The organism is Paenarthrobacter sp. NPDC089307 (genome assembly GCF_040685055.1).
Lineage (GTDB): Bacteria > Actinomycetota > Actinomycetes > Actinomycetales > Micrococcaceae > Arthrobacter.
The window spans coordinates 55,505-160,080 of sequence record NZ_JBFBHE010000006.1 but is presented as its reverse complement, the minus strand read 5'-3'; the positions used below and the strand labels follow the sequence as shown (position 1 = coordinate 160,080).

Genomic DNA, 104,576 nt, shown 5'->3' with positions numbered 1-104,576 from the left:
CCGGTGGTACGGCTCCTGCTGCTTCGGGTGGTTCGACTTCCGGCGCTGGCGGTATTGGTTCGGGTACGCAGGTTGTGGCTCCGATTTCGGTTCCGGTTGGCCTGGGTTCCACCTCGGCTGGTGTGCTGGGCGATTCGTCAGCTAACAACACCGGAACAACCGGCGGCACGACCGGCACGGGCACCACGCCCGGTGCCAGCACGTCCGGCAACGACGGACTCCTCGCAGGGACTCAGTTGATCATCCCGATCACCGCTCCCGTCACGGTTGGGTCAACTTCAGTGGGCATTGGTGGCGGTTCAGCCGGTGGCGTGACGCCTCCGGTTGTCACTCCTCCGGTTGTCACGCCTCCCGTTGTCACGCCTCCCGTTGTCACTCCTCCGGTTGTTATCCCTCCCGTTGTAACCCCGCCGACCGAGACCCCGATTACGGGAAGCCCTTCGACCGGTGGCGAGCCTGGCGCCGATAACCCTGTCGGCGGCGCAGTGACCGGTGGCGATACGACAGGTGGCGCTACGACTGGTGGCGCGACGGCAGGCAGTGCTGCAAACGGAAGCCTCGTCGGCGGAAGCATCCAGACTGCCGGCAGCGTCCACACCCTGGTTGCTGCTAAAGGTTCGGTGACCGCAGCGGCCCCCGCCGCCGTCGGAAGCGCCAACACCCTGGCTGCCACGGGCCTGGACAGCAGCTTCGCACTCTGGGCCGGAGCGATGCTCGTGATGGGCCTGGTCCTGACGGCTCTTGGCCGCCGGAAGGCAGCAGCCAGCCGCGGCTAAGGTCCCAGTGACATTTCCGCTTCGCATGTAGTTGTTGCGGCTCCGGTCTTCGGAGCCGCAACAACTGCGGTCACGGAGCCCCTTCTCCGGGTCCTAGGATGAAGGGGATGACCACCACCCAAGCAGACACGAACTTCAGCCTCCGCAGCGTTGCACTTCCGGCTTTCGGGCCTGCCCTGCTGTTCTGTATCGGCGAGGGTGCGGTTCTGCCGGTCATTGCGCTCTCCGCCCGGGAGCTTGGGGCTTCGGTGGCGGTCTCGGCGTTGATCGTGACGCTGATTGGGCTGGGCTCGTGGATCTTCAATATTCCGGCTTCGATCATCACCGAGAAGTTTGGTGAACGATGGTCGATCGTCGGCGCAGGAGCCTTGGGCGCCATGGCACTTGGGGCCGCGGCGTTTGCTCCGCAGCTTGAGCACGGTCTCTGGTTGCTGGCGGCTTCCATGACGTTGGTGGGTATGTCCGCCAGCGTCTTCAACCTTGCCCGGCAGAAGTTCCTCACAGAAGCTGTACCGGTCATCTTCCGTGCGCGTGCGCTGTCCACATTGGGCGGTGTCACTCGAATCGGCATCTTCATCGGCCCGTTCATTGGTGCAGGCGTGATGCAGTTCGCGGGTATCAGTGGGGCCTACTGGGTGGGTTTTGCGGGGATGATGGCCGCCGCTGCTTTGTCGCTCACCATCCCGGATCTGGTTGCCCCCGATACGTCCGACGGCGGCACGCGCCCTCCGGCGTCGACGCTGCGGAGCGTTGCGGCTTCCCATGCGGGAGTGTTCCTGAGCGTCGGTTTCGGAATCCTGCTGCTGAGTGCCCTGCGTGCTTCCCGACAGGTGGTCATCCCGCTGTGGGCCGACCACCTGGGCCTGGACGCCACCCACGCGTCCCTGCTTTTCGGCCTGTCCGGAGCCATCGACATGCTGGTGTTCTACCCCGCCGGGAAGCTCATGGACAGGAAGGGCCGGCAATGGGTGGCCATACCGTCTACGGTGATCATGGGAACCGCCCTGATACTGATCCCGTTCACCGCCGGCTTCGTTCCGCTGCTCCTGGTTGCGTTGCTGATTGGTTTCGGCAACGGCATCAGTTCAGGGCTGATCATGACGCTCGGCGCTGACTTCTCGCCGGACAACGGGAGGAGCCACTTCCTGGGAATCTGGCGCTTCATCGCCGACTCGGGCGCTACCGGGGGACCCGTGCTGCTCTCCGGCCTCACTGCCGCAGTTTCGCTCTCCGCCGGTATCTGGGCCACCGGCATACTGGGCTTCGCCGCAGCGGTGGTGTTCGCCGTCGCAATTCCGCGGCTGAAACACCGGCGCAACTACTGACCCCGGCGCGTGGCTTCCTGACCCGCTTTCAAGCCGCAGCAGCCACAAATCACCCCCATCAGGTTGTTTTGTGGCTGTGTGGCGTGAGAAAGAGGTCAGGAAGCCACACGGTTTAGGGGAACGGGGCGCTTCCAAACGCGGTCCGGGACTTTGCCGGTAGCCAAGGCCACGGCAATCACCAGAAGCAGCAGCCCCCACGTGGCGTTGGTGGCGCTCAGGGCCGTCCGCATCACCACAAACGGAGGAATGATGGCCAGTACCGTCGCGGTGACGATCCGCCACATTGCCGGCCGCGACGCGCCAGGGACAAGCGCAGTGCCGGCAAGTTCCAGCCGCACCAGCGGCACGGACACCAGCAGCACCAAGGCCCACGCTGCCACGTAGAAGAGGGGCCGGCTGAGCCACCATTCAGTACTCGCAGGCTCAGGGAACGGCAACCGCAGGAGCAACGCGATCCCGAACATGGCGATGATCAATGGCAGGTGCCAGAGGTAGATGGTCATGGCCCGGCTGCCCACAACGAACATCACCTTCTGGACCCAGCCGACATGCACCAACCGCTGCAGCACCGGATAAGCGGCCTTGACCAGCAGGACATGAGCCAGCCCCACAAGGATCAACGGGAACATGGGCGGGTTCTGGTTGCTCAGCATGTCCACGGGGTACAGGCCCGGGTGCGTCAACAGAACCAGGGCCGCGTAGCAACCCGCCGCAGCGAGAACCAGCTGCCAACGCGCAAACCGGTCGAAGAACCCATCCGCATAAAAGAACCCCAGCTGCTGCAACAGCCCCCACACGAACACCATGTTCAGCAGCCCGATCGGGTTGGAGTCGAAGCCCCAAGGATTGTGCTCCAAGCCCAGGCGAAAGACATCCACGACGACGGCGCCCGCGGCCAACGCTGCGACGGTCCGGTAGGGCGCGGCCTCGTGGAGTTTCGCCATGGTGGGCACCATCGCCTGGCAGATCAGGTAGGCGGCCAGGAACCACAATTGAACCCCCGCGCCCGCAGCGATAACCGCAAGCAGATCACCCGGGACGCCGGCCGCCGTCGCACTCCACAGCGCAACGGTCAGGAACGCATACAAGGCAACCGTAGGACGAACCAGCCGCAGCACCCGGTTCCTCATGTAGTCGCCGGCGTCGCCTCCTCTGCGGCGCAGGCTGCGCCACGAGGTCAAGGAAGCGAAGCCGCCCACCACGAAGAAGAGCGGCATGACCTGGCCGAACCATGTGCCTTGGGCAAACCAGCTCAGTGACGTCAACGGATTGCCAACGGCTATGCCGGATTCGCCAGCACTGATGCCCATCATGAGCAGGTGCACGGCCACAACGGCGAACATGCATGCGACCCGGATGAAGTCGACCACAAGGTCGCGGTAGGCCGGGACGGTTTCGGTTGTCCTTGGCTGGCCTGGCGTGAGTGTGGAAGACATGACGGCTCCTGGGATCCCTACGGTTATTCCAACGAATGGATTAATCGTAAGGCAAGAGAGCCGCTGATGCCATGGGGAGTTCTGTCGGGCTGCGCCGCCGTCGGGTGCGGAGCGTCAGCCCTTCCGGGCCGCCAGTCCGAACAGCCAGGTGCCACCGAGGGCTGAAAGGTATCCGGCGATGGTTATGAAGGCCGCGCCTGCCCAGAAGTAGTCCACCGTGCTGTCGGCGCTGAGCCCGGGCATCACCTGGAGCAATGAGTATGCGGCCACGATCACGGCGGCCAAGAGTGCTGCAGCCGTGAGCCAGACCCAGATCCTGGATGATGCCCAGTGTTCGCCGTAGCCCTTCCATACGTTCCAGCTGCTGCCCGAGCGAAGGACCAGCCAGCCGGCTGGGAGCATCACTGCGGCCACTACCAGGAAGGCGGCGATGACGTCGGCGGGGCGGTGCCACTGGTTGATGAGGGTTGACACGCCGGTTGCCACGGCGAACGTGCTCCCCAGGAAGCCGGCCAGCGGGCGCCAGCGCGGGGAGACCATGAGGAAGACCGCTGCTGCGGCGGAGGCGGCCAAGGTTGTGTGCCCGGAGGGGAGTGAGTTCAGTTCCAGTGTTTGCACGCCACGGTCCGGGCGGTCCGGGATGAAGAACTTGAGGACTTGGGTGGCCATGTTTGCCGCGACGCAGGCGGCTACCGCGATTCCGGCAGCCCTCCAGCGGCGCCGCGCAACGGTCACGAAGAGCACCATGACGGTGGCTATCGCGAGCGAGAGCATGGGGAGCATGTCCAGGAATTCGGTGGAGGCGCGTCCTGCGGTGCCGCTTAGCTCGGTGGCTTCCACCAGTGCTGACTCGTCAATGAACTGCCCAGGGGTGGTGCGCACGAAGAAGTAGTACGTAGCCGCGATGCCCACGATGCTGGCAATGGTGGCCAGGCAAAAGAGGAAGCCTGTGCCGGTGCCTGCGGCGCGTGCTGGAAGCGGCCGTTTGCTCGACCTCCCGCTGGTGCGGAATTGCTGGGAACTCATTCTGACTAGACTGCCACAATTCGCTGGACGCTCCGTGTGAACTCTCCGGCTGTGTGGCGGCCTCGGTGAGCAGCAAGCAACATTCCTGTGACACTTGACACGTGTTAGGCGGCACGCCTAGGCTACCTAACACGTGTTAGGAAAGGGAATCTACATGTCGGGAACCAATGGCGCTTTGCGAGAATTCACACGTAGAAGTGCCCTCACAGCCCTCGGCGCCGGAATAGTTGGAGTCACTGCGGCGTCGTGGCCGCGCTTGACCGGGGCAGATATTCCAGGCCGGGGAGACAGCAGCCTCAGCATCGCCATCATGGGCACCGCCGCAGACGCCGCAGCCCGCCAGAAGGTCATCGACGCCTTCGCCAAAGTCCACCCCGAGATCAAGGTCAAGGTCCAGGCCATCCAGGCCGTGGACTGGAAGGACTTCTTCACCAAGATCCTCACCATGGTCGCAGCCGGAACTCCGCCGGATGTGGTTTACGTGGCCACCGAAGGTGCGCAGCTCTTCGCCGAGAAACTCGCCCACCCGCTGGATGAATACCTGCGCCGCGACGCCGACCATATGAAGGAGTACTTCCAGGACGTCCACCCCAGCCTGGTGGAAGCGTTCATGTACAAAGGCAGCCTGTTCCAGCTCCCCATCGACTGGAACGCCGCCAACATGTACTACAACACCACGGCGCTCCGCCAGGCCGGCCTTGAACGGCCCGCCGACAACTGGACACACACAGATTTCAGGGCCACCCTGGCGGCCATGAAGAAGTCCAACCCCAAGGACTTCACGCCGTACTACTGGACCAACCGCCTCTTCGGTGGAGTGGTCCCGTGGCTCTACGCCAACGACACCAGCTTCCTGAAGGAAACCAAGTCCCCGGGTGGCGAGTGGCTCTGGGACGGCTTCTACGCCAACGACCCCTCACGCGGGCTCCGCTCCGGCGGCTACCAGTGGCTCGAACCCAACGCCGATGATCCCAGGGTCTTTGAGTCCTTCGACTACCTCCGCGGACTGGTCAAGGACGGACTCGGTGTCCGCCCCGAGGAAGGCGGCGGCAGCGCACTGATCGGTCTTTTCGCTTCCAACAGGATAGGTACGACGCCGGCAGGCGGCTATTGGGTGCAAGGCCTCCATGAAGCGGGGATGACCGAGGACGGCTTCGACGTCCAGTTCTTCCCCAAGTGGCGATCGCAGCGGCACCAGTTCGGCACAGCCGGCTACGCGATCATGAAGACGGCCAAGGATAAGGACGCAGCCTGGGAATGGGTGAAATTCAGCTCCAGCCTTGAGGCGATGCGGATTGTGTTCCCAACACCGAACACCACCCCTGCCCGGAGGTCCATGGTCAACGAGCAGCTTTACGCCGGGACCGGTCCCCGGAACTGGAAGGTTTTCTACGACACCCTGGACAGGTTCCCCACCACAGGTCCCATTCCAGCGCCACCCCAGCAGGCCGCCGTCGAGACCGCCCTCATGAAAAACGTAAGCCTGGCTGTCAGCGGCGACGAGCGCCAACTCAAGGACGCGCTCAATTCCATGCAGCGCGATCTTGAACTGGCCCTGAGGAGGCAGCCATGAGCACCGCAACAAGTACGCCAACCGGGACAGGAAGCGAACCGGGCCGCAGGCAAGCCGTCCACAAGACAGTCCAGGGATCCAAGCGTGGCCGTGTCCAGCAACGCTGGCTGCCGTGGGCCTTCCTGGCGCCCACGATTGCGGGCATGGGCATCTTCACGCTCCTGCCGATCGTGGCCTCAATCGCGCTCGCTTTCTTCCGCTGGGACATCATCTCGGCGCCGACGTTCGTGGGTTTCGACAACTTTGCCGAGGTAGTGCAGGACCCGACGGTGAGGGTCTCGTTCCTGAACACCATCGTTTTCGTGGTGGTGGCTGTGGCGCTTCAGCTCGGGCTGGCACTGGCCTTGGCGATCATGGTGCAGGAGAAGCTCCCCGCCTGGCTTCGGGTGTTCTTCCGCTCGGCATTCTTCTTCCCGCTGATCCTGTCGGCGGCTTCGGTATCGATCTTCATGCGCTACCTGTTCAACGAGCAATTCGGGGTCGTGAACTGGTTGCTGTCCATTGTTGGCATCCCTGCGGTTCCGTGGCTGACGACGCCAGGCGGGTCTGCCGCCGTCGTGATCCTTGTGTACGTGTGGCAGAACTTCGGTTTCTCGTTCCTGCTGTTCATCGGTGGGCTGGCGTCCATTCCGGTGGAAACCTACGAAGCCGCGTCCATCGATGGTGCCACCGGTTGGCGCAAGCACTGGTTCGTCACCCTGCCGCTGCTGAGCCCCACCACCTTGGTGGCCTCGGTCATGGCGATCATCAACGCGCTCCAAGTGTTCGACCAGCCCTATGTCCTCACCCGCGGCGGTCCCGGCGACTCAACGCGCACAGCGGTGATGGTGATCTTTGAGTCCGCCTTCCAACGGCTCGAGTTCGGCCAGGCCTCGGCGATCGGCGTGATCCTGACGCTCATCATCATGGCCATCACCGCAGCGCAATTCCGGCTCAGCAAACGATTCGTCTTCTACCAGTAAGGCCCGCCATGACCACCATTCAAGAACGCGTCACCACCACGGAGCCTTTAGTCACGCGGAAAAAGCGCGACTGGTCAGTGGCCGTCCGCGTCATCGTCTTGCTGATCGCCTCCGTCTTTATCCTTGGCCCCGTGCTGTGGACGCTGTCCACCTCGCTGCGTCCGCCGTCGGAATCCTTCCAGCTGCCTCCCGCCTTCCTGCCGCTGAACCCGGACCTGACCTCCTACGAACAAGTGTTCAAGCAACTCAACATTGTCCTGCTGGTGGTGAACAGCGCCTTGGTGACCGGCCTGATTGCGGTGGGCCAGATGATCACCGCGGCTTTGGCCGGCTACGCGTTCGCGCACCTTAAGTTCCGGGGCCGTGGCGCGCTGTTCTCCATCGTGCTGGCCACCATGATGGTGCCGGCGCAGGTGACAATCGTGCCCGTCTTCATGCTGATCCGCGGCGTCGGTCTGTCCGACACACTGCTCGCGCTGATCATTCCGGCCATCCCGACGGCGTTCGGCACCTTCCTGATGCGCCAGTACTTCATGGGATTGCCAGGTGAGCTCGCTGAAGCGGCTGCGATCGACGGCGCCTCGCCGTGGCGCACGTTCCGTTCGGTTTACGCACCGCTGGCCATGCCGGGCCTGGCGATCGTGGGCATCCTGGCGTTCAACTTCCACTGGAACGAGTTCTTCCGGCCACTCATCATGACCATCTCCGAGCAGAACTTCACGCTTCCGCTGGGGTTGGTCTCTCTCCAAGGCAACCTGGGCACCGGAAGCATCTCCGTGGTGCTGGCCGGTGTTGTCCTCTCCATGATTCCCGCGCTGGTGGTGTTCATGTTCGGGCAGCGTGCGCTGCAGGACGGGCTCACCGCAGGCACGGGCAAATAGATTGTTCTCTTCAGAAAGGGCTCCGATGACGGACCTCGCACCTTTTTCTTCCCTGGCTGCCGCCGCAACGCACCCGGATCCGGCGTTCCCACGCTTCCACCCGCGACCGGCACAAGGCTGGATCAACGATCCCAACGGGGTCAGCTACATCAACGGCCGGTACCACGTCTTCTTCCAATACAACCCCCACTCGGCCCGGCACACCCTGATCCACTGGGGACACCTCAGCTCCGCGGATCTGGTGCACTGGGAAGAACACCCTGTCGCGCTCTCGCCCCAGGAAGGCGGGCCCGACTCCGCAGGGTGCTGGACAGGTGTTGTCACCTCGGACGACGGCGTGCCAACTGCGGCCTACTCCGGTATCCAGGATTATGACGGGCACTCGCAGGTAGTCATCGCACGCGGTTCTTCGGACTTGGTGTCCTGGGAGCAGGACGGGCATGTTGCGGCTTCGATGCCCGCGGATCCGTTGGTCACCGCTGTACGCGACCCCTTCATCTTCCGCTTCAACGGTGCCCGCTACGCCATGCAAGGGGCCGGCTTGGCCGATGGACGCGCTGCATTGCTGTTGTACACAGTGGACTCCCTGGACGACTGGAAGTACCAGGGGATCTGGCTGACCACGGCCGATCCCGTGGCTGCCCTCCACACGCCGGCCGAGATCTGGGAATGCCCGCAGCTGGTGCAGGTGTCCTCGGGCGAATGGGTCATGATGTTCTCGCTCTGGCTTTCAGGGGACGACCACGAGCACGCCAATGGTGTGGGGCACCTGATCGGATCCCTCACCGCGGATCCCGAGACCGGGCTGCCCGTTTTTGTGCCGGAAGGTGGCGGCAAATCCGATCTCGGGCGGGACTTCTACGCGCCGCAGATTGCCCAGCTTTCCTATGGTTCCGCTGACTCCGCGCCTGCGGCGCTCCTTTGGGGATGGGCCAACGAAGGGCCCGGACGAGACGGCCGGCGGGGCAGGACCCAGGAAGAAATTGACGACGCCGGATGGTCGGGTGTGCTGACGCATCCCCGCGTCTTGTCCGTGGTTGACGGGGCGCTCGCCGTTTCGCCGGCACCTGAGGTTTCGGCGTACCGGGGTGCTTCAGTTGCTGCCGGTGCTGCCGGTTCCGTGGTGGTTCCTGCGTTTGCCGAAGTGCTGGTGCGGGGCGCTGGCTCGGGTGACGAGTCGGTTGTCTCTTCGGCCGTGGAGCTGACGCTTGGCAGCGGGTCCGGGGCACAGCTGGTGTACTCGGGTTCTTTGGCCGCAGGGGAGGAGCTCCGGATCTTCATCGATGCATCCCTCGTGGAGGTCTACCGTCCCGGCTCCGTAGCCACCACGCTCCGGGCCTACCCCGCTCCGGACGAGGAATGGCAGCTTACTTTGCCCGCCGGCGCGACTGCCGACGTCTGGGAGTTGACGCTCCCCGCATAGGCGGCAGGCCGGCGTCGTACGCTTTGCTGCGTCGCGGGGCTCCGCTGCGTGCTCAGCGGGCAGGTGCCGGACCCGTGGATTCGCGCACTACAAGGCGGCAGGGGACCATCGTTTCGGCGGTGGTCCCCTCCGGCTTTCCGGGTACGCCCTCGAGGGTGTCCAGTAGCGTGCTCATGGCGGCGCGGCCTATCTCCCGCAGTGGCAGTGCCATGGTGGTGAGGGCAGGGACCATGGTGTCCGCGATGCGGGTTTCGTCGTCGTAGCCCATGATGGACACGTCCTGCGGGACCCGAAGCCCCAAGCGGGCAGCGGCCAAGGCGACGCCGACCGCCAAACGGTCATTGGCGCACATGATCGCCGTCGGCCGCTCAGCCGGGGACACGCCGTCGAGCAGTTTCATGGCGCCGCGGTAGCCGGCGTCGATGTCCCATCCCGCCATGAAGATCCGCTCGTCCCGCACCGGAACTCCGGCCAATGCGTGCGCGTTCCTGTAGCCCTGGACGCGCAAAGGTGCTGCGGGGGAATCCTCGGAACCTGCCAGCAACGCAATGTCCCGGTGGCCCCACTGCAAAAGATGCTCGGTTGCCTCCCGGCCGCCGGTCACCTCATCCGGAATGACGTGGTGGAGCTGCGGCTGCGGTTTTTCGTCGTAGCAGTTGGCCAGCACGGACGGGACGCGGAGCATTCCCTGCGGGATCTCGATCGGCTTCAGGCCGACGGTGACGTACATGAGTCCGTCCACCTGCCGGTCCAGGAGGGTCTCGATCGCGCTCGCGTCCCGGGCAGTATCCCGCTCAGTGTCCATGACGACGGTGACGAAGCCACGGCTGCGGGCGATGTCGTCGGCACCGCCAATGATGTTGCCGTCAAACGGGCTCACCACCACTTCATCGGACAGGATTCCGATGACCCTGGAACGCTGGTTCCGCAGGCTGAGGGCAATGGCGTTGGGGGAGTAGTTCAGCTCCTTGGCCGCTTGCCGGATACGGTCCTGGCTCTCTTTGGCCACGTTCCCGTCGCCCCGCCCGTTAAGGACCAGCGAGACCGCGCTCCTGGAAACCCCCGCCCTTTTGGCGACGTCCAGTGCGGTGGCCTTGCGGTTCATGGACTTCCTCTCCTGCCGATTTGTCAGCAGTCTACCTAACGCGTGTGAGGGCGCTCCTTGCGACTAGGTTGCGACCGAATAACCAAGCTGGCTGTACATGGACTGCGTCATGTTGGATGCCCAGATGCCAGCGGCGACCATGCTGATGACAAACACCGCGATGGTGATCCAGACCGGCAACAGGCCGCGTTTAGGGGCAACCTTGTTCACGATCACCGAGCGGCCAATCACGTAGACAGGGGCATTGAGGAAGGCCCAGGCCCAGTGGAAAGGACGTTCGACGCCGGACTTCAGAAGGCGCTGACGGTCCAGATACGCGAAGAACACCGAGAGGCCATAGCTGATAAAGCTTGACCCCAGGAGCAGGAAATAGGAGGGCGTGTAGAAGGAGAACGGATCAACAGTGGTGACACCCTGGCGCGTGGTGATCATCCGGAACTCCGGCTGCCAGGTCAGCATGAAAAGGATCGAGACCAGCGGGAGCAACGTGATGACCCAAATGAAGGGGTTGTACACCGGCGTCTGCTCACTGATCCGGGGACGCGGCTGGGGGGCCATGGCTTGGTATTGCATGGTGCGGGGAGCCTGCTGGGCTGTCCACGACCTGCCGTCCCACCAACGGACGAAGCGCGGGTCCGATGGATCCGGGTACCAGCCGGGAGGTGTCGGTGAACCGGGCATTTGTTGAGTCATCTTTCCCCCACATTGTGTTGTAGCTTCGAGAATATCGCGGTTGCTGACTGTTGATTGCCAGGTGGCTCTCCCCAGACGCGGTGTGGCGGTGTAAGCATGGAGGCATGAGCTTCTTCGACGACCTCCCCGAGCCATCGCCGTGGCAACGCCAACCGCAGCCGACCCGGCCGGAATGGTCCGGACCACCGTCGGAAGAACTGCCGGGCATCGTCCCTGTTGGCGACTTTGTGCTGCGTGGCCCTCACGCCGTGCTGGCACTGAAGCTGGTGGAGGTCTTCTCCACAGGATGCCTGCTGGACCTGGTGTGGTCGGTGCGACGCTCAGCCGAATCAGGCCAGGAGTGGCGGGACGTCATGGAGCGGACGTTCCAGCGTCCGGGACTGCCGGGAATCATGATGGGGGCAGCGCTCCCCGGTGGGGCCAAGGCTTTCGCGGCCGATCCTTCCATGGTTGAGGGTTCCGAAGCCGTTGCCGGGCCGGTTCTTGTGTACCGGGGCGGCGGTGGCGGGAGCGCTGGAGGCGAACACGTGGAGGGCTCCGCCCAGTTCTGGCTGTGGCCGCTGCCTGTGGAAGGGGACCTGCAACTCGTTGCAAAGTGGGACGATTTCGGGCTTGGCGAAGCCAGCTTGGTTGTGCCGGGTGACGCCTTGGCACGTGCGCGGGACGACGTGCGCCGATACTGGTCCGAGTAGTTTTCCACATAGCCCACTTGCCTTGGCAGCGGCGTGAAATGCCGCCGGTACAGTGGCCATATGCCTGTTCGCCTTCCTGACCTACAAGAACTTCTCGACTCCGCCTACGTCGTTTCACTGCCCATGCGCGTGAAGTTCCGGGGCATCATGGAACGCGAGACCCTCCTCCTGCGGGGGCCGGTGGGCTGGGGAGAATTCTGTCCCTTCCCGGAATACGACGACGACGAATCCTCCCGCTGGCTCGCGGCCGCCTTGGAAGCGGGGTGGCTGGGGTTTCCGGAACCCCTGCGGGACAGGATTCCAGTCAATGCCACCGTTCCCGCAGTCCCGGCAGGCCGCGTCCCTGAAGTACTGTCCCGATTTGGGCGCGTGGATGCAGTCAAGATCAAAGTCGCGGAAAAAGGACAGCAACTCTCCGACGACCTCGCACGAGTAGCTGCCGTCCGCGAAGCCCTTCCTGATGCCGCCATCCGGGTGGATGCCAACGGGGGCTGGGATGTTGGCCAAGCCGTTGAGGCGCTCGGGGCACTGGCATCACAGGGGCTTGAGTACGCTGAACAACCTGTGCCCACCATCGAAGGGCTGGCGGAAGTACGGAAACGGCTGGCCGCCGCCGGTACCCCTGTCCTCATCGCTGCGGATGAGAGCGTACGGAAGGAAGATGATCCCCTGCGCGTCGCGAAAGCCGGGGCGGCCGATCTCATCGTGGTCAAGGTTGCACCCCTCGGGGGAGTGCGGCGCGCCCTGGACATCGTCGAGCAAGCCGGGCTGCCCGCCGTCGTCAGTTCAGCACTGGACACCTCGGTGGGCATCCGCGGAGGATTGGCGCTCGCGGCGGCCCTTCCCGCGCTGCCTTTTGCCTGCGGGCTGGGCACCGTTTCGCTCTTCGCCTCGGACATCACGCTGGACCCGCTGGTGGCAGACGACGGCGCCATCCGCTTACGTGATACCCACGCCGATTCCGGGCTGCTGGAGCAGTACGCGGCTTCGGGGGAGCGCCGGGATTGGTGGTTGGACCGCCTGCGGCGCGTCCACTCCGTCCTGGCCAAGAACCAGCACCAGTTGTTCACCGGGCCTTAACCAGAGCGACCTCTCAGCTTCGGATTCCGCTGAAAGGCTCAGCGGGAACCTCGTACACACTCTGGAAGGTCCCCCATGTCTGAAACCACCGGACGATCGTTTCCGCTGCTCCCCATGTTTGGGCACACCAAAGGCAAGCGCAGCGCTGTAACCTGCGCCCTCAAGTGTGACAACGCGTGCGCCGGCGATGTCTGCAACACCAGCGCCAACGGCTACTTCCGCGACATCGCCTCCACGGCCATGTCCCGCCGTGCAGCGCTGGGCCTGGGCGCAGCGGGTGCGCTCGCCGTCGTTCTTGGAGGTGCCGTATCCGGTGCCGATACTGCGGTCGCCGACTCCGGCAATGGCCTGTCCGACGCCGCGAAGAAGGGCTTCGACAAGTCCAAGCTGAAGTTCACTGCCATCAAGCCCGTTGACGCCGCCGTCGACGACTTTACGGTTCCGGAGGGCTTCGGCTGGAACCCCATCATCCGCTGGGGCGACCCACTGTTCGCCGACTCGCCGGCCTTCGACATCACCAAGCAGACCGCTGCCGCCCAGGCCCGCCAGTTCGGCTACAACAACGACTACACGGACATCCTGCCGATCCCCGACTCCAAGGATCGTCGCGCCGTGCTCTTCACCAACCACGAGTACACCAACGAGAACATCATGCTCCCGGTTGGTTTCGACGCTGCCGAAGCCCGTGCCATCGGCCGGGCCGCCCACGGACTGGCAGTGGTGGAGCTGGAGCGCAAGAACAAGAACAAGCCGTGGAGCTATGTCCAGGGCGCTGCCCTGAACCGGCGCTTCCTCACGGACACTGTGTACGAACTGACGGGTCCCGCGGCCGGCACCAACCTGGTCAAGACCATCGACGACCCCGCCGGCCGCTGGATCAAGGGCACCCTGGGCAACTGCTCGGGCGGCACCACCCCTTGGGGCACCATCCTCTCCGGCGAGGAAAACTTCAACGGCTACTTCGCAGCCCCCGGAACCAGCGACTCCGACAAGCGCTATGGCCTTTCCTCCAAGCCCACCACCCGGCAGTGGGAACTCGACGAGCCTCGTTTCGACACCCGCAATTCCGGATACGCCAACGAAAGCAACCGCTTTGGCTGGATCGTGGAAGTTGATCCGTTCGATCCCACGTCCACCCCCAGGAAGCACTCAGCCATGGGCCGGTTCAAGCACGAGGGCGCCAACGTCATTCTCGCCCCCGACGGCCGCGTTGTGGCGTACATGGGTGACGACGAGCGCTTCGATTACCTCTACAAATTCGTCTCCAAGGGCAAGTACCAGCCGGGTGATTCGAAGGCAGCACGCAAGAACAACATGAGCCTGCTCTCCGAGGGCGACCTGTACGTTGCCCGCTTCACCGGTGACTCGCCTGCCGCCGAGATCGATGGCACCGGCAAGCTTCCGGCCGACGGCGCCTTTGATGGTTCGGGCGAATGGCTGCCGCTGGTTGTTGGCGGTGCTTCAGCCGTCCCGGGGATGTCGGTCGCTGAAGTCCTCGTTTACACACGCCTGGCCGCTGACAAGGTAGGCCCCACCAAGATGGACCGTTGCGAAGACGTCCAGCCCAGCTTGCTCACGGGCAAGATCTACGTGGCCTGCACCAACAACTCAGATCGCGGCAAGGCGGGCAAGGAGGGCGCCACGGAGGTCAACCCCCGCACGCTGAACCGTGACGGCCACATTGTCGAGATTACCGAGGCTCCGGGCCAAACGGGGACCAAGTTCAACTGGACCCTGTTGCTGGTTGCCGGCGATCCCGCCAAGAACGGCTCCACGTACTTCTCCGGGTTCCCGGCGGACAAGGTGTCGCCGATTTCCTGCCCGGACAACGTGGCGTTCGACTCCGTAGGCAACCTCTGGATCTCCACCGACGGGGCTCCGTCCACCATTGGCTACAACGACGGTCTGTTCAAGGTCACCCTTGAAGGTCCGGAGCGTGGCAAGGTGGAGCAGTTCCTGGCCGTTCCCCGCGATGCCGAGACCTGTGGTCCGATCGTCCACGATGAAGAGCGCACCGTCTTCGTGGCAGTCCAGCACCCGGGTGAGGAAGGCACGTTCGACGCGCCGCACTCCTACTTCCCGGACTACGTTCCTGCAGGTGCACCAGTGCCAGCCGGCGCGGTCCGGGCGCCCCGCCCCGCTATCGTGCAGGTCTTCCGCAAGTAGCTTCTGACGAACGGAAACGCTCCCTTGTCTCCTGGAGACGGGGGAGCGTTTCCGTGTCCTCAACCCTCCATCACGTCCCCGGTGCTTCCGCCTGACGCTCCATCACGTCCCGGGTGCTTGGGCTTGACGCTCCTTCACGTCCCGGGTGGTTGGGCCCGACGCTCCTTCACGTCCCGGGTGCTTGGGCCTGACGCTCCTTCACGTCTTGGGGTGATGGGGATGGGATGTGAGTGAGGGTTGGGGTGATGGGGGTGGGATGTGAATGAGCGTTGGGCGGCCTGACGCGCCAATAGACTGGAACGGTGACTTCCCAGGACTCTCTGACCTCCATCGGTGCCGCAAGGATCGCAGTGGCAACACTCCTCGACGGCGGCGTCCGGCATGCGGTGGTGTCTCCGGGATCGCGGTCGGCGCCCATGGCTTACGCCCTGGCGGAAGCGGAGGCTGCGGGCCGTATCCGGCTACACGTCCGGATTGACGAGCGGGACGCCGGGTTCACCGCCCTCGGCCTGGCGCTCTCCACCCAGGCCCCGACAGCAGTGGTAACAACCTCGGGCACGGCCGTGGGGAATCTGCTCCCGGCCGTGATGGAAGCCAACCATTCGGCCGTTCCGGTAGTTGTCATTTCCGCCGATCGCCCCGAAGAGCTCCACGGTACCGGGGCTAACCAGACCACCCTCCAACTGGACCTTTTCGGCGATCACGTGCGTTTCGCGGTCGACGTCGCGGCCGGAGACAATCCGCAGAAAGCTGTGGCAACGGCGCTTTACGCAGCCACCGGCGCCCTCGAAGACACCCCGCCTGGCCCCGTCCAAGTGAACCTCGCGTTCCGCGATCCGCTCACCCCCGCGGCTGGGGACGCCCTGCCGGATACGGACGGTCACGGCGTCTTCCATTACGACGCCGGCCCGCAGGCACTCACTCTTCCGGCAGCACCCAGCGAACTTCCCGAGCGACGCACCGTGGTCCTCGCAGGCCACGACGCCGGTCCCGTCGCCGAAGCTTTTGCCCGCGCGCATGGCCTGCCGTTGCTGGCGGAGCCGTCATCCAACGCGCGCTTCGGGCCCAACGCGATCGGCCCGTACAGGGTGCTGCTGGAGCATTTTGGCCCCGGCTCGGCGGCGCCGATTGAACGCGTCGTCCTGTTTGGGCGGGCTACCTTGTCCCGGCCCGTGGCCTCATTGCTGGCACGGGAGTCCGTTGATTCAGCGATCTACCAGCCCGTCCCGGTCGCGTGGTACGAGGCTGGACGACGCCGCGAAACTCCTGTTGAGAGCCTCCCCGAGCTGGCGGAATTCGCTGGCCGCGGCTCGGCGGAATGGCTTGATTCCTGGCTTCTCGCCGGAGCCGCCGCCCAGCACGGATTGGACGTCGTCCTGGCGGGGGAGGGCGCCGCGAACGGTCCTGCGGTAGGCGCGACAGTCTGGGAACATGCCCGCGGCCAACTGGTCCTGGGTTCCTCCAACGGCATCCGGGACGTCGACCTCGCCGGCCAACCCCATCACGAGCCGATCGCTACCGTCTACGCCAACCGCGGCCTCGCCGGCATCGACGGCACCATCGCCACGGCCACTGGAATTGCGCTGGGAAGTGGACGCGAAACCACGGTCCTCCTGGGCGATGTCACCTTCCTGCACGACGCCGGCGGGCTGCTCCTGGGCCACGGCGAGCCCGTGCCTGACCTCCGCATCGTGGTGCTCAACGACTCCGGGGGAGCCATCTTCAGTCTCCTCGAACATGGCGCCGTGGAAGACTCAGGCGCCTACGGCACCGCCGTCGAACGCCTCTTTGGCACCCCGCACTCAGTGGACATCGCGGCACTCGCGGCTGCGTACGGCGTCGCGTACCAATCGGTAAGTACGACGGCGGAGCTCGCCGGGGCGCTTAAGGCGCCGCTGAAAGGGCGCACCATCGTGGAAGTGCGTGTGGACCGGGCGGGCTTGCGGGCACTTCATGCCCGGATCAAGGAAGCCATCAACGCAGCCGTGGGCCACGGAAACTGACGCAGGCCAGGCAGACCGACGCGGGTCACGGAAATTTGGGTGTCGGTGGTCCGTTTTCCGGGCACTGGGGAGTTCGCGTGGCGTGCGGTGGGTTGAGCACGCTGGAACGGGCGCTTGAGGCAGCCGGGGTTCCCCGCCGCCGTCGTGCTTCTGCAGGCCATCCAAATTCGCACGTGAGCCAGAAACGGGAGGGCGACACCCAAATGTGAGTGTCGCCCTCCCGTTTCTGTGGCGCCAGCGGATATCCGCGGCGCCAGCAAGCCAAACGCTTTAGCTACGCTTCCTCGACGCCGATGTGCGTCGGGTCAAGGACGCGGCGCAGGAATTCCTTGGTGCGCGGCTGGGTGGGCGCGCTGATGACGTGCTCAGCCGGCCCTTCCTCCACCACAACGCCGGCATCCATGAAGACCACGCGGTCGGCCACTTCGCGGGCAAAGCCCATTTCGTGGGTGACCACCAGCATGGTCATGCCTTCCTGGGCGAGCTTGCGCATGACGGCAAGGACATCGCCCACGGTTTCGGGGTCAAGCGCTGAAGTGGGCTCATCGAAGAGCATGAGCTTGGGGTCCATGGACAAGGCGCGGGCGATGGCCACACGCTGCTGCTGACCGCCGGAGAGCTGGTCAGGGAAGCGGTCTGCCAGGTGTCCCAGGCCAACGCGCTCAAGGTTGTGGCGCGCAACGTCTGCGGCCTCGGACTTGGAGCGCTTGAGTACCTTCATCTGCGAAATGGTGCAGTTTTCCAGCACGCTCAGGTGCGGGAACAAGTTGAAGTGCTGGAAGACCATTCCCACGCTTTGGCGCATTTTGTTGAGGTCGACGTCGGGGTCGGTGGCTTCAAACGAACCTACGTTGATGGTGCCGGCATTGGGGTGTTCCAGCAGGTTGACGCAGCGCAGGAGGGTGGACTTGCCGGAACCGGAAGGCCCGATCAGGCACACAACCTGGCCAGGTTCCACGGTCAGTGAAATGCCCTTGAGGACCTCGTTGCTGCCATAGGACTTGCGCAGGTCCTTGATGTCGACGCCGGCGGCGCGAACGGTGGCCGTGCTCCCAGTGGAGTTATTCATGACTGTCCTGCCTATCGCTTGGTCCGCGCGGAGCGGCTTTCGAACTTCCTGGCAAGGAGGCTCAAGGGGATGGTGATGACCAAGTAGAAAGCGCCTGCCACCAGCAAGGGGGTGAGGCCTGCACCGAGGCTGGAGATGCCGTCGCGGCCGAACTTGGTGAGCTCGTACTGGGACGCTGTGAGGCCCAGGACGTAGATCAGCGAGGAGTCCTTGGTGAGGAGGATGATCTCGTTGGTCAGCGGGGGGAGGACAATCTTGAACGCCTGGGGAATGACAATGGAAACCATCGCCCGCCAGTGCGGCATGCCCAGCGAACGGGCTGCTTCCATCTGGCCCTTGGGGACGGCCTGGAGGCCGGCGCGAAGGGTTTCGGCGATGTAGGCCGAAGCCACCATGCCCAGCGAAACCATGACCACAATGTTGACGTCCCATTGCACACCGAAGGCCAGCGGGACACCGTAGCCGAAGGCGATGAAGACGAGCAGGGCAGGCACGCCGCGGAAGAACTCGATGTATCCGGTGGCGATCCAGCGGTACAGCGGGAACGAGGAGAGCTTCATGAGGGCAAGCAAAAGGCCGCCCGACAAGCCCACAACGAAGGCCAGAGCCGTGTAGATAAGGGTGTTCTTGAGGCCCACCAGGAAAATGTCCGGGAACATTGGCCCGATTTTGGCGAAGTTGAAGACGCTGGTGCCAATCGTCTTCCAGTCCACAGCAAGGATCACTGCGGCCAAGACCACAACAAATATGCCGGCCTGGACGTACAAACTGACTTTGGCTCGTTGACGTGCAGTCATTGCCATGGTGTTCTCACATTCATGTTGCGCAGCCGGGCCCCGAAACAACGTGTCGTTTCGGGGCCCGGCTGCGTGGATCTCGGGAGAGCCGGGGCTCGGACTACTTGGTGGCTTCGCCGAACCAGGTGGTCTGGAACTTCTTCAGGGAGCCGTCGTCCGTGAGGCGCTTCAGGGTGCCGTTCACGGCATCGGCCATGGCGGTGTTGCCCTTCTTGATGGCGATGCCCAGCTTCTCGCCCGTTGCGTAGTCTTCCACGCGCTTCAGGTTCGAGTCGTCCTTGATGGCGTAGCCCAGAACGGACTGGTTGCCGATCGCGGCGTCGATGGTGCCGGCCTTGAGTGCCTGGACCAGGAGGCCGGAGTCTTCGAACTGCTGTGCGTCGATGCCCTTGTCCTTGGCGTACTGGGCGCCGGTGGTTGCCTGCTGGACGCCCACCTTCTTGCCCTTGGCGCCATCGATGTTGCTGATGCCGGCGGACGAAGTGGCCACCAGGGTCAGGTCGTCATCCAGGTAAGGGTTGGAGAAGTCCATGACGCTCTTGCGGACATCGGTGATGGAGATCGAGGAGATGGAGACGTCGCAACCGGTCAGCGCGGTTCCGGTCTCGATGGCTTCGAAGGAGCTGTCCACCACGTTGAGGTCTGCCTTGACGTCCTTGGCGACCTCCGCAGCGATGTCCATGTCGAAGCCGACGATCTTGCCGTCCTTCTGGAATTCGAAGGGCTCGTAGGGGACATCCGAGCACACGGTCAGCTTGCCGGCATTGATGAGTTTCAAGCCCGAGCCATCAGAGGCAGCCGGAGTGGAGGAACCACCACAGGCGGTGAGGGCCATTGCGCCGGCAGCGAGCACGGCGGCAATCCTGGTGCCGGACAGAACCGAACGGGAGATCTGCATGTTGTTTACCTTTTGTTGCGGTGGATGCTGAACTGAGTCGGTTTTAGTGTAGCGCCGAACATGAGATGTGCATCACAGGAAACGAAGTTTCACTATTAGATAACTAGTTTACGCACTTATCAAGCATCAAAACCGAAGCCCTGTCTGGAATCCCAGATTCAGCGCTTGATACCCAAAGCCTCCAGCATGGGCCGGAACTTCGCCCACGTCTCAGCCAGTTCCGCCTCCGGCTGGGAGCCCTCCACAATGCCGCAACCGGCATACAGGCGGACGGTGTTGGAGTCCTCGATGACGGCTCCGCGCAGCGCGATGCCCCACTCGCCATTCCCAGCGGCGTCCAGCCACCCCACCGGTCCGGCATAGGGCCCGCGATCCAGGTGTTCGAGTTTCCGGATCAGTGCGCCGGCAACCAGGGTGGGCGTTCCACAGACGGCGGCCGTGGGATGCAATGCATTGATCAGGGCAAGGCACGTAGGCACGTGACCTTCAATATCGGCCAGTTCAGCCTTCACGTCGGAGGCCAGGTGCCACACGTTCGGCAACTCCAAGATGAAGGGCTCGCTGTGCGAGTTCATCGCCTCGGAGAACGGTGCAAGCTGCCGCGTCAGGGAATCAATGGCGATCTCGTGCTCGTGCCGCTGCTTCTCGGAACCGGCCAGAACCCGCTCCGCATATTCCATGGGGGAGCCGTCCATGCCATCGGCATCGCGGCGGTCCAGTGTCCCGGCCAACACGCGCGCTTGCGCAGTACGGCCCTCCACCTGGATCAGCATCTCGGGCGTCGCGCCCACCAGCCCATCGACGCCGTAGGTCCAGCACTCGCGGTATCGGGCCGCCAGTTGGCGAAGAACCTCCGCAGCGTTGACGCCGTCCGGCAGGGTAGCGACGACGTCGCGCGCCAACACCAGCTTCTCCAGCTTGCCGGCGCGGATCTCCTCGACGCCATCGGCCACCGCCTTCATCCAACGGTCCTCGCTGAGGGAACCATGGCTAAGGACGCCCGCCGAACCGTCCGCGGCGACAACCTCCGGTGACAGCCCGACGTCGGACCCTCCTGACGCGGCACCGTCCCCATTGGCGCTGGTCAGCCAGCGTTCCACGGAGGCGAGGACGCCCGCCTCGGTGAGTTCGCCGTCGTCGAACGTGAGCTGGGTGGCCCAGGCGCGGCCGTCGCGGATGCCGATCACCAGTTCAGGGAGGATCAGGCGGGACACGTGCGGGGAAGTTTTGGAGAAGGCGAACGAGCCGAACGCCACCGGGCCGGTACCCGGGAGCTCCACATGGTCCGTGATCTCTGCCTCAAGAATGAGGTGCCGCCACCAGATGTCGGCCTCAAGGAAGCGCTCCGGGCCGGTCGTGCTGAAACGGGTCAGTTCGCCGTAGCCCACCAGGCCGGCTTCGCGTCGGGACCAGCAAAGGACGTCGTCCCGCACCAGAAACGACGGCAGCCCCCCAGGGGATGATTCAACATCGAGGGGGACTGTCAAGGTGCGAAGCGTGCTCGTCATGATGGAACAACAGTACTCCCGCACGCAACGAGAACCTGAGCCGACTTCTACAGCGCAGCAAAGTCGGCGGAATGTCTGAGACAATTACTGGGTGAACCGAGCATCCTTGGAAAAGCGTCCGGACGAAGTTGCGACGATGTTTGATGATGTCGCCCCAAAATACGACGTCGTCAATGACGTCCTGTCCATGGGACAGACCCGGCGCTGGCGCCGGATCGTGGTGGACGCCATGGATGTGAAAGCGGGCCAGAAGGTCCTTGACCTTGCGGCCGGAACGGGCACCTCAAGCGAACCGTACGCCGACGCCGGCGTGGACGTCGTGGCCTGCGACTTCTCCTTGGGCATGCTCAAAGTAGGCAAGCGCCGCCGCCCGGACATCGACTTCATTGCCGGTGACGCCACCAACCTGCCGTTCGCGGACAACAGCTTTGACGCATCCACCATCTCCTTCGGCCTGCGCAACGTCGTGGAACCCCGCAAGGCCCTGGAGGAAATGCTGCGCGTCACCAAGCCCGGTGGCCGTCTGGTGATCGCCGAGTTCTCGCACCCGGTAGTTCCCCTGTGGCGCAACCTGTACACCGAATACCTGATGCGCGCGCTCCCGGCCATCGCCACCAAGGTGTCCTCGAACCCGGACGCCTACGTCTACCTCGCCGAGTCCATCCGTGCCTGGCCGGACCAGGATCATCTGGCACAGTGGCTCGCCGATGCCGGATGGACGGACATCACCTACCGCAACCTCAGCGGCGGCATCGTCGCCGTGCACCGTGCGCAGAAGCCGGCCGAGCACCGCGAAAGTGTTCCGGTTGCCAAGCTCCGGCGCCAAATCAAGCCGCGCCACCAGGCCGGCTAGCTCCGTACCGCCTGCTGACTTAGGACGACGTGAAAGTACTGATTGTTGGCGCGGGCCCGGCCGGGTCCACCGCCGCGTATTACCTCGCCCAGGCGGGCCTCGACGTCACGGTGCTGGAAAAGACGTCGTTCCCCCGCGAGAAGGTCTGCGGAGACGGCCTTACCCCGCGGGCCGTCCGCGAGATCCAGAAGCTCGGCCTGCCCCACGCTGTGGAGGAGGGGTGGCGGCGCAACAAGGGCCTCCGCCTCATTGCGGGTGGCCGAACCATCGAGTTGCCCTGGCCCGAGGTAGCGGACTTTCCCACGTACGGACTGATCCGGACGCGATTGGGCTTTGATGAGGCGTTGGCCCGCCACGCCCAATCCGCGGGCGCCGTCGTGCTCGAACGCCACAGTGTCACCTCCGCCCTCACCGACGACGACGGACGTGTCATCGGCGCCAGGGCCTCCATTCTTGACGAGTCCGGACGCAAGACGGGCGAAACGCGCGACTTTCATGCCGACGTCGTACTCGCCGCAGACGGCAACTCCACGCGAACCGCCGTGTCGCTGGGGATGCACAAGCGCGACGACCGCCCGCTGGGCGTCGCCGTCCGCACCTACTTCACCTCGCCCCGCCACGAGGACGACTGGATGGAAGGCTGGCTGGAACTGCCCGGCAAGTCCGGCAAGCCGCTTCCCGGCTATGGCTGGGTGTTCGGCGTTGGGGACGGCACGTCCAACGTCGGCCTCGGGATACTGAACTCCTCCAAGGAATTCGGCAAGCTCGACTACAAGCAGGTCCTGCGCGAATGGACTGCCGGTATGCCGTCCGAGTGGGGCTTCACGCCGGAAAACCAGGTGGGGGAGATCCGCGGTGCTGCGCTGCCGATGGGCTTCAACCGCACGCCGCACTACTCGCCCGGGTTGCTCCTGCTGGGCGATGCCGGCGGCATGGTGTCCCCTTTCAACGGCGAAGGCATCTCCTACGCGATGGAGTCCGCCCGCTTTGCGGCCGAGTTCCTGATTGACGGCGCCGCGCGTTCGCGGTCCGCCGCTTGGAACGCCGACGACGCCGACGCGCACCTTTCGCGGTACGCGGACTATGTGCGGGACCAGTGGGGATCGCACTTCACGCTGGGCCGTATGTTTGCCACCTTGATCGGGAAGCCTGCCGTGATGAAGCTGGCCCTGCGCACAGGCATGCCGATTCCGGTGCTGATGCGCTTCGTGGTGCGCATGCTCGCCAACCTCACAGATCCTTCCGCGAAGGGTTTCGAAGACCGTGTGATCCGGGTCCTCGAGATGCTGGTTCCGGCAACGTCCAACACTTCTTCGCCGCGTGCTTTGAAGGCCGCCGGCTCCGACACCGCGGTTTCCGCAACAACTAGTTAGGGTTAACCCGTGACGAACTCTGCCGAACACAGCTGGACGCATGCCGGGCACGGCCTGCCGGACTCCACCGAGCCTTCCCTGAACACCACGGCCATTGCAACAGGCCTCCAGCTGCCCGCAGGTTTTGCTGCCATCGCAGGTGACCCCGAGCTTGGCCCGGCCATCACCAACAACCTGGCCCGCGTGGAGAAGAAGCTGCGCGAAGCCATCTCCAACTCGGATCCCCTGGCTGACGCGACGTCGCGGCACCTGGTGGAAGCCGGAGGCAAGCGGATCCGTCCGCTCCTGACCCTGCTGTGTGCTCACCTGGGCGATGCCTCCCGCCCCGAAGTTGTACAGGCCGCCGTCGTTTGTGAACTGACGCACCTGGCAACCCTGTACCACGATGACGTGATGGACTCCGCCCCCTTCCGCCGTGGCGCTCCGACGGCCCACGAAGTCTGGGGAAACTCAGTGGCTATCCTCACCGGTGACCTCATCTTCGCGCGTGCTTCCATCCTCGTTTCGGAGCTCGGCTCCCGCGCCCTCGGCATCCAGGCGCGTACCTTCGAACGCTTGTGCCTTGGTCAACTCCACGAAACTGTTGGTCCGCGCGAGGACGAAGATCCCGTGGAGCACTACCTCTCCGTTATTGCTGACAAGACCGGGTCCTTGGTTGCTGCTTCGGGCCAGCTTGGTGCGATCTTCGCCGGCGCTGACGAGTCGTTCGAGGACCTGCTGGTGGAATACGGCGAAAAGGTTGGCGTCGCGTTCCAGCTCGCCGACGACGTCATCGATGTCACCGGCGTGAAGGTCAAGTCCGGCAAGTCTCCGGGCACGGATCTCCGTGAAGGTGTTCCCACCCTGCCGGTTCTGTTGCTCCGCCGGGACGCTGCGGCAGGGGACACCTCTGCTGCTGCCCTCCTTGAACTGATCGACGGCGACCTCTCCTCCGACGAGGCCCTGGCTGAGGCCGTGGCCGGCCTGCGCGAGCACCCGGTCACCACCGAGTCCTGGAAGATCGCGCGCCAGTGGTCCGCCGAGGCCGTAGCCGCCCTGGCTCCGCTGCCCGAAGGTGTTGTCAAGGCTTCGCTGACCAACTTCGCCCACGCAGTGGTGGACCGCAGCAGCTGATTTTCCTTGTTTGGACGGGGCGTCCTGACCCTGTTTCAACTTTGGATGGCCGGTATGCAACCTTGGAAGGTTGCATACCGGCCTTTCTGGTTCTAAACAAGGTCAGGACGCCACGGGCTCCGTGGTCCAAAATGCCCGGTGTCCCGCTTATTCAACACTGTGAGTACCTCGGCAACCATTCGCTCGGGGTAATGGACGACGTCGGCATAGTAGTAACGCAGGACAAGTCGCCCGCCGCTGATGCTCGCGTTGTTCCGGTACTGGTCCTTCTTGACCTGCCGGGCCTCTAAATGAGTGCCTCCGTCGAGTTCGACCACAAGGCATTCGTTGATGAGGCAGTCGACTTCGCCGACACCTGGCAGTTGGGCATGCATTGTGACTCGAAGTCCTGCCCTGACAAAGTGCAAGTGGGCAAGTACTTCAAGCACCGAGTCCGCGCGGGGAATGACCATGTCAAGAACAGCCCGTGCCTTGCCGTTGCGTTTGCCTGGCAACTTTGACCGCAGGAAGTCCTTGGTCAGAAGTGCCTGGCTGATGGCGCTCTGAACCAGGACCAAGGCCTCCAGCTCCGGCAGGCATCGCAACGCATGGAGCAGCACATCGGCAACTCCGGCAACAGGCAGGAAGGGGTGGGGTGGGTGTGTGCAGGCTGCGTGGTCAATGACTCCACTGTTGGGGATGCCGTTTCCGCAACTGATATGGGGAGTGGCGGGCGGGTCGTGCAGTGCCCATAGCCTGTAGAAGCGGGCGGCCGAGATGCAGGTCAATCTGCCGTTAGCGCAGTAGGCGGCAAGCACATGGCTGTCGGCCTTGGGGAGGCAGTAAACCCCGCGCTGAATCCTACGGAGCTTTCCCGAGGCTACGGCGGCTGCGAGGCTCCGCTCGGAAAAGCCGGCCTTCCGCAAGGCTACGGTCCGGGCACTGCCGAGTCGATAACGAAGAAATTCCTCCAGCTCCATGACTCATGGTTTCGCCGGAGGCGCTCAGGCATCAGCCCGGTTTCGGTGCTATGTGGATAACTCTTGGGACGCAGTAATCAAGCTCACAGCTGCTCAAAATTGCGTTGACTCAGGCAGTTGCAAATATGACAGGATTGTCATAAGCTATTCACGGATCCACTAAATGCCTCCGGTGGGTCTGATGCGAACGGAGATTGTGGTCCCGGTTCGGTGCAGCGTATGACTCGTAACGTTGCAGCGAGCCGGGGCCATTCCGTTTTAAGTGCCCATTGCTTCCAGCGCCGACCTGGGAAAGGTGCGCTGCCGCCGTCGAGCCTGTTGCTTCCTGACCCTTTTTTGAGTTGGGGCAGCACAAAATCAACCTATATCGGGTGCACAACGCGCGCTGCGGGCCAAAAAAGGTCAGGAAGCCCCACCGAGCCCTGAAACAAAACAGCCCCCGCCCTGGCCGAAGCTCAGGAAGGGGGCTGCTCAAAAACCAGAACTTATTCGTCGTCGTTGAATGCCCACTCGAACATGTCGAAGACGAACTCGGAGAACGTTCCTTCTTCACTCTTCCACTGGCCACGGGCGTTGTTGCGGCGCCAGACGATGGGGTCGGGGATGCTGAGGTCGGCGGTGCGGAAGCCCCAGGTGAACTGTTCTTCCTCGTCCTCCAGGAACATGAGGAAGCCTTCGTCGTCCACTTCCAGTTCCTCGGGGTCCCAGAAGTAGTGGTAGGCCTCCATGAGGTCCTCGCAACCACCGATGGCAAGGTAGAACTCGCGCAGGACCAGCGGGATGGTGAAGGAGTGTTCAGCGAGGGCGTCGTCCAGTTCGTCGGGCGTAAGGCCGTCTTCTTCCTGCCATTCATCCTCGAGATACTTTGGGACCAGCGCGCGGAACTTCTCGAGGAACATGTCAGTCATGCTCTTATCCTAGCTAATCCCGGGCACCCGAAATTGCGCCCCCGCCGGTCCCGGCACGGTGCCATCCCCGGACAGCCAAGGGCACATACCAACTGCGTCGCCAGGCCGTCACCCGGAAGGCGAAGACAACTGCGGCGATGATGCACGCCGTAAGTCCACTGAACAGGCCGAGGTGCCACATCAAGGTGGTCAACCCGGCGCCCACGAAGGCAGGCAACGCGTAGATGTCGCGGTTGTTGAACAGGGTAGGGATTTCGTTGGCGGTGATGTCCCGGAGCAGGCCGCCGCCCACGCCCGTGGTGACGCCCAGCAGGATCGCGGCCACCGGATTCATGCCCGCACTGATCGCCTTCAGGGTGCCGGTGATGCAGAACAAGGCCAGCCCGCCGGCGTCGAACAGCGTCAAAAGCGATGTGAAGCGCTGGACAGAAGAGAACAAGTAGTAGACCAGCAGGGCGGCCAGCAAGGGCGGTGCCAGATAGGCGGGGTTGGTGAAGGCGATCGGGGGACCGGTGTTGATCACGATGTCGCGGATTACGCCACCGCCCAGGGCAGCGATGGAGGCGAGCAGTATGGAACCGACAAAGTCGAATTGCTTCCGGGCGGCCAGCAAGGAGCCTGAAACCGCGAAAAAGAACACGCCGATGAGGTCAAGCCAGAGAAGAACAATGTCAATGGAAATCAAGTGGACTGGTTCTTTCGCGAGCGGGCTTCACAACAGGTGCGGGCTCAACGTTACGCTAGCTCCCATGAACAGCCCCGTTTTGATCGCCTGCGCCCACGGAACACGCAACGCTGAGGGGCAGGCAGCAATCCGCCAGGTCATGGCCGAAATCGAGGAACTTCGTCCCGGGCTGCGCGTGGTTGAGGCCTACGTGGACGTTCAAGAGCCCGAGCTGGGCGGCGTGGTGGAGGGCCTGCCCGAGGGGACTGCCGCCGTCGTCGTACCGCTTTTGCTCTCTACCGGATTCCACATCAAGGTGGACGTGCCCAAGGCGATCAAGACCCGGCCAGAGGTAGTGGCCGCCAGGCCGCTGGGGCCGGATGCGCGGCTGGCTGAGCTGCTTGCCACCCACCTGCGCAGCGCCGGCCTGAAGGACGACGACGGCGTGTTGCTGGCCGCCGCGGGTTCCTCGCTCCCGGATGGCTCGGTCGATTCGGAAGAGCAGGCGCGACTGCTCGCGGAGCTGCTGCCCAACAAGGTCCGGGTCGCCTATGGTGCCAGCGCCCAGCCAACGGTGCCCGACGGCGTCGCCTCCTTGCGTGCGGAGCTCGCCTCGGACGGCGGGACGGGCAGGGTCTTCATCGCCTCCTACCTGCTGGCCACGGGCTACTTCCACGACCAATTGGCGAAGGCAGGAGCCGATGTTGTTACGGCTCCTTTGCTGCCGTCCAAGCTTCTGGCCGAGATTGCGCTGGAACGGTACGACGCAGTGTTGGAAAGCCTCTCCTAACCTTTATTTGCAAGGAAAACCGGGCTAAATGGAACTGCATATCGAGCCGTCCGGGACAAGGCCGCTGGCGTGTTCGTGACGAAATGTTTCCCTAGGTGACTCAACATTTCCGGACCTTTGCTGGCGAAAACTGGCCAGTCCTACAGTCGATGTATGACAGATACAGCTGTAGCCGGTGCGTCCTCGGACACCGCAGTTCCTTCGCGCCCGGCACGCACCCGCCCTGCCGCAAAACCCCACGGCCAGTGGAAGGTTGATGGCACCACGCCGCTCAACGCCAATGAGACCTGGAAGCAGGAGGACAACGGCCTCAACGTCCGTGAACGCATTGAGTCTGTCTACTCAAAAGAAGGCTTCGACTCGATCGACGGCACGGACCTGCACGGCCGCTTCCGTTGGTGGGGCCTCTACACGCAGCGCAAGCCCGGGATCGACGGCGGCAAGACCGCAACGCTTGAACCCCACGAGCTCGAGGACAAGTACTTCATGCTGCGCGTGCGCATCGATGGCGGCGCGCTCACCACAGAACAGCTGCGCGTCATCGGGCAGATCTCCGTGGACTTTGCCCGCGGCTCGGCAGACCTGACGGACCGCCAGAACATCCAGCTCCACTGGATCCGCGTGGAGGACGTACCGGAAATCTGGCGCCGCCTTGAAGGCATCGGCCTGTCCACCACCGAAGCGTGCGGCGACGTCCCGCGCGTTATCCTGGGTTCGCCGGTTGCCGGTATCGCCAAGGACGAGATCATCGATCCCACGCCGCTCATCCATGAGCTCGCCGAGCGTTTCATCGGCGACCCCGAGTTGGCCAACCTGCCCCGTAAGTACAAGACCGCCATCACCGGCCACCCGTCCCAGGACGTGGTGCACGAGATCAACGACTTCGCCCTGGTGGGCGTTGTCCACCCCGAGCTCGGGGCTGGCTACGACCTCTGGGTTGGCGGCGGTTTGTCCACCAACCCGCGCCTTGCCGAACGCCTCGGTGTCTTCGTTTCGGCCGACGTCGCCGCCGAAGTGTGGCTGGGCGTCACCAGCATCTTCCGCGACTACGGCTACCGTCGCATGCGCACCAAGGCCCGCCTGAAGTTCCTGATGAACGACTGGGGTCCTGCCAAGTTCCGCCAAATCCTGGAAGACGAATACCTCGGCTTCAAGCTGCCGGACGGCCCCGCCGCTCCCAAGCCCACGGCTCCCGGCGACCACATCGGTGTCCACGAGCAGAAGGACGGCAAGTTCTTTATCGGCGTGACCCCCACTGTGGGCCGCACGTCCGGCGAGGCACTGGTCAAGCTCGCCGACACCCTGGAGAAGCACGGCTCCTACCGCCTCCGCACCACTCCCCACCAGAAGCTCGTCATCCTGGATGTGGCCAAGGAAAATGTAGAGCCGCTCATCGCCGAACTCGACACCCTGGGCCTGTCCGCCCGGCCGTCCGTGTTCCGCCGCGGAACCATCGCCTGCACGGGCATCGAGTTCTGCAAGCTGGCCATCGTCGAAACCAAGGTCACCGCAGCCACCGCCATCGCTGAACTGGAACGTCGCCTGGCAGACCTCGTGGAGACTAAGCAGCTGCCCAACGCACTGTCCCTCCACATCAACGGCTGCCCGAACTCCTGCGCCCGTATCCAGACGGCCGATATCGGACTGAAGGGCATGATGCTGCCAACGCCCGACGGCGACCCCACCCCGGGTTTCCAGGTCCACCTCGGTGGCGGGCTGGCCAACAACGAGCGCGAGGAAGCGGGGCTGGGACGTACGGTCCGCGGCCTCAAAGTCACCGTGGAAGACCTGCCCGATTACGTGGAGCGCGTGGTCCGCAAGTTCGTCGCCGTCGGCGCCGAAGGCCAGACCTTCGCGGAGTGGGCGCACTCCGCAGATGAAGGAGACCTCCAATGACGGATCCCCAAACGCTCCCGGCCGTGCGCACGCTGAGGTCACACGAGGAACTGAAGGCATTGGCCGAGGCCGGCGCGGCTGAACTCGGCTGGAATGCCACCGCCCAGGAAGCCATCGCCTGGGTAGCACGCAACTTTGAGCTGCCCGCGGTGACGGTCGCCTGCTCCATGGCCGACGCCGTCCTGCCGGCTTTGGTCGCGGACCAGCTTCCCGGCGTCGACGTTTTGTTCCTGGAGACCGGCTACCACTTCAAGGAAACGTACGAAACCCGCAACGAAGTGGCGGCCAACCTGCGCGTCAACGTGGTGGACGTCCTCCCCGAGAACACCGTGGAACAGCAGGACCGCCTCCTGGGCAAGGACCTGTTTGCCCGGGATGCCGCACAGTGCTGCGCCCTGCGCAAGGTCCAGCCGCTTCGCCGCTCACTGTCCGGTTACGAGGTGTGGTTCACGGGAGTCCGACGCGACGAAGCTCCCACCCGCACCAACACCCCGGTGGTCACCTGGGACGAGGGCTTCGGCTTGGTCAAGGTGAACCCGATGGTGGACTGGAGCTTCGATCAACTGCTGGAGTACTCCGAGGACAACATCCTCCCCGTCAACCCCCTCCTGAGCCAGGGCTACCCCTCCATCGGATGCCAGCCCTGCACCCGCAAAGTGGCCCCGGGCGAAGACCCCCGCGCCGGCCGCTGGGCAGGATCCGACAAGACAGAATGCGGACTACACACATGAGCACGTACACAACAGAGGAGTCCACGGTGGAAGTTGCAGCGGCAGTCGACGCCCCCTCAGCCGAGCGCCTGAGCTCACTGGACACCCTCGAGTCCGAGGCCATCCATATCATCCGCGAGGTTGTTGCCGAGTTCGAGAAGCCTGCGCTGCTCTTCTCCGGCGGCAAGGACTCCGTGGTCATGCTGCACCTGGCCACCAAGGCATTCTGGCCTGGCAAGGTTCCTTTCCCCGTTCTTCACGTGGACACCGGTCACAACTTCCCCGAGGTCATCGACTTCCGCGACCGCACGGTTGAGCGCCTTGGCCTGAAGCTGGTTGTTGGTTCCGTGCAGGAATTCATTGACCGCGGTGAGTTGGCTGAGCGTGCAGACGGCACCCGCAACCCGCTGCAGACCGTCCCGCTCCTGGACGCGATCCAGCGCAACAAGTTCGACGCCGTGTTCGGCGGCGGCCGCCGCGACGAGGACAAGGCCCGCGCCAAGGAACGCATCCTGAGCCTCCGCGACGAGTTCGGCCAGTGGGATCCGCGCAACCAGCGCCCCGAGCTGTGGAACCTGTACAACGGGCGCCACACCGTGGGCCAGCACGTCCGTGCGTTCCCCATCAGCAACTGGACCGAGCTGGACATTTGGCGCTACATCGAGCGCGAAAACATCGAGCTCCCCAGCCTCTACTACGCCCACGAGCGTGAAGTCTTCGCCCGCGACGGCATGTGGCGTGCAGTGGGCGAGGTGTCCCAGCCGCTTCCGCACGAGGACGTCATCACCAAGCTGGTCCGCTACCGGACCGTGGGAGACATGTCCTGCACAGGTGCAGTCGAGTCCGACGCACGCACCGTGGCCGACGTCGTTGTTGAAGTCGCCGCCTCCACCCTGACAGAACGTGGCGCCACCCGGGCAGATGACCGCATCTCCGAGGCCGCCATGGAAGACCGCAAGAAGGACGGCTACTTCTAAATGAGCATCGAAACTTTGGCTGCCGGGCTGGAGACAGCCCTGCCCACCACCCTGTTCCGTTTCGCGACCGCCGGATCGGTGGACGACGGCAAGTCCACTTTGGTGGGCCGCCTCCTTCACGATTCCAAGGCAATTCTGGCTGACACGCTCGACGCCGTTGCCCGCACCTCCGCGGACCGCGGCTTCGGTGGCGAAAAGGGCGGGATCGACCTCGCCCTCCTGACCGACGGCCTGCGGGCCGAGCGCGAGCAGGGCATCACCATCGATGTTGCCTACCGCTACTTCGCAACGGACCGCCGCAGCTTCATCCTGGCGGACTGCCCCGGCCACGTTCAGTACACCAAGAACACGGTGACGGGCGCGTCCACTGCGGATGCCGTCGTCGTGCTCATTGACGCCCGCAAGGGTGTGCTGGAGCAGACCCGCCGCCACTTGTCCGTGCTGCAGTTGCTGCGCGTGGCCCACGTCATTGTGGCCGTGAACAAGATCGACCTGGTGGACTTCAGCGAGCAGGTGTTCCGCGACATCGAGGCCGATGTTCAGAAGGTTGCCCGCGAGCTCGGACTTGGATCCGATGGTGTGGCTGACCTGCTGGTGGTTCCCGTCTCGGCCCTCGACGGCGACAACGTGGTGGACCGCTCCGAGCGCACCCCCTGGTACAGCGGTCCTGCGCTGCTGGAGGTCCTCGAAACCCTGCCTGCAGCTGACGAACTTGAGGCAGGACTGGAGAGCTTCCGTTTCCCGGTCCAGCTGGTCATCCGGCCGCAGGGCGCGTTGGCCCCTGATGCCGTGGCTGCCGGTCTCGATGTGGAGGCGTACCGCGATTACCGCGCCTACGCGGGCCAGATCACCGAGGGGTCGGTGAAGGTGGGCGACGAAGTGTCCGTCATCAGCCCCGGGCACGAGCCACGCACCACCACCGTGGTTGGCATCGACTTCGCCGGACAGTCCTTGGAGGAGGCCGCCGCGCCGCAGTCCGTGGCCATCCGTTTGGCTGACGAGATCGACATCGCCCGTGGGGACACCATCGCCGCGGCCGGCACTGTCCGGGAGAGCACCGCTGACCTGTACGCGTCGCTGGCGTGGCTGTCTCCGAAGCCCCTGCGCGAAGGCCAGAAGGTACTGGTGAAGCACGGCACGCGCACGGTGCAGGCACTGGTCCGCAACGTCACGGGCAAGCTGGATTTGGCCACGTTCAACGTGGAGCCGGCGTCCAACCTGGAGCTCAACGACATCGGCCACGCGCAGCTCCGGCTCGCGGCCGCCCTGCCGCTGGAGAACTACCTGCACCACCGCCGCACGGGCGCGTTCCTGGTGATCGACCCGATCGACGGCAACACCCTGGCCGCCGGCCTGGTGAAGGACCACCCGGGCGACCACGAAGACGAACGTTACGTCATCTAGGGTCACACGTAGTCACAAACCGCAGCTTGTTCGCGACCCCTCACGTTGTACGGCGTGACCGGCGGGCAAGCTGCGGTTTTCTTTTACTGGGAAGGACCCATGCCACAGAACACCACGCTCAGCACCCTCCTCGCGTCAGGTACGGACCTGGTCCTGGACGGTGCGCTGGCCACTGAACTGGAAGCCCACGGCTGCGATCTTGAAGACGCGCTGTGGTCGGCGAAGGTCCTGCTGGAGCAGCCACACCTGATCAAGCAGGTCCACCGCGACTACTTCGACGCCGGTGCCTCCGTTGCCATTACCGCCAGCTACCAGGCCACTCCACAGGGCTTCGCGCGGCGGGGACTGTCCGTAGATGAGTCGCTGGATCTGGTGGCATTGAGCGTCCGACTGGCCGATGAAGCACGGCGCGAATACATTGCCGCGAATCCGGAGGCGGGACCGTTGCTGGTGGCCGGCTCGGTTGGCCCTTACGGCGCCTACCTTGCCGATGGCTCCGAATACCGCGGTGATTACACGCTTTCCGGCGCAGAATTCCGGGATTTCCACCGTCCCCGGATCGCTGCGTTGGTGGAAGCCGGCGCGGATTTCCTGGCCTGCGAGACGCTGCCGTCGTTCGCCGAAGCAGAAGCGCTGCTGGCGCTCGTGGCGGAGTTCGACGTCGAAGCCTGGTTCACGTTCACGCTGCGGGACAGCGGCCACATCAGTGACGGAACGCCCCTTGGGCAGGTTGCTGCGCTGCTTGGCGCGGAACCGCGCGTCGCCGCCGTCGGGGTTAACTGCGTGCCGCTGGAACTGGTCTCGGATGCGCTGCGAGTGCTGCAAGGAGTCACTGAAAGGCCGTTGGTGGCCTACCCGAACTCCGGCGAGACCTACGACGCCGTGACCAAGACCTGGGGCCCGTCGGAAGGTGTTCAGGGCGATGGGACCCTGGCCGGCAACGCTGCCCAGTGGCGCGAAAACGGAGCCCGTCTCATAGGCGGATGCTGCCGCACAACTCCGCGCGACATTGAAGACCTTGCGGCGAATATGACGTCACATGAACCTGCGTGAACCTTGGTTTCTGCGGGATTGAAGCGGAAATATGACAGTCCCTACTGTGAAGGCATGACCTCTCCGGAATGGTCCTTCCTTGCCCTCCACGGGCGATGTCGCGGGGCCTGATCTTCGCCCCCTTCGCATCCCACTTCTCCTAAGGACCCCCCATGGCAAACACACCCGAGTCACAGAAACCCGATTCCGGTACCACCCGCATCGTCGCGGGTGAGACCGCACCCAAACCCAAGCGCCGCCGCACCCTCGAGATCGGCCTGGCGGTCGGCCTCGTCCTGCTGATCGGCGCAGGTGCCGCAGTAGCCTCCGCTGTATCCCAGGGCAACCAGGCTGCGCCGGCACCGGCCACCACGCCGGCCGCCGAGCTCAAGCTTGGCTACTTCAGCAACGTCACCCACGGCCCGGCCTTGGTCGGCACCAGCAAGGGCTTCATCCAGAAGGAGCTGGGCGACACCAAGCTCAGCACGCAGATCTTCAACGCCGGCCCTGCCGCGATCGAAGCACTGAACGCCGGCGCCATCGACGCCACCTACATCGGCCCGAACCCGGCCATCAACTCCTTCGTCAAGAGCAACGGCGAGTCCATCAGCATCATCGCCGGCGCAGCTTCCGGCGGTGCCCAGCTGGTGGTCAAGCCGGAGATCAACTCCGCAGCCGACCTCAAGGGCAAGGTCCTCGCCTCGCCGCAGCTCGGCGGCACGCAGGACGTCGCCCTCCGCGCCTGGTTGGGCCACCAGGGTTACAAGACCAACCCGGACGGCAGCGGTGATGTGAACATCAACCCGACCGAAAACGCCCAGTCGCTGAAGCTCTTCCAGGACGGAAAGCTCGACGGCGCGTGGCTGCCTGAGCCGTGGGCCTCCCGCTTGGTGCTGGAAGCCGGCGCGAAGGTCCTGGTGGACGAAAAGGACCTGTGGGAGAAGGGCGACTTCACCACCACCATCCTGATCGTGAACAAGAAGTTCGCGGCTGAACACCCGGAAACGGTGAAGGCTCTGTTGAAGGGCCACGTTGAATCCGTGAACTGGCTGAACTCCGCATCCGCGGAAGAGAAGGCCACCACCATCAACGCAGTCCTCAAGGACACCGCAGGCAAGCCGCTCCCGGCGAACGTGATCGAACGCGCCCTGCAGAACATCAAGTTCACCACCGACCCGCTGGCAGGAACGTACAAGAAGCTCCTGCAGGACGGTGTTGACGCGGGCACCACCAAGCAGGCCGACATCAACGGAATCTTCGATCTCCGCGCCTTGAATGAGGTGGAGGGCAAGAAGACCTCGGCCGCAGGTCTTGGCCAGGACTAAGCACTGACAGGCTGGTCCGTTCCCCTGGAAACTGCCGGGGGAGCGGACCGGCCTTTGGCCATATCAGCTCTACCAATCAACATGAAGGACGGGACCATGCCAGTCGTACTCGAGAACCTGGGGAAGCGCTTCGGCGACGGCGCCCCGGTGCTGGACGACGTCAACGCCACCATCGCCCAGGGCGAGTTCGTCGCCCTCCTTGGTGCGTCCGGCTGCGGCAAGTCCACCCTGCTGAACATCATGGCGGGACTGGAAAAGCCGACGTCGGGCGCCCTTGAAGTACCCAGCGATGGTGCGGCCTTCATGTTCCAGGACGCGTCCTTGTTCCCTTGGCTGACTGCCCGGGGGAACATCGAGTTGGCATTGCAACTCGCGGACAAGTCCAGCACCAAAGCCAGCCGCAGGGAACGCGCCAACGAACTGCTGGAGCTCGTCCACCTGGGTGGGGCAGGGGACAAGCGTCCCCACGAACTCTCCGGTGGCATGCGGCAGCGCGTTGCCTTGGCCCGCTCGTTGGCCCAGGACCGGCAACTGCTGCTGATGGACGAGCCGTTCGCGGCCCTGGACGCCATTACCCGGGACCTCCTGCATGACGAGCTTGAGCGCATCTGGAAGGAAACCGGCCGGACCATCGTGTTCGTGACCCACAATGTGCGCGAGGCCGTCCGCCTGGGCCAGCGAGTGCTGCTTCTGTCCTCCCGTCCCGGCCGTGTGGTGGCCGAATGGGACGTCACCGAAGAACACCGGACCGACGCCGGCAGTGCTGGGGAGCTGACCGGTGTCATTACCCGCCGCCTTCGCGAGGAGATCCGCCGCCATGCCAAGTAACCCCATCACCACCGAAGAGCGGACCCTTCCCGTGACTGAATCCAAAGAACACATCACGTCGCCATCGCTGAAGGGCAACGCCTCGGAACTTCGCGACCTTGAAGCGGGCCTGGACAATCTTCAGTCGGACCTTGGCCGCAAGCGCGGCATCGAATGGAAGCGCGTCCTGCTTCCCGTCCTGGCGCTGGTAGTACTCATCCTCGCGTGGCAGTTCTACGTTTCGCTGGGCCTCAAGCGTCGCGACCAAGTACCGGGGCCGCTGGATGTGCTGAACCAGCTGATCCTGCTCTGGAGTGAAGGCAAGGTCCAGGAATCAGTGTGGACTTCGCTGCAGCGGGGATTGATTGGGTTCCTGATTTCCGTAGTGGTCGCAACACCGGTGGGCTTGCTGCTGGCACAGGTTGCTCCCTTGCGCCGCGCCTTTGGTCCGCTGATTTCCGGGCTTCAGGTGCTGCCGTCCGTGGCCTGGGTTCCCGCAGCCATCATTTGGTTCGGCCTGACGGACGCAACGGTGTACTTCGTGGTGCTCATGGGCGCCATCCCGTCCATCATCAACGGGCTGATTTCCGGCGTCGACCAGATCCCGCCGCAGTACAGGAGCGTTGGGACCGTCCTGGGTGCGAACCGGCTTCAGATGGCGCTGCAGATCATCCTGCCGGCTGCCCTGCCCGGGTACATCGGTGGTCTGAAGCAGGGCTGGGCATTCTCTTGGCGCTCACTCATGGCTGCTGAAATCATCGCCGTGGGCGGCACTATCGGCTTCGGGTTGGGCTCGCTCCTTGACCAGGGCCGCGCGTTGTCCGACATGGCGATCGTGATGTCGGCGATCCTGCTCATCCTGTTTGTGGGCATCCTGATTGAGCTCCTGGTATTCGGGCCGATCGAGAAGCGCCTCCTGCAGCGCCGCGGTTTGCTGGCGGGCAGCTCGCGCTAACGCCCGCTCCTTACGGCAACGCGGGGTCACTTATGGCCCATGTTTAGTGTGAACATGGGCCATAAGTGACCCCGCGTTGTTGTTCTCTGGTTCCGCTGGCGTCACCTCAGCCCCATTGCATGCCGAAGGCCTCCTCCCGTCGACGGTGGTTGATCACCGGGCCGGTTAGCGCCGCGTTACCGCACGCAACGCCCGACGGCGACCTCCCGCCGTCGGGCGTCTGCGGAACCTGCCGCTAGAGACCGGCCAGGAGGTCCTTCATTTCCTGGATCTCCTTTTCCTGCGCGGACACGATGTCCGTGCCGAGCTGGAGGGCTTCCGGGTTCTGACCCTGCGCGATCTCGGTTTTGGCCATAGTCACAGCACCCTCATGATGCGCGATCATCTGGGTGAGATAGAGCTTGGCCGCTTCCGTGCCTTGCGCGTCCTTGAGCTTCTCCAGCTCAGCCTCGCCCAGCATGCCATCCATGCCGTGGCCTGTGTGCTCGGAGGACCCCATGGCAGGCATGTTCCAGCCCGCCAGCCATGTCGTCATTTTCTCGATCTCCGGAGCCTGGGCTTCTTTGATCTTGCCGGCCATGTCAGTGACCGCAGCGGGCATGTCCTTCTTTGCCAGGATTGTGTCTGACATTTCCACAGCCTGCGCGTGGTGCGGAATCATCATCTGGGCGAACATCACGTCCGCCGCATTGTGAGCTGATGTGGTGCTGTTCGCCGAAGGACTGGCAGAAGCTTCTGAGCTGCCGTGGTCCATGCCAGGCATGGATTCTGGGCCGGAATTCGATGTGCAGCCGGTCAACGCAATCAGGCTTGCAAGAGCTGTTCCGGTGACAATAAAGCGCGCTTTGTTCATCAGTGAATGGTCCTTTGCCAATTCAGGCGGCACTTGATCTGCCGCCAGGGATAAGCAGATATGCGCCCCGGAGGGCCGGATGGCCTCGGGGTATGTCGAAGTGGTCCGTCGGGAGGCGGACCGTTTGGCGGCTTACGTCCTGCTGATGCTGAGTTGGCCGGGAGCAGGTGCCTCCGGCCGATAGGTCCAGAATGGCGGAGCGTCGTGTGCTCCCCAGACGGCGGAAAAGACGGCGATGGTGGTACCCGGAGGCGGCGCAGCCAGGGAACCCGTTTTCAACGAAGGGGTGCAATTGGCGCTTGAGGCCTGAGTGCAGGCGCAGCTTTCCCATGCGCGGGTGTCCGTTTCGGCGGGCAAGGTCGCAAGGAGGTGTTGCGAAGAATCGTGCGCGTGGACGGCAACACCCGCCGGGACGGACGGTGCGTTGGCCGAATGCGTTCCGTGGGATCCGTTGACTACGTGCATGCCGAAGATGCCTGCGATGACGGTTGCCACGAGCAGCAGGAGGGGGATCCGCTGCGTCAATGCTTGGAGAACCCGAGGGGTCAACGGCCTGCTCACGATCCTCCGTTCCTTCAATGCATGTTCCGGTCAGTAGCAGCATACCCTGGTGGGGTATGCGGGGCGAGTCCTCCGGCGATCTGCACGCCTGTTCAACAAGATCCTCCGTACGGCTGCGCCCTCGGGCCCTGACGTCCTAGAATCGGGCCATGGGCCTTCTCACGTTCAGCATCAACGTCACTTTGGACGGTTGCGTCGACCACCGGGAGGGCATCGCCGACGACGAGACGCACGCCCACTTCACGCGCCTCCTGGACCAGAGCGGTGCGATGCTCTGGGGGCGTACTACGTACGAAATGATGGAAAGCTACTGGCCCTTGGTGGCCAACGGTGAGGTTGATGCACCGCCAGCCCTCAAGGAGTGGGCCGTCAAGCTGGAAACCAAGCCCAAGTACGTGGTCTCTTCAACCCGAAGCGACTTCCCATGGACCAACAGCCACCATATCGTCGGCGAGTTGCGCGCCGCGGTGCAGGAACTCAAGGACGGGACTCCAGACGGCGTGCTTGTCGGCAGCGGCAAACTCGCCACAGAACTGGACCGGATGGGACTGATCGACGAGTACAAGTTCCTGGTCCATCCCATGATCACCGGCCACGGCCCCACGCTCTACCAAGGCGGGCTGCCCGGAACCCGTCGCCTCGAACTGATCTCGGCGGAGCCACTGGGCAACGGCGCGGTGGCCATGCATTATCGCCGCGCTGATTGAGGAATGACCCGGCCCTGGACTGCGTTGTTCCGGACATGCACAACAAACGGATCGGCTTCCTGTCCTTCGGCCACTGGGCCCGCGTTCCCGGTTCCTTGGTACCTTCGGCCGGGGAGGCCCTGAAGCAGGGTATCGACCTCGCTGTCGCGGCGGAGGAACTGGGCATCGACGGCGCGTTCTTTCGCGTGCACCATTTCGCCCGCCAGCAGGCCTCGCCCTTCCCCTTGCTCGCAGCCATCGCAGCGCGGACCAGCCGCATCGAAATGGGGACCGGCGTGATCGATATGCGCTACGAGAACCCGCTCTATATGGCCGAGGAAGCCGCCGCCACGGACCTGATCAGCGATGGCAGGCTGCAGCTCGGTGTCAGCCGTGGTTCACCCGAACCCGCACGTAACGGTGCAGCAAACTTTGGCTATGTACCGGCTGACGGCGAGGACGGCGGGGACATGGCCCGGCGCCACACGGCACTTTTCCGCAAAGCCATCGCCGGGCACGGGGTGGCCGAGGCAGACCCGCACTATTCCGGCGGCGCCACCGGCTTGCTCCCGATCCAGCCCCAATCACCGGGCCTTCCCCAACGGATCTGGTGGGGAGCCGGCACCCGCAAGACAGCGGTATGGGCGGCGGAGCAAGGGATGAACCTGATGAGTTCCACCCTCCTCACCGAGGACACTGGCGTGCCCTTTGACGAACTCCAAGCTGAGCAGATCCGGCTGTTCCGTGAAGCCTGGGCGGCCGCCGGGCATGACTTCGAACCGAGGGTTTCGGTGAGCCGCAGCGTGATTCCGATCGTCGACGCCGATGACAACCGCTACTTCGGCCTCCGGGCCCAGGCGGACAGCCAGGACCAGGTGGGGATTCTCGACGGCGCGTTGTCACGTTTCGGTAAGAGCTACATTGGCGAGCCGGACCAGTTGGCTGAAGAGCTCGCGAAGGACGCGGCAGTCCAGTCCGCCGATACGGTCCTGCTCACGGTGCCCAACCAGCTTGGCGTCGATTACAACGCCAAGCTGTTGGGCAACGTAGCCAAGCACATCGCACCAGCGTTCGGTTGGAGTGCGAACCGGGTCGGCTGAGGAACCCGGGGAGCCAAGCTAGGAAGCGACTGCCACCAGCCCGGCCCCCGGACGGGACACGGACAGTCCTTCGGTGAACACCCGGTACCCGCGTTCGTGGTCGAACCCATGAATTTCCCGGGTGTCCAGGGCGTCCATGAATTCGAGGGTCTGCCGGGTGACTACCTGGCCGGGGACCAGGATGGGGAAGCCCGGCGGATACGGCGTCACGAAACCAGCGGACACCACCTCCTGTCCCTTGGCCACGGCTGCAGCTACTTCGGCCGCGGACAAGTACACCGTGGAGCCGGGCTTGTAGCTTTCAAAGTATGCGGCCCGGATATCACCGTCCTCGCAGGCGTCGTCAACCCGGAAACGCGCTGCAAAAGTGCTGAAGTCCGGCAGTGGGGGAGTCGGACGGGAGACGTCTGCTGCGGTAGCAACGGCGCGTGGCCGGGAAGAGGGATGCGGGTTCTCGAAGCCCTCAGCGAGTTTCACCAGGACCTCAATCAGGTACGCCACGGAGCTGCGGGACGTGCCGATGTTGGTCATGAACAGCACTGTGTTCCGCGATGTCTTGTTCACCTGGATGCCGTGATCATCCATGAGGTAGCTGTGGCGGAAAGTATCGCCGTCGATCCCTGTCCTGCTGATGTCCAGCGTCAGCCGGCTGGGATCGATAACGAACTCGTCCCGCTGCCAGGCGTCTTCCAGCTCAGCCAATCCATCCCGCAGGGGCATGGTGGAACCCGTCTCCCGGTATTGCGGACCAATGAGGTCACGCGAGGACAGGACCCGGAAGTACTTCTTCAGCAGCGGATGCCGAGCAACAGCCTGGGCAACGGACACAGCAAGGTCCGATTGCCGTTGAACCAGGCCAAAACCCTCCAGTTCCACCTGGCGCCGCCCAATGTCCAGTGACGCCAGGATCTGGTAATTGGGGGAGGTGGACGTATGGGTCATGTACGCCTCGCGGAACGACTCCTGGTTGCAGTCCGCGAAATCCTGGTCGTACACGTGGATCATGGAGCTCTGGCGCAAGGACGTCAGGGTCTTGTGCGTTGACTGGGTGGCGTAGACGCGGAGGCGGGCCTTTGCCGGGTCCGGAATCAAGCGGGTGTTGAGCCAGGCGTCGTCGTCCACGGGCTCGCCGGTGGCCGGATCATGAAGGGCGGCCGCCTGTTCGGCATGGCGGGCGGCGTAGGCCGGGTTGCTGAACGCCGCTTCCAGCGCTGCTGCGGCCGCCATGCCGGTTCGACGGCGGTACACCGGATGGGAGCGCGCAAAGGCAAACCAGGCCTCATCCCACAGGAAGACCAGGTCCGGTTTGATGGCCAGGCATTCCTCCATGACCCTCTCGACGTCATAGACAACACCATCAAAAGTGCAGTTGGTGAGCGTCACCATCTTCACTTCGTGGAGCCTCCCGGCCCGGCGGTATTCCAGGAGCCTCCGCTTCAGGCTTGCCAGCGGCACGGCCCCGTAGAAGGCGTACTTGTCCAAAGGGTAGGCATCCAGGTAGGAAACTCGGGCACCTGCCAGCATGAAGGCATAGTGATGTGATTTGTGGCAGTTCCTGTCAACCAGGACAACGTCGCCCGGAGCGAGCAACGACTGGTGGACGATCTTGTTGGCAGTAGACGTGCCGTTGGTGACGAAGTAGGTCCGCTGCGCCCCGAAGGCCCTGGCCGCGAGGTCCTGCGCACGCTTGATGGACCCGTGGGGATCAAGCAGCGAGTCCAGCCCACCGGAAGTGGCTGACGTTTCTGCAAGGAGCAGGTTGGTCCCGTAGAAGTCGGCCATGTCCCGGATCCACGGGGAACTTCCCACTGACGCACCGCGGGAAATTGGCAGCGCGTGGAAGACGCTGGCGGGCCGGCGGCTGTACTCCTGCAGGGCCGTGAAGAAGGGTGTTTCATAGCGTTCGGCCACTCCGGACAACAGGGACAAATGAAGGTCCAGGTGGTCCTGCCTGCGGAAGATGCGCCGGAACTTCCGGGTGAGTGACCCGGCGAGAGACTCGATGGAAACGCCAGCTACCAGGTAGACATCCAACTCGGGACGCAGCCCTGAAATGGCCTCCGCCAAGGAAAGGATCCGCCGGACCGGCCGTGATTCTGCAAGGTCGGCAGAAGTGTGCCGGGCCAGGAACCGCCGAAGGTCGCTGCCCAGTAACTGCGCGCTGGGGATGGAGAAACCCGGCCGAAGCACAACGGCCTGGATGTCCGGATTCAGCAGGACGGCAACCAAGGCATCCTCATAGCTGGGAACCACATTGACCGTGTACGTGAAGGCGTCCGAGGGACGGCGCTGCGCCGCCATGGTGCTTTTCAGTGCTTCAACCTCCTCGGGTGCAAGCGCATCCACCACCAGGACTTCGAAACGCGGACGCTCCGCCGGATCGGGTTGTTCCACGGCGTCGTCGTCCGGCCCCTCACCGCGCGGCACGGCAGCCGGTTCTCCAGAGGAAGCGAGCGGAAGGTTGGGCAAGCCGCCCAGAAGCTGCAGCGCGGCCTGTGGTTCGCCGTCGTCGAGCAGCTGGCGCAACTGGGCCACGGCGCTGACTCCGGGTTCTGCCCAATAGGGCTCAACGGCGTCGAGCAGGGCGAACGTACGGTCTACCTGCGACCTCAAACCGGACTCCGGGTGCCGTGCTGAAGCCAGTTGCCTGAGGGCGTATCCCAGGAACTCCCAGGCATCGGCACGGGATCGCCAAGCCCTGCTGGGCGTACCGATGGCGGGGGACGGGGAGGGGGCGTTCATGTGTTTCGCTTTCAAACTGGAGGGACTCTAGGACTTCGAGGCGGTGCGGATCCGGCCGCGGTATGCGTACCAGCCGGCTACCAGCAGCGGTGCCAGAACCAGGAGGGACGCCAGCACCCAGCGGCCCGTTTCGGAGAAGCCCATGGTCACCAGGACGAAAGCCAGGAAACCGAGGGTCAGGTAGGAAGTGAAGGGGGCACCGAAGAGCCGGAACGCCGGACGAACCACCTTCCCGCTTCGGACCCAGGACTGGAGCTTGATGTGGCACAGCATGATGGTGGCCCAACCGCCGATGATGCCCACGGCCGAAACTTCCAGCACGATTTCGAAAACCTGCGAGGGCACAACGGCATTCAGGCCCACGCCTGCCAAGGTGATGGCCGCCGTCAGCAAGATGCCGCCGTAAGGCACACCGGAGGCGCTGATCCGGCCCGTGAACCGCGGTGCCGAGCCGTTCACCGCCATGGAGCGGAGGATGCGGCCCGTCGAGTAGAGGCCTGCATTCAAGCTGGAGAGGGCCGCGGTGAGGACCACGAAGTTCATTACTGACGCGGAAATGGCACCGGCCTGCGGATCGCCGAGGTGTGAGAAGAAGGTGACAAAGGGCGATTCGCCGGACTTGTAGGAAGTAAACGGCAGCAGGAGTGAAAGCAGCAGGACAGAACCAACATAGAAAATTCCGATCCGGATAACTACGGTGTTCACGGCTTTGGGCATCACTTTGTGCGGGTTGGCTGTTTCCCCGGCAGCGGTGCCCACCAGTTCCACGGCCGCGTAGGCAAACACCACACCACTGATCGCCAGCAGGGGTGCCACAGCTCCGGTGGGGAAGATGCCCCCGTTCTCTGCGATGACGTTCAAACCCGGAACTCCAACATCGGTCCGTCCCCCGAACACGATGAAGCAGATTCCCACCACAAGGAAGGCCACCAAGGCGCCCACCTTGATCAAGGCAAACCAGAACTCCATCTCTCCGAAGATCTTTACTGACAGCAGGTTCAGCGCGAGCACCACAACCAAGGCGACGAGCGCGATCAGCCATTGCGGGATGTCATTGATGGGCGCCCAGAATTGGCCCCAGAACTTCACGTACAGGGCCACGGCAGTGACGTCCACAATGGAGGTCATGGCCCAGTTCAGGAAGTAGAGCCAGCCCGCCGTGTAAGCCATCTTCTCTCCGTAGAACTCACGGGCGTAGGACACAAAGGATCCGGATGTGGGACGGTACAGGACCAGCTCGCCCAGTGCCCGCAGGATCAGGAATGCGAAGAATCCGCAGACGGCGTAGACCAGGATCAGTGCGGGCCCGGATCCGTTCAAGCGGCCACCGGCACCCATGAACAGCCCGGTTCCGATCGCACCCCCAATGGCGATCATCTGGATCTGCCGGGGCTTGAGCGTCTTGCGGTAGCCGGCTTCCTCCCGGGAGAAGCCTCCCGACGACGGACGGGCAGCCAGTCTTTCTTCGGACGGACTGGGTGTCAGGGTCTCTGTGGACGCAGGGGTGGGTATCACTGTGGGGGTCTCCTTTGACTCCGGCGCCACCTCAGGTGGCTGAATACTCCGAAACTGGACTGCCGGACATCAACGGCCGGCAGACTTTGTGGCGTTTGGGACAGTCAACAACTCTAGGTCGCAACGGTCGCCGGCAAATTGGCTGGCGAACCAAATTCCGGGTTCCGCTCTTGTGCCGGGCAGACAACACTGGTGTTCTGAAGGGCCGGTAATGTTTCTCGCTGTGCGTGCCCGCGTGCATGTACCGGCAGGCCCCCTCAACGGCGAGGGCGTGCCCTGCTGAAACGACCTGATGATGAGAGGAAGCGATAGCTTCGTTGAAAGCGCTGGAAATCGACGACGACGGTGTCGTCACCTTATTGAGCGACGTCCTTGAAGACCTGGGAGTCGACAACGCACGGCTGCTGTTGGCCCCGGCAGAAGACAACAGGGCCGTCCGTGAAACGGTCATCGTTGACGCAGAGGACGAGGACGCTGTCCGGCCCGGGGCCCTGGTAATGCTGATCGGCGTTCGGGGGCGCGCGGCGTTCCCGGCCCTTCGCAGGATTGTTGCCAGCAGGCCAACGGCAGTGGCAGTCAAAGGCAGCGAACGGGAATTGGAGGCCGCCGCGGAGCTGCTGCAGCCGACGGGAATCGGTTTGGTGGCAGTGGCTCCCGGTTTGAGATGGGACAAGTTCGAGAGCATTGCCTTGGACCGTGTCCACGAAAACCAGGGCAGGGAGCTGCCAGGGGAGGGCGTCACCTCGGTTCACCGGGACTTGTTCGCCATAGCCCAGACCACGGCTACCCTCACCAACGGGCACGTGGTGATCGAGGATCCGGGGAACAGGGTGCTCGCGTATTCGCCGGCGTCCAATGACGTTGACGAGCTTCGCCGCCTTTCGATCCTGGCGCGGCGGGGTCCGGAAAAATACCAGAAACTCTTGAAGGAATCAGGAGTCTACAAGCACCTCCAAGCCACGGAAGCGCCGGTCCATGTGGAGGCCAACCCCGAGGCCGGGCTCCGGGAACGCGTAGCCATCGGCATCCATGCCGGCAGCCGCGTGATGGGCTACATCTGGCTGCAGGAGGGCGCTGAACCCCTGGCCGCCAACACGGACCGGATCATGGTGGGTGCTGCCCGGCACGCGGCGATCGAACTGGTCCGGCACCGCAACGAGCAATCCCAATCCATGCGCGAAGACCGGGTCTCGAGCCTTCTGAGCGGCACGGCACAAGTGCAATCACAGGCACAGTCCGCTGGTATTGATCCGGCAAAACCGGCCGCCTTGGTGCTGATTTCCGCCGGTGGGCTGAGCCAGAGCGCGGCAGGACTCCAGCTCCGCAGGGGAGAGCTCTCCAAAGTGGCATCCATCCACGCAGCGGCGTATCGGCCGGGTGCGGTGGTAGGCGCCTTGGGGATGGAAACGGCCATCATCCTTCCGGACCTTGACCCGCTGAAATCCCTCCCGGCCATCAACCGGCTGGTCAACACCATTGTCCGTGACGTCACCACTCACCTGCACTTCCAGGTACAGGCCGCTGTGGGCCCGATCGTTCCCCGTTTGGACGCGCTCCAGGCAACCCTCGATCACGTCCGCAGTGTCCTCAAGGTCATGGAGGCAACGCCTTCGGTCCGGGTAGCTTCCTACAGCGATGTGGAAACCACCGTCCTGACCCGGGAGCTGTTGGAGCTGCTGGACTCAAGGACCACGCTCCGCCATGCAGGCATCACACGGCTGTGCATGCGTTACCCCGAATTCGCCATGACGCTGCTGACGTACCTTGAGTTCTTCGGCGACGTGAACCGCTGCGCCGAGGAATTGGCTGTCCACCGCAACACGGTCCACTACAGGCTCCGCCGGGCCTGCGAAGTGGCAGGACTTGACCTGCAATCCGCAGATGAACGTTTGCTGGCACACCTCCAGATCAGGCTCTGGACCTACGCAAAGACCAAAGGCTAGAACCGTGGATATCCAAAACCTCCTCGACGACATCGTCGGGGCCGTCCAGCTGCAGGTCGGCCAAGGGAACGTGGCCGACTACATCCCGCAGCTGGGAGCCGTGGACCCGTACCAGTTCGGCATGTCGCTGGTCACCCGGGACGGCGAGGTCTACTCCGCAGGGGATGCCCACGTGGAATTTTCCATCCAAAGCATCTCCAAGGTCTTTGCCCTGGCGTTGGTGCTGGCCTACGACGGCGACGGAATCTGGAAACGGGTATTCCGTGAGCCCTCAGGCAACCCGTTCAACTCCCTGGTCCAGTTGGAGAGCGAAGACGGGATCCCCCGGAACCCCTTCATCAACGCCGGAGCAATCGTGGTGACGGACAGGCTTCTGAGCATCACCGGAAACGCAGCCCACGCCGTTCGGGACCTGATGCGGCAGGAAACCAGCAACCCGGGCGTCGATACCGACCACCGCGTAGCCACCTCCGAGTTGGACAACAGCCACCGCAATGCCTCCCTGGCCCATTTCCTGGCAAGTTGCGGCAACCTGGAAAATCAAGTGGACGACGTCCTGGATTCCTACGCCAAGCAATGCGCCCTGGCCATGACCTGCGAAGACCTGGCGCTCGCAACCCGGTTCCTGGCCTCCAACGGCTTGGGTGCTGACGGAAACCTGCTGTTGTCCCCGGCGCAGACCAAGAGGATCAACGCCGTGATGCTCACCTGCGGAACGTACGACGCCGCGGGCGAATTCGCGTACAGGGTAGGCCTCCCGGGCAAGAGCGGGGTAGGCGGGGGCATCGTGGCGGTGGTTCCCAACAAGTGCGCCATCAGCGTGTGGAGCCCAGGATTGGGCAGATCCGGAAATTCCGTGGCAGGGGTGGCCGCCCTGGACGAATTCACGACGCGCACCGGCTGGTCGGTCTTTTAGGCCACGGACAGCTGTGAAACTTTTTGTGACGCCGGGTTACCCAGCGTTACCGGTTGTTTCCGAGCCTTTGAAGCATATTACGGCGCCGCCCTACAGTTTTTTCATGGCAATACAGGACATTTACCCCACGGCACTGCGGCTGCTCGGCCGCCCGGTGCTGGTTGTGGGCGGCGGACCCGTCGCGCAGCGCCGCGCCAAGGGACTGCTCGACGCCGGTGCGAAAGTTACCGTGGTCGCTCCCGTTGCCACCGAAACACTCCAAAGCCAGGCGGCATCGGGCCTCCTCACGTGGGAAGCGCGCGAGTACCGTACTTCAGACCTCGACGGCGTCTGGTTCGTCCAGACAGCCACCGGCACTTCCGCCGTGGACACCCAAGTGGCGGCCGACGCCGAAGCGCAGCGCATTTGGTGCGTCAACGCCTCCGATCACGAAGCCTCAGCCGCGTGGACTCCCGCCGTGGCCGTGGTGGATGACGTGAAGATCGCCATCAACGCCGGTGGAGACCCCCGCCGCGCCATGGCCCTGCGCAACGCTGTTGCCACCGCCCTCGAAACAGGTGACCTCCCGCTCCGAAGGCACCGCAAACCCGAGGTCAACGCCAAGTCGCCTGTTGGCTCGGTCGCCCTGGTTGGCGGTGGTCCTGGCGACTCGGGACTCATCACAGTCCGCGGCCGCCGCTTGCTGGGTCAGGCCGACGTCGTGGTTGCCGACCGTCTTGGCCCGCGCGAGCTGCTCAAGGAGCTCGCCCCGGATGTCCGCGTGATCGAGGTCGGCAAGACGCCGGGCCATCACCCGGTGCCCCAGCTTGAGATCAACCGCATCCTCGTTGACGAAGCCCTCAAGGGCAACCGAGTGGTCCGCCTCAAGGGCGGCGACCCCTATGTCCTGGGCCGCGGTGGCGAGGAAGCGGAATTCTGCCGGCAGAACGGCGTCGAGGTTGAAGTGGTGTCCGGCGTGACGTCGGCCATCTCGGTTCCGGCCGCAGCCGGTATCCCGGTAACCCACCGCGGACTCGCCAAGGGCTTCAGCGTGGTGACCGGCCATGAAGAACTGTCCGAAGTCCCCGCGCGCCCCGACCACACTGTGGTGTTGCTCATGGGAGTGGCGCAATTGCGCGATTCCGCGGCTGCCCTCGCTGGCTCGGGTCTGCCGTTGGACACTCCAGTAGGTATCGTAGAGAACGGGTATTTGCCGGATCAACGCGTCACCATCGGCACTCTGGGGAGCATCGCGGACCAGGCGGAAGCCGTGGGTGTGGCCAATCCAGCGGTCATCGTGATCGGCGACGTTGTCCGCGTGAGCCCCTTTGCGCCCCAGCATTTCAAGACCGCAGACTACAGCACCATTACCCCCAACCGTCCCCGCGTCCGCACCAACTAGCCCCCGGCCCAACTAAGTAGCAGATCAGGTCGTTCTGAGCGTTCAAAACGACCTCAACTGCCACTCAGTTGGGAGGCCCGAAAAGTAGAAGGAACACAGCCGTGTCAATTAGCACCCCCGTAGGTTCTGCGGAACGTCCGCTCCGCGTCGCCGTCATCGGCTCCGGCCCCGCCGGCGTGTACGCAGCTGACATCCTGACCAAGAGCGAAGCGGTCAAGAGTGGCGAACTCAACGTCAGCATCGACCTCTTTGACCGCTACCCGGCACCGTATGGCCTGATCCGGTACGGCGTTGCTCCGGACCACCCCCGCATCAAGGGCATCGTCAACGCCCTGCACAAGGTGCTGGACCGCGGCGACATCCGCTTTTTCGGCAACGTCGACTACGGCACGGACATCTCCATCGAGGACCTGCGCAAGCACTACGACGCCGTCATCTTCGCCACCGGCGCCATCAAGGACGCAGACCTGAACATCCCGGGCATCGAGCTTGAGGGTTCCTTCGGCGGCGCCGACTTCGTCTCCTGGTACGACGGACACCCGGACGTACCCCGCGAATGGCCCCTGGACGCCAAGGAAATCGCGGTACTCGGCAACGGAAACGTGGCCCTGGACGTGGCCCGTGTCCTCTCCAAGCACGCCGATGACCTTCTGGTCACTGAAATCCCGGACAACGTCTATGCCGGCCTGAAGAACTCCCCGGTCACGGATGTGCACGTGTTCGGCCGCCGCGGTCCGGCCCAGGTGAAGTTCACCCCGCTGGAGCTCCGCGAACTTTCGCACTCCAAGGACGTGGACATCATCCTCTACGCGGAGGACTTCGAGTTCGACGAAGAGTCCGACCGCCAGGTCCAGACCAACAACCAGACCAAGACCATGGTCGGCACGCTCACCAACTGGATCGCAGAGCAGCCCGAGGACCTCTCCGAACTCAAGGCTTCCCGCCGCCTGCACCTGCACTTCCTGCACAGCCCGGTGGAAATCGTGGACTCCGCCGAGACTCCGGGCAAGGTTGCCGGCATCAAGTTCGAGCGCACCGAGCTGGACGGCACGGGCAACGCCCGCGGTACCGGCGAGTTCATCGACTACCCGGTCCAGGCCGTGTACCGCGCCATCGGCTACTTCGGTTCGGCCCTGCCGGACGTCGAGTTCGATCACAAGAAGGGCGTCGTGACGAACGACGGCGGTCGCGTCCTGGACGCCGACGGCCAGCACGTGCCGGGCCTCTACGCAACGGGCTGGATCAAGCGTGGTCCGGTTGGCCTCATCGGCCACACCAAGGGCGATGCCCTGGAAACCGTTACGTATCTTCTGGAGGACCGCGAAAACCTGCCGCTGGCAGAAGTTCCCGCGGCAGACGCCGTCGTGGATCTGCTCGACGCCCGCGGCGTCAAGTTCACCAGCTGGGAAGGCTGGCTGGCCCTGGACGCCCACGAACTGGCACTCGGTGCCGCAGCTACCGAGGCCGGCGGTTCGCACGGCGTCGAGGTCAAGCGTGAGCGCATCAAGGTTGTGCCGCGCGAGGACATGGTCAACATCTCCCGCGACGGAGTCTCCGCGCAGGTCTAAAACCAACGCGGGGTCACTTATGGCCCATTCGGAGCTTCCGGATGGGCCATAAGTGACCCCGCGTTGTTTTAACGGGTTGCTGTCAGCGTGGCGCTGCGTCGGAGCAGTAATCCAGGTTCCGGTAGACGCTGCGGACGGCGGCGTCGGGATCGCGGGCCTCCAGCGCGTCCACGAGTTCGTCATGGCCTTCGCGCGGGATGCCGTTGAAGCCTTCCTTGCGCTGTTGCCGGAGGAGGTCGTTGTGGAAGACGCCGCCGAAGGAAGCGTACAGCTGGTGCAGCAGGGGATTGCCTGAGGCCGAGGCAACGCGTTCGTGGAAATCCCAGTCCGCCCGTGCCCACGCCGGGTAGTCCTCAGCCAGCCACGCATCATGGCGCAGGGCGAGGAGCCGCCGCATCTCGGCAATGTCTTCCGCAGTGGCGTGCTTGGTCGCCAGGCGCGCCGCCTGCGTGTCCAACCCGAGCCGGACCTCCACAATATGCTCCTGTGTGTGCTCCAGGTACATTCGCTGTGCAGCACCGGACATCTCGCTGTTGGCCCGCACGTAGGTGCCATCACCGCGGCGGACTTCCAACATCCCGGAGTGGGCAAGTGCCTTGATGGCCTCACGCAAGGTCCCGCGGGAGACGCCCAGGCTTGCCATGAGCTCAGGCTCTGCCGGGATGCGCTCCTGCAGCGGCCACTCGCCGGACTTGATCATGTCCCGCAGCTTGGCGGTGATCTCCTCGGCCAGGGCCGGGCGATGCGAAGGCGTCAGGGTCATGCTGTCCTCGGTCCGGTCTTGGTGGCAGTGCGTTTGCTGGTGAGCAGGTGGCAGGTGACCATGAGCGCCACGGCCACGATCGAGAGCAAGCTCATGGGCAGGACCCAGCCGCCGGTGGCGCTGTGGAGCAGCCCCATGCCAAAGGGACCAATTGCCGCAATCAAGTATCCCAGCGATTGGGCGATGGTGGAGAGCGCGGTGGTTTCCGCCGTCGAACCTCCGCTGCGGCTGATGATCACCAGAACCAGCGGGAAGATGCCCAAGCCGAACCCGAACAGCACGGCCGGCACGACTGCCAGCGACGTCGGCAGCCAGAGCATGGCTGCGATGGCCAGTAAGGTGGAGCTGCTGGCCAGATAGAGTGCTGGCCGGAGCATGCCCGGCCTGGAGCCGAAGGCGAGAAGAATCATTCCGGCGGCGACGGAAACGAGCTGCATCACGCCGAACTGCAGCCCGCTCTCTGAAGCGCTGAGGCCCTGCGAGGTAAGGATGTAGGCGAACCAGCTCATCACGGCGTAGGCCAGGAACGCCTGGAACGTGAAGATGGCCGTGATCAGGATGCCCAGGCGGGTGCGGAGCAGGGGCCACATGGACACGCGTGGCCTGTCGGTTTTGGTGGTGTTCCGGTGCGTGTGCAGGACAACCGGCAGGAAGCCCAGAAGCGCCGCAACACCCAGCAGCCCCCAGGCCGCCAGGCCCATGGACGGGGTGCCGAGTTGCTGGGCCAAGGGAACGCTGACTGCGGCAGCAAAGGTAGCGCCGCCGGACATCGTGAAGGTGTAGAGGCCGGTCATCATGGAGGTGCGGTCCGCGTAGTGCTCACGGATGAACGACGGCATGGCCACGTTGCACACTGCCAGGCCTGACATCGCAAGGACGGTCCCGCCGAGCAGGGCGCCGGTCGCAGGCACGCCGCGGACCAGCAGGCCTGCAGCGAGGAGGGCCAAGGCGATGGCGATGGCCTTCTCCACGCCAACCCGCCGCGTCAGCCAGGACGTTCCCAGCCCGGCAACGGCAAAGCAGAGCAGCGGAATGGAGGGCAGGATGGAGGCCACCAGTGCCCCATAGCCGAGCACTTGCTGCAGTTCGTGGAACAGCGCCGCGGCGCTGGTGATGCCGGCGCGAAGGTTCAGGCCGATGAGAATCACGGCAATAATGCCGACGACGGCGACGACGCGCGACTTCGGAACCGCCTGTTGCACCGAAGTGGCAGGGGCCTGGGCAGCTCCGGGAGAGATCGTGGGGATGTTTCCTGTCGTGGGTGTCAGAGGGGTCGTCGCCATATCTAAAGGTTAGACGTTTGACGTCTAATGTCTACACTTTTGTGGCGAAGCTCTCCGGGAGGGCTTACCTCGGGTTGCGTGAGCCCAGCCGCTGGACCGCCAGCGCAAGCCACAACTGCACCCGGTCCTGCGTTTGCGATGGGTCGTATCCCGTGAGCTCAGTGATCTGGGCCAGGCGATACCGCACAGTATTGCGGTGCAAGGTGAGGGCCTCGGCCACCGCTGCCACCGAACCGTTGTGGTTCAGGTAGCTCTCAAGCGTGGCCACCAATTCGGCACCGTGGGCGGCATCGAACTTGCGCAGCGGCGTCAGGGATTCGCTGGCCATATCCGCCAGCGGCACGTCCTCGCTGGCGAGCAGCAGGGATGTCAGGCTCAGCCGTTCAGGCTCGTTGACCGGCAAGCCGTGCGCCGCGGCGTCGCGCGCTTCAAAGTAGCTCCAGCGCAAGCCGTTCGGCTTCGTATAGGCGCCGCCGATACCGATCACGGCGTGGATGCCGGCTTCCTGCAAGTGGTCGCTGAGGCTCTTCGCCAAGGCGGTGGCCGAACTGCCGTCGTCGCTGACCACCGTTACCAGGTCCTTTCCGACGACGGCGCTGACGCCGGCTTCCAGCGCCTGGGGGAGGGAGATGCTGACCAGTTGCTTATGGTGTGCCGTGGATTCGGCAACCAGCACCACGTTCTTGCGGGTGCTGTTGATGCCTACGCCTGCCAAGCGTCGCGCGGCCTCGATGGTCTCCAGGGTTCCATGGATGACGTCGTCCAGCACCTGGCCTGCCATGGCCCGCTGGGACTGGCGCTGCTTGACCATGTTGTTGAGCTCTACGCTGATCAGGTTTTGCGCGTAGCTGACAATCCCCGAGTCGATGAACGGCTGCCGGAGCCAGAGCGTGCAGGCATCCCTGCGGCCGGTGGGAATCGGGTACGAAGCCCAGCCGTCCGCCGTCGGGGCCGGCTTTCCCGGCACGCTGTTGTAGAGCTGCGCGCTGAACTGGGTGAGCACGACATCAGTGCGGAGCATGCTGCCCAGTTGCTTGAGGAGTTCGTTGAGGCCACCGCCGGTGAGGAGGGAACGGGCCAAAATCTGGTGTCCCGCGAGGAGGCGTTCCAGATTGGAGTAATGGTCGGCGGAATGGGACTCGGCCACGAGCTTGCCGATGGCGATGAACGGGATCTCGTAGGGGACTTCCACCAATGGCAGTCCCCAGCGGTTGGCCTCGGCGATGAGGGCCTCCGGGACGGATTCGTGGGTCAGGCCGATGCCGAAGCCAATGCCCACGGCGCCCGCGCGCTGGACCTGGCGGACAAAGCGCCGCTGGTCGGCCGCACTCTTGAGACGCAGGCCCGTAGTCAGGACCAGCTCGCCGCCGCTGAGGAACCGCTGCGGATCCTCGAGTTCAGTCACTGCAACCCAGCTGATGTCCTGGTTCCAGGTGGTCTCGGCAACGCCGGATTGGCGGAGTTTCAGGGAAGGGACAGCGACGAGCGAAGCGAGGGACAGGGCCATGGTTAAAGCGTAACCCGGTGCTGGTCAAGCGCACTAAGCGGGGTGCGCTTGTGTGTGCAGCTGACTATTCCTTGGACCCTCTCCCTGGCATAGGCTCTGATCAGCTAAACCCAAGCCCAGACACCGAAAGAGGGTTGCACACCGTGGTTCAAACCTTGCAGAACTTCATCAATGGCGAATTCGTTACGCCGGCAGGTACGGGTCTCCTGGACATCGTGAACCCCGCCACCGGGGAAATCGTTGCCAAGTCTCCTATTTCGGTGCAGGCCGACGTGGACGCTGCCATGACCGCGGCCAACGAGGCCTTCAAGTCGTGGAAGAAAGCCACCCCGGGCCAGCGCCAGCTCATGCTGCTCAAGCTTGCTGACGCCGTCGAGGCCAACAGTGACGAACTGGTGGAGGCCCAGCACCGCAACACAGGCCAGGTCCGCTCCCTGATCGCGTCCGAGGAAGTTGCTGCCGGTGCAGACCAGCTCCGCTTCTTCGCCGGCGCCGCCCGCATCATGGAAGGCAAGTCCGCAGGCGAATACTTCGAGGGCCACACGTCCTACATCCGGCGCGAGCCGATCGGTGTCGTGGCGCAGGTTGCACCGTGGAACTACCCGTTCCTCATGGCCATCTGGAAGATCGGCCCCGCCCTGGCTGCCGGCAACACCGTGGTCCTGAAGCCCTCGGACACCACCCCTGAGTCCACCCTGGTGCTGGCACGCCTTGCCGGTGAGATCTTCCCCGCCGGTGTCCTCAACGTTGTCCTCGGCACCGGCGAAACCGGCGCCATGATGGTTGACCACAAGGTCCCCGGCCTGGTGTCCATCACCGGTTCTGTCCGTGCAGGCATTGCCGTGGCCAGCGGCGCAGCCAAGGGCCTTAAGCGGGCACACCTGGAACTGGGCGGCAAGGCCCCGGCCATCGTCTTCAAGGACGCCGACATCAAGAAGAGTGCCGCGGCCATCGCCGAGTTCGCCTTCTTCAACGCCGGCCAGGACTGCACCGCCATCACCCGCGTCCTGATCGAGGACTCGGTCCACGATGATGTTGTGGCAGCCATGGTGGAGCACACCAAGACCCTGCACACCGGTTCGCAGAACGACAAAGACAACTACTTCGGCCCGCTCAACAACGTGAACCACTTCAACGCCGTGACCTCCGTGGTGGAACACCTCCCGGAAAACTGCAAGATCGAAACCGGCGGCCACCGCGCAGGTGAGAAGGGCTTCTTCTTCGAGCCCACCATCATCTCCGGCGCCAAGCAGACGGACGACATCGTGCAGAAGGAAACCTTCGGCCCGGTCATCACGGTCCAGAAGTTCAGCACCGAGGAAGAAGCCCTGGAAATGGCGAACGACGTCGAATACGCCCTGGCGTCCAGCGTCTGGACCAGCGACCACGGAACGGCCATGCGCATGAGCCGCGACCTCGACTTCGGTGCGGTTTGGATCAACACCCACATCCTCCTGACGGCAGAGATGCCGCACGGCGGCTTCAAGCAGTCCGGCTACGGCAAGGACCTCTCCATGTACGGCGTTGAGGACTACACGCGCATCAAGCACGTGATGAGTGCACTCGACGCGTAACGCGTTCGCGTAACCCGTACAAATTTCCCAGAAAGGCAACCACCCATGACCACCACCGCGAACGAACTCTCGTACCGCATCGAGCAGAAGCGCAATATCAATGGCGCCTTCCCCGGCCCGAAGTCGCAGGCACTGGCCGAGCGTCGCTCCGCCGTCGTTGCTGCCGGCGTCGCCTCGGGCGTCCCCGTCTACGTTGAGGACGCCGACGGCGGCATCATCCGCGACGTCGACGGCAACTCCTTCATCGACCTCGGCTCCGGCATCGCCGTGACCAGCGTCGGCGCGTCCGATCCCGCCGTCGTCGCCGCTGTGCAGGAAGCTGCCGCGCACTTCACGCACACCTGCTTCATGGTGACCCCGTACGAGGGCTACGTTGCAGTTGCCGAGCAGCTCAACCGCCTCACCCCGGGCGACCACGCCAAGCGCACCGTGCTCTTCAACTCCGGCGCTGAAGCCGTGGAAAACGCCGTCAAGGTTGCACGACTGGCTACCGGCCGCGACGCCGTGGTTGCCTTCGACCACGCCTACCACGGCCGCACCAACCTGACCATGGCACTGACCGCCAAGGCCATGCCGTACAAGACCAACTTCGGCCCGTTCGCGCCCGAGGTCTACCGCATGCCCATGAGCTACCCGTTCCGGGAAGAGAACCCGGAGATCACCGGTGCCGAGGCCGCCAAGCGCGCCATCACCATGATCGAGAAGCAGATCGGTGGCGACCAGGTTGCCGCGATCATCATCGAGCCCATCCAGGGCGAGGGCGGCTTCATCGTCCCGGCCGAAGGCTTCCTGCCGGCACTGTCCGCATGGGCCAAGGAAAAGGGCATCGTCTTCATCGCCGACGAAGTCCAGTCCGGCTTCTGCCGCACGGGCGAATGGTTCGCCGTTGACCACGAAGGTGTTGTTCCGGACATCATCACCATGGCCAAGGGCATCGCCGGCGGCCTCCCGCTGTCCGCGATCACCGGCCGCGCCGATCTGCTCGACGCCGTTCACCCGGGTGGCCTCGGCGGCACCTACGGTGGCAACCCGGTTGCCTGCGCCGCAGCACTGGCAGCGATCGACACCATGGAACAGCACGACCTCAACGGCCGCGCCCGCCACATCGAAGAGCTCGCCCTGGGCAAGCTCCGCGAACTGGCTGAGGAAGTTTCCGTTGTTGGCGATGTCCGCGGCCGTGGCGCCATGCTGGCAATCGAACTCGTTCAGGCCGGCTCCAAGGAACCGAACCCCGAGCTCACCAAGGCCGTTGCTGCCGCCTGCCTCGCCGAAGGCGTCGTCATCCTGACCTGTGGCACCTACGGCAACGTGATCCGCCTGCTCCCGCCGCTGGTCATCAGCGACGAACTGCTCATCGACGGCCTCGAGGTCCTCGCTGCAGCCATCAAGGCCCACGCGTAAGGTCTGATCTTCACCGCAAGAGGCGGGCCGGGGAATTTACCCGGCCCGCCTCTTTTCGTTTAAAGCAACGCGGGGTCACTTATGGCCCATCCCAAGGCCAAACATGGGCCATAAGTGACCCCGCGTTGCTGATTAATGGGCGGCGGCCAGCCTGGCCTTCTTCTTCAGGACCGAGTTCTTGCGGGTGGTCCGCAGCATGTCGATGGTCAGGAGGACCAGGGCGAGCCAGACAACGCAGAAGCCGATCCAGCGGGCCGTGGTCATGGTTTCGTGGAACACCAGCAGGGCCACCACGAACTGCAGGATCGGGGCGAAGTACTGGAGCAGCCCGATCGTGGTCATCGGCAGGCGCCGGGCAGAGGCACCGAAGAACAGCAGCGGAACGGCGGTGATCACCCCGGAGGCCACCAGGAGCCAGAAGTGTCCGGCGCCCAGGGTTGTGAGGGTTTCCGCGTTGGTTACGGCCAGGACCACCATGGTGATGGCGGCGAAGGGGGCCAGCACCATGGTCTCCACGCTGAGGCTGGTCAGTGCATCCACCTTGGGGCCGATGCGCTTCTTCACGAAACCGTACAAGCCAAAACTAAACGCAAGGATCAACGCGATCCACGGCAGTTGACCATAGGAGAAGGTCAGGACGCCCACGGCAACGAAGCCAATGCCCACGGCCGTCCACTGCAGGGGACGCAGTTTCTCCTTGAGGACAAAGACGCCCAGCAGCACGGAGACCAGCGGGTTGATGAAGTAGCCCAGCGAAGTCTCCACGGCATGGCCGGTGGTGACACCAAACGTATAGGTGAGCCAGTTGATCGCGATCAGGCCCGCAGCCAAGGCGAGTGGACCGAACACGCTGAGGTCCTTCAAGGCGGCGCCGAAGACCTTCCATGACCGCGTGATGGTGATTAGCAGTGCGCAGAAGATGAGGGACCATACAATCCGGTTGGCGACGATTTCGATCGCGCCGGCGGGCATCAGGACGAAGAAGTACAGGGGAAGCAGTCCCCACAAGCCGTAAGCGCCGATGCCGAACAGGATCCCCGCCGTCGACTCGCTCCGCACCGGTTTGCCGGAGCCGCCGGTTCCTTTGCCTCCGCTGCCGGCTATCGTCGTCGGAGGCTGGTTGGACGGGGAGCTTGAGATGATCTGATCCGGAGTCGACACATTGTCGCCAACACCGGCAACCGGCGCAATATTCCGCAATCTTTGTGAATTTCTGTGACTCCTGCCATATAGGCGGCCCGGTGCAGGGGCGGCACCTAGAATGAGAGTCTGCGCGCCCCCACCAGCGGCGTGGCTCACTGCTTCGGAAGGGCTCACGGTGTCCAACTCAGCCGCAACCACCCCCAATCGTCCGCTTCGCATTGCCATTGTTGGTGCGGGTCCTGCAGGTGTCTACGCCGCGGATATCCTCACCAAGTCCAACGAGGTCAAAGACGGGCATGTGGAAGTCAGCATCGATCTCTTTGAAGCCTATCCCGCACCGTATGGACTGATCCGTTATGGCGTGGCTCCGGATCATCCACGCATCAAGGGCATCGTGAACGCCCTTCACAAGGTATTGGACCGGGGCGATATCCGGTTCCTGGGCAACGTCACCTACGGCCGGGATCTGACCCTGCACGACTTCCGTGCTTTCTACGACGCTGTGATCTTCTCCACCGGCGCCATCAAGGACGCCGACCTCAACATCCCAGGCATCGACCTGGAAGGGTCCTTTGGTGGCGCGGACTTTGTCTCCTGGTACGACGGCCACCCGGACGTGCCCCGCGAATGGCCGCTGGACGCGAAGGAAATCGCCGTGATCGGTAACGGCAACGTGGCCTTGGATGTCGCACGGATGCTGGTCAAGCACCCTGAAGAACTGCTGGTGACCGAGATCCCGGACAATGTGTACGCCGGGCTGAAGAACTCGCCGGTCACCGATGTCCACGTGTTCGGACGCCGCGGTCCGGCCCAGGTGAAGTTCACGCCCTTGGAATTGCGCGAGCTTTCGCACTGCAAGGACGTAGACATCGTGCTGTACCCGGAGGACTTTGAGTTCGACGACGCATCGGATGAGGCCATTCGCAGCAACAACCAGATCAAGACCATGGTCAACACCATGACCAACTGGCTGGTGGAGGAGCACGCCGAGGCGGAGCAGCCCTCGTCCCGCAGGCTGCACCTGCACTTCCTGCACAGCCCCGTGGAGATCCTGGATTCGCCCGAGGATCCCGGCAAGGTGGCGGGGATAAAGTTCGAGCGCATGGAACTGGACGGCACCGGCAACGTCAAGGGAACGGGGGAGTTCATCGAATACCCCGTGCAGTCCGTGTACCGCGCCATTGGCTACCACGGCTCGCCGCTGGAAGAACTTGAGTACGATGCCCGCCGCGGCGTCATACCGAACGACGGCGGCCGCGTCCTGGGTGCCGACGGCAAGCCCGTGCCGGGAATCTATGCAACCGGCTGGATCAAGCGCGGACCCGTGGGGCTGATCGGGCATACCAAGGGTGATGCGCTGGAAACCATCGGCTGCCTCCTCGAGGACCGGCTCTCCCTGCCCCCGGCGGAGAACCCGGACCCACAGGCGATCATCGATCTCCTGGAAGAGCGCGGCATCCAATACACCACGTGGGAAGGGTGGAACCGCCTGGACGCACACGAAGCCGCGCTTGGCGCCGCGTGGTCGGCTTCCGGCGAAAACCCGGACGGCGTGGTCCGCGAGCGCATCAAGGTTGTTCCGCGTGAGGAAATGATCCGGATCTCCCGCGGCTGACAATCTCCTCCACCCGAACTAGACTTCTGGATACTGTGCTGCCCACCACACGCGCAGTTCCCAGGGGAGTTCGAGTGAGGAATCCAATCCATCCAGTAGTTCCAGGCATTGACGCCGCGGAGCTGTTGCAGAAGCGTGCTTTGGCTGGCCACGAACACCTGGAATCCTGGCGCACGGGAACTACTGGTGAAATCTCCGGTCTTCGCCGATTGGTCCACGAATCGTGGCAGCGTTCGGCGAGCCTGAAAGCCAATCCCGATGTCCCCGAAGCCCCCTTGGCAATGGATCGCGACGAGCTGGAGGACTACCGACGGCAGCACCCTTTGGCTGCCATCATGCCCGTGATCAAAAAACTGCTGGTCCTGCCAAGCCATGACAGTGGACTGCTGGTGGCGGTGGGCGACGACGTCGGGCGGCTTTTGTGGGTGGACGGCGATCCCGTGATGCAGCGGCGGGCAGAAGGCATGATGTTCGTGGCCGGCGCCGACTGGTCCGAAGCCTCCGTGGGTACCAGTGCGCCGGGCACCGCGCTGGCCCTTGACCGCAGCATCCAGATTTCCGGTGCCGAGCATTTCAAGCGCTCCGTCCATCCGTGGAGCTGCACCGCGGTGCCGTTCCATGATCCCGATTCCGGCGCGGTGCTCGGCGTCGTGGACATTACGGGCACTGAAACCGCCGTCGCTCCGCACACGCTGTCCCTGGTGGAGGCAACGGTGGCGGCGGCACAGGCGCAGCTGCGCATCGAACGGCTGCAGCTGGCCGCCGCCGTTCGGGAGAAACCACGACGCCGGAGCGCGGCTGCCACCTCCAGCCACGCTTTGTACCGGAACAGCCTGCAGTTGCTCGGACGCGACCAGGCCCTGCTCAGTATCGATGGCCGGACGGTCTCCTTGTCGGCACGGCACAGCGAAATATTGGCCATTCTGGGGAACCACCCGGACGGGCTCAGCGCCGATGATCTCTGCGCCCAGCTCTACCCCGGCGAGGGATCCTCCGTGACCCTTCGCGCGGAAATGGTGCGGCTCCGCAAGGTCATCCAGGAGCTCAGCCCGGACGCGGTGCCTGAATCACGTCCCTATCGCTTGCCTGTCGAGTTGCTTCCGGATTCCGGCCAGGTGCTTAGCTGCCTGCAGCGGGGCGCGCACCGCATCGCCTTGGAGATTTACAAAGGTGCCGTCCTGCCGCGGTCGGAGGCGCCCGGCGTCGTGCAGTTGCGCGAGCGGGTCTCGCTTCTGCTGCGCGAGGCGCTGCTCAGCGACGGCAGCGTCGATTCCCTCCTCAAGTATGCGGAGCTGCCTGAGGCGAAGTACGACGCCGAACTCCGCCTTGCGGTCCTGAAGCTGCTTCCGCCCCGCTCGCCCAAGCGGAACGCCGTGGTGGCTGATCTTGAGCGGATCGACGCCGAGCTACGATCGTGAGCTGACTCACACTGTTGCAACGTAGCTGCAACCTCCCGGCTCCTAGGCTCGGATCAATGGCGACAGCCACCGTGATTCGCAGCAAAGGAGCTAGCAATGACCGTTTATGCACAGCCGGGTGCCGAGGGTTCGAAGGTCACTTTCAAGGACCGCTACGAGAACTGGATCGGCGGCGAATGGGTCGCACCGGTTAAGGGTGCCTACTTTGAGAACATCACCCCCGTCACGGGAAAGGCTTTCTGCGAAGTTGCCCGTGGTACGTCGGAGGACATTGAACTGGCCCTGGACGCCGCCCACAAAGTTGCACCGTCGTGGGGAAAGACATCAGCGACAGAACGCGCAGCCATCCTGAACAAGATCGCCGACCGTATCGACGAGAATGTGGAACTCCTGGCTGTCGCTGAGACCTGGGACAACGGCAAACCTGTCCGTGAGACCCTCAACGCCGACATCCCGCTGGCCGCTGACCACTTCCGCTACTTCGCCTCGGCCGTCCGCGCCCAGGAAGGCCACCTGTCCCAGCTGGACGAGGACACCACCGCCTACCACTTCAAGGAGCCCCTGGGCGTCGTCGGCCAGATCATCCCGTGGAACTTCCCCATCCTCATGGCCGTGTGGAAGCTCGCCCCGGCACTCGCAGCCGGAAACGCCGTCGTCCTGAAGCCGGCTGAGCAGACGCCCACCTCGATCCTGGTCCTCATGGAACTGATCGGCGACCTCCTGCCCGCCGGCGTGGTCAACGTTGTCAACGGCTTCGGCGTCGAAGCCGGAAAGCCGCTGGCTTCCAGCCCCCGCATCCGCAAGATTGCCTTCACAGGCGAGACCACCACCGGGCGTTTGATCAGCCAATACGCGTCCAACAACCTCATTCCCGTCACGTTGGAGCTTGGCGGCAAGAGCCCCAACATCTTCTTCGACGACGTCGCCGCCCAGAACGACGCCTTCTACGACAAGGCACAGGAAGGCTTCACGCTCTTCGCGTTCAACCAGGGCGAAGTCTGCACCTGCCCCTCCCGGGCCCTGGTGCAGGAAGGCATCTACGACACCTTCATGGCCGACGTCGTGGCCCGCACGCAGAAGATCATCCAGGGCAACCCCTTGGACACTGACACCCAGGTGGGTGCCCAGGCCTCCAACGACCAGTTGGAGAAGATCCTGTCCTACATCGACATCGGAAAGCAGGAGGGCGCCAAGCTCCTCACCGGTGGTGCCCGCGCTGAACTTTCCGGCGATTTGGCCGGCGGCTACTACGTGCAGCCCACGATTTTCGAGGGCCACAACCGGATGCGGATCTTCCAGGAGGAGATCTTTGGCCCCGTCGTTTCCGTCACCAAATTCAGCGACTACAACGACGCCATCGGCATCGCCAATGACACCCTTTACGGGCTTGGTGCCGGTGTCTGGTCGCGCAATGGAAACGTCGCCTACCGCGCAGGCCGGGAAATCCAGGCCGGCCGCGTGTGGGTGAACAACTATCACGCCTACCCGGCAGGTGCCGCCTTCGGTGGCTACAAGTCCTCAGGCATTGGCCGTGAAAACCACGCCATGATGCTGGACCACTACCAGCAGACCAAGAACCTCCTGGTCAGCTACAACGAGAACAAGCTCGGCTTCTTCTAGGAGTTTTCGTACAGCAGATGCCCTTATGGAGCCGTTTTAAGGGCATCAGCTGTACAAAAACTCCCATTATTCGGTCAGATCAAAGGAGATCGTCAATGTCGAACACCATGCAAGCAGCAGTAGTTACAGAGTTTGGAACCGACCTTCAGGTCAAGGAGGTGGAACGCCCGACGCCGGGTCCCGGCCAGGCGCTGGTCCGCCTCCTTACCTCGGGCGTATGTCATACCGACCTGCACGCCGCCGAAGGCGACTGGCCGGTCAAGCCGACACCGCCATTCATTCCCGGGCACGAAGGGGTGGGCGAAGTGGTTGCCCTGGGCGAGGGGGTCACCGATGTTGCGGTAGGCGACCTCGTCGGCAACGCCTGGCTATGGTCTGCCTGCGGCGACTGCCAGTACTGCCGGACCGGGTGGGAAACACTGTGCGAATCGCAGCAGAACGGCGGCTACAGCGTCGATGGTTCGTTTGGCGAGTACATGCTGGTGGACACCCGTTTTGCTGCCCGTATTCCGGAGGGCTCGGACCCGGTGGAGGTTGCACCGGTTCTTTGTGCAGGAGTCACCGTGTACAAGGGGCTGAAGATGACGGAGACCAGGCCGGGCCAGTGGGTCACCATCTCCGGCATCGGCGGCTTGGGACACATTGCCGTGCAGTACGCCGTGGCCATGGGCCTGCGGGTGGCAGCAGTGGACATCGCAGACGACAAGTTGGCGTTGGCCAAGGAACACGGCGCGGAATTGACGGTCAACGCACTGCATGAGGACCCGGCCGAGGTCATCCAGCGCGAAACCGGTGGCTGCCACGGCGTCCTGGTAACCGCTGTGCACCCCTCAGCGTTCGGGCAGGCCATTGGCATGGCACGGCGCGGTGGGACGATCGTGTTCAACGGCCTTCCGCCTGGCGACTTCCCGGCACCGATCTTTGAAATCGTCCTCAAGGGCCTCACGGTCAGGGGCTCGATTGTGGGGACCAGGCAGGACCTGGAGGAAGCTTTGGAGTTCTACGCCCAGGGCAAGATCAAGCCAACGGTCTCCACCCGGGAGTTGTCCGAGGTCAACGCGGTGTTCGATGAGATGAAGCACGCCAAGATCGACGGCCGAGTGGTCTTGAAGTTCTGATGTCCACCATCGCAATGGAAGCCGCGGTGACGCTGCCCGGGGAAGACTTCTCCCGAGTGGCGCTCACCGCGGCGTCCGTGGACCTTCTCCGGACCCTGTGGGATCGGCATGGTCCGCTTATGTTCCACCAGTCCGGCGGTTGCTGCGACGGTTCGGCGCCCATGTGCTACCCGGCGGGGGAGTTCCTGACTGGAGACTCGGATGTCCTCCTTGGCCGGTTCGACCTCGGTGTGGGCGGGGAGCCACAGCCACTGGAGTTCTGGATGTCCAGGGAACAGTTCAATTACTGGTCCCACACGCATCTGACGGTGGATGTTGTTTCCGGGCGCGGCAGTGGATTCTCCGTGGAGGCTCCGGAAGGCAAGCGGTTCCTGATCCGCTCAACCCTTATGGACTGGGACGTATCAGGCGAGTAACCGGGGGTGCGGCTGGTGTGATGCAGGCTACGTGGCCTCATCACACCAGCCACAGGAGCCACGGCGCAACAGGGGTCGTCTCACTATCTGGGATAAATGTGGCCGTCCATTGGCCGGACACTATTCTTGATGAGTCCTATACCACCCCCCTCCAGAATGTGGCATTTTCATGAACATTTTCAGGACCAAGTCGATTGAGCAGTCGATCGCCGATTCCGACGAACCAGGTCGCAAACTCAAGCGCAGCCTGAGCACGTGGGACCTTATGATCATGGGCGTCGCCGTTGCTGTCGGCGCCGGGATCTTCTCGGTGGGCGCCAAGGCTGCCGCCAACTTTGCCGGCCCCGCCGTCACCATCTCTTTTGCCATTGCTGCTGTCACCTGCGCTTTGGCCATCATGTGCTACGCGGAGTTCGCCACAGCTATCCCTGTTGCAGGCTCGGCCTACGTTTTCACCTACGCCACCATGGGCGAGGTCCTGGCGTGGATCATCGGCTGGAACCTCATCCTTGAGCTCTTCACCGCCGCGGCCGTGATCGCCAAGTACTGGGGAATCTACCTCAGTACCGTATTTGGCCTGATGGGTCTGGAGGTTCCGCCGTCAATCTCCGTTGCAGGAATTGACCTCTTCTGGGGCGCTTTCCTCATCGTCGCTATCTTCACCGTGCTGCTGGTGCTGGGGACAAAGTTGTCCGCCCGCGTTGGCAACGTCTTTACGATCATCAAGATCGCCGTGGTGCTGTTCGTGATCGTGGTGGGCTTCAGCTACGTAAAGTTCTCCAACTACACGCCGTTCGTCCCAGCTTCCGAACCGACGGCCGGAACAGGCGCCGCAGATGTCATGAAGCAGTCCTTCTTCGGCTTCCTGACCGGTGCTGCTCCGGCCCAGTACGGAACACTGGGCATCTTCGCAGGCGCTGCCCTGGTCTTCTTCGCATTCATCGGCTTCGATGTGGTGGCCACCTCCGCAGAAGAGGTCAAGAACCCGCAGAAGACCCTGCCCCGCGGCATCTTCGGCGGCCTGGCCCTGGTGACCCTGCTGTACATCCTTGTCTCCCTGGCCCTCACCGGAATGGTCACCTACACCCAGCTGGCCGAGGTCAAGAACCCCACACTGACCACGGCTTTTGAAGCCGTGGGCAACACTGATGCCGCCAAGGTCATTGCCTTTGGCTCCCTGGTAGGCCTCACAACGGTGATCATGGTGCTCCTCATGGGTCTGTCCCGAGTGGTCCTGGCCATGAGCCGCGACGGCCTGCTGCCCCGTTCCCTGTCCAAGACGAGCGAGAAGCGCTCCACGCCGGCCCGTCTACAGATCATCTGCGGTGCCGCCGTCGCCATCGTCGCCGGTGTGACGAAGGTGGACCTGTTGGAGGAAATGATCAACATCGGTACGCTCTCCGCGTTCGTGATGGTCAGTCTGGGCATCCTGGTGCTCCGCAAGAAGCGCCCCGACCTCAAGCCCGCCTTCCGCGTGCCCTTCGGCAAGGTCCTGCCGTGGGTTTCTGCCGTGCTGTGTGTCTACCTGATGACCAACCTGGCCGTGGAAACGTGGATCTTCTTCGCGATCTGGCTTGTTATCGGCATGGTGATTTACTTCTCCTACGGCCAGCGGCACTCGCGGCTCAACGAGAAGTTTGCTTCCGCCAAGGCCTCCGTGAACGGGGCCGACAGCGACCGCCAGGCCAAGGGCGACGAGGACGAGGACAACTTCACGAGGGTCTGATCGCCTGGCCAGTGCGCTGAGCCGCCGTGCAACTGCTTGTCAGACAGCTGTACGCTTTTCCGCCAGGAAGACGCCCGGGAACCACGGTTTCCGGGCGTTTTCCGCGTCCGGAACACCCTTGCGTCCGGAACACCCTTGCGTCCGGAACACCCTTGCGCACGGGCTTACGGCGCGGCGTGCTCACTGACCCACTCCACCAAGGGCCTCAGCACTTCCCACCTGGATGCGATCTCTTCCTTGGCCGCAGCAGTGGACAACCATTCCGGCTCCCCGACCTCCACCCCGGCAGATAAGGACTTGTGCTTGAGCAGCTCTGCCCGTGGGTGGTCCTTGTCGAATCCGCGGGGAACGGTTTTGAGCTTCTCGCCTTCGACCGCGAAACCTGCCTCCGCCACGGCATCGATGATCTTCTGCAGCTCCAATCCACTTTCCGGAGCATCGACTGCTGCCCGGTAGCGTGCCAATTGTGCCGGCGTATGGGAGTGGTAGCCGCCGCCAATCAAGAGACCGTCGGCGCTGATCTGGACGTAGTAGCCGACGCCCTCCTGCGTAGCGGCGAAGGCGCCCTGCGCTGTCTTGTAGGGAGACTTGTCCTGGGAGAACCTGATATCCCGGTTGGGGCGGAAGATCTTTGCCGGCCCGAACCGGGGCTCCAATTCCGCAAGGAGAGCCGTCAGCGGTTCCCTGACCTCGGCGTCGTATGTTGTTTTGTGTTCCAGCCACCACTCACGGTTGTTGTTCTCTTCAAGGTCCTCGTAGAAGCGGAATGCGGCCGGGTGGATGCCTTCGAATGTTGTCATACAGGGATCCTATGGACCGGAATAAGGGCACAGCCATAGGTGGGGCCTGCTATGTGGAAACAACCGGCTATGTGGAAAACAAAAGAACACCCCGCCGCGGAGTAATCCGCAGCGGGGTGTTCCTGGAAATGCAGTAGAGCAGGGACGCTTAGAGCTTGTTGGCTGCTTCGGCGTCGGACTCGGTCTGGCCTGCACCGAGGTTGGCGCGGAGCTTGGCGCCGAGGTCGGCGTCAACGTTGGTCCAGTACTGGATGGCGCGTTCCTTGATGTCGGCGTTCTTCACGCCGCCCACGGCACCGGTGATGGTGTCCAGGAGACGGGCCTTGGCGGCGTCATCGTAGACCTCGCGGTACAGGGTACCGGCCTGGCCGAAGTCGTCATCCTCAGCGTGCAGGGTGTGCGCGGAGAGGGTGAGCTCGCCGTCGTTCTCCCAGCCACCGGCGGGGGAAACCGGCTCAACGGCAGCCGGGCCACCAACAGAGTTCGGTGCGTAAACCGGAGTGGACGGAGCGTTGAACAGGTAACGTCCCTGGCCATCCTGGCTGTAGTTGTTGACCTGGTTCTTGGGCTGGTTCACCGGGATCTGGGCGTGGTTGGTGCCCACGCGGTAGCGGTGTGCATCGGCGTAGGAGAAGATGCGGGCCTGCAGCATCTTGTCCGGGGAAGCAGCGATGCCCGGCACGAAGTTCGACGGCGCGAAGGTGGCCTGCTCGATCTGCGCGAAGTAGTTCTCCGGGTTCTTGTTCAGCTCCATGGTGCCCACGTGGATCAGCGGGTAGTCGGCGTGCGGCCACACCTTGGTGAGGTCGAAGGGGTTGAAGCGGTAGGTCTTGGCATCTTCGTACGGCATGACCTGGACGTGCAGCTCCCACGACGGGAAGTTGCCGGCCTCGATGTTTTCCGAGAGGTCGCGGATGTAGAAGTCTGCATCCGAACCGGCCAGCTCTTCAGCCTGGTCGCCGGTGATGGTCTTGACGCCCTGGTTGGACTTGAAGTGGTACTTGACCCAGAAACGCTCGCCGGCGGCGTTGATCCACTGGTACGTGTGCGAGCCGTAGCCCTGCATTTCACGCCAGGAAGCCGGCAGGCCGCGGTCGCCCATGAGCCAGGTGACCTGGTGCGCGGACTCGGGGGAGAGGGTCCAGAAGTCCCACTGCATGTCAGCGTCACGCAGGTGGGTGCCCGGGAGGCGCTTCTGGGAGTGGATGAAGTCCGGGAACTTGATGCCGTCGCGGATGAAGAAGACGGGGGTGTTGTTGCCCACGAGGTCGTAGTTGCCCTCGGAGGTGTAGAACTTCACGGCGAAACCGCGGGGGTCGCGCCAGGTGTCAGGGGAACCGTTCTCGCCTGCGACGGAGGAGAAACGGATCAGCATGTCCGTCTCGACACCCGGCTGCAGGAAGGCAGCCTTGGTGTAGGCCGAAACGTCGGACGTGGTCTTGAAGGTACCGAAAGCTCCGCCGCCCTTTGCGTGCACAACACGCTCCGGGACGCGCTCGCGGTTGAACTGTGCGAGCTTTTCCACCAGGTAGTGGTCGGTGAGGATGATGGCACCGTCAGCGCCGACGGACTTCGAGTGCGCGTCGGACGTAACGGGGGCACCTGACTGAGTCGTTGAAATGGCAGTCATTGTTCTCCTTTTTCCTATTTCTGAGTTACCGAAGTATTTACGGGAAGCTGTTGTTTGGCCTGGCAGTCCTGGCAGATCCCTTGGTAAAGGACATCTGCGATCTGGATGGTCATGGGCTTGGAATTTTCGTCCCAGTGCGGAGTGAGGCAGGGGGCGTGTCCCACTGCGCAGTCCACGTCCTCCACCTTGCCGCAGCTGATGCAGACGGCGTGGTGGTGGTTGTCGCCAACCCGGGTTTCATAGAGCGCCGGGGAGTGCGGAGGTTCGAAGCGTCGCAGCATCTGCAAGTCCGTGAGGTCGCTGAGCACTACATAAACGGACTGCGCCGTCAGTTCAGGAAGTTCTTGGCGGGCCGCGGCAAGGATGCCTTCTGCCGGGGAATGCGGATGGTGCTGGACGGCGGCCAGCACTGCCAGCCGCTGCTTGGTCACACGCCTGCCATGGGCATGCAGGGCCGCGGCCCATGCTTGCTGCTCAGCGGTGTGATCTGTCATGCATTCATTGAAACACTTATTTTGATCAGTTCACAATAAGGCGAGGCTAACTTCCGGTGAACGAAACAATTCGACCAGCGGGTTCACGTCTTCCGCCGCCGATCTGCCCATCGCATGGATCCGCAACGGCACCCCCGGCGAGGCAGGCTCGAGCGCCAGGCAACTGAATCCGCTCACACCGCCGGACATTGGCAGCGCGCCCAAGGACGACGCGATCGCAAGGAGATCAGCCGGGAGGAAATCCCGCACGGATGCCACCGGCCGGACGGGCTCCAGCACCGCATGGCGCGGACCCGCAGGGATCGAGCGCACCAGGCGGGCTGGGTCAACAACACGTTCGACGGCGGCCTCTGCCGCAGGCTCGGACGCCAAGGCAGCACCTGGTTGCCCACGACGCAGGACGTCACGGATCGCCCGGTCAGTTGCCTCCAGTTCGTCTTCCGGAGGGGCAACCCGCCGGTGTGCCGGAAGCGAAAGCTGGTGTCCCGGCGTCGTGGTTTCTCCGTCCCAGCGGCCGAAGAGATGGAACGTTGGCGTGGACGACTCGGCCACCGGTTCGCCCAGCCCGGTACCCAGTGGATGCCATTGGTGGGCGAACATGACAACGCACCGTTCTGCACCCAGCACGGCCGCAAGCGCCATGCGGGCGAGGTTGTGGCAAAGGAGCCAGTCCGCTGCTGACGGGAACGCGAAGTCAGTGGAGGGATCGGACAACCTGACCACCACGTGGCCCACAGTCAGGGGATGACGTGGCCGGGCAATTTCCCAAAAGCCCGAACGGTACAGCAATCGTCGTGCCATGGCCATGTCAACTCCTTCCCCGGGGTGAGCCTACCAAGCCACGGCTCTGGTTAGGGTTGGACGGTGGCAAAACTACTGGCAGACATCACCCCGCTTAAAGAGAGTCCTGCGTTTCGGCGACTCTGGCTGGGTGCATCGGTAGCCGCAATCGGGACGCAGCTGACCCTTGTGGCCGTGAGCCTGGAGGTTTACAGGCTCACCCAGGAGAGCCTCTACGTAGGGCTCCTCGGCATCTTCGCACTGGTTCCCCTGGTGATCGCGGGCCTCTACGGCGGTTCCATCTCCGATGCCTACGATCGCCGCAAGGTGGCCCTGATTGCCTCGCTTGTCCTGTGGGCGAGCACCGCCGGGCTGGCTCTGCAGGCGTGGCTGGGGATCGGCAACATCTGGGTCCTTTACGCGCTGGTCGCCATTCAAAGCGGCGCGCAAGGCATCAACGGGCCTGCCAGGAGCGCCATCATCCCACTTCTTGTCCGCAAGGACCTGCTGCCGGCTGCCAATGCGTTGAGCATGCTGACGTTTGGCCTGTCCATGACTGCCGGACCGCTGCTGGCCGGCGTCCTCGTGGCCACTATCGGCTTTGGGTGGACTTACACCATAGACGTGATCAGCTTTACGTTCGCGCTCTGGGGGCTGTTCAAGCTTCCGCCATTGCCTCCGTCGAAGGACGCCGTGCGGCCAGGATTCCGATCCGTGGTGGAAGGCTTCCGTTTCCTCGGCGGACGGCCCAACGTCCGAATGACGTTCATCATCGACCTTATCGCCATGATCTGCGCACAGCCCCGGGCCCTGATGCCCGCCATCGGCGCCGTGATGATCGGGGGTGGCGAAACAACCGTGGGCATCCTGCTGGCCTCAACGGCTGTGGGGGCGTTCCTCGCAGGCCTTTTCTCCGGCCCGTTGGGACGGGTGCGCCGGCAAGGCAGCGCCGTGGTGTGGTCCGTGATGGGGTGGGGTGCCTCGATTGCCGGCTTTGGCCTGGTGGTGCTCCTGGCAGGTGATGCCGGCCGTGGTGGCACCACGTTGTGGCTGGTCCCTGCGGCACTCTGCTGCGCACTGGCAGGAATCTCGGATTCCGTGAGCGCAGTCTTCCGAACCACCATTCTGCAGTCCGCCACGCCGGACCATTTGCGGGGCCGTTTGCAAGGGGTGTTCATCGTGGTGGTGGCAGGCGGGCCCCGGGTGGGCGACATGCTGGCCGGTGGTGTGACTCAGTTCCTCAGCGAGGGCGGCGTGCTGCTGATTGGCGGGCTCCTGTGCATCGTCCTGGCATGGCTGGCGTCACGACTTCAGCCCGGTTTCGTCGCCTACGATGCGAAGCACCCAGTGCCCTGACCAGTGCCCTGAACGGAGCAGGGCAACCTGCACTTACGGAAGACGACCCGCAACCTGTGGCGGCATTCAGCGGAACATGAGGACCGGCGTCGGCGTTAAACCGTACAGAACCCCCGCCAGCGCCGAAGAAAGAGAACGAGAGCACCGTGCATAAACACAACAATGGACTCAAGACCGCGGCACTGTTCGGTGTGCTGTGGGCGGTGTTGTTGGGTTTGGGCGCCATCATTGCCTCAGGCACCCGGAGCACCGCACCTATCTGGATCATGGCCCTGATCGGCGTCGGGACCACGGCCTACGGATACTGGAACAGTGACAAGATCGCGATCCGTTCCATGGCCGCCTACCCGGTCACCGAGGCCCAGGCTCCGCAGCTGTACCAGATCGTCAGGGAGCTGTCCGTGCGGGCCAACAAGCCGATGCCGCGGATCTACCTTTCGCCCACCATGACACCCAACGCCTTTGCCACTGGCCGCAATCCCAAGAACGCGGCTGTGTGCTGCACGGAGGGAATCCTGCATCTCCTGGACGCGAGGGAACTCAAGGGAGTGCTGGGGCATGAACTGATGCACGTGTACAACCGTGACATCCTGACTTCTTCGGTCGCCGCGGCCGTGGCAGGCGTCATCACCTCTGTGGGACAGATGCTGCTGATCTTTGGCGGCGGCGACCGTCGGAATGCGAACCCGCTGGCGACTATCGCCATGGCCCTGCTGGCGCCTTTCGCGGCGTCGCTCATTCAAATGGCTATTTCACGTACCCGCGAATTCGACGCGGACGAGGACGGTGCCGAACTCACTGGCGATCCCTTGGCACTTGCTTCGGCCCTGCGGAAGATCGAATCCGGGGTGAGCCAGCTGCCTCTTCCGCAGGACCAACGGCTGGTCAATGCCTCGCACCTGATGATCGCCAACCCGTTCCGTGGCGGCGGCATGCGGCGCATGTTCTCCACGCACCCGCCCATGAAGGAGCGCATCAGCCGCCTGGAACGCATGGCCGGTCGCCCGCTCTCGTAGGACGCGCGGCCGCGCCGGTCCTACGCGAACAGCCCTTCACCGATGTACCCGCCGGACTGAACGCCAGGAGGCACGGCAAACAGGCCCGAGCCCGTGTGCTTCAGGTACTCCACTGACAACGTATCGCCCTTGGCCAGTGCCAGCTGCATGGGCACGTAGTGCGTCCGCGGGTCCTTCACGAAAGCGATGAAGAACAACCCTGCATCCAGGTGCCCCAGGCCGTCTGAACCGTCCGTGAAGTTATAGCCTCGGCGCAGCATTCGCACGCCGTTGTTCTGGTCCGGGTGGGCCAGCCGCATATGCGAATCCATGGGAATCAGCGGCTCGCCGTTGCGACCAGCCATCGCGAAGTCCGGGGCAGCGAATTCGTCTCCGCCTGACAGGGGAGCGCCAGCGCCCTTGGTGCGCCCAATCAGCCCCTCTTGTTCGCGCAGCGACGTACGGTCCCAGATTTCGATGTGCATCTGGATCCGGCGCGCCACCAAGTAGCTGCCGCCGGCCATCCACTGCTCAGCCGCCGGCCCACCTGGAGCTACCCAGACGTGCTCGTCAAGGAGTGCGTTGTCCTCCACTTTGAGGTTGTTGGTGCCGTCCTTGAAACCGAAAAGGTTGCGGGGAGTCACCTGCGCCCTGGAGGTCGATGATGTGCGGCCGAAGCCGAGCTGGGACCACCGGACGCGGACCTTTCCGAAACCGATCCTTGCCAGGTTGCGGATCGCGTGGACGGCCACTTGGGGGTCGTCTGCGCAGGCCTGGACCACAATATCTCCACCTGTGCGGCCCGGTTGGAGATCGTCGCCCGGGAAATGGGGGAGGTCGATCAACGCTGCCGGACGCCGTCCGTCCAGGCCGAACCTGACCTTGCCGTCCTTTTCAAACAAGCCGGCACCGAAGCCAAACGTCAGGGTCAGTTTCGAGGCTGCCAGGTCCAGGGCTTCGCCCGTGTCCTCCGGCGGAGCGTCGTAGGGGCCATCCACGGCCCCGGTCTTCCCGGTGGGATCCCCGGCTGCCATGGCCTGCGCGGCGGCAGTCCAGTCCTTGAGGAGCTTGATCAGTTCCTTGCGGTCCTCGGTGGTGACGTCGAAAGCGGCCATGTGAAGACGGTCCTGGGCAGGTGTCGTGATGCCTGCCTGGTGCTCGCCGAAGAACGGAACCACTGCGTCGGCCGCCGAAGGTTCAGAGGCTGACGCCGCAGAAGCCATCACGGCATCGTGGCCCAGGAAACCCGCGGCCAGTCCGGCAACGGCTCCGGCCCCGCCAACGCCGGCCAGCGACAGCAGGCCGCGGCGCGACATCCGTGGGGTGCCGGTTCCAGCGGCAGCCGCCGCGCCGCCGTCGGACGCCTCCGGGGACTTCACGACGGCGGTCGGCTCACCGGAGCGCCCGACGTCGTCAGCGTCGCCGGTGTGCCCGAAGGGGCAGCCGCTCACAGCACCACGGCTGAGGTGAGCTTGGAGAGGGGCTCACCCAGGGAGTCGACCAGCGACGCCAAAGCCTGGATCTGCTCCGGGCTGAGATCGTTGTAGTAGGCGAAGCCATCGCCCTTGGCGTGCTTCTTCAGTTCGGCCTGCAGCGCGGCAAACTTCTCGTCCAGCGATTTGGAGAGTTCTGCGTCTTTCTGCTCAAGGGCCGGCTTCAGGCTCTCGAATGCGATGCGGGCGCCGTCAACGTTGGCCTGGAAGTCCCAGAGATCCGTGTGGGACCAGATCTCTTCTTCACCCGTGACCTTGCCGGTGGCAACTTCATCCAGCAGTTCCTTGGCGCCGTTGCCCAGCTTGTCCGCGGTGAGTTCCACGGTGCGGGTGCGGGTGGCGAGCTCTTCGGTGTCGGCCACCAACTGCGTGGAAATGGCGGTGCGCTCGGCGGCGGTCAAGGCCGTGTAGCCCGCAGGCGGGAAGAGGTCCTTCTCGGCGCGGTGCCATCCGGTCCATTCCTGTCCCGGCTCGAGGTCGGCTTCCCGGGCGTCCAGCTTGGGATCGAGGTCGCCGAAGGATTCCGCTACGGGTTCGATGCGCTCCCAGTGCATGCGGGTGGCCGCGTACAGCTCGCGCGCCTTGGCAGCATCACCGGCAGCGAAGGCGTCCGCGAACGCCTTGGTTCCGGCGACGAGCTGCTCGGTCTGGTCCTTGACGTAGGCGGAGTACTGCTGGGTTCCGGTGTCCAGGAGCTTCTGGAAGTCGGCGTCGACGCTGGGCTTGTTGCCTGACTCGGTGACCTCGAACGATGCGCGGATCCCGTCGCCCTGCATCCCGGGCTTGCAAGCGGTGTTGTACTTGCCGGCCGGGGCCGTGACCACCAGGTTGCGGGTGATGCCGGGGCCGATGTTCTCCACTTCGCCCAGGATCCGCAGGCCATCTTCGGCCAGCAGGTAGAACTCGGTGACCTCGGTGCCTTCGTTTTTCACGGCGAAGGTGAGGTTGCCGCTGGGCGCCTTTGCCGCGGAGACCTTGCACTCGTTTGCCGTGCTGCTGACCTGGATCGGGCCGTCAGCGGCCGCGGTGGTCTTGGTGTTGTCGGTGCAACCGGCAAGGACCAAGGGCACTGCTGCAGCCGCGCCGATAACGGCAAGGGCTTTGCGGATTTTTGGTGAAACGGGCATGGGTGAGTCCTTTGTCTACGGAGTATGCAGGGTGGCCCGGCGGCCAAGGCGGAGAGGGCCTAAGGCTGTGCTGCGACAGCGGGAGCCGCGATGGTCCTGGCGGCTTTGGGCATGGTGGGGCGGTTGGCCCGGATGTACAGGAACAGTACTGGGACCACATACAGCAGCCACGCTGCCGCTTCCAGCCATGTGGTGGCGGGGGAGAAGTTGAGGGTGCCCTTCAGCAGGGTGCCATACCAGGACGACGGCGGGATGGCGGCTGAGACGTCGAAGGCAAGGTTGTGAAGGCCCGGGAGCACGCCGGCCTCCTGGAGGTCGTGGACACCGTAGGCCAGCACTCCACCTGCAATCACGATCAGGCCCACTCCGGTCCAAGTGAAGAAGCGGCCCAGGTTGACCTTCAGGACTCCCCGGTGCAGCAGGTAGCCCAATCCGGCGGCGGTGACCAGGCCAAGCAATGCGCCGAGCAGGGGGAGGGTTGTTTCTCCGGTGGCTTGGGCTGCGGCCCAGATGAAGAGCGCGGTTTCCAGCCCTTCCCGGCCCACGGCGAGTGCTGCCACGAGCACGAGGCCCCATGCGGCGCCGTCGGCCGCTTTGTCCACCTGGGAGCGGAGTTCGCCGCCGAGGCTGCGGGCGGTGCGCGCCATCCAGAAGACCATCCAGGTCACCAATGCCACGGCAACGATGGAGAGCCCGCCGCCGATTGCCTCCTGGGCCTCGAACGTCAGGCCGCGTGGGCCGAAGGTGAGGAGTGCGCCAAAGCCGAAGGAAATGCCGATGGCGAGGCCCACCCCGATCCAGAGGCGCGGAATGAGGTGCCGCCGTCCGGTTTTGATGAGGTAGGCCATCAGCAGGACCACGATAAGTGAGGCCTCAAGGCCTTCGCGCAGGCCGATCAGGAAGTTGGCGGTCATGTGGAGTGTTCTTTCGCTAAGGGGAGCCGTACTTAGGCTCGCCTAAGGAAGAAGAATACTGTGCCGAGGCTATTACGCAAACTAATCGTGTTCTAATTTTCCGCTCCATTACGACACTCGCTGTAGTTACGGACAGCAAAAAGCCGGGATGCGCGGCCCTGGAGGCGGCGTATCCCGGCTGGTTGGCCTTGGCGGTTAGCTGCGGAAGTTCACGAACTGGAGGTCAGCCTCTTCGAACTTCTTGAGGATGTTCATGGTCTCCTGGAGGTCGTCACGGGACTTGGAGGTTACGCGCAGTTCGTCGCCCTGGATCTGGGACTTGACGGACTTGGGAGCCTCATCGCGGATGATCTTGTTGATCTTCTTGGCGATGTCCTGGGCAATGCCCTCCTTGATGGTGCATTCAAGGCGGAATTCCTTGCCCGAGGGGTAAGGTTCGCCCTGGTCCAGCGACTTCAGGGAGATGCCGCGCTTGATGAGCTTGGACTGGAAGACGTCCAGGACTGCCAGCACGCGGTCCTCGGAGTTGGCCTTCATCAGGATCTTCTCGCCGCTGAAGTCGATCTCCGCACCCACGCCCTTGAAGTCGTATCGCTGCGCGATTTCCTTCTGGGACTGGTTCAGTGCGTTGGCGACCTCTTGCTTGTCTACCTTGCTGACGACGTCGAATGTGGATTCGCCTGCCATGACTCTCCTTAGGTTGGGGGCCCTGTAAGGGCGGGTTGGGTCTGGCATCCAGCCTAGTACGGAAGCTGCCGCTTGGGACGGTGGAGGGCTTTCACAGTTCGCTCACAGCACACGCAAGGCGGGAACCGAGGTGCGGGCCTGAGAGTTGTAGCAGTTGAAAGAACGTTTCGTCGGAGGATCAGCATGAGCAGCAAGGCCGTCCAGTCCATCAGCAAGTCCGCCACAGCGGCAGCCGGTTCCATTGGTACGGCTGCCGTAGCCGCTGCAAGTGCGGTCGCGGCGGCAGCAGTGGCGGCCTCGATCGTGCTGAGTCCGGTTCCCGACGCAACCGCGCGCATGGATGGCGTCCATGCAGATCTCCAGCGGGCCGTGCAGCTGAACCAGATCACGGCTGAACAAGCCGAGAAGTTCGAGGCCAAACTGGCCGGCCGTATCCTCGGTGATGCCTGAAATCCCTTGAAATCCCGGGCGTCCAGCCCCGATTAGATTCTTGGTGGAAAGTTCTGTAAGGTTGTCTCTGCCTTCGGTTACCGGATCGAAAGAAATGGTCTCCGGAAGTGATCTTCTTTTGAAGTTCGGCAGATTACCCGAGCGGCCAAAGGGGGCTGACTGTAAATCAGCTGGCAACGCCTACGGGGGTTCGAATCCCTCATCTGCCACCCAACGGAAAATCCCCGGAACCACTGGTTCCGGGGATTTTTTTACGTCCCCGCAGCTCACTCCGTCGAGGGTTGGCGCTCCCGCCTGAGTTCGGCAATCTCAAGGCGCAGGGCAGCAATCTCCTTGACCAGGTCGGCCATTTCGGCCCGGACAGGTTCCTCGGCGGCGGCTGCTTTCTCTCCGGCTGCGGTGGCAACGTCCTCGGCATTCTCTTCGATCCGCTGCACGAGCCACGAGGCGATGGAGGCGGTGACAATACCCAGTACAGCGATTCCGCTCATCATCAGGGCGGCAGCCACAACCCTGCCGATGGGTGTCACCGGGTAGAGGTCGCCGTAGCCGACGGTGGTGATGGTGGTGACGGCCCACCAGGCCGCGTCGCCGAAGGTCAGGATCTTGGCGTCCGGGGCGTTCTGTTCAACATCCAGGACAGCCAATGCGCCGACCAGTATGAGCATGGCTGCCGCTCCTGCGACGTAGGTCGCCACCCGCCCACGGAGTGTTTCGCCTACGGTGCGCTGCAGTACTGAGAGCAAAGTGACAAGGCGCAGCAACCGCAGGGGCCGGAAGAAGGGCAGCAGCACGATCAGGAGTTCGTGCAGATTCCAGAGGAACCATCGCATCCTGTCTTCGGCGAGCCAGAGGTTGATGAAATAGTCCAGGGCGAAGATGGCCCAGGTGATCCAAAGGACCACCTCGAACGGGTCCGCCGCGGCGCCGTCGACGCGGGCTATGACCTGCCACGCGTAGGCAGCGAGGAAAATCAATGCCGTGGCCATGAGTGGCCACTCGGCGAGGTCCCGGTATCGCGCTTGAGTCATACGGGAATCCTAGCCACAGACAGTGCCCCGGGAGGGGCTCCCGGCCTCGTCAGGCGGGAATCTCCAGCCAGTAGCCATCCAGGTGGTGCACCAGTTGGCGCCCCAGGCCGCCTTTGAGCTGGATCCACAGGGTGCTGCGATCGTCGGTCATGCCGTCGATCGTCCCCTCGATCCGGTTGCCGCGGGCGTCCTGCAGTACAACGCTCTGGTCGCGATGGAGTTCGGGCCACACGTCGCCGTGGGGCCTGGTGGTTTGCAGCGTACTCAAAGGGGTCCCCCTGATGTGTTCTTCCAATACGAGTTCCAGATATTGTGCACGTCTTTGATGAACCTGCGGTAAACCTTAGTGCAATCGTTGGACATAAAGCACTGCCGCAACAAGTGTTCCCGCACCAAACGCCTGGCGTTGAACGTCTTGCCAGTTCACCATTCGGTCCACCTCTTCTGCCAGAAGTTACCCGTGGGTAACATTGCTCTCATGCATCTGCTTCTTCGTACCCTCCTGTTGCTTTTCACCTCCGCCAAGCGCCCTGCCCTGGGTGTCTGGGAGAGTTCGTCGCTTCCCTTGCGGGTCCTGCCCACGGACATCGACATAGCGATGCACGTCAACAACGGCATGTACTTCTCCCTGATGGACCTGGGACGGTTCGACCTCATGGTCCGCAGCGGAATCTGGAGCAAGATGCGCAAGCGGGGCTGGAGCCCGGTGGCGGCGGGGGAGACCATCGCCTTCCGCAAGTCGCTGCAACTTTGGCAGCGCTACACGATTGAAACCCGCATCATCGGACTGGACACCAAGGCGATCTACTTTGAGCAGCGAATGGTGGTGGACGGAGAAATCTATGCCCGTGCCCACATCGCCACACGCCTGGTAGCAAAAGGAAAGCCAGTCACCCAGGAAGAGATCATCGCCGAGTTCGGTGCCCCGCCTGCTGACCTGGAACTGCCCGAATGGATCCACGAATGGCGCGGGAACAACGCCCTCCCCGGAGCGCGCCGTCCCGCACCACACCTCTGGAGCTAGACACCCACATCGCGACGCTGCAGGGCCGCCGCGCCAACTGCGATCAGGGCCGCTGAGATCGCCAGCAACCCCAGAGCCGCGCCCCAGTCAGCACCATTTGTTACCGGCGAATTGCCATAGGCCCAGTGGTAGGGCGAAAGGTTGAGCAACCATTCCATTTTTGGGCTTTGCCGGCCCACCGCGTTGAAGACATACCCCAGGACGGCAACGGCTGCGCCGGCGGCGATCCCATAAACCTTCCGGCCGGTAAGGGCCCCTACGCAGAGGGCAGCAGTGCCGCTGAGCAGCGCAAGCCCGGCGAACAGGACAACGGCTCCCGCGAGATGCCCGACGTCGATTTCCAGTTTGGCGGGTCCGTTCAGTACCAGCACCAGGACGAAGACGAGCACTGCGAGGGCCGCGACCCGGACTACGAGGGCAAAGGCGCGTTCGAGCACTACCTGGACACGCGTCACGCTGTGGGCGAGGGTGAGTTCCAGAAGCCCGGACTCCTCGTCTCCACCCACTGCGGCTGCTCCCCAGCCCACCGAAGCCATGGACATCAGCAGGAAGCCGATGAGTCCAAACAGCGTGGCCTGGGTGTAGCCGGGGCCTGTGGCAATTTGGTCGTAGTTCAACGCCTTGGTCATGCCTTGTGGCAGGGCGTCGATCATTTGCTGCATCTGGGCGCTGCCGCCAATTGAGGGGTACAGCGGAAGGTACAGCATGGTCGCGGCTGTCAGTCCCAGGCCCCAAGCCAGGGTGGACCGCCACGAATCAGTCAGTGCCTTGGTGAACAAGGGCATCACACTAGGCATGGTGGGCTCCTCCGGGTTGACCCGCCCTATGGGAATCCGACTCGGCAGGGGCTGCCTCGCCGCCCGTGTAGAGGGTGAGGACAGCCTCCTCCAAGTCAGGCTCCTCAAGAACCAGGTCGGTCAGGTGGAGTCGGGCAAGCTCCTGGATCAGGGGCTGGATGTGGCCGGACAACGTTGCTGTTGCTTCCACTGTTCCGGTGGCGTGGCCATCTGCCGGGAGTTCCCGCACCGCCACGTTGGCGACGCCCGGCACCCTCGCCAGCAGCGCGCCGACGTCGTTTGCTTCTGTTCCGGTGCTGTTGAACCTCAGCTGCCTGACCGCCGCCGTCCGGAGGGCCTCCACTGTGGAGACTGTGACGATGCCGCCATCACGGAGGATGGCGACGGCGTCGGCGGCTTGCTGGACTTCGCTCAGGACGTGGGAGCTAAGGAACACGGTTGCGCCGGCATCCACGGCCTCGCGGACCATGGCGTGGAAGACCTGCTGGACCAGGGGGTCAAGGCCGCTGGTGGGTTCGTCCAGGACAAGAAGTTCCGGCTTGTGCATGAAAGCCTGCAGCAGCCCGAGTTTCTGCTTGTTTCCCTTGGAGAGCTTCCTGGTTTGCCGGTCCAGGTCCAGGTTGAGCCGATCGGCCAGGTCATTGACATGCCTTTGGTCCACCGGACCGCTGATGGCCGCAAAATGATCCAATATGCGGCGGCCAGTGGTGCGGTTTTCCAGGTGCAACTCCCCGGGAAGGTAGCCGATCCGTTTGCGCAGCGCAGTACCGGCCCGGCGCGGATCCTGTCCCAGCACGGCAATGGAGCCGGCGCTCGGCCGGATGATGTCCAGCAGGCAGCGCATGGTGGTGGTTTTGCCCGCCCCATTCGGCCCGATCACCCCGAAGACTGTGCCGGGTTCCACGGCGAAATCCAGCCCATGGAGGACCTCGCGTTGACCGAACTTCTTGCGTAACCCCTCGACGACGATTGCCTGGGTCACGGGGCATGCTCCCTTCCGTTGTTGTTGTTTCCTTCCAGGGCTTCACGGGCTGCGTTCAGGAACCGCGCGTCCGAGTAGAAGCCATGCGTATAAATCTCAAGGAGAGGCAGGGTGAGCTGGCGCAGGAGGTCAGGGCCGATCCCGTTGGGTTCAACCGTAGGGGCGCCCAAGGTCCGGGAGAGGTGCCTGCCCAGCATGAGAAAAGCGAGGCTGTTGGAGGCTATGACCACCGCAATGGAGCGGATGTCGTCGAATTTACGGATGGTGCCGGCCTCAATCCCGGTCTGGACGATGTCCTGGCACTGGTTCACCACGGCGTCGAAGAAGGCGTCGCCGGCATCGGATTCATCGCCCAGGCTGCGGCGGATGTACGCGATCTCTTCGGTGTATTGCCCGGGGTTGTTCAAGTAGTCCTGGATCAGCCGGCCGGTGGAACCGGGATCCACCTTTTCGCGGCCCTGGGTGGCTGTCTGGTTGAGGACGTACTGGTCGCAGGCTTCGCGCAACCCTGCCTTGCTGCCGAAATGATGGATGACCAGGCCGGGGCTGACGCCTGCGTCCGTAGCTACTGCCCGGACCGTGGCGCGGGAGAATCCATCGCGTCCGAAGCGTCCGATGGCGGCGTCGCGGATGCGCGCCCTAGTGGTCAAATCCTCTGCGTTTGAACGCATGTTTAATAGGCTAAACATCTGTTCAATCGGAATCAAGAGGTCCTTGTATCGCAGGCCCGCGCTTTATTCCCAGTGACGCGGGAAGCGAACAGCCGGCCCCTTCACGGGACTTCGTGGGCCGGGACGCGTACCGTGGAACCATGGCTACAGTTGACATCACGGGTGAACAGTTCGCATCGACCATCGAGGACAACGACATCGTCCTGGTGGATTTTTGGGCTGCATGGTGCGGCCCCTGCCGTCAGTTCGCGCCCACATACGGCGCGGCCTCGGACAAGCACACCGACGTTGTCTTCGCCAAGGTGGACACTGAGGCCGAGCAGCAGCTCGCCGCAGAGGCCGGGATCACCTCCATCCCCACGCTGATGGCCTTCCGCGAGAAGGTCCTTGTCTTCTCCCAGCCCGGCGCGCTCAATGCCCAGCAGCTTGAGCAGGTCATCGAGGCCGTGAAGGGCCTGGACATGGACGAAGTCCACGCCCACGTGGCCAAGTCCCGCGCAGAGGCACAGGAAAACTAGACCCCTTTTCGGCGAAACCGCCGGAAAACAGATCGAGGTCGCCGGAAAGATCCGGCGACCTCGATGCTTTAAGGCGATCGCGTTGCTGTAAGGCGTACTGGCAGTCTAGAGGCGCTCCAGCTTCACGGGCTCGGCCAGCAACGCGCTGAGGGATTCGTTGAGGTCCTGCACCGCGATGCCCTTGGAGTGCTTCTCCAGCAGTTCCTCGGATTCCCAACGCTCGGTGAGGACAAGCTTCTCATCGGTGGCTTCAGTCAATTCGTAACGGATGCAGCCGGGCTCGTTGACCACCTCATCAATCGCAATTTCCAGGGCAAGCTTCACGCGGAAGAATTCGCCTTCGTTGGGGATGAACGTGGCCAACAGGTCAATGGGTGCACTCATGGATCCAACCCTACCGGCAGGACACGGCATCACTGGAGGTGATGACGGTTCTGTTGCGGGGCTCGGCTTGGTAGCGTTCCGTCATGTTGTCCTACACCGCCGGAGACACTGACGTCCCGCTGCTCGAAGAGACCATTGGCGCCAATTTCGAGCGCATCGCCGGGCAATTTCCCCTGCGCGACGCGCTCATCGAGGCAGCGGCGTCGCCCGGCGGTGACGCCCGCCGCTGGAGTTACCAAAAGCTGAACGACGACGTCGATCGCCTCGCCCGCGCGCTGCTCGCCTTGGGCGTGGCAAAAGGGGAGCGGATCGGCATCTGGAGTCCCAACTGTGCCGAGTGGACCATCCTCCAGTACGCCACCGCCAAAGTCGGGGCTGTGCTGGTCAACGTGAACCCTGCATACCGCAGCCACGAATTGGAATTCGTGGTGAAGCAGAATGGCACGCGGATGTTGGTGACGGCCCCTTCAGACAAGAACAGCGACTACGTTGCCATGGCGCGGGCCTCGGCCGCGAGCTGCCCCGAACTCCGGGAAATTGTCTTCCTGCCCGGCGACCCGCAGCTTGGGCTCACAGCGGGAGTCCCGGAAGCCGGCCACGAACTGAGCTACGCCGAGCTGCTGACCCGGGCTGACGGCGTCGGGCTTTCAGCGCTCCGCGAGCGGATGGCGGAATTGGACCCGCACGATCCCATCAACCTCCAATACACCTCGGGCACCACGGGCTTTCCGAAGGGTGCAACGCTGACGCACCACAACATCCTCAACAACGGGCACTCGATCGGCCGTCTGCTGAACTACACCGAGCGGGACCGTGTGGTGATACCGGTGCCGTTCTACCACTGTTTCGGGATGGTGATCGGAAACCTGAATGCACTGAGCTTTGGAGCGGCCACCATCATTCCCAGCCGGGGCTTCAACGCTTCGGCGGCGTTGGAAGCCGTGCAGGATTTTGGCGGGACGTCGCTGTACGGGGTGCCCACCATGTTCATCGCGGAGCTGGCCCTGGACGCTTTTGGGTCCTACGATCTTTCCACGCTGCGGACCGGGGTGATGGCCGGCTCGCTCTGTCCCATCGAGGTGATGCGGCGGGTGATCGACGAGATGCACATGGTGGATGTGGCCATTTGCTACGGCATGACCGAGACCTCGCCCGTATCCACCATGACGCGCGCTGGCGACACCCTGGAACAGCGCACATCCACGGTGGGCCGGACCATGCCGCACCTGGAAAGCAGGATTGTGGAACCGGGCTCCGGGCAAGTGGTGGAGCGGGGCGTGATCGGCGAGCTCTGCACCCGGGGCTACGCGGTGATGGAGGGCTACTGGGGCCAGCCGGACAAGACGGCCGAGGCCATTGACGCCGAGGGCTGGATGCACACGGGTGACCTCGCGCGCATGGATGAGGACGGCTACGTGGTCATAGAAGGGCGCATCAAGGACATGGTGATCCGGGGTGGGGAGAACATCTACCCCCGTGAGATCGAGGAATTCCTGTACCTGCACCCCTCCATCCAGGACGTGCAGGTAATCGGGGTGCCGGACAAGAAGTACGGCGAGGAACTCATGGCCTGCATCATCCTCAAGCCGGGCGCCGGACCGCTGACGGCTGCGGACCTGGCCGAGTACTGCCGCGGCAAGCTGGCCCACTACAAGATTCCCCGCTACGTCGATGTCCGCGAAAGTTTCCCCATGACGGTCTCGGGGAAGGTGCGCAAAGTGGACATGCGCGAGGAAGCCGTGTCCCGCCTCCACCTCTAAAAGCAACGCGGGGTCACTTATGGCCCATGTTTCTGCCATTTATGGGCCATAAGTGACCCCGCGTTGCAGTTGGCGGAAGTGATCCTGTGGATAACTCCATTCGATGGCCGCATTGCCGAGAGACTGGATGGCATGGTTCGCATCAGTTCCTTGCCCGAGGCCCTCGGTACCCGTCCTTTCACTGTCTATGAGTCGCGCGCCTTGGGCGTACCCAGGAAGCGACTTCGGGCAAAGGACATCAAGGATGGTGGTCGGCTCATTTACGTGCCAAGGGAAACAGAGCCGGACCTGCTCGAGCGCGCACGGGTGCTTACGGCTGCTACCCCCGGTGCCTGGGTTTCGCACGAAACCGCGGCCGTGCTGACCGGGATGGGGCTGCCGCCATGGATGGGGAACGGCGAAACCGTGCACCTGAGCAAGCCGCATGAACTACCCCGGGTTCGGCGGGCCGGTGTAACTGGACACAGAGTCCGTGTTTTGCCGGGCGAAGTCATGGACCACCAGGGCATCCCGGTGTCAGTCCGCCCCAGGACCTGGCTTGACTTGGCGAAGTCGTTGCCGCTTCCGTACGTCATCGCGATGGGCGACCAACTCATCCGCCTGCCCCGGCCCGCCCTGGAAATGCGGAGCGAGCCGTATGCCCATAGCTCCGGTTTGAGGTTGCTCATCCGGCAACATCCCAACCTCCAAGGGGTGGAGAAGGCCCGTTTGGCGTTGGATGAAATGCGGGTGGGCGCAGACTCATTTCCTGAGACCTTCCTGCGCCTGGCTATGCGGGACGCCGGCCTTCCCGAACCGGAATTGCAGTTGCCCCTGAATCTCGGGGACCCGTGGTCGCCGGTCGCCGACCTCGGCTATCGACGCTTCCGGATCGCGATCCAGTACGACGGCGCACATCACCTTTCCAACAGCAGTCAAAAGACAACCGGCGCGATGAAGCATTCCTCAGCGCCGGGTGGTCGTATTTTAAAGTCAACGCCGATGACTTGGCGGAGGGGTTCGCCGGAGTGATCTCCCGCATCAGGTCGGTGAAACTCCGCGCCCTGTAAGCCAACGCGGGGTCACTTATGGCCCATAATCGGGGGCAACATGGGCCATAAGTGACCCCGCGTTGCTTTAGTGGTGGCGGTGATCCTGGACAGTCATTCTCGGGCCGAAGGTGGGCTTACGGAAACCGCTCAAATACAGCATCCGCACCAGTCTTTGCCTCTGCCCGCGCCACGGTTCGAGCAACTCGATCATCCCGGCGTCGTCGGTTTTCTGCCCCGTCAGGGCGTAGCCCACATAGGACGCCAGATGGTAGTCGCCCACGGAGATCGAGTCGGGGCAGCCGTGGGTGCGCTGGACTACTTCTGCTGCGGTCCAAATGCCAATGCCGGGAATCGTCTGCAGCTTGGCGCCGGCCTGGACAGAGTCCAGTTCGCCCAGGCGTTCAAGCGCGACGGCGGACTGCACCGCCCGCATGACGGTCGCCGAACGCTGTGGACCAACCCCGGCCTTGTGCCACTCCCAGGAGGGAATACCCAGCCATTGGCGTGCTGTGGGAGGGACGAGGAGGCCTGCCGGGGCTTTCCCGGGAGCTGCCGTTCCGTAGCGGTACATCAAATACCGATACCCACGCCTTGCCTCCAAAGTGGTGACCTTTTGCTCCAAAATGGTGGGCACCAGTGAGTCAACCACCCGCCCGGTGGAGGGCAGGCGCACGGCCAGGTTCCGGCGTCGTGCTTCTGTGACACGGCGCGGGAGGGTGGCGTTGAAGGCGGGCTCATCGAAAGCGGACCAGTCGTCATCGGCGCCCAACAACCGCGGCACCCCGGCTACGGCGTCGGACGCTCCCGGTCCCCACGCCTGGGCATCCACGAAAGACTCAGGGCCAACGCCGCCGCCGGCAAGTCGAAGGGTCACCGGCCCGGACGGGGCCGTGAAAGCCATCCAGAAACCGGAGGGGTGTGCTGCGAAGGACGGGTCTGCGTTGCCGCGCATGAGCGGAAACATGGTTTGGTCCAGCCGGAAGGGTGCCCCGGGGTGCCACCTGACGGCCGCATCTGCCGCAGCCGCCACGATGGGCGGGGCTTCTGCGATGGTCATGTTTTCATGGTCCCACGCCGGACTGACAATCCCATCAAGAACCTCTTACTGCGGCCGCTGCCCGGGACTAGACTCCGTGCTGTGGCGCGGGTGGGCCGTGCCGGTTTCCAAGCGTCATATCAACAGATACCAGGGACAGGAGCGCCGGCCATGGCCGCAATTGTGCATTTTGAAATCCCCACGGAAGATACGGAGCGGGCCAACACCTTCTACCAGAGTGCTTTCGGGTGGAACCTGACCCCCATGCAGGGGATGGATTACACCATCGCCATCACGGGTCCTTCTGACGAAAAGACCGGCATGCCCAAGGAACCAGGTGCCATCAACGGCGCCCTGTTCCCGCGGACGGATGCCCTGAAGACTCCCATCCTGACCATCGATGTGAGTGACATCGATGCCGCCCTCGGAGAAGTGGAGTCTGCCGGTGGTTCCGTAGTCCAGCCCAAGAATGCCATACCGGGCATGGGGTGGTACGGCTACTTCAAGGACACCGAGGGCAACGTCATGGGCCTGTGGCAGACCGATGCGGAGGCCGGGAGCTAGCCCGGCGGTCCGATTGCAAAGCGGGCAGGCGGTAACTTTGTACCTATGAAGTACGCCCAGTCCGTGTTGGACCTCATCGGCAATACGCCCCTCATCAAGCTCAACCACGTTACGGACGGGATCAAAGCCACGGTCCTGGTCAAACTGGAATACATCAACCCCGGCGGATCCATCAAGGACAGGATCGCCGTGAAGATGATCGAAGAGGCCGAAAAAGACGGGCGCCTCAAGCCGGGCGGAACCATCGTTGAGCCGACGTCCGGTAACACGGGCGTGGGTCTGGCCCTGGTGGCCCAGCAGAAGGGCTACAAGTGCGTCTTCGTAGTCCCGGACAAGGTGGGCGAGGACAAGCGCGCTGTCCTGAAAGCGTACGGAGCGGAGGTGGTGGTGACCCCCACCTCCGTGGCGCCGGACAGCCCCCAGAGCTATTACGGCGTCTCGGACCGCCTGGTCAAGGAGATACCGGATGCCTTCAAGCCGGACCAGTTCTCCAACCCGGCAGCCCCGGGCAGCCATTTCGAGTCCACGGGTCCCGAGATCTGGCGGGACACCGACGGCCGTGTCACCCATGTGGTGATCGGCGCCGGAACCGGCGGCACCATCACCGGTACCGGCCGCTTCCTGAAGGAAGTCTCGGCTGAGCGTCCGGAGTCCGACGGCGGCCCGGTCAAGATCATCGGCGCGGACCCCGAAGGTTCGGTCTACTCGGGCGGAACCGGCCGGCCCTACTTTGTGGAAGGCGTGGGCGAGGACATGTGGCCCGCCAACTACGATCCCGCCGTCCCGGACCACGTGATCGCAGTTTCGGATGCCGACTCCTTCGCCATGACCCGCCGCCTTGCCAGGGAAGAGGGCCTGCTGGTGGGTGGTTCTTCAGGCATGGCCGTTGTGGCGGCACTGGAGGCCGCCAAGGACCTGGACGAGTCCGCCGTGGTCGTGGTCATCCTGCCGGACTCCGGCCGGGGCTACCTGGCCAAGATCTTCAACGATCAATGGATGCGTTCCTATGGCTTCCTATCCGGCGGCGAAGAAGCCTCCGTGGGGGAGGTGCTCAAATCCAAGACGGGCCAGATGCCGGACCTGGTCCACATCCACCCAAACGAGACCGTCCGCGATGTCATCAACATCATGAACGAGTTCGGGGTCTCCCACATCCCTGTCCTGTCGCAGGAACCGCCCGTGGTGATGGGCGAGGTCCTGGGTGCCGTGGACGAGCGCAGCCTCACCACCAAACTGTTCCGGGGCGAAGCCAAACTGTCGGACAAAATCTCCGAACACATGGGTGACCGCCTTCCGGTGATCGGCTCACTGGAGACCATTTCCGCCGCGCGTGAGCTGCTGTCCGACGTCGATACCGTCATGGTGACCTTCGCTGGGGCCCCGGTGGGGATCCTGACGCGCCACGACCTTCTGGCCTACCTCAGCAACTAGCCTGCGCTGGCCATCCCGTTGATCGAACAAACCTTCAAGAAACAAAGAGGTGCTTCCATGACTGCCCACAACAACGCCGGGTTCAACACCCGCGCCGTCCACGCCGGCCAGGAATTCGAACCCCGCACCGGTGCCGTTGTGCCGCCGCTGCACTTCAGCACCACCTACGCCCAGGACGGTATCGGTGGACTGCGATCGGGTTACGAATACGGGCGCGGCGGCAACCCCACGCGTGACTCCCTCCAAGTGCAGCTTGCCGCGTTGGAGGGCGGAGCGGCCGCGTTTTCCTTCGGTTCGGGCCTCGCTGCCGAGGATTCGCTGATCCGTGCCGTGGCCCGTCCCGGAGACCATATCGTTTTGGGCAACGACGCCTACGGAGGCACTTACCGCCTGATCAACAGGGTGTTGGGGGACTGGGGCATCGGGAACACCCCGGTTGACATGTCGGACCTCGACGCCGTGGCTGCCGCGGTTGCGGCGAACAAGACCCGCCTGGTGTGGGTCGAGACACCGTCCAACCCGATGATGAAGATCACCGATATTGCGGCGCTCGCCGCAGTAGCGCACGACGCCGGGGCCCTCCTGGTGGTGGACAACACCTTCGCGTCTCCCTACTTGCAGACCCCGCTCGAGCTCGGTGCCGACGTCGTGGTCCACTCAACGACGAAGTACATCGGTGGCCACTCGGACGTCGTGGGCGGCGCGATTGTGGTCAAGGATGCTGAATTGGCCGAAAAGATCGGCTTCATCCAGTTCGCCGTGGGCGCTGTTTCCGGCCCCATGGACGCCTTCCTGACAACGCGCGGCCTCAAGACCCTGGGTGTCCGCATGGACCGCCATTCCGAGAACGGCCAGGCTGTGGCCGAGTGGCTGTTGACCCGCCCGGAGGTTGAAGCGGTGCTTTACCCGGGCCTGCCTGACCACCCGGGCCACGAACTGGCAGCCAAGCAGATGAAGAAATTCGGCGGCATGGTGTCCGTACAGTTCAAGGGCGGCGAGGCAGCAGCGCGGACCGTCGCGGAAAACACCTCCGTGTTCACTCTTGCCGAATCGCTCGGTGGCATCGAGTCCCTGATGAACTATCCCTCGGAGATGACCCATGCCTCGGTCAAGGGCACCGAGCTGGCTGTTCCTGTGAACCTCCTGCGCCTCTCTTGCGGCATCGAGGAAGCCGAGGACCTTATCGCCGACCTTGAACAGGCCTTCGCCAGGATCAGCAACGGCTGACATGGTGGCTTCTCCTTCACAGACGGTGGCGTCCACCACCACCCGGGGCTGGATCTTCACGTTGGCAGGCGTGCTGGCCCTCGCGGTGGCCGTGTTCTTCCTGTACGCGTACTACCAGCCGGCATTGAACGATTTTGAGGTGTACTACTACGGCGGCGGCAAGGTCCTGGAAGGCGGCGACCTGTATGCCATCCGCGATGGGCTGCCATTCACCTACCCGCCGTTCGCAGCGCTCCTCTTTGCCGGACTGGCGGCGATGGGTTTCTTCGGCGGCAGCTTGGTATTCATCGTTGTTGCCCTTGCTGGTGCCGCGACAGTTGCCGCCTGGTTGGCCAGGCACTACTTCGGCCTGAAAACCTGGCGTGAAGCTTTTGCCGATTACCGGTTCCGGACCACGGCACTGGTGGGCGCGGGGGCCATCCTGCTCCTGGGGCCATGGCGGGACACATTTGTGTTCGGGCAAATCAACATCATCCTGATGGGTGTGATCCTGGCCGATTTTGCCCTGTACGGAAAGGTCCGGGCCGGTGGCATCCGCTGGCCCGCGGGCCTGCTGATCGGCTTGGCAGCCGGTGTGAAGCTCACTCCTCTTGCCTTCGGCTTGTACTTCCTTGTCCGCCGGGATTTCAGGGCCCTGGGGTGGATGGCTGCCGGTTTCTTCGGTTCGATCGCCGTGGCGTGGGCTGTCTTGCCGCAAGCCTCCTTGGATTTCTGGACCCAGATCCTCCCTGATACTGGCCGCATCGGCGGGCCGGCGTACGTGGACAATCTCTCCGTCAAGGGCCTCCTCCTGCACTTCGGCATGCCGGACTCTTCGGTCACCAACATGGTGTGGATGGTCATCTCCCTGGCCCTGGTGGTGGTGGCTGGCCTCATCATCACCTGGGCTGTGGCCGTGGATGAGAACTTCATCGCGGTATCGGCCACGGCCATCCTGATGCTCCTGATCAGCCCCGTTTCCTGGTCCCACCACTGGGTATGGGTTGCCGTAGCGCTGCCCAGCATGGCGTTTGCGATGCACCGGGTACCGTCCCGGAGCGGGCGGATGCGTACCGCGGGCTGGGTGATTGTGGTGTGCTCCACCGTTGCCTTCTACATGACCCCCAAAAACCTGGCCGTCTGGGCCGGCGCTGCCGAATGGGGCAAGGACCCGCAGACGCAGTGGCAACTCATCGTTTCCAGCCTGGGTGTGGTGTGCGGAATCGCCATGCTGGTCTATTGGGCCTTGGCCTACCATCCTTCGCGGAGCGGCCTGCGGTGATCCCGAGGTCGTACCAGCCTGGCGCGGCATCCGGCGTCGACGTTTCAGTTGGCGGATCTAGCTTTCTTTAGAGAAGTCAGCTACTTTGGTTCGCATGCCTCTTCGTTCCGACTGGTCTGCCCGCACGTGCAGCCTCGCCCGCGGCCTTGATGTCCTTGGTGATCCCTGGGGAAGCCTCGTCCTCCGTGAAATCTTCTTTGGCAACGGACGTTTCGACGCCATCAAGCAGCGGCTCCAAGTGGCGGACGCGGTCCTGAGCAAGCGTTTGGGGTGGTTGCTTGAGGCAGGTTTGCTGGCGCAACGCCCATACCAGGACGGCAGCCGCACCCGGCAGGAGTATGTCCTCACGGCCAAGGGCGAGGACGCCTTGCCGGTCCTGAACGCCATCATCATTTGGGCAGAGAAGCACCTGGACGCACCCAACGAGGTATCCCACATGCGCGTCATCCACACGGATTGCGGACTGCCCACCTCTTCCGCCGATACCTGCACCCACTGCGGCGCCCGCCTGACCGCCGGTAACACCAGCTGGCACAGCTTCACCAGGACCGACCACCCGGTTCCCTTGGCTGTGGCACCGCGCCAGTCAGATCCGGCAATCCAAGCAATCAGGGCAGCATCAGCATCTGAAACGGAGATCCCCGCATGACCGCTCCCGACGTCACAGGGACCCCCTCCGGGTCGCAGCAGGCTCCCTCCGGGTCGAAGCCCTCCAGGAAGCCGACTCCGTCCGGAAAGAGCCGCCGCCTCCACCCCGCCTGGATGGTGGCGGCCGTGGCCTTCCTGGCGTTAGTGGGAGCGGCCGGCTTCCGCGCAGCCCCCGGTGTGCTCATGGTTCCGTTGCAGCAGGAATTCGGCTGGTCCACCACCGTCCTCTCCCTCGCGGTCAGCATCAACCTGGTCCTCTTCGGTCTGACTGCACCTTTTGCTGCTGCCCTCATGGAACGCTTCGGCATCCGCAAAGTGACCTCATTGGCACTGTGCCTGATCGGATTGGGTTCTGCCCTGACAGTGTTGGTGAACCAGTCCTGGCAGATCCTGCTCACGTGGGGAGTGCTCATCGGGTTGGGAACCGGATCCATGGCACTCGTCTTCGCCGCAACCATCGCCAACACTTGGTTTGCCAAGAGCCGTGGCCTGGTGATCGGCATCCTCACCGCGGGAAGCGCGGCCGGCCAACTGGTGTTCCTGCCGTTCATCGCCCTTTTGGCCCAGGACCCGGGCTGGCGCGGGGCTTCGCTCCTCATCGCGGCCGGAGCCCTCGCGGTGGTGCCGCTGGTGCTGCGGTGGCTGCGGAACTCACCCGCCGACGTCGGGGTGTTGCCGTATGGTGCGCAGGAACCTGCCGCTCAAGCGCCCGACGCCGGAATCAGCCCTGCGGCGTCAGGCGCACCGGAAGCTGCGGTCACCAAAGACTCTTCCAACGCTGCCGTCCGAGCCCTCCAAGTGCTCAAACGTGCCGCCAAGGTCCGGACGTTCTGGGCGCTGGCTGCGGGCTTCGCGATCTGCGGGGCAACCACCAATGGACTCATCGGTACACACTTCATTCCCTCGGCGCACGATCACGGCATGCCCGAAACCACGGCGGCAGGCCTGCTGGCCGTCGTCGGAATTTTCGACATCGTGGGGACCATAGCCTCGGGCTGGCTGACCGACCGCTTCAACCCGAAGGTTCTGCTGGCGGTTTACTACCAGTTCCGGGGGATTGGCCTGCTGGTGCTGCCGTTGCTGCTGGGGTCGTCCGTGGAGCCGAGCATGATCATTTTCGTGGTGGTCTATGGGCTTGACTGGGTGGCCACAGTGCCACCCACCGCGGCGATCTGCCGCTCGGTGTTCGGTGCCGACGGTTCGGTGGTGTTTGGCTGGGTGTTCGCGGCCCACCAGCTTGGGGCTGCTGCCGCAGCGCTCGCAGCCGGGTTCATCCGGGATGCCACCGGACACTACAACTACGCGTGGATGGGCGCGGCTGCCATGTGCACGGTTGCGGCAGTCATCAGTGCCACCATCCGTAAGGACGCCGCCAAAAAGGAACCCGTAACCGTAACCCCATGACGTTGCGTGGCCCGCTCTGCTGGGTTCCAGCCAGGAAAACCCTGCAGAGCGGGCCTCACAACGCAGGGGAGGGTTAGCCGCGGAAGGCGCCGATGCCCGTGATGTGCTGCCCCAGCACCAGGGTGTGGACCTCGTCAGTGCCCTCATACGTGCGCACTGATTCCAGGTTGTTCGCATGCCTGAGCGGAGAGTAGTCCAGCGTGACGCCGTTGCCACCCAGGATGGTCCGGGCTTCGCGGGCGATCTTGATGGCCTCGCGGACGTTATTGAGCTTGCCCAAGGAAATCTGCTCGGGCCGCAGCTGCCCGGCGTCCTTCAGGCGGCCAAGGTGAAGGGCCAACAGTGTGCCCTTCTGGATCTCCAGCAGCATGTTCACCAACTTCTCCTGCGTCAGCTGGTAGCCAGCCAGGGGACGTCCGAACTGCAAGCGGTCACCGGCGTAGGAGAGTGCGGCTTCGTAGGAATCGCGAGCCGCGCCCATGGCACCCCAGGCGATTCCGTAACGTGCCTCGTTCAAGCACGAGAACGGCCCCCTCAGCCCCATGGCACCCGGGAGGATTGCCTCCGGTCCCAGCTCAACGGCGTCGAACGTTACATCGCACTGGATCGAAGCACGCATGGAAAGCTTCGGTTCAATCGGCGTGGCAGTGACTCCCTTAACGCCAGCCGGGACCAGGAATCCCCGCACCCCATCCTCGGTCCGCGCCCACACCACCATGACGTCGGCGATGGAAGCCAGACCGATCCAGCGCTTGGCTCCGTCCAGCACCCATCCCTCGCTGGTCTGCCGTGCCGTAGTGGTCATGGATGAAGGGTCGGAACCGGCCGAGGGTTCGGTCAGCGCGAAGCAGCCAATGAGCTCGCCCGCGGCCATCCTCGGAAGCCACTCTTCCTTCTGTGCCTCCGATCCCCAGCGGTGGATAGCCGTCATCGCGAGCGAGCCCTGCACCGACACAAACGTCCGGATACCGGAGTCGCCGGCCTCCAGCTCCATGGCGGCCAAGCCATATTCGACGGCGGTCCGGCCGGGACAGCCGTAACCCTCCAGGTGCATGCCCAGTACGCCAAGCTCGCCAAGCTCGGGAGCGATCTCCCGGGGAAAGACCGCGTCCTCGTACCAGCGGGAGATGTTCGGACGGATGCGCTGGGTGGCGTAGTCACGGACTTTGTCGCGGACGGCAAGTTCGTCGTCGGAAAGCAGGGAATCGAGGGCCAGGACGTCGGAGGTGTTCGTCGTTGAATCGCTCATTCCAGCATCCTAGGCTTCCGGGAGCGTCATCGTGCTCCGCAGCCCGAGGGAGCCTTTCAGTAGTATGGGTGCCGGGGGCGCATATTTCCCCCTTTGCAGCTTGGTTAACTTGGGGGATTTTGCATGGCACTGCCTGACGTCGACTTTAGGGCCAAGGCGGACGCCTCGGAGCCCCGCAAAACCGCATCACCGTCTCCGGTTTGGCTTCGATTGCTGCCGGTAGCTCTGCTGGTTTGGCCGGTATGGTCGCTCCTCGGTGATTGGGGCAAGCAGGGTCTGGATTTCAGTGTGTACTGGTTCGGCGGGAGCATCCTGAACCAGGCCGGTGCCTCACCCTCTGACCTTTACGGCCCCACTGTGGCGACGGCCGGTGGCCCGCAGCTTCCTTTCACGTACCCGCCCTTTGCCGCTCTTGTTTTTGGGTTGTTGGCCCGGTTGCCGCAAAACATGGCCCTCAACCTGTTCAACGTTGCCGGTGTGGCCGTGGCTGGCTGGGTGGCCGTCACGATTGTCCGTTACTGGTCATCCAAGGCAAAGCTGCGGGGAGCCCTCTCGACCACCAGGAGCTGTTGGGTCGCCGCGGCGCTGTTCCTCGCGATCCTGTTCCTTGGGCCCTGGCGTGAGACGTTGGCGTTCGGCCAGATCAACATCCTGCTCATGGGCTTGATGGTGGTGGATCTGCTGGGCGGCCTGTCCAAGCGCCGGAGATTCAGGGGGAGCGGGTTTCTGGTTGGTGTTGCCGCCGGGATCAAACTGACGCCCTTGGTGTTCGGCCTGTACTTCCTGATGCGCAAAGATTGGCGGGGGCTGGCGAACATGGCGCTGGGCTTCGCCTCCACTGTGCTGCTTGGATGGTTGTTGCGCCCGGCGGAGTCGCTGGAATTCTGGTTGGAAATCCTTCCCGACACCTCCCGGATCGGTGGAGCCGGTTACGTGGACAACCTCTCCATCAAGGGCGCCCTGTTGCACTTCGGAGTCCCGCAGGACGCTGTGACGCTGCCGTGGTTGGCACTGAGCCTGGCAACCCTGGTCCTGGCTGCCTTGCTGATCAGGGCCGCCAGCGCCCAAGGCGCACGCGTCGTTGCCATTTCGACGACGGCCCTGGCCATGTTGCTCATCAGCCCGGTGTCCTGGTCCCACCACTGGGTCTGGATGGCCGTGGTCCTGCCGGCGTTTGCCTGGACCATCAAGGAAACCCCGGAGCGGTACAGGATCCACAGGTGGGTCATGTCAGGAGTTCTGGCAGCCTCCACGATTGCGTTTTTCTTCTCACCCAAGACCATCGGCACCGCGCTGGGTGCAGCGGACCTGGACGTCCAGACCCCTGGACTGTGGATCATGGCCTCCAGCGCCGGCGTTTTCTGCGCCGCGGCCATCCTGCTGACCTGGTTTGGAGCGCTGCGCAGGAACTCAGTCCGGACTGAGGACATTCCGGATGTTCCAACCCGTCTCCGCCGGTGGGCTGCCCGTACCTGAGGAAGGAACGCGGCTACTCGCCGCGGATCACCCCGGCATCGGCCCGTTCACCGGTGAAGTACGCCCGGGTGGATGGGGCGAAGCGGCACACAATTGCCGAGACCACTCCCAATGCCAGCAACAGCACGCCGCTGACAAACGCGCCGCCGATCCCGAAAATCCGGGTATCACCGTACGCGGGGTCCCACATCTGCACTGCGGAGATGAAGAACGCAGCGGTCAGGGCCAGTGCGCCGAGGAGCGGCAGGATCCCGCGGAACCAGAGATTGCGGGCGGAGTCCCGCAGCGTCGCACGGAAGTACCAGACGCAGGAGAACCCGGTCAGGGCGTAGTAGAACGCGATGAATAAGCTGATGGCACTGATGGAGTCCGAGAGCAGGTTCTCGCTCAGGAAGCTCATTGCCACGTAGTAGGCCACCGCTACCGCTCCCATCACCTGGGTTGAGTATCCCGGGGTCATGAAGCGCTCGTGGACCTTGCCGAACCGGGCCGGGAGGGCTCCATGAACACCCATGGAAAGGGTGCCGCGGGCCGTCGGAAGGATGGTGGTCTGGGTGGAGGAAAGGACCGAGGCCAGGACGGCCACCACAATAAGCCAGCCCCACGGACCGAGGACAACATCTTTCATGGCAAGGAAGACGTCGTCCTGGTTCGCTTCGTTGCCCAAGCCGATTCCGTCGGTTCCGATCGTGGCGTACATCATCACCAGCAGGGCTACGGAAACGTAGATTGCCACCAGCACCGAGGCTGAGATCACGGCGCCCCGGCCCGGCGTCTTGGCGGGGTTCTCGGTTTCTTCGTTGAGCGCCAGGCAGGTGTCCCAGCCCCAGTAGATGAACAGTGCCAGCAGCGCGCCGTGCACCACGGCACCCGGATCGGCAAAAGCACCCGCGGGATTGAACCACTCAAAGTCGAAGGGTTGGCCTTCCGGCGCACCTCCGGCAATCCGGAAAACGATCGCCACCGCAAAGATGCCCAGCGAGATGTACTGGATATACGTCAGCGTGCGTTGGACGTGTTCACCCAGCCTGATGCCTCGGTGGTTCACATATGTCATGAACACGATGAACAGCACTCCGGTAGCAGTGACCAGCCACTTGTTCTCCGCCAGGGAACCGTCCCCAACCAGCAACCAGAGGTACTTCCCTGCGATCTGGGCAAGGTTTGCCAGCACAACGATTCCCGCCAGGGCCACGCCCCAGCCTCCCAGCCAACCAGCCCAGGGCCCGAACGCCTTGCGTGCCCAGAAGAACGTGGTTCCGCAGTCCGGCATGGCGCTGTTGAGCTCGCGGAAGGCGTAGGCAATGAACAGGACGGGAATGAACCCGAGGACAAGAATCAGGGGCGTGTAGTTCCCGTTGACAGCAACGATCAGTCCCAGCGTCGCCGCCAGCGAATACACCGGCGCGGTGGACGCCAGCCCAAGCATGACGGAATCGCCAAGGTCCAGGATCCCGGCGTGGAGGCCTTTGGAAGGTACGACGGCGGCAGGGTCGCCGCCCGCTGAGCCGCCACCCGGCGTCGAGGTTTCAGTGCTCATGGTTTTCAGTCCTCACAGTGCAGCTCCATAGGAAGTAGCAGGGGGCGCAATAGGCGCCGGGGCGTCGATGGTGTTGGGAACAAAGCGGCAGAAATAGTCCGTGATGGGTCCGTCCGACTCGCGGATGCCACATCCAACCGACTCGCCGTCCACCACCCACAGACCCAGGACAGGGTGGTTTCCGTCGAAGTCCGGGAGGGGGTGGTACTGCTGGTAGCACCAGCCTTCCCGGCCGTAACCGCCGGGCTGGGAGATGTCGATCCCGGGGGCGTGGATGCGGATGTTGTCGCCTTCGCGGCCGTGCAGGGGCTTGGCCACCCATTCCTTCAGCGGACCGGGGTCCCCGAGGTAGGCGGGCAACAGGTTTTCGTGGTTCGGGTAGAGGTGCCACAACGCAGCCAACAGGGCTTTGTTGGACAGCAGCATCTTCCATGCCGGCTCCACCCACCGCGGGTTGTGGGCGCGCTGCAGCAGCCGATGACCGAACGGCTCCTTCATCATCAATTCCCAGGGATACAGCTTGAACATGGTGTTGATCATGAAGTTGTCCAGGTCCACGAACCGGTTCAGGTTGGGGTCCCAGCCGATGTCCGACATATTGATGCCGATGGTGGTCCAGCCACCCTGGCTGGCGACGTCGCGCATGTAGGCAGCCGTCATCCAGTCCTCGCCGGATTCCTCGGCTTCGGAATGGGCAACATGCAAAGTGCTCATGCCGGTCCGGAATTGGAGCTTCTTCCACTGCCGGATGAGGGCCTCGTGGATGCCGTTCCACTGGTCCTTCTCCGGGAACACGTCCTGCAGCCAGAACCACTGCGCCACGGAGGCCTCGATCAATCCCGTGGGGGTATCGGCGTTGTACTCCAGCATTTTCGCCGGACCGCCTTTGCCGTCATAGATGAAGTCGAAGCGGCCGTAGATATCCATGTCCCCGGCCTGCAGCGACTCAGCTGCCAGATCCAGTGCCTGGCGTCCGATGCCGATATCGCCCATGGCGCCGGTGGCAAGGTACTTTGCTGCCTCCAGGCACATGAGGTGCATGTCTTCGGCGGTCTTCTCGAGCGTTTCCACCTCGTCCATGGAGAACTCGTAATAGGCCGATTCGTTCCAGTATTCGATCTTCCGGCCGTCGGGCATGGTGGTGGTGGAGAAAACCAGGCCCTGTTCTTCGATCTTCTGCTTCCAGTCCGGCCTGGGCGCGGAGGGGAGTCGACGCACGCTTAGCCCCCTGAGCTTCCGCCGCTTTTGGAACTGCTGCCGAAGCCGCCCCGGCTGACAGTGCCGCCCTTGGTGCTGTATCCCGTGGACGACTTGGCTCCTTGCGGCACGGTCTTGGTGGCACTCGGGTATGCGCTGCGGTTTTGGCCGACCGCAGGCACGCTGGCACCCCGGGAGTAGAAGTACCAGGCGTAAACGCCCGAACTCCGCCCGGCTGAACTGCTGTTGTTGCACTGGTCATCGTCCACGCGCTCGCCGGTTTCTTCGTTGAAACAGACCTGGGCGTAGTCAGCCTCTTGCTCGTTGGAGGCCACGATGGCGGTGATGGTCCCCGCGAGCAGGGCCGTGACGCCCAAGCCGACCACAATGGTGCGTCGCTGCGAGCGCTTCTTTTTCTTCGCTGCGGCCGCGGCATCGCGTTCGCGCTCGCGTTCGAAAGGGTCAACGACCGGGAGGGGCTGCCCCGGCTCGGCCTGTCCGGGGATACCGGCAGATGCCCCCGCGGGGACTTTCTTGCTCCTGGCCGGCTTCTTGCCCTGTTGGGGATTTTCTTCCACTGGTGCGAACAGTTCCGGGTGGAGTTCGGGCTTGGGGACCTGCCAGGGAGGTGGCTTGGGCGGGTTGTTGGCCGCGTTCAGGCCATCGTTGTTATCCCCGCCGCTGCCAGTGCTGCCGGCGGCGTCGGGGTTGTCTTTCGGGTCCATGTGTATCCCCCTGGATAGACCGTTGGAGTGCCCGGCGCCACGCCGGACCAGAATGCTCAGAGCAAGCCTAGTCCTTGCAGGCTCCGGAGGCACTCGTTACGCGGGCAAGTGGGGAGAAGTGCCCACCCGCGGACGTGTAAGGATGTAGCCATGGCGGCAACTGAGGCTCAGGGCAACGGCGACGACGGTGCGCTCCTGAGGTTTCCGACGGTGCGGGGCATTGGGCGGGGCCGTGTCACGGCAGGGTTGATCCTGGCGCTTCTGCTGCCACCGGCGGTGGAAGTGGCTGTCACAGTGCTTGGTTTCCGCAACTTTGCCATGATCATGCTTCTCCAGCTCGCTGTTGCTGTGGCAGTGGCTGCCATCGGGGGTCTGTGGCCTGCCGTTGTCGCCGCTGTGCTGGGCAGCTTCCTCCTGAACTATTTCTCGGCCGACCCGGTGGGGTCGTTGTCCATCGCCGATCCCACCACATTGTTCACCTTGGTGGTGTTCCTGGCCGTTGCCTGCGGGGTTGCCCTGGCTGTGGGCCTGGCCAGCCGGCGGGCGCAGGAAGCCGCGAGGTCCGGTGCCGAGGCCACGGCGCTCAGTGAACTTGCCCTTCGGATCCTCAGCTCGGATGGAAGCCTGGAGACGTTCCTTGAGAAGGTCCGCGGCAACCTGGGAATGGACGCAGTGACTCTCCTCGGCTCCGCAGGCCCTGGCGCCGGAGTGCCCGGCGCGCCGCCCGAATGGCGGGTCCTTGCCAGCGCCGGCCCGAATCCGCCGGTGACGCATGCCGCCGCCGACCATGCCGCCGTCGTCGATCCCCAATACACGCTGCTGTTGCGCGGCGGTCCGTTGTCTCCGCACCATGAGCGGATGCTGGTGGCTTTCGGCGCGTTCGTGGTTGCGGTGAGGGAACGGCAGCAGCTGGTGAAGAGCCGGCGCGACAACCTGCGGCTCTCGGAGGGCAACAAGATGCGGACCTCCATTCTCCGGGCGGTTTCCCATGATTTGCGGACGCCGCTGGCAGGAATCAAGCTTGCCGTCAGCAGCCTTAGGCAGGAGGACGTGACTTTTCCTGCCGATGTTGAGCGGGAGCTGCTGGAGACCATCGAGGACTATGCGGACCGGCTGGATCACCTGGTGGATAACCTTTTGGACATGTCCCGCATCACTGCCGACGCCGTCAATCCGTTGTTGTCCGGCATTCTGTGGTCCGATGTGCTGCCGGATGCGTTGAGGGGTGTCCCGCACGAGCGCCTGCGCAACGAACTGCCGCCCAACCTGCCTCCCGTGCAGGCGGACGCCGGAATGCTTGAAAGGGTCGTGGCCAATATCGTGGAGAACGCCATGAAGTACGCCCCCGGTTCGGATGTGGTGCTGACGGCGCGTGCCGGTGAAGGCATCACCCTGGGGGAGCGGCCCGCCAGTGAACTGCGGATCGCGGATCACGGGAAGGGCATGGGCCATGAGGAAGTCCTCACCATGTTCCAGCCGTTCCAGCGCTTCGGTGATTCGTCCGCTTCAGCAGCCGGAGGGACAGCAGCGGGCGGTGGGATCGGTTTGGGCCTGGCGGTAGCGAAGGGTTTCAGCGAGGCCATGGGCGGCCGGCTGGCAGCGGAGCCGACGCCGGGTGGCGGCTTGACCATGGTTGTCACCTTGCCGCTGTGGACCGGTGACCCCCTGTGACGCTGGTGTTGATCGTTGAGGACGAGGCCCGCATTGCCCGGGCCATGCAGGTGACCCTGCAAGCCCACGGGTACCAGGCGATGACGGTGGGAAACGGGGCCGACGCCCTGAGCGCGGCTGCGAAGCATCCGGTCAACATCGTGGTGCTGGACCTTGGCCTGCCGGACATCGACGGTGTGGAGATAATCCGCCGCATCCGCGGCTGGAGCAGCATGCCCATCATCGTCTTGTCGGCCCGGCATGCTTCCGAGGACAAGGTGGAAGCGCTCGACGCCGGTGCGGACGACTACGTGACCAAGCCTTTCGGCCTCGATGAGCTGCTTGCGCGGCTGCGGGTGGCTTCGCGGCGTGCGGTCACCGGTGGGGAAGAACCCACGTTGGCTACCGCCGACTTCGTGGTGGACCTGGCTGGTAAGAAGATCGTGAAGGATGGCGCGGAGGTCAGGTTGACTCCCACCGAATGGAACATCCTTGAGCTGTTGGTCCGGAACAAGGGCAAGCTGGTCAGCCAGCAGCAGATCCTCACCCAGGTGTGGGGCCAGGCCTATGCCAAGGAAACCCAGTACCTGCGGGTCTACATCGCCCAGCTGAGGAGGAAGCTGGAGCGGGATCCGGCCGAGCCCCGCCACCTGCATACCGAAGCGGGGATGGGCTACCGTTTTGATCCCTAGCCCCGTCCTTGTCCATCCGTAGACTGGTGCCATGAACACCGCTTCCCTTCTTGCCGTGTGCCGTGTCCACCAGTTGCTTCCCGACCCCCTGGGAAGCGTGGGTGTCACGGCCATCGACAAACGCCCTGTTGAGGGACCGGTCAAGGTCCACAAACTGGGCATCCACGGTGACGTGCAGGCCAGCCGCGTGCACCACGGTGGAGAAGACCAGGCCGTCTACGCTTACTCGCAGGAAGACGCCGATTACTGGTCCGCCGAGTTGCAGCGGGACCTTCCCGCGGGCATTTTTGGCGAGAACCTGAGGGTGACCGGCATTGATGCCACTGGCGCTGTGATCGGCGAGCGGTGGAAGATCGGGCTGGATGTGGAACTGGAAGTTACTTCTCCCCGCACCCCGTGCGCCACCTTCCAACGCGTGTTGGGGGAGCCCACGTGGGTCAAGCGTTTTTCCGAAGCCGGACGGGTGGGCACCTACCTGCGGGTGGTCAAAACGGGCAGTATCTCGGCCGGAGACCATATCCACCGCACGTTCATCCCCAAGCACGGAATCACGGTGGGGCAGTGGTTCAGCGAGCCCACGCCGGACCTCGTCCAAATCCTCCTCGATGCGGAGGCTGATGGGGAGATCCGCCTCCAGGACGACTACCGTCCTGAGTTCGAGAAGGTCCTGCGGAGGAGTGGACTCTAGCAGCTCCGGACAGGGGTGTGAACAAGCTCACCCGGCCATCCTTGGGTCTTAACTCGCGGTCAGGCCGTCCCGTGCCCTACACTTGAAACATCCCCCACTCCGGAAATCCCTTTATCCTGCCCAATTCTTGAGGCAGGACTGGTAAGTGTTGGGGCCCGCAAATGTGTGCGGGCATTTTCATAGGGAGAGCCGGCTAAAGAAAACGCTGTACAGACTGCTGGGATAGCAGCCAAGAGATGCAGCGGGAAGTCCTGCCATGGGATTGCGATAGCGCCGGACTTCTTGCGAAAGCAGGGCACCATTTCCTGTCTCTTCGCGACGAGTACTGCGGCCAGCCCAACCGGGTCGCGCCGACTGCCCTATGGATGAGGAATTTCCCCCTATGACCGAAAATCTCAACGAAAACTTCGACGCCGAGAACGCCGGGACTGCCGAAGCAGTTGCTCCCGCCGAAGCTGAAGCACCGGCTGCTGCCGCTGCCCCCGTCGAGACTCCCGCAGCTGAGGCTGCGGCCCCCGCCTTCACCGAAGCTCCTGCTCCCAAGGCAGAAGAGGACGAAGAAGAAGGCATCCGCTTCGCCGAACTCGGCATCGACGGCCGTGTCCTGGCCGCTCTGCAGGATGTTGGCTACGAGAAGCCGTCACCCATCCAGGCTGCAACCATTCCGTTGCTCCTTGAAGGCCGCGACGTCGTCGGCCTGGCACAGACCGGTACCGGCAAGACCGCAGCGTTCGCTGTTCCGGCCCTGTCCCGTCTGGCTGAACTCCACGACCTCAACGGCCCGTCCCGCAAGACCCAGGCCCTGGTCCTGGCTCCGACGCGTGAACTTGCCCTGCAGGTTGCCGAGGCATTCACCTCCTACGCCAAGCACATCGACGACTTCACCGTGCTGCCCGTTTACGGTGGCTCGGCCTACGGCCCGCAGCTTGCCGGCCTTCGCCGTGGCGCACAGGTCGTTGTTGGTACCCCCGGCCGTGTGATCGACCACATTGCCAAGGGTTCCCTGGACCTCTCCGAACTCCAGTACCTGGTGCTGGACGAAGCTGACGAGATGCTGCGCATGGGCTTCGCCGATGACGTTGAGCAGATCTTCCAGCAGACCCCGGAGGACCGCCAGGTAGCGCTGTTCTCGGCCACCATGCCTGGCCAGATCCGCCGCATGTCCAAGCAGTACCTGAACAACCCGGCTGAGATCTCCGTCAAGTCCAAGACCACCACTGGCGCCAACACCCGCCAGCGGTACCTCCAGGTCATGGGCCCGCACAAGCTGGACGCCCTCACCCGCATCCTTGAGGTTGAGGACTTCGACGGCGTTATCGCCTTCGTGCGGACCAAGATGGCTACCGAGGACCTGGCTGACAAGCTCAAGGCCCGCGGTTTCCAGGCTGCCGCCATCAACGGCGACATCCCGCAGCAGCAGCGCGAACGCACTGTTGACGCGCTCAAGGAAGGCCGCATCGACATCCTGGTCGCTACCGACGTCGCCGCCCGTGGCCTTGACGTTGAGCGCATCAGCCACGTCATCAACTACGACATCCCCCATGACACCGAGTCCTACGTGCACCGTATCGGCCGCACGGGCCGTGCAGGCCGTTCCGGTGACGCCATCCTCTTCATGACGCCGCGCGAGAAGTACCTGCTGCGTTCAATCGAGAAGGCCACCCGCCAGCCGGTGGAGCAGATGCACCTGCCCACCGCTGAGACGGTCAACACGCTTCGCTTGGGCAAGTTCGCCGAGCGCATCACCGAGACCCTCGCGTCCGAGGATGTTGCAGCGTTCCGCGACCTCATCGCCTCCTACGAGGAAGAGCACAACGTTCCCGCCGCAGAGATCGCTGCTGCCCTGGCTGTCATGGCCCAGGGCGGTCAGCCTTTGCTGGTCAAGGAACTGCCTGCTGCTCCCGAGTACCAGAAGCGTGAGCGCTCCAAGGACGGCTTCGGTTCCCGTGGCCCGACCCGTGCGCTCACCGAGGGCAACGCCACCTACAGGATCGCCGTCGGACGCCGCCAGCGCGTCATGCCGGGTTCCATCGTTGGCGCCATTGCCAACGAAGGTGGCATTTCCTCCGCACAGATCGGCGGCATTGACATCCGCTCGGACCACTCCCTGGTGGAGCTCCCGGCAGACCTCAGCCCCGAGCAGCTGCGCGCACTGTCCCGCACCCGCATCGGTGGCGAGCTGATCCACCTTGAGCTCGACAACGGCCGCAGGCCCAACAGCGAGCGTGGCGGCTACTCCGGTGGCGGACGCGGTGGCTACGGCGACCGTGACAACCGCGGTGGTGGCAACTTCAAGGGCAACGGCGGCTTCAAGAAGGAGTTCCGCAAGTCCGACGGCGAGCGTTCCTCCGCTGACCGCGGCGGCCGCTCCTACAGCGACCGCACCGAGCGCACTGCAGGCAGCTACGGCGACCGCGATCGCGGCCAGGCCAGCGGTTCACGCTTTGGCGGCCACGGTGACGGTGCCCGCAAGCCCCGCACCGGCGGCGAAGGCAGCAACCGCGACTTCAACCGCAAGGGCAAGTGGTAAACACTAAGTAGTTCCCATCAGGGGGTCGGCTTCCATGCCGGCCCCCTGAGGTGCTTAACGGGGTTTCCTGTGCCGCCGCCCGGCCGTACCATCAAGGTGCCGGCCTCATTGGCCCGCAGGACAGGGAAAGGTGCTCCATGGGATTGCTGGATAACTTGAAGAAGAACCTTGGTTTCGGCGACAAGGGGCACGATGACAGGCAGCATGCGGACAGCGTTCCGGTGGAGCGGAATGCGCCGGAGGGGCCGGAGGACCAGACTGCCGTAACCCAAGCCACAGAGGATGCCGCCGCCGTCGAGGTTTCAG

92 protein-coding genes, 1 tRNA gene and 1 pseudogene (1 of these 94 cut by a window edge) are annotated in these 104,576 nt (G+C 63.8%); 56 read left to right on the top strand and 38 right to left on the bottom strand.

Going from position 1 to position 104,576, the window contains the following annotated elements; translation table 11 throughout:
• Positions 1–776 (top strand): annotated as a pseudogene (locus AB0N72_RS16115) (cell wall anchor protein); the annotation flags it as partial.
• Positions 777–883: 107 nt separating this feature from the next.
• A complete protein-coding gene (locus AB0N72_RS16110; RefSeq protein ID WP_363933055.1) occupies positions 884–2,101 on the top strand; it encodes an MFS transporter in 1,218 nt (405 codons plus the stop codon).
• A 95-nt stretch (positions 2,102–2,196) separates the two neighbouring features.
• Here the strand turns inward: AB0N72_RS16110 and AB0N72_RS16105 are convergent, their stop codons facing one another.
• Both AB0N72_RS16105 and AB0N72_RS16100 read right to left on the bottom strand, forming a co-directional pair.
• A complete protein-coding gene (locus AB0N72_RS16105; protein ID WP_363933056.1) occupies positions 2,197–3,537 on the bottom strand; it encodes an acyltransferase in 1,341 nt (446 codons plus the stop codon).
• A 114-nt stretch (positions 3,538–3,651) separates the two neighbouring features.
• On the bottom strand, positions 3,652–4,563 hold the full coding sequence (locus AB0N72_RS16100) for a phosphatase PAP2 family protein (RefSeq protein ID WP_363933058.1): 912 nt from the start codon (positions 4,561–4,563) through the stop codon (positions 3,652–3,654).
• A 154-nt stretch (positions 4,564–4,717) separates the two neighbouring features.
• Here AB0N72_RS16100 and AB0N72_RS16095 point away from each other — a divergent pair, with 154 nt between their 5' ends.
• The 4 genes from AB0N72_RS16095 to AB0N72_RS16080 are packed head-to-tail and all read left to right on the top strand — an operon-like array spanning position 4,718 to position 9,402.
• The gene (locus AB0N72_RS16095; protein ID WP_363933059.1) at positions 4,718–6,136 is read left to right on the top strand and encodes a sugar ABC transporter substrate-binding protein; all 1,419 of its coding nucleotides are present in this window, start codon (positions 4,718–4,720) and stop codon (positions 6,134–6,136) included.
• Positions 6,133–7,098, top strand: coding sequence for a sugar ABC transporter permease (locus tag AB0N72_RS16090; protein ID WP_363933062.1), 966 nt, complete (start codon positions 6,133–6,135; stop codon positions 7,096–7,098). Before AB0N72_RS16095 ends, AB0N72_RS16090 begins: the two co-directional genes overlap by 4 nt.
• 8 nt (positions 7,099–7,106) lie before the next feature.
• On the top strand, positions 7,107–7,979 hold the full coding sequence (locus AB0N72_RS16085; protein WP_363933063.1) for a carbohydrate ABC transporter permease: 873 nt from the start codon (positions 7,107–7,109) through the stop codon (positions 7,977–7,979).
• 25 nt (positions 7,980–8,004) lie between these two features.
• Positions 8,005–9,402, top strand: coding sequence for a glycoside hydrolase family 32 protein (locus AB0N72_RS16080; RefSeq protein WP_363933065.1), 1,398 nt, complete (start codon positions 8,005–8,007; stop codon positions 9,400–9,402).
• A 52-nt stretch (positions 9,403–9,454) separates the two neighbouring features.
• Here the strand turns inward: AB0N72_RS16080 and AB0N72_RS16075 are convergent, their stop codons facing one another.
• Entirely contained in the window at positions 9,455–10,507 is a 1,053-nt protein-coding gene (locus AB0N72_RS16075) for a LacI family DNA-binding transcriptional regulator (RefSeq protein ID WP_363933067.1), read from the bottom strand.
• Between the two features lie 63 nt (positions 10,508–10,570).
• The gene (locus AB0N72_RS16070; RefSeq protein WP_363933070.1) at positions 10,571–11,188 is read right to left on the bottom strand and encodes a DUF2510 domain-containing protein; all 618 of its coding nucleotides are present in this window, start codon (positions 11,186–11,188) and stop codon (positions 10,571–10,573) included.
• Between the two features lie 116 nt (positions 11,189–11,304).
• Here AB0N72_RS16070 and AB0N72_RS16065 point away from each other — a divergent pair, with 116 nt between their 5' ends.
• The 4 genes from AB0N72_RS16065 (at position 11,305) to menD (ending at position 17,141) form a co-directional block, all read left to right on the top strand.
• The gene (locus AB0N72_RS16065; RefSeq protein ID WP_363933071.1) at positions 11,305–11,892 is read left to right on the top strand and encodes a hypothetical protein; all 588 of its coding nucleotides are present in this window, start codon (positions 11,305–11,307) and stop codon (positions 11,890–11,892) included.
• Positions 11,893–11,952: 60 nt separating this feature from the next.
• Complete coding sequence (locus AB0N72_RS16060; protein ID WP_363933073.1) at positions 11,953–12,972, top strand: o-succinylbenzoate synthase; 1,020 nt, start codon at positions 11,953–11,955, stop codon at positions 12,970–12,972.
• 75 nt (positions 12,973–13,047) lie between these two features.
• Positions 13,048–15,138: a PhoX family phosphatase gene (locus tag AB0N72_RS16055; RefSeq protein ID WP_363933075.1), complete on the top strand. Its 2,091-nt coding sequence runs from the start codon at positions 13,048–13,050 to the stop codon at positions 15,136–15,138.
• A 302-nt stretch (positions 15,139–15,440) separates the two neighbouring features.
• Positions 15,441–17,141, top strand: a complete 1,701-nt coding sequence (gene menD, locus AB0N72_RS16050; protein WP_363933077.1) for a 2-succinyl-5-enolpyruvyl-6-hydroxy-3-cyclohexene-1-carboxylic-acid synthase — start codon at positions 15,441–15,443, stop codon at positions 17,139–17,141.
• Between the two features lie 274 nt (positions 17,142–17,415).
• Here the strand turns inward: menD and AB0N72_RS16045 are convergent, their stop codons facing one another.
• The 4 genes from AB0N72_RS16045 to AB0N72_RS16030 form a co-directional block, all read right to left on the bottom strand.
• The gene (locus AB0N72_RS16045) at positions 17,416–18,210 is read right to left on the bottom strand and encodes an amino acid ABC transporter ATP-binding protein (RefSeq protein WP_363933079.1); all 795 of its coding nucleotides are present in this window, start codon (positions 18,208–18,210) and stop codon (positions 17,416–17,418) included.
• Between the two features lie 11 nt (positions 18,211–18,221).
• Positions 18,222–19,013: an amino acid ABC transporter permease gene (locus tag AB0N72_RS16040; protein ID WP_018776841.1), complete on the bottom strand. Its 792-nt coding sequence runs from the start codon at positions 19,011–19,013 to the stop codon at positions 18,222–18,224.
• A 94-nt stretch (positions 19,014–19,107) separates the two neighbouring features.
• The gene (locus tag AB0N72_RS16035) at positions 19,108–19,905 is read right to left on the bottom strand and encodes an ABC transporter substrate-binding protein (protein ID WP_363933082.1); all 798 of its coding nucleotides are present in this window, start codon (positions 19,903–19,905) and stop codon (positions 19,108–19,110) included.
• A gap of 158 nt (positions 19,906–20,063) precedes the next feature.
• Positions 20,064–21,413 (bottom strand): isochorismate synthase, encoded by a 1,350-nt coding sequence (locus tag AB0N72_RS16030; protein WP_363933085.1) that lies wholly within the window; start codon positions 21,411–21,413, stop codon positions 20,064–20,066.
• 91 nt (positions 21,414–21,504) lie between these two features.
• Between AB0N72_RS16030 and AB0N72_RS16025 the strand changes: the two genes are divergently transcribed.
• Genes AB0N72_RS16025 through AB0N72_RS16015 form a run of 3 tightly spaced genes read left to right on the top strand, consistent with a single transcriptional unit; the run spans position 21,505 to position 24,752 of the window.
• Positions 21,505–22,266, top strand: a complete 762-nt coding sequence (locus tag AB0N72_RS16025) for a demethylmenaquinone methyltransferase (protein ID WP_026267031.1) — start codon at positions 21,505–21,507, stop codon at positions 22,264–22,266.
• Positions 22,267–22,295: 29 nt separating this feature from the next.
• On the top strand, positions 22,296–23,639 hold the full coding sequence (locus AB0N72_RS16020; RefSeq protein WP_363933087.1) for a geranylgeranyl reductase family protein: 1,344 nt from the start codon (positions 22,296–22,298) through the stop codon (positions 23,637–23,639).
• Positions 23,640–23,648: 9 nt separating this feature from the next.
• Positions 23,649–24,752, top strand: a complete 1,104-nt coding sequence (locus AB0N72_RS16015) for a polyprenyl synthetase family protein (RefSeq protein ID WP_363933089.1) — start codon at positions 23,649–23,651, stop codon at positions 24,750–24,752.
• 92 nt (positions 24,753–24,844) lie between these two features.
• Here the strand turns inward: AB0N72_RS16015 and AB0N72_RS16010 are convergent, their stop codons facing one another.
• From AB0N72_RS16010 to AB0N72_RS16000, 3 genes are all read right to left on the bottom strand, one after another.
• Positions 24,845–25,711, bottom strand: coding sequence for a type IV toxin-antitoxin system AbiEi family antitoxin domain-containing protein (locus AB0N72_RS16010; protein ID WP_363933091.1), 867 nt, complete (start codon positions 25,709–25,711; stop codon positions 24,845–24,847).
• Between the two features lie 485 nt (positions 25,712–26,196).
• Positions 26,197–26,619 (bottom strand): hypothetical protein, encoded by a 423-nt coding sequence (locus AB0N72_RS16005; RefSeq protein ID WP_363933093.1) that lies wholly within the window; start codon positions 26,617–26,619, stop codon positions 26,197–26,199.
• 13 nt (positions 26,620–26,632) lie between these two features.
• Positions 26,633–27,304 (bottom strand): TRIC cation channel family protein, encoded by a 672-nt coding sequence (locus AB0N72_RS16000; RefSeq protein WP_363933095.1) that lies wholly within the window; start codon positions 27,302–27,304, stop codon positions 26,633–26,635.
• 64 nt (positions 27,305–27,368) lie between these two features.
• Here AB0N72_RS16000 and AB0N72_RS15995 point away from each other — a divergent pair, with 64 nt between their 5' ends.
• From AB0N72_RS15995 to AB0N72_RS15955, 9 genes are all read left to right on the top strand, one after another.
• Positions 27,369–28,073, top strand: coding sequence for a CbiX/SirB N-terminal domain-containing protein (locus AB0N72_RS15995; protein WP_363933098.1), 705 nt, complete (start codon positions 27,369–27,371; stop codon positions 28,071–28,073).
• Positions 28,074–28,226: 153 nt separating this feature from the next.
• Entirely contained in the window at positions 28,227–29,969 is a 1,743-nt protein-coding gene (locus tag AB0N72_RS15990) for a nitrite/sulfite reductase (protein ID WP_363933100.1), read from the top strand.
• Positions 29,966–30,700 (top strand): phosphoadenylyl-sulfate reductase, encoded by a 735-nt coding sequence (locus tag AB0N72_RS15985; RefSeq protein WP_363933103.1) that lies wholly within the window; start codon positions 29,966–29,968, stop codon positions 30,698–30,700. Before AB0N72_RS15990 ends, AB0N72_RS15985 begins: the two co-directional genes overlap by 4 nt.
• Positions 30,697–31,656, top strand: coding sequence for a sulfate adenylyltransferase subunit CysD (cysD, locus tag AB0N72_RS15980; protein ID WP_363933105.1), 960 nt, complete (start codon positions 30,697–30,699; stop codon positions 31,654–31,656). Before AB0N72_RS15985 ends, cysD begins: the two co-directional genes overlap by 4 nt.
• Positions 31,657–33,060: a GTP-binding protein gene (locus AB0N72_RS15975; protein ID WP_363933107.1), complete on the top strand. Its 1,404-nt coding sequence runs from the start codon at positions 31,657–31,659 to the stop codon at positions 33,058–33,060. It begins immediately after the preceding gene.
• A gap of 99 nt (positions 33,061–33,159) precedes the next feature.
• Complete coding sequence (gene mmuM / locus AB0N72_RS15970) at positions 33,160–34,113, top strand: homocysteine S-methyltransferase (RefSeq protein WP_363933110.1); 954 nt, start codon at positions 33,160–33,162, stop codon at positions 34,111–34,113.
• Positions 34,114–34,265: 152 nt separating this feature from the next.
• Positions 34,266–35,417: an ABC transporter substrate-binding protein gene (locus AB0N72_RS15965; RefSeq protein WP_363933113.1), complete on the top strand. Its 1,152-nt coding sequence runs from the start codon at positions 34,266–34,268 to the stop codon at positions 35,415–35,417.
• A gap of 96 nt (positions 35,418–35,513) precedes the next feature.
• Positions 35,514–36,245 (top strand): ABC transporter ATP-binding protein, encoded by a 732-nt coding sequence (locus AB0N72_RS15960; RefSeq protein WP_363933116.1) that lies wholly within the window; start codon positions 35,514–35,516, stop codon positions 36,243–36,245.
• Positions 36,235–37,179, top strand: a complete 945-nt coding sequence (locus AB0N72_RS15955; protein WP_363933117.1) for an ABC transporter permease — start codon at positions 36,235–36,237, stop codon at positions 37,177–37,179. The genes AB0N72_RS15960 and AB0N72_RS15955 overlap by 11 nt, the downstream gene beginning before the upstream one ends.
• A 235-nt stretch (positions 37,180–37,414) precedes the next feature.
• Here AB0N72_RS15955 and AB0N72_RS15950 read toward each other — a convergent pair whose 3' ends face one another.
• Together AB0N72_RS15950 and AB0N72_RS15945 are read right to left on the bottom strand one after the other, a co-directional pair.
• Positions 37,415–38,032, bottom strand: coding sequence for a DUF305 domain-containing protein (locus AB0N72_RS15950; RefSeq protein WP_363933120.1), 618 nt, complete (start codon positions 38,030–38,032; stop codon positions 37,415–37,417).
• 132 nt (positions 38,033–38,164) lie between these two features.
• Positions 38,165–38,593 carry a hypothetical protein gene (locus tag AB0N72_RS15945; RefSeq protein WP_363933123.1) on the bottom strand — a complete coding sequence of 143 codons (429 nt, stop codon included), beginning with the start codon at positions 38,591–38,593 and terminating at the stop codon, positions 38,165–38,167.
• 149 nt (positions 38,594–38,742) lie between these two features.
• On the opposite strand from AB0N72_RS15945, the gene AB0N72_RS15940 reads away from it, so the two are divergent.
• Both AB0N72_RS15940 and AB0N72_RS15935 read left to right on the top strand, forming a co-directional pair.
• On the top strand, positions 38,743–39,300 hold the full coding sequence (locus AB0N72_RS15940) for a dihydrofolate reductase family protein (RefSeq protein WP_363933125.1): 558 nt from the start codon (positions 38,743–38,745) through the stop codon (positions 39,298–39,300).
• A gap of 35 nt (positions 39,301–39,335) precedes the next feature.
• Positions 39,336–40,379: an LLM class flavin-dependent oxidoreductase gene (locus AB0N72_RS15935; protein ID WP_363933128.1), complete on the top strand. Its 1,044-nt coding sequence runs from the start codon at positions 39,336–39,338 to the stop codon at positions 40,377–40,379.
• An 18-nt stretch (positions 40,380–40,397) separates the two neighbouring features.
• On the opposite strand, the gene AB0N72_RS15930 is transcribed toward AB0N72_RS15935, so the two are convergent.
• Together AB0N72_RS15930 and AB0N72_RS15925 are read right to left on the bottom strand one after the other, a co-directional pair.
• Positions 40,398–43,121: an aminotransferase class I/II-fold pyridoxal phosphate-dependent enzyme gene (locus tag AB0N72_RS15930; RefSeq protein WP_363933129.1), complete on the bottom strand. Its 2,724-nt coding sequence runs from the start codon at positions 43,119–43,121 to the stop codon at positions 40,398–40,400.
• Between the two features lie 27 nt (positions 43,122–43,148).
• Positions 43,149–44,579 carry an amino acid permease gene (locus AB0N72_RS15925; protein ID WP_363933317.1) on the bottom strand — a complete coding sequence of 477 codons (1,431 nt, stop codon included), beginning with the start codon at positions 44,577–44,579 and terminating at the stop codon, positions 43,149–43,151.
• Between the two features lie 374 nt (positions 44,580–44,953).
• Here AB0N72_RS15925 and AB0N72_RS15920 point away from each other — a divergent pair, with 374 nt between their 5' ends.
• The 4 genes from AB0N72_RS15920 to AB0N72_RS15905 all read left to right on the top strand — a co-directional run bounded on the left by AB0N72_RS15920 (position 44,954) and on the right by AB0N72_RS15905 (position 50,444).
• Positions 44,954–46,579 (top strand): helix-turn-helix domain-containing protein, encoded by a 1,626-nt coding sequence (locus AB0N72_RS15920; protein ID WP_363933131.1) that lies wholly within the window; start codon positions 44,954–44,956, stop codon positions 46,577–46,579.
• Positions 46,580–46,583: 4 nt separating this feature from the next.
• Positions 46,584–47,495, top strand: coding sequence for a glutaminase (locus AB0N72_RS15915; RefSeq protein ID WP_363933133.1), 912 nt, complete (start codon positions 46,584–46,586; stop codon positions 47,493–47,495).
• 103 nt (positions 47,496–47,598) lie between these two features.
• The gene (gene cobA / locus AB0N72_RS15910; RefSeq protein ID WP_363933134.1) at positions 47,599–48,876 is read left to right on the top strand and encodes a uroporphyrinogen-III C-methyltransferase; all 1,278 of its coding nucleotides are present in this window, start codon (positions 47,599–47,601) and stop codon (positions 48,874–48,876) included.
• A gap of 101 nt (positions 48,877–48,977) precedes the next feature.
• Complete coding sequence (locus AB0N72_RS15905; protein ID WP_363933135.1) at positions 48,978–50,444, top strand: FAD-dependent oxidoreductase; 1,467 nt, start codon at positions 48,978–48,980, stop codon at positions 50,442–50,444.
• Positions 50,445–50,526: 82 nt separating this feature from the next.
• On the opposite strand, the gene AB0N72_RS15900 is transcribed toward AB0N72_RS15905, so the two are convergent.
• The 3 genes from AB0N72_RS15900 to AB0N72_RS15890 all read right to left on the bottom strand — a co-directional run bounded on the left by AB0N72_RS15900 (position 50,527) and on the right by AB0N72_RS15890 (position 53,997).
• Positions 50,527–51,207 carry a FadR/GntR family transcriptional regulator gene (locus tag AB0N72_RS15900; RefSeq protein WP_363933136.1) on the bottom strand — a complete coding sequence of 227 codons (681 nt, stop codon included), beginning with the start codon at positions 51,205–51,207 and terminating at the stop codon, positions 50,527–50,529.
• On the bottom strand, positions 51,204–52,490 hold the full coding sequence (locus AB0N72_RS15895; protein ID WP_363933137.1) for an MFS transporter: 1,287 nt from the start codon (positions 52,488–52,490) through the stop codon (positions 51,204–51,206). The genes AB0N72_RS15900 and AB0N72_RS15895 overlap by 4 nt, the downstream gene beginning before the upstream one ends.
• Positions 52,491–52,554: 64 nt before the next feature.
• Positions 52,555–53,997, bottom strand: a complete 1,443-nt coding sequence (locus AB0N72_RS15890) for a PucR family transcriptional regulator ligand-binding domain-containing protein (protein WP_363933138.1) — start codon at positions 53,995–53,997, stop codon at positions 52,555–52,557.
• 143 nt (positions 53,998–54,140) lie between these two features.
• Here AB0N72_RS15890 and AB0N72_RS15885 point away from each other — a divergent pair, with 143 nt between their 5' ends.
• Together AB0N72_RS15885 and gabT are read left to right on the top strand one after the other, a co-directional pair.
• Entirely contained in the window at positions 54,141–55,571 is a 1,431-nt protein-coding gene (locus AB0N72_RS15885) for a gamma-aminobutyraldehyde dehydrogenase (protein ID WP_363933140.1), read from the top strand.
• 45 nt (positions 55,572–55,616) lie between these two features.
• Positions 55,617–56,972 carry a 4-aminobutyrate--2-oxoglutarate transaminase gene (gene gabT, locus AB0N72_RS15880; RefSeq protein WP_363933142.1) on the top strand — a complete coding sequence of 452 codons (1,356 nt, stop codon included), beginning with the start codon at positions 55,617–55,619 and terminating at the stop codon, positions 56,970–56,972.
• Positions 56,973–57,104: 132 nt separating this feature from the next.
• Here the strand turns inward: gabT and rarD are convergent, their stop codons facing one another.
• Entirely contained in the window at positions 57,105–58,172 is a 1,068-nt protein-coding gene (gene rarD / locus AB0N72_RS15875; RefSeq protein WP_363933144.1) for an EamA family transporter RarD, read from the bottom strand.
• Between the two features lie 118 nt (positions 58,173–58,290).
• On the opposite strand from rarD, the gene AB0N72_RS15870 reads away from it, so the two are divergent.
• The 6 genes from AB0N72_RS15870 to AB0N72_RS15845 all read left to right on the top strand — a co-directional run bounded on the left by AB0N72_RS15870 (position 58,291) and on the right by AB0N72_RS15845 (position 66,028).
• On the top strand, positions 58,291–59,730 hold the full coding sequence (locus tag AB0N72_RS15870) for an FAD-dependent oxidoreductase (protein ID WP_363933146.1): 1,440 nt from the start codon (positions 58,291–58,293) through the stop codon (positions 59,728–59,730).
• Between the two features lie 74 nt (positions 59,731–59,804).
• Positions 59,805–61,148: a GAF domain-containing protein gene (locus AB0N72_RS15865; protein WP_363933147.1), complete on the top strand. Its 1,344-nt coding sequence runs from the start codon at positions 59,805–59,807 to the stop codon at positions 61,146–61,148.
• A 96-nt stretch (positions 61,149–61,244) separates the two neighbouring features.
• Positions 61,245–62,768, top strand: a complete 1,524-nt coding sequence (locus tag AB0N72_RS15860) for an aldehyde dehydrogenase family protein (RefSeq protein ID WP_363933148.1) — start codon at positions 61,245–61,247, stop codon at positions 62,766–62,768.
• 95 nt (positions 62,769–62,863) lie between these two features.
• The gene (gene adhP, locus AB0N72_RS15855) at positions 62,864–63,886 is read left to right on the top strand and encodes an alcohol dehydrogenase AdhP (protein ID WP_363933150.1); all 1,023 of its coding nucleotides are present in this window, start codon (positions 62,864–62,866) and stop codon (positions 63,884–63,886) included.
• Entirely contained in the window at positions 63,886–64,302 is a 417-nt protein-coding gene (locus tag AB0N72_RS15850; protein ID WP_363933151.1) for a DUF779 domain-containing protein, read from the top strand. The genes adhP and AB0N72_RS15850 overlap by 1 nt, the downstream gene beginning before the upstream one ends.
• A 169-nt stretch (positions 64,303–64,471) precedes the next feature.
• On the top strand, positions 64,472–66,028 hold the full coding sequence (locus AB0N72_RS15845) for an amino acid permease (RefSeq protein ID WP_363933152.1): 1,557 nt from the start codon (positions 64,472–64,474) through the stop codon (positions 66,026–66,028).
• A gap of 164 nt (positions 66,029–66,192) precedes the next feature.
• Here AB0N72_RS15845 and AB0N72_RS15840 read toward each other — a convergent pair whose 3' ends face one another.
• From AB0N72_RS15840 to AB0N72_RS15825, 4 genes are all read right to left on the bottom strand, one after another.
• The gene (locus AB0N72_RS15840; protein WP_363933154.1) at positions 66,193–66,828 is read right to left on the bottom strand and encodes a DUF2461 domain-containing protein; all 636 of its coding nucleotides are present in this window, start codon (positions 66,826–66,828) and stop codon (positions 66,193–66,195) included.
• Positions 66,829–66,976: 148 nt separating this feature from the next.
• Positions 66,977–68,458 carry a catalase gene (locus tag AB0N72_RS15835; RefSeq protein ID WP_363933155.1) on the bottom strand — a complete coding sequence of 494 codons (1,482 nt, stop codon included), beginning with the start codon at positions 68,456–68,458 and terminating at the stop codon, positions 66,977–66,979.
• A 14-nt stretch (positions 68,459–68,472) separates the two neighbouring features.
• Entirely contained in the window at positions 68,473–68,952 is a 480-nt protein-coding gene (locus AB0N72_RS15830; protein WP_363933157.1) for a Fur family transcriptional regulator, read from the bottom strand.
• A gap of 30 nt (positions 68,953–68,982) precedes the next feature.
• A complete protein-coding gene (locus AB0N72_RS15825) occupies positions 68,983–69,753 on the bottom strand; it encodes a hypothetical protein (RefSeq protein ID WP_363933158.1) in 771 nt (256 codons plus the stop codon).
• A 63-nt stretch (positions 69,754–69,816) separates the two neighbouring features.
• On the opposite strand from AB0N72_RS15825, the gene AB0N72_RS15820 reads away from it, so the two are divergent.
• Together AB0N72_RS15820 and htpX are read left to right on the top strand one after the other, a co-directional pair.
• Positions 69,817–71,088: an MFS transporter gene (locus AB0N72_RS15820; protein WP_363933160.1), complete on the top strand. Its 1,272-nt coding sequence runs from the start codon at positions 69,817–69,819 to the stop codon at positions 71,086–71,088.
• Positions 71,089–71,234: 146 nt separating this feature from the next.
• Complete coding sequence (gene htpX / locus AB0N72_RS15815; RefSeq protein WP_363933162.1) at positions 71,235–72,104, top strand: zinc metalloprotease HtpX; 870 nt, start codon at positions 71,235–71,237, stop codon at positions 72,102–72,104.
• A 20-nt stretch (positions 72,105–72,124) separates the two neighbouring features.
• Here htpX and efeB read toward each other — a convergent pair whose 3' ends face one another.
• From efeB to AB0N72_RS15795, 4 genes are all read right to left on the bottom strand, one after another.
• Positions 72,125–73,534 carry an iron uptake transporter deferrochelatase/peroxidase subunit gene (gene efeB / locus AB0N72_RS15810; RefSeq protein WP_363933163.1) on the bottom strand — a complete coding sequence of 470 codons (1,410 nt, stop codon included), beginning with the start codon at positions 73,532–73,534 and terminating at the stop codon, positions 72,125–72,127.
• Positions 73,531–74,703, bottom strand: coding sequence for an iron uptake system protein EfeO (gene efeO / locus AB0N72_RS15805; protein WP_363933164.1), 1,173 nt, complete (start codon positions 74,701–74,703; stop codon positions 73,531–73,533). The genes efeB and efeO overlap by 4 nt, the downstream gene beginning before the upstream one ends.
• Positions 74,704–74,762: 59 nt before the next feature.
• Positions 74,763–75,617, bottom strand: a complete 855-nt coding sequence (efeU, locus tag AB0N72_RS15800) for an iron uptake transporter permease EfeU (RefSeq protein ID WP_363933165.1) — start codon at positions 75,615–75,617, stop codon at positions 74,763–74,765.
• 195 nt (positions 75,618–75,812) lie between these two features.
• Positions 75,813–76,304 carry a YajQ family cyclic di-GMP-binding protein gene (locus AB0N72_RS15795; RefSeq protein ID WP_018776783.1) on the bottom strand — a complete coding sequence of 164 codons (492 nt, stop codon included), beginning with the start codon at positions 76,302–76,304 and terminating at the stop codon, positions 75,813–75,815.
• Positions 76,305–76,487: 183 nt separating this feature from the next.
• Here AB0N72_RS15795 and AB0N72_RS15790 point away from each other — a divergent pair, with 183 nt between their 5' ends.
• Positions 76,488–76,754 (top strand): hypothetical protein, encoded by a 267-nt coding sequence (locus tag AB0N72_RS15790; RefSeq protein ID WP_363933166.1) that lies wholly within the window; start codon positions 76,488–76,490, stop codon positions 76,752–76,754.
• Positions 76,755–76,881: 127 nt separating this feature from the next.
• Positions 76,882–76,963 (top strand) — tRNA-Tyr (locus tag AB0N72_RS15785).
• A gap of 57 nt (positions 76,964–77,020) precedes the next feature.
• Here AB0N72_RS15785 and AB0N72_RS15780 read toward each other — a convergent pair.
• Both AB0N72_RS15780 and AB0N72_RS15775 read right to left on the bottom strand, forming a co-directional pair.
• Entirely contained in the window at positions 77,021–77,785 is a 765-nt protein-coding gene (locus AB0N72_RS15780; protein ID WP_363933167.1) for an ion channel, read from the bottom strand.
• 49 nt (positions 77,786–77,834) lie between these two features.
• Positions 77,835–78,053: a hypothetical protein gene (locus AB0N72_RS15775; RefSeq protein WP_363933169.1), complete on the bottom strand. Its 219-nt coding sequence runs from the start codon at positions 78,051–78,053 to the stop codon at positions 77,835–77,837.
• 210 nt (positions 78,054–78,263) lie between these two features.
• On the opposite strand from AB0N72_RS15775, the gene AB0N72_RS15770 reads away from it, so the two are divergent.
• Complete coding sequence (locus AB0N72_RS15770; RefSeq protein ID WP_363933171.1) at positions 78,264–78,809, top strand: acyl-CoA thioesterase; 546 nt, start codon at positions 78,264–78,266, stop codon at positions 78,807–78,809.
• Here the strand turns inward: AB0N72_RS15770 and AB0N72_RS15765 are convergent.
• From AB0N72_RS15765 to AB0N72_RS15755, 3 genes are read right to left on the bottom strand one after another with little or no spacing between them, the layout of a single operon-like run.
• Positions 78,806–79,606 (bottom strand): ABC transporter permease subunit, encoded by an 801-nt coding sequence (locus AB0N72_RS15765; RefSeq protein ID WP_363933172.1) that lies wholly within the window; start codon positions 79,604–79,606, stop codon positions 78,806–78,808. The genes AB0N72_RS15770 and AB0N72_RS15765 overlap by 4 nt on opposite strands.
• Positions 79,599–80,588 carry an ABC transporter ATP-binding protein gene (locus tag AB0N72_RS15760; protein ID WP_363933174.1) on the bottom strand — a complete coding sequence of 330 codons (990 nt, stop codon included), beginning with the start codon at positions 80,586–80,588 and terminating at the stop codon, positions 79,599–79,601. The genes AB0N72_RS15765 and AB0N72_RS15760 overlap by 8 nt, the downstream gene beginning before the upstream one ends.
• Positions 80,585–81,259 (bottom strand): TetR/AcrR family transcriptional regulator, encoded by a 675-nt coding sequence (locus AB0N72_RS15755; RefSeq protein WP_363933175.1) that lies wholly within the window; start codon positions 81,257–81,259, stop codon positions 80,585–80,587. The genes AB0N72_RS15760 and AB0N72_RS15755 overlap by 4 nt, the downstream gene beginning before the upstream one ends.
• Before the next feature lie 140 nt (positions 81,260–81,399).
• On the opposite strand from AB0N72_RS15755, the gene trxA reads away from it, so the two are divergent.
• Positions 81,400–81,777, top strand: a complete 378-nt coding sequence (gene trxA, locus AB0N72_RS15750; protein ID WP_363933177.1) for a thioredoxin — start codon at positions 81,400–81,402, stop codon at positions 81,775–81,777.
• 105 nt (positions 81,778–81,882) lie between these two features.
• Here the strand turns inward: trxA and AB0N72_RS15745 are convergent, their stop codons facing one another.
• Entirely contained in the window at positions 81,883–82,161 is a 279-nt protein-coding gene (locus AB0N72_RS15745; protein WP_363933179.1) for an antibiotic biosynthesis monooxygenase, read from the bottom strand.
• Positions 82,162–82,244: 83 nt separating this feature from the next.
• Here AB0N72_RS15745 and AB0N72_RS15740 point away from each other — a divergent pair, with 83 nt between their 5' ends.
• Together AB0N72_RS15740 and AB0N72_RS15735 are read left to right on the top strand one after the other, a co-directional pair.
• Entirely contained in the window at positions 82,245–83,921 is a 1,677-nt protein-coding gene (locus AB0N72_RS15740; protein WP_363933180.1) for an AMP-binding protein, read from the top strand.
• Positions 83,922–84,053: 132 nt separating this feature from the next.
• A complete protein-coding gene (locus AB0N72_RS15735) occupies positions 84,054–84,932 on the top strand; it encodes a hypothetical protein (RefSeq protein ID WP_363933181.1) in 879 nt (292 codons plus the stop codon).
• A gap of 105 nt (positions 84,933–85,037) precedes the next feature.
• Here AB0N72_RS15735 and AB0N72_RS15730 read toward each other — a convergent pair whose 3' ends face one another.
• Entirely contained in the window at positions 85,038–86,009 is a 972-nt protein-coding gene (locus AB0N72_RS15730) for a 3-methyladenine DNA glycosylase (RefSeq protein ID WP_363933183.1), read from the bottom strand.
• 150 nt (positions 86,010–86,159) lie between these two features.
• Between AB0N72_RS15730 and AB0N72_RS15725 the strand changes: the two genes are divergently transcribed.
• The 6 genes from AB0N72_RS15725 (at position 86,160) to AB0N72_RS15700 (ending at position 92,523) form a co-directional block, all read left to right on the top strand.
• Entirely contained in the window at positions 86,160–86,552 is a 393-nt protein-coding gene (locus AB0N72_RS15725; RefSeq protein WP_363933184.1) for a VOC family protein, read from the top strand.
• A 45-nt stretch (positions 86,553–86,597) separates the two neighbouring features.
• Positions 86,598–87,983 (top strand): cystathionine beta-synthase, encoded by a 1,386-nt coding sequence (locus tag AB0N72_RS15720; RefSeq protein ID WP_363933186.1) that lies wholly within the window; start codon positions 86,598–86,600, stop codon positions 87,981–87,983.
• 57 nt (positions 87,984–88,040) lie between these two features.
• Positions 88,041–89,210 carry a cystathionine gamma-synthase gene (locus AB0N72_RS15715; RefSeq protein ID WP_363933187.1) on the top strand — a complete coding sequence of 390 codons (1,170 nt, stop codon included), beginning with the start codon at positions 88,041–88,043 and terminating at the stop codon, positions 89,208–89,210.
• Position 89,211: 1 nt separating this feature from the next.
• Positions 89,212–90,471 carry a glycosyltransferase 87 family protein gene (locus AB0N72_RS15710; protein ID WP_363933188.1) on the top strand — a complete coding sequence of 420 codons (1,260 nt, stop codon included), beginning with the start codon at positions 89,212–89,214 and terminating at the stop codon, positions 90,469–90,471.
• A 94-nt stretch (positions 90,472–90,565) separates the two neighbouring features.
• Positions 90,566–91,120: a helix-turn-helix domain-containing protein gene (locus AB0N72_RS15705; protein ID WP_363933190.1), complete on the top strand. Its 555-nt coding sequence runs from the start codon at positions 90,566–90,568 to the stop codon at positions 91,118–91,120.
• Complete coding sequence (locus AB0N72_RS15700; protein ID WP_363933192.1) at positions 91,117–92,523, top strand: MFS transporter; 1,407 nt, start codon at positions 91,117–91,119, stop codon at positions 92,521–92,523. Before AB0N72_RS15705 ends, AB0N72_RS15700 begins: the two co-directional genes overlap by 4 nt.
• Positions 92,524–92,596: 73 nt before the next feature.
• Here the strand turns inward: AB0N72_RS15700 and AB0N72_RS15695 are convergent, their stop codons facing one another.
• On the bottom strand, positions 92,597–93,772 hold the full coding sequence (locus AB0N72_RS15695; RefSeq protein ID WP_363933194.1) for an acyl-CoA dehydrogenase family protein: 1,176 nt from the start codon (positions 93,770–93,772) through the stop codon (positions 92,597–92,599).
• 123 nt (positions 93,773–93,895) lie between these two features.
• Here AB0N72_RS15695 and AB0N72_RS15690 point away from each other — a divergent pair, with 123 nt between their 5' ends.
• Positions 93,896–95,248 (top strand): glycosyltransferase 87 family protein, encoded by a 1,353-nt coding sequence (locus tag AB0N72_RS15690; protein WP_363933196.1) that lies wholly within the window; start codon positions 93,896–93,898, stop codon positions 95,246–95,248.
• 13 nt (positions 95,249–95,261) lie between these two features.
• On the opposite strand, the gene AB0N72_RS15685 is transcribed toward AB0N72_RS15690, so the two are convergent.
• The 3 genes from AB0N72_RS15685 to AB0N72_RS15675 are packed head-to-tail and all read right to left on the bottom strand — an operon-like array spanning position 95,262 to position 98,710.
• The gene (locus AB0N72_RS15685; protein ID WP_363933197.1) at positions 95,262–96,788 is read right to left on the bottom strand and encodes an APC family permease; all 1,527 of its coding nucleotides are present in this window, start codon (positions 96,786–96,788) and stop codon (positions 95,262–95,264) included.
• A gap of 12 nt (positions 96,789–96,800) precedes the next feature.
• On the bottom strand, positions 96,801–98,006 hold the full coding sequence (locus AB0N72_RS15680; RefSeq protein WP_363933199.1) for a glutathionylspermidine synthase family protein: 1,206 nt from the start codon (positions 98,004–98,006) through the stop codon (positions 96,801–96,803).
• Positions 98,007–98,008: 2 nt separating this feature from the next.
• On the bottom strand, positions 98,009–98,710 hold the full coding sequence (locus AB0N72_RS15675) for a Tat pathway signal protein (protein WP_363933201.1): 702 nt from the start codon (positions 98,708–98,710) through the stop codon (positions 98,009–98,011).
• Positions 98,711–98,860: 150 nt separating this feature from the next.
• Between AB0N72_RS15675 and AB0N72_RS15670 the strand changes: the two genes are divergently transcribed.
• From AB0N72_RS15670 to AB0N72_RS15650, 5 genes are all read left to right on the top strand, one after another.
• Positions 98,861–100,381 (top strand): ATP-binding protein, encoded by a 1,521-nt coding sequence (locus tag AB0N72_RS15670; RefSeq protein WP_363933203.1) that lies wholly within the window; start codon positions 98,861–98,863, stop codon positions 100,379–100,381.
• Positions 100,378–101,052, top strand: coding sequence for a response regulator (locus tag AB0N72_RS15665; RefSeq protein WP_363933204.1), 675 nt, complete (start codon positions 100,378–100,380; stop codon positions 101,050–101,052). Before AB0N72_RS15670 ends, AB0N72_RS15665 begins: the two co-directional genes overlap by 4 nt.
• A 31-nt stretch (positions 101,053–101,083) precedes the next feature.
• The gene (locus AB0N72_RS15660; RefSeq protein WP_363933206.1) at positions 101,084–101,740 is read left to right on the top strand and encodes an MOSC domain-containing protein; all 657 of its coding nucleotides are present in this window, start codon (positions 101,084–101,086) and stop codon (positions 101,738–101,740) included.
• Between the two features lie 382 nt (positions 101,741–102,122).
• Positions 102,123–104,270, top strand: coding sequence for a DEAD/DEAH box helicase (locus AB0N72_RS15655; RefSeq protein ID WP_363933208.1), 2,148 nt, complete (start codon positions 102,123–102,125; stop codon positions 104,268–104,270).
• Positions 104,271–104,407: 137 nt separating this feature from the next.
• Positions 104,408–104,576 carry the start of a LysM domain-containing protein gene (locus AB0N72_RS15650; protein WP_363933209.1) on the top strand. Its footprint extends 344 nt past the window's final position, so 169 of the gene's 513 nt are visible here — the first part of the coding sequence; the start codon lies at positions 104,408–104,410; its stop codon lies beyond the right edge, outside the window.

Bases quoted from the DNA above. Each gene is read 5' to 3' on its own strand.
- AB0N72_RS15985 (WP_363933103.1), top strand. From the start codon at position 29,966: ATGACGGATCCCCAAACGCTCCCGGCCGTGCGCACGCTGAGGTCACAC.
- AB0N72_RS15995 (WP_363933098.1), top strand. From the start codon at position 27,369: ATGAACAGCCCCGTTTTGATCGCCTGCGCCCACGGAACACGCAACGCT.
- AB0N72_RS15960 (WP_363933116.1), top strand. From the start codon at position 35,514: ATGCCAGTCGTACTCGAGAACCTGGGGAAGCGCTTCGGCGACGGCGCC.
- AB0N72_RS15825 (WP_363933158.1), bottom strand. From the start codon at position 69,753: ATGGCACGACGATTGCTGTACCGTTCGGGCTTTTGGGAAATTGCCCGG.
- efeU (WP_363933165.1), bottom strand. From the start codon at position 75,617: ATGACCGCCAACTTCCTGATCGGCCTGCGCGAAGGCCTTGAGGCCTCA.
- AB0N72_RS15850 (WP_363933151.1), top strand. From the start codon at position 63,886: ATGTCCACCATCGCAATGGAAGCCGCGGTGACGCTGCCCGGGGAAGAC.
- AB0N72_RS16090 (WP_363933062.1), top strand. From the start codon at position 6,133: ATGAGCACCGCAACAAGTACGCCAACCGGGACAGGAAGCGAACCGGGC.
- AB0N72_RS15935 (WP_363933128.1), top strand. From the start codon at position 39,336: ATGCACAACAAACGGATCGGCTTCCTGTCCTTCGGCCACTGGGCCCGC.
- AB0N72_RS16065 (WP_363933071.1), top strand. From the start codon at position 11,305: ATGAGCTTCTTCGACGACCTCCCCGAGCCATCGCCGTGGCAACGCCAA.
- adhP (WP_363933150.1), top strand. From the start codon at position 62,864: ATGTCGAACACCATGCAAGCAGCAGTAGTTACAGAGTTTGGAACCGAC.
- AB0N72_RS16075 (WP_363933067.1), bottom strand. From the start codon at position 10,507: ATGAACCGCAAGGCCACCGCACTGGACGTCGCCAAAAGGGCGGGGGTT.
- AB0N72_RS16070 (WP_363933070.1), bottom strand. From the start codon at position 11,188: ATGCCCGGTTCACCGACACCTCCCGGCTGGTACCCGGATCCATCGGAC.
- AB0N72_RS15755 (WP_363933175.1), bottom strand. From the start codon at position 81,259: ATGCGTTCAAACGCAGAGGATTTGACCACTAGGGCGCGCATCCGCGAC.
- efeO (WP_363933164.1), bottom strand. From the start codon at position 74,703: ATGCCCGTTTCACCAAAAATCCGCAAAGCCCTTGCCGTTATCGGCGCG.
- AB0N72_RS15725 (WP_363933184.1), top strand. From the start codon at position 86,160: ATGGCCGCAATTGTGCATTTTGAAATCCCCACGGAAGATACGGAGCGG.
- AB0N72_RS16005 (WP_363933093.1), bottom strand. From the start codon at position 26,619: ATGACTGACATGTTCCTCGAGAAGTTCCGCGCGCTGGTCCCAAAGTAT.
- AB0N72_RS16080 (WP_363933065.1), top strand. From the start codon at position 8,005: ATGACGGACCTCGCACCTTTTTCTTCCCTGGCTGCCGCCGCAACGCAC.
- AB0N72_RS16040 (WP_018776841.1), bottom strand. From the start codon at position 19,013: ATGGCAATGACTGCACGTCAACGAGCCAAAGTCAGTTTGTACGTCCAG.
- AB0N72_RS15730 (WP_363933183.1), bottom strand. From the start codon at position 86,009: ATGACCATCGCAGAAGCCCCGCCCATCGTGGCGGCTGCGGCAGATGCG.
- AB0N72_RS15965 (WP_363933113.1), top strand. From the start codon at position 34,266: ATGGCAAACACACCCGAGTCACAGAAACCCGATTCCGGTACCACCCGC.
- AB0N72_RS15890 (WP_363933138.1), bottom strand. From the start codon at position 53,997: ATGGCCCTGTCCCTCGCTTCGCTCGTCGCTGTCCCTTCCCTGAAACTC.
- AB0N72_RS15955 (WP_363933117.1), top strand. From the start codon at position 36,235: ATGCCAAGTAACCCCATCACCACCGAAGAGCGGACCCTTCCCGTGACT.
- AB0N72_RS15715 (WP_363933187.1), top strand. From the start codon at position 88,041: ATGACTGCCCACAACAACGCCGGGTTCAACACCCGCGCCGTCCACGCC.
- AB0N72_RS15745 (WP_363933179.1), bottom strand. From the start codon at position 82,161: ATGAGTGCACCCATTGACCTGTTGGCCACGTTCATCCCCAACGAAGGC.
- AB0N72_RS16060 (WP_363933073.1), top strand. From the start codon at position 11,953: ATGCCTGTTCGCCTTCCTGACCTACAAGAACTTCTCGACTCCGCCTAC.
- AB0N72_RS15765 (WP_363933172.1), bottom strand. From the start codon at position 79,606: ATGCCTAGTGTGATGCCCTTGTTCACCAAGGCACTGACTGATTCGTGG.
- AB0N72_RS15780 (WP_363933167.1), bottom strand. From the start codon at position 77,785: ATGACTCAAGCGCGATACCGGGACCTCGCCGAGTGGCCACTCATGGCC.
- AB0N72_RS15770 (WP_363933171.1), top strand. From the start codon at position 78,264: ATGCATCTGCTTCTTCGTACCCTCCTGTTGCTTTTCACCTCCGCCAAG.
- AB0N72_RS15940 (WP_363933125.1), top strand. From the start codon at position 38,743: ATGGGCCTTCTCACGTTCAGCATCAACGTCACTTTGGACGGTTGCGTC.
- AB0N72_RS15685 (WP_363933197.1), bottom strand. From the start codon at position 96,788: ATGAGCACTGAAACCTCGACGCCGGGTGGCGGCTCAGCGGGCGGCGAC.
- AB0N72_RS16055 (WP_363933075.1), top strand. From the start codon at position 13,048: ATGTCTGAAACCACCGGACGATCGTTTCCGCTGCTCCCCATGTTTGGG.
- AB0N72_RS16030 (WP_363933085.1), bottom strand. From the start codon at position 21,413: ATGACGAGCACGCTTCGCACCTTGACAGTCCCCCTCGATGTTGAATCA.
- AB0N72_RS15990 (WP_363933100.1), top strand. From the start codon at position 28,227: ATGACAGATACAGCTGTAGCCGGTGCGTCCTCGGACACCGCAGTTCCT.
- AB0N72_RS15700 (WP_363933192.1), top strand. From the start codon at position 91,117: ATGACCGCTCCCGACGTCACAGGGACCCCCTCCGGGTCGCAGCAGGCT.
- trxA (WP_363933177.1), top strand. From the start codon at position 81,400: ATGGCTACAGTTGACATCACGGGTGAACAGTTCGCATCGACCATCGAG.
- AB0N72_RS15950 (WP_363933120.1), bottom strand. From the start codon at position 38,032: ATGAACAAAGCGCGCTTTATTGTCACCGGAACAGCTCTTGCAAGCCTG.
- AB0N72_RS15705 (WP_363933190.1), top strand. From the start codon at position 90,566: ATGCCTCTTCGTTCCGACTGGTCTGCCCGCACGTGCAGCCTCGCCCGC.
- AB0N72_RS16105 (WP_363933056.1), bottom strand. From the start codon at position 3,537: ATGTCTTCCACACTCACGCCAGGCCAGCCAAGGACAACCGAAACCGTC.
- AB0N72_RS15660 (WP_363933206.1), top strand. From the start codon at position 101,084: ATGAACACCGCTTCCCTTCTTGCCGTGTGCCGTGTCCACCAGTTGCTT.
- AB0N72_RS15930 (WP_363933129.1), bottom strand. From the start codon at position 43,121: ATGAACGCCCCCTCCCCGTCCCCCGCCATCGGTACGCCCAGCAGGGCT.
- AB0N72_RS16010 (WP_363933091.1), bottom strand. From the start codon at position 25,711: ATGGAGCTGGAGGAATTTCTTCGTTATCGACTCGGCAGTGCCCGGACC.
- AB0N72_RS15670 (WP_363933203.1), top strand. From the start codon at position 98,861: ATGGCGGCAACTGAGGCTCAGGGCAACGGCGACGACGGTGCGCTCCTG.
- AB0N72_RS15840 (WP_363933154.1), bottom strand. From the start codon at position 66,828: ATGACAACATTCGAAGGCATCCACCCGGCCGCATTCCGCTTCTACGAG.
- AB0N72_RS15720 (WP_363933186.1), top strand. From the start codon at position 86,598: ATGAAGTACGCCCAGTCCGTGTTGGACCTCATCGGCAATACGCCCCTC.
- AB0N72_RS15830 (WP_363933157.1), bottom strand. From the start codon at position 68,952: ATGACAGATCACACCGCTGAGCAGCAAGCATGGGCCGCGGCCCTGCAT.
- AB0N72_RS16100 (WP_363933058.1), bottom strand. From the start codon at position 4,563: ATGAGTTCCCAGCAATTCCGCACCAGCGGGAGGTCGAGCAAACGGCCG.
- AB0N72_RS16085 (WP_363933063.1), top strand. From the start codon at position 7,107: ATGACCACCATTCAAGAACGCGTCACCACCACGGAGCCTTTAGTCACG.
- AB0N72_RS15655 (WP_363933208.1), top strand. From the start codon at position 102,123: ATGACCGAAAATCTCAACGAAAACTTCGACGCCGAGAACGCCGGGACT.
- AB0N72_RS15710 (WP_363933188.1), top strand. From the start codon at position 89,212: ATGGTGGCTTCTCCTTCACAGACGGTGGCGTCCACCACCACCCGGGGC.
- AB0N72_RS15845 (WP_363933152.1), top strand. From the start codon at position 64,472: ATGAACATTTTCAGGACCAAGTCGATTGAGCAGTCGATCGCCGATTCC.
- AB0N72_RS15690 (WP_363933196.1), top strand. From the start codon at position 93,896: ATGGCACTGCCTGACGTCGACTTTAGGGCCAAGGCGGACGCCTCGGAG.
- AB0N72_RS15735 (WP_363933181.1), top strand. From the start codon at position 84,054: ATGGTTCGCATCAGTTCCTTGCCCGAGGCCCTCGGTACCCGTCCTTTC.
- AB0N72_RS15795 (WP_018776783.1), bottom strand. From the start codon at position 76,304: ATGGCAGGCGAATCCACATTCGACGTCGTCAGCAAGGTAGACAAGCAA.
- AB0N72_RS15860 (WP_363933148.1), top strand. From the start codon at position 61,245: ATGACCGTTTATGCACAGCCGGGTGCCGAGGGTTCGAAGGTCACTTTC.
- AB0N72_RS15835 (WP_363933155.1), bottom strand. From the start codon at position 68,458: ATGACTGCCATTTCAACGACTCAGTCAGGTGCCCCCGTTACGTCCGAC.
- AB0N72_RS16095 (WP_363933059.1), top strand. From the start codon at position 4,718: ATGTCGGGAACCAATGGCGCTTTGCGAGAATTCACACGTAGAAGTGCC.
- AB0N72_RS15790 (WP_363933166.1), top strand. From the start codon at position 76,488: ATGAGCAGCAAGGCCGTCCAGTCCATCAGCAAGTCCGCCACAGCGGCA.
- AB0N72_RS16035 (WP_363933082.1), bottom strand. From the start codon at position 19,905: ATGCAGATCTCCCGTTCGGTTCTGTCCGGCACCAGGATTGCCGCCGTG.
- AB0N72_RS16045 (WP_363933079.1), bottom strand. From the start codon at position 18,210: ATGAATAACTCCACTGGGAGCACGGCCACCGTTCGCGCCGCCGGCGTC.
- AB0N72_RS15695 (WP_363933194.1), bottom strand. From the start codon at position 93,772: ATGAGCGATTCAACGACGAACACCTCCGACGTCCTGGCCCTCGATTCC.
- gabT (WP_363933142.1), top strand. From the start codon at position 55,617: ATGACCACCACCGCGAACGAACTCTCGTACCGCATCGAGCAGAAGCGC.
- AB0N72_RS15900 (WP_363933136.1), bottom strand. From the start codon at position 51,207: ATGACCCTGACGCCTTCGCATCGCCCGGCCCTGGCCGAGGAGATCACC.
- cysD (WP_363933105.1), top strand. From the start codon at position 30,697: ATGAGCACGTACACAACAGAGGAGTCCACGGTGGAAGTTGCAGCGGCA.
- AB0N72_RS15895 (WP_363933137.1), bottom strand. From the start codon at position 52,490: ATGGCGACGACCCCTCTGACACCCACGACAGGAAACATCCCCACGATC.
- AB0N72_RS15740 (WP_363933180.1), top strand. From the start codon at position 82,245: ATGTTGTCCTACACCGCCGGAGACACTGACGTCCCGCTGCTCGAAGAG.
- mmuM (WP_363933110.1), top strand. From the start codon at position 33,160: ATGCCACAGAACACCACGCTCAGCACCCTCCTCGCGTCAGGTACGGAC.
- AB0N72_RS15975 (WP_363933107.1), top strand. From the start codon at position 31,657: ATGAGCATCGAAACTTTGGCTGCCGGGCTGGAGACAGCCCTGCCCACC.
- AB0N72_RS15675 (WP_363933201.1), bottom strand. From the start codon at position 98,710: ATGGACCCGAAAGACAACCCCGACGCCGCCGGCAGCACTGGCAGCGGC.
- cobA (WP_363933134.1), top strand. From the start codon at position 47,599: ATGGCAATACAGGACATTTACCCCACGGCACTGCGGCTGCTCGGCCGC.
- AB0N72_RS16110 (WP_363933055.1), top strand. From the start codon at position 884: ATGACCACCACCCAAGCAGACACGAACTTCAGCCTCCGCAGCGTTGCA.